This is a genomic window from Acidovorax sp. NCPPB 3576, from assembly GCF_028473605.1.
Lineage (GTDB): Bacteria > Pseudomonadota > Gammaproteobacteria > Burkholderiales > Burkholderiaceae_C > Paracidovorax.
In genome coordinates, this window is sequence record NZ_CP097267.1 from 2,452,474 (window position 1) to 2,566,296 (window position 113,823).

Genomic DNA, 113,823 nt, shown 5'->3' on the forward strand with positions numbered 1-113,823 from the left:
CTGCCGCAAACGGCCGAGCTGTTCCGTCCACGGCTGGACGAGCAGATCAACATGAAACACCCGCTGGTCAAGCTGGCCGCGTTGATCGACTGGGCCGAGATCGAGCGCACGTTCGCGGCCTCGTTCACATCCGGCCGTGGCCGGCCCGCCTTGCCCCCGCGCTTGGTGGCGGGGCTGCTGTACCTGCAGCACACCTTCGACGCCTCCGATGAGGCCGTGGTGAACACCTGGGTGGAGAACCCGTACTGGCAGTTCTTCTGTGGCGAGACCTACCTGCAGACCGAGTCGCCCATCGACCCGTCCAGCCTGACGCGCTGGAGAAAGCGCATTGGGGAAGAAGGCGTGGAGACGCTGCTGGCCGCCAGCATCGAGGCCGCCCGGCGTGGCGGCGTGATCCAGAAGGCCAGTGCGCAGCAGGTGATCGTGGACACCACCGTCATGCCCAAAGCCATTGCGCACCCCACCGACAGCCGCTTGCTGGACAAGAGCCGGCAGCACCTGGTCAAGGCCGCCGAAGAGCACGGGCTCAAGCTGCGCCAGAACTACAACCGGGTGGCCCCTCGCCTGGCCATGCAGATCGGGCGCTACGCACACGCCAAGCAGTTCAAGCGAATGAGGAAGGCCGTGCGCACGCTGCGCACCCGTGTCGCCCGCGTGCATCGTGAGGTCGCCCGCCAGTTGCACGGACTGCCAGAAACGGCCCGGGCCAAGGTGCAGGACCTGCTGCAGCGCACAGGTCGCATCCTGACCCAGGCACCCAAGGACAAGAACAAGCTGTACGCCCTGCACGCGCCCGAGGTGGAGTGCATCAGCAAGGGCAAAGCCAGGACACCCTACGAGTTCGGCGTGAAGGTCAGCATCGCCACCACGCTCAAGGAAGGCCTGGTGGTGGGCATGCGCTCCATGCCAGGCAACCCCTACGACGGCCACACGTTGGCCGAGACGCTGGAGCAGGTGGGCATCCTCACAGGCACGGACAGGCCGCCCGCCACGGCCATCGTGGACAAGGGCTACCGGGGCGTGGAGGTCGAAGGCGTGTGCATCCTGCGCGCGGGACAAAGACGCGGCGTCACCCGGACGCTGAAAGCCATGATCCGTCGACGCAGCGCCATCGAGCCGGCGACCGGGCACATGAAGATGGACGGGCGCCTCGCCCGCAATCCGCTCAAGGGCGCGCTGGGCGATGCGCTGCATGCGGTGATGTGCGGCGCCGGGCACAACCTGCGTCTGATCCTGGCCGCGCTGCGGCTTCTGTGCGCCCGATTCGGGCTGTCCATGCAGGCGGTCATTGCTGCAATGATCCCCGTAGCGCATGGACTCCGATCTGCCTGCGGCTGAAAACGGGATTGTTCAGGGCGGACTATTTAACAGTTGGTGATGATTGCCGTCGATATCGCTCGCAGTCGATTCAGTCAGCAAAATGGTTCTGTCGCTGACCCGCGTTGCTGCGTGACCATAGGAGTGTCCTGTTTCATCGTCGGCAACGATGTGGATGGTGGCTCCTCCTTCGCGAGCAACGGTGTCTAAGCGGTCGCGCAAGGTGGCAGAATTCAAATAAATATCTTTCACCAAGCCAAGAGCGCGTGCGATACGCTGATCACCACTTGGGTTGTTAATGGAGGAAAGTACCGAACCCCAATGTCCGGCGCCCCGACTAGTTCCCTCCACATTTGTGGACTGCGATCTTCCTCGCAATCCCGCAAGTGGTCCGTCCGCAGTCAATTGCCTGCGTGCCCTCTGGTCGTTTGAGGCTTTGCTGGGCGCAGATGATGAACGTGAGCTGGTCGAGGGACTGGGAGAGTAGACAAGTGTCGGTTTTGAATTGCAAAGGCCCATAGAATTCGATTTAGAATTTTCAGATCTGTTGTGCTTGTCATCTAAATTTCAATGACGATGGCATCAAGAGTGAACATAATCCCTTAATTGCCCACGCAAGATCATTGATTGCCGAATAAATTCGGCTAAAAACGAAGTTTCTATCCAAGAGCTCGCTGAATATTACTGCGCATCGTCAGGGCAATATTGCCAAGGTTCAAATCCATGGAGGAAAAAAAAGTCGCTAAACACCAAGTCCACGTGTGGTCGCCTCACTCCACGGCAGCCTCTCCACGGACAAGCGATGAGTGATTACCTCTTCCAGTTGTCGCGCCTTTGGCTGTAAATGCGACCACCGCTCCGCTTCGGACGCCATGTCGGAAACGGAGAGCTGCTGGGTCAATCTGATTCCCGCACTGCCCAATCCCCTGGCAAATCGCCAAAAGCTGCACGCGCTGTAAAGCTCTTTCACCACGGTGATTGGCAGATCATAGGTCCGGGCCAAAAATAGCAGCAAAGCGGTGCCATAGCCTTGCCGGCGATGTGCGCTCAGCATCTCCACTTCGTAGATGTAGACCCGATCATTGAGTGGGGACACTGCGTAGCAAGCCCTTCCCACCGGGGTTCCGGCCTCATTTCTGATGACCACCTTCACGTCTGGATTGGGTGATGTGAAAGTCATGTAGTAGTTGCGCGTGACATCCACAGTGATTTTGGGGGCGTGTGCCAGCCGACGCTGCACAAGCCATCGAGAAAGAAAATTACTCACGGTACCTCCCTGTTTGAAATCTTTTTTGCGTCAGGTGGCGGCCAATCAAGCAGTCCGCGTGCGCTCCGAATCCAGGATGACTCGGGGGGTGCGATCAACCGCGCACGAGCCGATTCACTGCGTGACCGGACAGGCCTCGGCTGGGCCCTGCAGTCAGGGAATCTGCTTCCCCAGCAGTTAGCTGAACTCGGCAGCCAGGCTCTCGGTCTCCAGGACGATGGGTAAAGGCGTGTGATCGGCATCGAACTGCCCTTGTCTCCAGCCCAGCATCAGCGTGGCTTCGCCCGAGAAAAACACCGGCGGAAGGTCTGCAGCCGAATGCCGCAATCCCAGCGCATATGCCATCCACCAGGCACGACTCTCCTGCGCATTTCCCTGATCAGGATCGAAAGACTGCATGACGCGCGCATTGGCCAATACGCAGCGCGCATCGAGGGCTTGTTCGAGAAGGCTTTTCATCTTTTCGCTTCCGATCGATCAACCACGCACTAGCCGATTCACCGCGTGACCGGACAGGCACAGCAGCGCGAACGCGCCCAGTTTCGTGTACCACTCGGCCCACCACACGCTGAACAACTCCCGCGGCACAAAGTCAGGAACGGCCCCGTAGGCCCAATGGTTGATGGCGGGAAACCATGCACACGCCATCAGGCCCAGGAACAGCGGCCAGGTGTTTCCGATTCCCAGGATCGAGTCGGTGTCAAAGCAGTGGATGACGAATCCCGCGAGCAGCGTTACTACGAACGTGTAGCCCGTGACCCGTATGGCGGTGGCCATGTCCAAGCCGGTCGCACCAGCGATGGCAGCGATGCTCGCCATGCTCAGGACCATCCATTTCCCCTCGTTGTTTTCGTAAGCGTTCGCCATATGACCTCCCAGTCATTGATTTTTCGATTGCCATGAGAACCGGTGGCTGTCAAGCCGAAACCGTGCGCCACGTGCCGGATGGTTTCCGGCTGACGTCCGGCCCTTGCGCACCTACATTGCTGCCGATGTCCAAGAACCATGCTTCCGATGCCGCTCGCCTGGCGAGCCACGCCGGCGTCTCTCCTGCCCACCAAATCGAAACCCGCGTGCTTTGGTCCGCTGGCCAGGGTCAGGTCTGCAATGCCGGCGTGTTCGTTTTCGCCCTGCTCTTTTTTTGGCTGGTCCTGCCGGTAGGCTGGGCGCTGTATCGGTATTTGCGAACGGCGAATCACCATTACGTGCTGACCGACCAGCGGTTGCTGGAACACTCGGGAATAATCGTCAAGAAAATCGAAGCGCTCGAACTCTACCGGGTCAAGGACTTGTCCGTCTCGGGTAATTTGTTGCAAACCGTTTTCGGCCGCGGGCAAATCATCTTGCTCACCACGGACAGCACCAATCCCACACTGATAATCGATGCCGTGCCAGATGCAGCCGGTGTTTCAAAAATGCTACGCGATGCGGTGGAAAGTTGTCGTGCGGCGAAGGGCGTCCGTGCATTCGATTATTAAAAAATCTATGCATCAACGCATGAAATCCTTTGAAATCATCCGGCAGAAAATCATCGCCGAGCAAAAAACCGCATTGTTGCGTGCGCTCACGATCGCGAGCGCCATATTGGCCGGCGCTGGTGTGGGCCTGCTTTGGGACGACGCATCGTCGTTCCATGGCCTGGTTCGCGTCGGCGGACTGGGCTCCTTGGCCGGCAGCGTGGCACTCCTACTGACCCATCCCAAAACGAAATGAGGAAATCATCGATGTCCCAGATCCATCGCTCGAAGTTGCGCGCCCTGCTCATGCGCGCAACCGTGCTGGCCAGCCTGTCCATGACGGTCGGCGCGCAGCCGGTCCCACCCAGTCTCAAGGCCACGATCGAGCAGAACACGGCGGGCAAAGTCCGGGTGGAGCAGATCACGGTCTCCCCCATTCCCGGCATCTACCAGGTCGTCTCCGAAGGCGAGATCTTCTACACCGACGCCTCTGGCCGCTTCGGCTTCGTTGGCGGTGCCATGGTGGACATGAAGACTCAGCAGGACCTCACCGCGCCGCAGCTCGAAAAGCTCAACAGCGTCCCCTTCGCCAGCTTGCCCCTCAAGCACGCGATCAAAGAGGTGCATGGCAACGGCAAACGGCAGGTGGCCGTGTTCGAAGATCCGCAGTGCCCGATCTGCCGGGTCTTCACCAAGTTCGTGGACCAGCTCGACGACGTGACCGTCTATCGGTTCATGTTCCCCGTCATCAGCCCGGAATCTGCGCAGTTCGCGCGCGCTGCCTGGTGTTCGCCCAACCGTGCGGAGGCTTGGCAGCAGGTGATGGCTGGCCGACGCCTTCAGGGCCGTGAGGACTGTGACACCAGCGGCCTGGTGGAGATCCTGAAGTTCGGCGAGCGGCACCGTATCCAGAACACACCCACGGTGATCCTGGGCAATGGAAAGCGCCTGGTGGGGGCCACGCCGCCCGAGCAGTTCATCGCCGAACTGGACGCCAGCACGAACATCAAATGAATCATCACACCCAGAGGGAAGGAACTATGAAGGTATCGAACAGGAAGAGAGTGATCGCATCCGGCCTGGTGGCCACCGCGCTGTGCATCGCCGCCGGCGCCACGGGTGCGCAGGAACGGGGGAATATCAAGTTTCCCGCCGAGTTGAAGTGGAAATTGATGCCTCTGGTGACCTTCAATTCACGGCAATACATCAGCGGTAATCCAGAGGAAAAAAGGCTTCTGGAGCCGATCTGGAAAGAGAACATCGATTCCACGCCGTTGAACCTCAGTCGCAACGACGGCAGCAGGCTGGGCAGCTTCATCCTCTATCAGACGCATGAGAATAAGGAGAACAGGTATATCTTCACCATGTTCAGTGCCTTCGAGTCCAAATGCGAGCCACCTCCAAACGGGCCATTTGCACAAAAAGGCTATGTACCACCGATGTACAGCATTTGCCCCATGCGCGTGATCGTGGAAGATAAATCCACCGGACGCAGGAAGCAAAAGGATTTTCCGAATTACTGCCACCTGTCCATAGACGACGAAAATACGCCGCTCGCGCAGAATCACACAGAATTCGCGTTCGACGACAAGACTGACAGCGCCTACTTTCGGGTGATCCAGTACGGCAAGCGTGTGCCTGAATGTGATCGTGCGTTGCACCTCGGATGACGGTGGAAGCAAACCATGCAACGCACCTTCTTCGCGCTTTGCTCGGCGCTACTGTTGGGCTGGCTGGCGCTGCTGGCCACGCATATGCCTGCTTCGGCTCAGCAACGCCTGGTGACCAACGACCGCGTGACCGCCGATCAGGTGGCTCAAGCGATCGCCAACTCACCTAATGCCAGCCAATGGCTGCGTGCGAATGCGAACGCCGTGGGCAACCTGGCCATCAACGTCGAGAGCGGCGGATACCTCTCGGTCTACAACGGTTCATGCTGCTATGGCGTGCTGCAGATGAACAACGAGAACATCCGGCAGGCAACTGACGTGACGCCCGCGGAGTTCAGAACATGGAGCCTGCAGCGCCAGGTCGATGCCTGGTCGCGAGTCATGTCGCAGGCGCTGCAGGCCAATCCGGCTCAGGCCCTGGCGGCTCTGGGTACGTTCGACGGCCGGCGTGTCGACGCGAACATGATCCTGGCCTGCGTACAACTGGGCATCGGCAACTGCCAACGCATGATCGCCTCGGGGCGCTGCTCGGGCTTTGCCGACTCCAATGGCACGACGATCTGCGGCATGGCTGATCGCATCGCCGGCAACGCGCCCTCTCCCACCACGCCTGGCACCACCGCGCCTTCCACGCCGATTTCTGGCGGGAGCGGCATCGCATTCAACAACGGCTGCATCCGTGGGTCCGACGGCCAGTGCGTGCCCGTCACCGAGGCGCTGCGCATCGGCTTCGAGCAAGGCTCGGGCGTGTCCATGGCACGCATGCGCTCCATCATCCAGATGCTGCTGGTGGCCATCACGCTGCTCGTCGTCTCCAGCGCCATGGTGGGCGTGTGGCAGCAGTACGCCCGTGGCGTCATCGCCAAGGCCACGATGATGGAGTACATGCAAAAAGGCTGCGTCATCGTGATGATCGTCTTTGCCGTGATGACGATTTTTTGATTCAGGAGATCATGCGATGGAGAAAAAAGTGACCGACGAAATCATCGACAGCGCCGTGCAAGGTGTCGCAGGCTCCGCAGGCACGGTCCTTGGCTCACTTCTATGGTTCGCTCAGAAGTTGTCGTTCGTTGGGGCCTTGGTGTCGGCAGCTGGATTTGCGTGCGCTGTGCTCATGGGGGCGGAGCAGCTGTTCACATGGTTTTACTGGCTGATCGGCTGCTCGATCACGGCGTTGGCGCTCGGCATCTTGACCCGACAGCGGTGATGCGGCTCTGCCAAGCGGTTGCCGTTCGTAGAGGATTCCGAGGGGATGGTGCCGCTCGATGACTCCTCGCAAGTAGCCCATGGACGTCCTGGCATAGATGGTGGTGGTCTGCAGGCAGGCATGTCCCAGCAGCATCTGGATCACGCGCAGATTGGCGCTGGCTTGGTACAGGTGCGTGGCGAAGGCATGTCGCAGTGTGTGGGCCGTCACCATCGGCAGGCCTGCGGCATCGGCGTGTCGGCGGACCATGCGCTGCAGCACACAGTAATCCAGAGAGCCAGAGGCGCTCGCATGAACGAACAGTGCCTGGACTGGGTGCTGGCCAGCTTGAAGCAGCGCGGGGCGCGCTTCGCACATGTAGCGCTCTAACCAGTGCGCGGAGTGCTCCCCGAATATCACGAGCCGCTCCTTGCCCCCTTTGCCCATCACCTGGGCCGCACGGGTGCGCAGGCACAGTTGATGCGGCCGCAGACTCAGTAGTTCTGCGGCACGCAGGCCGGATGAGTACAGCAGTTCCAGGATCGCACGGTCGCGCAAGCCCAGGGCGAACCGGGTGTCCGGTTGCTCCAGAAGCCGGCGCACCGTGCGTTCGCAGGGAACATACCCCAGGCCTTGCTGGTGGAGTCGGCGTCGCGGTGGCGAGATGAATTGCCAGGGGTCGTACTCCACCATGCTCTCACCTGCCAGCCAGGCGTAGAACCTGCGCAGCACCCAGGTCTTCTTGTCCACGGTGGATTGGGCGTGCCTGCGCAATTGCTCGTCCAGCCAAAGTCGCAGGTGCGAAGCGGAGACGTCCAGCCGCGTGATGCCGAATCGGTTTCGCAGCCAACGCTGCCACTCCCCGAGTGCATAGTTGACTACCTGCAGGGTGCCTCGCGCATACCCACATTCGTGCTTCAAAAAGTCCTGGAAGCGCTCTTCAACGAACAGCTTCGGTCGTGCCCCGCTCATGACAGGCCACCCCATAAGCGTGATTCCTGAGCGTCGGCAATTCCAATCAATGCGGCAGCATCCGCAGGCCCCATCGAGGCTGCGACGACTTTCTTGCAAAGGGCGCTCGGAAGATGTTCCTGCGAGTTTCCACGCATGGGAGGAAGGCTGCGAGCGCGCGCGATCCATCCGCCGGCGAATCCGGCCTGAATCTTGAAATCCATGGGGGTCCCTAAATCGCGCCGTGGGCGCGCAGGTCTTTGATGGCTTGGTCTGTCAGACCGGCTTCACGCAGTAATGCGTCGGTGTGCTGGCCTACCGCGGGGATCGGCTCCATGCTGGCTTGCCAGCGGTTGCTTCGCCCTGGAGGCAGCAAAGCAGGCAGCGGACCAACTGGCGAGTCCACTTTGCGCCAGCGCTCGCGTGCTTTCAGTTGGGGGTGGGCCCACAGCTGTGCCATGTCATTCATGCAGGCATTGGCAATTTGCGCTTTTTCGAGTCGCGCCACCACTTCGTCAGTGGTCAACTTCTCGAAGACGTTCAGAATCAGCTGCCGAAGCTCATCCCGGTGCGCATTGCGTTGCGTGCTGTTGGCGAAACGTGGCGCCTGAGCGAGCGCGGGTTCACGCAAGACAACGGTGCAGAAACTTTCCCATTCCCGCTCGTTTTGCACGCCCAGCATGACCTTGCCACCATCGCCGGCGGCAAATGGTCCATAGGGGTAGATCGTTGCGTGGGAAGCGGCGCTGCGCTCCGGGGGCGGTGCCCCCTCGAAGGCGTAGTACATCGGAAAGCCCATCCACTCCACCAGAGACTCAAGCATGGAGACATCGATGTGGGCACCCTCCCCTGTCTTCTCGCGCCGTAGCAGCGCCGCAAGGATATTGGTATATGCATACATGCCCGCAGCGATGTCGGCAATCGAGTTGCCGGTCTTGCAAGGCGACTCCTCGGTACCCGTTATCGAAAGCAGGCCCGCTTCGCTCTGAATCAGCAAGTCATAGGCCTTCTTGTCCCGGTATGGCCCGTCGTCACCGTATCCGGAGATGTCGCAGACCACCAGGCGGGGATTGGTGTGGGAAAGGCTGGCGTAATCCAAGCCCATGCGGGCCGTGGCGCTGGGCGCAAGGTTCTGCACGAACACGTCCGCCTTCTCGATCAGTCGCCTGAGCACGTCCAGCGCCCGTGGCTGCTTCAGATCCAGCGTCAGGCTCTTCTTCGATCGGTTTGTCCACACGAAGTGCGATGACATGCCCCTCACCCGCTGGTCGTACTCGCGCGCGAAATCCCCAGTCTCTGGGCGCTCTACTTTGATGATGCGCGCGCCCAAATCCGCCAGCTGACGGGTACAAAAAGGCGCTGCGATCGCATGCTCCAGAGAGACAACGGTAATGCCTTCGAGAGGTCGGGTCATCGCGCGCCTCCTCAGTCCACTTCTGCGCGCGAAGCTTTGACGATCTTTTCCCACTTGGCCAGGTCGCTGCGCAGCTGGGCCGCAAACTGATCGGGGGATGTTGGTGCGGCGATCTCCACGCCCTGCTGGTCCAGCTTCTCGCGCAGATCCTGCGCTGCCATGGTTTTTCGCATGCCATCCTGTAGCGTGCGCACCACCGCTGGTGCTACCCCAGCCGGGGCAAACAAGCCGATCCACAGCGTACCTTCGTAGCCTGGCACCGCTTCGGCAATCGCCGGCACGTCGGGCAGTACAGGCGTGCGCTTGGCGCCGCTCACAGCCAAGGCGCGCAGCCGGCCTGCCTTGATGTGTGCCAGCGATGATGGCAAGCTGGCGAACACGATGGGCAGCTGTCCTCCCAATACGTCGTTCAGCGCTGGTGCAATGCCTTTGTAGGGAACATGTTGCAGCGAAACTCCTGCCATCTCATTCAGCATCTCGCCCAGCAGGTGATTGAGCGTGCCGTTGCCAGCCGAGGCGTATTGGTACTGGGCGTCCTTGCGCCGAGCAAGGGACAGGAAGTCGCCGAAGGTCTTGGCAGCGAATGATGGATTGACCAGCAGAACGTTGGGCACGTTGCCAATCATGGCGACAGGAACGAAATCCTTCACAGGGTCGAATCCTGGATTTCGATAAAGCGCAGGGTTGATCGCCTGGCTGCTGCTGATCGTGACAAGCAGCGTGTACCCGTCCTTCGGACCTCGCGCTACGTATTGGGTCCCGATGTTGCCGCCGGCGCCAGGCCGGTTGTCGACAATGGCTCCGGTGCCCAGTACCTCCCCCAGTTTGTGGGCGACCACCCGGCCAACGATGTCGTTGGTGCCGCCTACCGTTTGCGGCACTACCAGCGTGAGCGGGCGCGTGGGATACGCCGCCTGGGCCTGCGCGAGCGTGGCGCCGAGTCCCAAGGTTCCAATCAGCAGCGTTGCTGCAAAAAATTTCAATCTCATAGTTCTACTCCCTTTATTACCCGGCTTACGATTCGGGCTGGGGGTGAATTCTGCAGAGATTCGCGCGCTACACAATTTGCGATTTCAGAAGCGAGGCTTCGTTTTTCATTAATGCTCGAAATACGTTTTCTTACATGCAGTTCGACCTGACTGATTTGCGTCTGTATGTGTGCGTGGCAGAGATGTGCAACTTGACCCGGGCCGCGGCCAAACACAATCTCTCCCTAGCAGCGGCAAGTACGCGCATCAAGGCGCTGGAAATGCAGGCCGGCGTCTTGTTATTGGCACGCGAAGCAAGGGGAGTCCGGCTGCTACCGGCTGGCGAGGCTTTTGTTCATCATGCGCGCTTGATGCTGCAACAGGCAGACCTTCTGCACGCAGAAATGGGGGAATATGGCGGCGGATTGCGCGGGCATTTACGGCTGCTGGCCAACACCACTGCTGTCACAGATTTCCTACCGGAAATACTGGCAGATTTCCTCTCAGATCATCCACATGTCAACGTGGAGTTGGAAGAGCGGCCCAATGCGATGATTCCGCGGGGTGTTTTGGAAGGTCGTGCGGATCTAGGCATCATTGCTGGTTCCATTGATACTTTGGGACTGGTCTCTATCCATTTCAGTACCGACCGGCTGGTTCTGGTCACCTCTCCCAGCCACCGTTTCGCACGGCGACGCTCCGTGAACTTCGCTGAAACGCTAGAGGAGGACGTTGTGGGGATGCCGGAGGGCAGCACGCTGCAGGCATTTCTGGATCAGATCACCCAGCAATTGGGGCATCGTCAGAAACCTCGAATTCGGTTACGGAGTTTCGAGGCGATGTGCCGCATGATCAGCAGCAATGTGGGCATTGGGGTGCTGCCCGAGTCGGCTGTCATCCGCAATCAGTTGGCTATGCCACTGGCGATGGTGGAATTGCGAGACGAGTGGAGCGTGCGTGAACGCCACCTGCTGATGCGTGATAGGGCAACTCTGCCCGTGTATGCACAAGCATTGGTGGACAACCTTTGCCGGCATTACGATGCTGGTCGCCTACTCTCAGCGAGCCCGCCTCAGATGCTTGCGGCATCTGGGTGAATTCCTTATCGGACCTCTCGCCTATTTGGGAGTTGTCGTGCTTTCGTTTGCGAAATACGGGATCAGCATCCGGTTGCCCTCGGCGCCGGTCTCTCGAAGGTACTCGACCGAAAATTTCTCGCCGATGCGCCGCAGTTCGTTTCGCAACTCGGGCTCGGGCGTATCCACCTTGATGCCCTTGCTTGTCAACTCCGCCAGCGAGACTGTGGATGCCGCTTCACTTGCCATCCAGCCACGTTTTTGCGCCTCGCCAGCTGCCGTCATGACGGTCTGGCGAGTGGACTCGGGAAGTGCGGCCCACTTGGCCTTGTTGGCGATCACGATGTTCTTCGGATACCAACCCCGCGCGTTGTAGAAATACTTCGCCGGCCCCTCCCACAACTTCGAGTCCACCCCGGTCGCGGGCGATGTGAACATGGTGTCCAGCCGCTGGTCCTTGAAGGCCGAGCCGATGGCCTGCGTGGGCACGTCGACGGGGGTGGCTCCCATAAGTTGGGCAAGACGCACCGTGCTGGGGTTGTAGGTGCGCATTTTCGATCCGCGCAGATCTGCAACGCTGCGCACAGGGCGCGTGGTGAACAATCCCTGGGCTGGCCAGGGCACGGCGTAAAGGATCACCAGGCCCTGCTTGTCCAGGGTCTCCTGCAGGATGGGGCGCTGAGCATTCCACAGCCGTAAAGCATCGTCGTAGCTGTGGACGATGAAGGGGATGGCATCCGCGCCGGCGATCCGGGTGTCGCTGGCCATGGAACTGAGAAGGACCTCTCCCGCAGCCAGATCTCCAGAGCGGACTTTGCCCACGATCTCGGAGGGACTGGCAGCAATGCCGTCTGTGTGCACCTCGATGACCAGGCCGCCCTTGGTTCGGTCATTGACGTTCTGCGCGAATTGGCGCAGGTTCACGCCATGAAAAAGCTCCTTTGGGTAGCTCGAGGCCAGCGTCCATGAACTCTGCTGAGCCTGCGCGGCCACGGGCTGCAGGACGGCGGAGGCCGCTGCTGCAAGCAGCAATCTCTTGACGAACTGACAGATTTTCAACGTCGAGTAGGCCGCTAGGATCGCAAAGTTCATCGATATCCTTTTAAAAGATTGATTTGGATGTATGTTTACATCTACCGCCCTGATGTGAAATGCGTCACGCGGTCTCTTATTATAGAGTTGATCACTGTTGGCAGCTAAGGGCGACCTATCTACGCTCCAAAATTATCTCGAATTTAGCGAGGGTGCAGGCAATTTTGATTAGTCTTCCATCGGAAAGAGGAGTTCTTACTTGCGCACGTCCAGTCCGAGAAAACGCTTGTTCTTTTTTCAACTGTTCTATCGATTTGTTAATAAGGTCGTCGGTTAATAGGGGGTCGAGACAAATTTCAGTGAAATGCCAACCCAACCAGTTGACGGATAATTTGTATAAGAACATGATCCGTCGTGCTTGCCAAATAGCCTTTTCCAAGCAATCTCGCTGAATACCGTCCAGACTGATGGGGAGTGGAGTTTGGTGAAATTCCAGGGAATTTTTGTCAAAATAATATCCAAACTGAGTGCAAAGGAATCCAACCATATCCGCACCTGAATGTAGACTTACTAGTAGTCTTTCCTGTGATTCTACTTTGTAACAATCATTTGAATTTATTTCGCCACTTTGCTTAAATCTGGTGTACCCCTTTAAAATAAAACGGCTATTAGTGATCCGGCCGCTCTTTCTTTGAAATGTTGAAAACTTCCACTCTAAAGGTGAGCCGCTGTGCATTATTTCAGCATCAGGACGTGATTGAATACCCGAGTGGCCACTCAAAAAACGGACCCGCGAGTAAACTCGTACCAGTGCCTCCAAGTCAACAATGCCTCCTTTTGAAGGAGCGAGCACATATGTGATATTTTGGATGTTGATGCAAGGAATGCCTACCTTGCAATCATTTGGTGAAAATTCACACCATGACTGAATTACTTCACTTACCGCAACGAGCTCTGAAGCTGCAAATTCTGGGCACGCAACAGCGTTGAGCGATTCACTAAAGTGATCGATTTCTATATCAGACCCGAAAAGCATGATGGGGGAGGTCCTAAACGCGCCAGAAGTTTCAAGCATGCACACTTCGGCTGCTATGGGCGTTTGCTTGAATTCCTGAGGCAATTTGTGTGAACTCAGGGTAGTGGGCCCATCTCTGATGAACTTTTTTTGACATATTAAGCTCATGCCCTCCCTGGCCACCCTTTCGTAGTCTAATTCAAAAACGTTTTCACCATTGAGTTGCTCTCGGTATTGATCTCTAATGATTTTATCTAAATCCTTCGGACCGAGTTCTGAGTATATTATGGCTATATCATTGCGAAGAGATGCTAAACACGAAGCCTCTCGAACCGCCTTCCATTCTAAAAGAACCTTAGCATCCAATGGAGCCTGTCTATGGTCTGTCATGCCATGATGGTTGCGGCAAAGCCATATTCCATTCGATTGATGCTTCAGAGCTTCTGTTTCAAGAGATCCATGCCCCCGTGGCCCAGTCGGTGCGGCACTATAAATATGACATGCTTCTCCAAATGCATCAGATGTGAACCGAAGGCAGTTTGGATCGGAGCAAAGGCCGCCAGCCATCTCCTTGATAGTCCTCCTTGTCCTTTTAGAAAATTCAGCTTCATCTCGGCTGCGGTTTTCTCTATTTGAAGCCACGGTCGCTTTCCTTTATGAAAATTGGATGCCAGTGCTGATGATAGCCTTCATCTTAATGTCTTAATATATTATCTTTCTCATATGGCTTTGGTGCCTTGAATTAAACAACATTGCCGTTATTAATTTTGGCCTCACTTCGTTAGATTTTAATGATCCTGCGCTTCGATTCGCCATGCGAAAAATTTCAAACCAGCACTTTTTATGAAATTATACGTAAGGTAGTTGCCAGCACATTTAAAAATGTGCATGATGGGCCTTGCGTGTGGGCACCTGGGCTCAACGCACTAAACGACTAAACAAAGGGGGGTCATCATGAAAGAGTTACCAAGAATAGGGATTGCGCGAGTCTGCACGTTTTTTATAGCATTGACTATAGGTGCCGGAGCCATGGCTGAAGACGCGGTTGTTAACAATGATGCATTGAAAGCGCAACTTGATCTTCAGAAGCTTAGGCTAGAGCTAACTCAAGATCGGGTTGATATCTACAAGTCACTAGTGCCAGACCTGAGCACTTATAAGCGCGATGCCCCACAAGCACCCATGGTTGAAGCCACCACCACACGGGTAGCATTTACTCAGGCTAGCGAAATGGCCGGAATTATTGAAAATCAGGTGCGCCGGCATGCTACGGGTGGGGTTGTGCTACTTGAGTCGACTCAGTTGCTGGGGTATATCTCAGCAGTCGACTCGGTGCAGGCACTCCTCAATGCTAGTATTGATGCGGTCGAAAAAAACACAGGCTATGTCCAAGATGCAATTAAAAGCATCCGCCCGTCAATAAAAGAAAAACCTACTGGAAGCAACACGGGTCAATGGATGCAGCCTCGTATTGCCCCAGCTTTGCTCGCACTGCCTGCCTTGGTTGAATCAGGCTTTGCGATTGCTTCAGCCATGAGGACAAGTTACTCCATGAGCGGTAGCCGTCACGAAGATTTATCTACGAAAGTGCTTCAGGCTCAGGTAGTCGCAGCACTTGCCGAAAGCAAGGATACAGCCGACCCTGCAGTGAAGAAGCAAAGCATCCAAGTCATTGATGTGGATACGTACCTCCCTGTTGGGACGGCTGGCGGGGTCACGCCTGGGGCGAAAATCCACGCTCAGATCGCAAAGCTGACACGCTCCCTTGATCTCGCTAGCATCACCATGAAGGAAGCGAATGCCATCTCAAAGGGCTTGCGCGAGGTCGCAAAGCCTAGCGAGAAGGGCGGGGATGACAAAGACAAAATCGAGCAGGCTGACCTTTTGGAAGCGCAAGCAAAAGTGCTGTCCGGCGTGCTAGTTCAGGCGGAAAAGTACCTTCTATCTGTGCATACCCCAATGGAGTCTGGCCTCACGCCCCTAATCGCCGCAACACGGGGCGAATGGCTGCGCGACGTGTTGAGTACCAGTCCTCCGCCTCCCCGCCTGAGCCTGTCGAGCGTTGTATCTGCCACGGACATCGTTGCGGCTGATGGTTGGATAAAAGGTTTACGTATCTCCGTTGCTGGTAATACAGTCGTCCAATGGCGGTTGGTATTCGCGGATGGGCGTGTGGTCGCAGGTGCCGCGCAGGCCTGCGAGACCTCTAGCGCGCCAAGTTGCGTGCGGGCGCTGCTGAAGCCTGACGACGGCGTGAAATAACTGGTTAGGTTCAGCGCGCATTGGGCGATTGTTTTTTACCGCATGGACATTGGGTCCTCCCCCTTGTTCAAGTGTTGTCCGCTCAACTCGTCAATAGAAACGCCCTGCCCCGCAAAGCGGGACAGGGCGTTCAGGAGCCGGCCGTCAATCGGCCAGCAGTTTCTTCGCAAGGGCGACTTCGATGCTGTCTCCCGCATCGTTGAGCACGTCCAGGCCTGAGTCGGGCATGTCACCCGATGTCGATTGCGACACCGCGATCTTCTTGGCCATCAGCTTCAAGCACTCCATCTGGGTGCTGCCGGCATAGCCCAGAAAGATCACCTTCACCGCCAACTTCTGCCCGATTCGCCAGGAGCGCCGGGCCGCCTGCTGGACGGTATAGACGTTGTAGCCGCTCTGCATGAACATGATGGTCGGGAACTCCAGCAGGTCCAAGCCGGTTTTCACCAACTCGGGGTTGCAGATGAGCACGTCAATGCCCTTTTCTACCTGGTCGGCCACCCAGTCCTCACGGCGGGCGGCATCCACGCTGGCGCGCAGAACACCCACCTTGAAGCCATGCAGCTCCAGCAGTGACTTCAAGCGCGCTGTCGTGTCGCGGATGCCCGAATACACCGAATAGACCAACACCCTGCGCCCCTGTGCCTTCTCTTGCTGGCAGATCCTCAGCAACGCCAACTCTTTTGGAGCAGGTTCGCTGTCGGTAAAAACCGCCGGTTGAACAGCCAGCGTCGCGCGCGTTCTCGGGTGCTTGACCGTCTCCGTGCGAAAACAGCAGTCTGGCCAGGCCAGCAGCACGTTCATCACGACGCCCAGCAAGGTGCTGTCCTTCATGGCCAGCGCCTGCTTGAGGGCACTGACCAAGACCCTGGTCAAACGCTCATAGGCATCCTTCTGCGCTTCGCCCATCGGCACCTCGATGAACTGCTCCTGGTAGGGAGGCAGCACCTTCTGGCCGATGTCCCGCAACTTGAGGAATACCGTGACGGGCAGCACGTACCGCATGATGCCGACCGGGCCAAAGCCCGGCGCCTTGCTGGTGCGTACCGTCATCTGCTTGGCCTTGGCCGTCCGGTGCGAGGTGCCACTGGACTCCTTGTACACGTCCTTCAGAATGCCGTGCTCGCGCATGAAGCCCATGGCGGCGGGCCCCATCGAGCCGCTCTTGGATGGCTTGAAACCTTCCTCGATCAGGCTTGCCGGGTTCAGGCGCCACAGCAGGTGGAACAGATCGTCGGCGTAGCCGCCCATCAGCGTGCCGGTCAGCAGCAGCGTCTTTCGACACTGGCTGGCCAGGACGCCCATGGCCTGGCCCTGTGCAGAGCCCTCGTTCTTGTACTCATGGCCCTCATCCACGACCAGCAACCCAAAGTAGCCGCGGGGCAGATAGCGCTTCACGAACTCGGTGGCCTGATACCCGCCCTCGCCGATGCTGAACTCGAAGTTGGCCAGCGAGCGCTCCATGCGCGTGGCCTGCCGATCACTGAACACCAGCTCGCCATTGGCGTCCATGAGGTTCAGGAACTCGTACACGTTGTCGCCCAACATGGCGCCCAATGCGTCTTCTCCAAAGATGCCCAGCAATTTGCGGGCGGTTTTCTCTCCAATGGTGGGCATCTGCTTGAGCGCGCCCAGCACCAGGTCGTGCATCGACTGGATCGGCCGACCCGATCGCATCAGCGTCCACAGCGAACTTCCGCAGTGATCGCACTGGCCTCGCCGGTCTCCCAGGCTGGCCATCGCCAGTTCCGCAGAGATGGGCATCGGATGACCTTCGCCGTCGTCTCGCGTGATCGGCGTGAGGCAATCGGGACACGCTGCCACAGCGAGTACCTGGTCATGCACTTTCTGGCGCCGTGTGACGAACGCAGGTTTCCAATGGAAGCCCATGCGCATCCTCACCCGGCCCAACACAAAGAACTCAGGCTGGCTGGTCTTGAGGCCCAGGGATTTCCGGAGCATCAGCAGCTTGCGAAGCGTGTCCGGACCATTGAGCACCCACACCTTGGCGTCGGGCACCGTCTCGCGGATCTCGCGCCGCCACTTGTACACAAGGTGTGGCGGCGAGATCACCAGTGTGCGCGGATGCGTGCGCTGCAGCAGCGCGGCCGCACAGATAGCCATCATGGTCTTACCAGTGCCCATTTCCGCGTTGATGACGGCAGCGGGTTGATCGTGATCGACCAGTAGCTTGACGGTGGCGTGCACTGCGTCGGCCTGGGCCTTGAAGGGCTTGCGCTTGAGCGAGTCGAGAATGCTCTGCCGGGCTTGCCAGGCACCCTGCCCTTCGTCCCGTGCCGGATCGTAGATCGGCGGGTTCTGTGAGCGCACCTGCGCCAGCAGCCCGTCGCCAAACTCGTCGATGAAGCTGGCCAGGGCCATGTTGTCGAAGCCGTCCTGGGCCAAGGGTTGGGCCGCATCAGCTGCAGGACTGGAAGGATCTGCAGGGATTTCTGCGAGCGAGGGATTGACGGTTTGCATAGAGGTTCTCCTTGAACAAAAAAATGCGGAGAACCAGCGGGGGGCCAGTTCCCCGCGCGGGTTGCAAAGTGAGTGGCCGGATGGCCACGGGATCAGAGAGTCAAGGTGCGGTTCTTCACGCCATCCTTGATGAAGCCGACGAAGTGATCCGTCAGGCTCACGCGAACAGCCTGTACAGGGCCAATGGCGGGATAGATCGCGTCACCCAAGGCCTGCGTGGCGTGCTTGTTTTCACACCAGGTCAGCAAGGGTTGCCGCCAGTGGTCCAGCAATGCGACGGGAGATAGCCCGACGATGGTCTTCCACACACGATCCTGCAGCGTCACGTTGGTCACGGGACCGCCGTCGAAAGACGCTTTTGCGCCGGCCTCCTGGTGCAACACCCAGGCGATCCGATTGGCGCGGTCAGGCTGCTGCAGACGCTTGTCGAACACCCACATCTGGCTCAACGGACCGAACAGGTTCTGTCGTGGCAACCTGCCGGCATGCTTGGTGAGGCGGTCGGTGCCGCCCACGTCCACCGGATGTCGCTCGCCGGCGGCGTTCACCAGGTGAAAGCGCTGCACGCCCCGCTCCTGGCCACCCAGCTCCATCGCTGCGATGAACTGCATGATGGAGCCGTCCCGGCCGTAGATTGACAGGAACATGAATTGGCCTTCGCTGTCTCTCAGGCACGCGTCCACGAAGATCTCGGGGAACTCCTCGATGCGGCAGAGCCCGTTGGAATCAGCCATGCGCGTCACCTCCCTGCGCTGCTGCATCCTCGGGCACCCAAAGCCATGCGGCAACCCACACGCCACCTGATGCTGGCGCCACCGAAGGCTCATCATCGATTTCAATGTCTTTGTCCGATGGCTGTGCATAGATTGCTCTTGCACGCTCGATTTCTTGCGAGAAGGCGATCCTGTCGCCGCGTAGCTCATGCAGATGAAGGCCCAGCTCCGTGACGCATTCGGCCAGGCCGGATGTGCACCAGCTGGCGATGGTGGCCTGCGCCAGTTCCTCGATCCTCAGCATGGCGAGAGTCCTGTGTTGTCCATGGATTCACTCCTTGAAAAAGAAGCGGGTCCATGCCTTTTCAGGACTGGACCCGCAAGGGTTGTTGAAAGAAAGCTGCCACCGAAGTGGCTTCGTTTCAAAGTGTTGGCGTCAGTTGCGCATTCGCCGCGATGCCACACTCGTGCTCCATCCGCTCAATATCTGCAGGCGTCAACGGTTCGCGCTTGATAAGGCTCACGACGAGGAAATGGCGATCACCACCCATGTCCATGAAGAAGCCGAAGCTGCTGTCCTCACCGAAGGTCAACTCGATCTCCTGGTCGATCACTGCGATCCGCCGTGCGCTGGCCGTCACCATGAATGAGGGCGTGCGATCACCCCCTTCCAGGTTGATTTGCTCCAGTTCGCAGTAGTCCACCGACACCTCGTCGGCCGCCCAGATGGCTTTAAACAGCCGAGCCTTTCCGGTCTTGCTGGTCTTGGCACATAGGGGGCAGGAGCCGAGTTGTCCGGCTTGCAGTTCACACTCGCAGAAATGGCAAAAATTGGCACCCGATATGGGCACTGCGTTAGTCATGCTTGAATCCTTCAGGAAAAAGGTGCGAGGCAGTCCCGTGCAGGGCCTGGCCCCGCACGGGTGGTAGAAAGGTTCAGCCGACTTCAAGTCGGCTGCATCAGGCTGGGGATCAGTCCCAGCCGTAGTGGGCCTGCATCTTTCGCCGGATCTCTTTGGCCACATCGACCCACAGCTGTCCCCGGATGAACGAGCCATCCAGGGTATGGGGATCTACCTGAGACACGGTGTCGGCGTACCTGCGGATCGCCTCGATGATGAACAGTTGCGCCACTGCGCTGTACTCCATCATTTCGACGACCAACTGCGTGTTGGAGAGGTCTTCCTCTGGTACTTCGTGACTCATCTCAATACTCCGATGGCAGCAGCAGCGTGGTCACGCTGCGGTCGCTCTCGGTGATGATCCAGACGGTGGTGTTCCCTTCGAGCTGGTAGGCCGACAGGATGCGGTTGCCCAGCTGGACAGCCTGGTCGTTCAGTCGGCGATCTTCTTCACAGAGATCCCCCCAATCGCCCAGCAGATGCCGGCGCAAAAGCACATAGGGGTTCAACCGGCCGTCAGCGACCAAGGCGTTGACGCCCTGTGTCATCACGGGCGATCCCAACTGAAATTGGGGCAGGCATTGCGCCGCCTCGGGCGCTTCGTACACAGCGTTCATGGACTTCTCCAAAAATGGGGAAACCGTTCCCAGGGGAAGCGGTGCTCCCCGAGGGTTGATGAAAGGTTTGCGGCGGTGGCCGCGGGTTACCGCTGTCGAGCGACGTTGGCCGCCTTGATGCGGGTCAGAGCGCGATAGCGGTTGCTGCTGATCCAGCTTGGCGCTGGTGTGCAGCTTCCAATTGCGGCGCCTCGGTCTCGGCTTGCGCCTGGGCCGCGTAGTGCAACTGCGCTGCCTGGCGGATGGCATCGATCTGGCGCAGGGCCATCTCGTGCTGCTGCGCCACCACTTTTTCGGTGATGCGCGGCGGCTGCGTGGTCACGATGCGGGTGGAGAAATCTCCGCACCCAGTGCCCAAACCCATGGCATGGGTCTGGTAGCCGGCAGCATTGACGCTCCAGCACGCAGCGCTGGTCAGCAGCCCGCCACCGATCTGGCGACGGGATGTGCGGATGACCAGCTCGCGCCGTTCATCCAGGGGGACGACCGTCTTGGCATTCCAGCCATCGCGGTCCTTGTAGATCTTCGTTTCCATGGTGGTTCTCTCCTGCAAAAAGGCGTGAAGCCACCCCCTGCAGGGCGAGGCCCCACAGGGTTGATGAAAAGGTTTTGACAAGAACTCCACTTGGCTGATCGCCCAAGCGGGCACGTTTTCAGAGTTGAACGTGCCTGAAACCATTGGTGATTGGTTCAAATGGTTTCCCACAAAGGCCATGGGTCCGGCCGCTGTGGGAACCCATTTGCATGGGTTCTGGCCTTGTCCAGGACAAGGAAAAAGGCGCTGCGCGCCGGGTATCAGGGCCTGTAGGCTTCGCGGTGCATTTGCCTCACGCGCCGGAAAAGCACGCGCCGCATACGCCGCAAAAACATACGCACGGTCGGGTTGACCAGCACATAGATCCCGAGCCCGATCTGTCGATACACGTTTCGGGCAATGGCCAGTGCGGGATGCACTGGCTGGAGGTTTTCCATGCGCTGCAACTCGGCCATGGCACGCTCGTGCTGCCAGGCGACCGCAATGCTTTCCGTCATCGACGGCGGCATCCTCGTGTTGGCCAGGCAGGTCCAGGAGCTTTGCTCGTAGGCCGCATCGTCCCGGCAAAGCCAGGTGATGAGGCGACCGTCATAGTCCAGCCGCGTCTCCAGCCACAACGCTACGCGTTGGTCGGTCAGTCCTTCGCTGGTAGCCACGCAGTGGCCGTTCATGCGGCGGTACTCGGTGTTGATGAACATTTCTTTCCTTTGCGGAGAAACATGAAGCCATCCCCTGTGGGTAGGCCCCACAGGGTTGATGAATTGGTTTGACAAGAACTCCATCTGCTGATCGCAGACGGGCACGTTTTCAGAGTTGAACGTGCCTGAAACCATTGATGAATGGTGCAAATGGTTTCCCGCAACGGCCGTCTTTGCGGCCGCTGCGGGAACCCATCTGGTGGGTTCTTTGAGATGCGTGCGTCAGCTGATCCGCACGACCTGTCCCAGCCGGTGGTCCGGCGTGAACTCGATGGCGTTGATGATCGGAACGAACTTGTCCAGCATGACGATCGTCTCGCTGACCTTGCCCTTGTCGTCCACTTCGGTCGTGACCATGCGCTCCTTCTTCTTGAAGGTGTCGCCCTTGATGAGGAACGTGCGCCCGGTGGTGGAGCGGATGCAGCCCGTGACCTGGCCAGCTGCCAGCGCAAGCGCCAGATGCCATTGGGTCATGTCGCGCAGCGGTCTGCGGTGGGAGCCACGCGCTTGATTGAAGCAAGCCTCGAAGTTCGGCCACAGCAGGCCGTTGCGATGCTTTTGCAGTTCCTCAGCCAGTTGCTCGGCATCCATGCGCACTGCATGGAAGACCATCTCACTGCCCTCCTGGATCGGCGGCACCTGGTATGGCGTGTCGAGCCATTCCTCTGGCAATGTTTGATGGGCCAGTTCCCCGGCCTGGGCTTGAGTGAGCATGTCCAGCACCTCCTTGCGAGGATGGCCCGGCCGGCATTTCGTGCCGAAGATCACACACTGTTTGAACTCTTGCTCAGGCGCCATGAAGAACCGCAGATCCTGGAAGTTGCGTGCCAGGTAGGTGCGAATCTCGTTGTCGAGTGCGTAGAACGGAACGATGTACACGAGGATGCCGCCGAGCATGAGCAACGGGGCAGTCTTCTTGAGAAACGTGCGCTCCAAGCGCTCGGCCTTTTCACGATCGCTATCCGCATCGCTGCGGTTGGCAGAGTCCTTGACGCCATACCCATAAGGTGGGTTCAAGTACAGCAGTCCGATGGACCTGGGTTTGATCACCGCATCGTGGATGTCAGAGTGCAGCACGCGGTCCAAGATGGTCTTCGCGTGCCACGCACGCTCGCGGTCGAACTCCACACCCAAGGTCTCAATGGTCGGACCTGTGCCACTGTCAAACTGCATGCCGTGGCGTAGGTCTGCCAGCGCGGCGCCTTCACCGCAACACGGGTCGAGCAGTCGCATGGGCCGATCGCAAGGGGTGATGAAACGCTGAATGCGAGCGAGGGTTTCATCGTCGGTCGGGAAGTACCCGTTCTTCACGAAATTGCGCGCCAGGCGCGAGAACATCAATGCCATGGGCACATCTCCTTCAAATGAGGGACGGAGATGCCCCGGTGGGGCATGGCCCCGTCCGGGTGGTTGATAAATGGCACAAGGGCCATGGGCCCAAGCTCGCACGAATGCAAGCCGGGGCGCCACGGGTTTCAGCCTTTGCGAGGTGGGGAACGATGCGTGAGCACGTCCTTGATGCCCCAACGAGCGATCATGGTGGCCCACAGGACTTCGCCGTTGTCGAAGTAGTGCGGGACATCCTGCTTGCGCAGTCGGCAGTCCATATGGAGTACCGCGATCACGTGCGCGTATAGCGACTCATCGAGCCACCGCAGATCGTTGAGGTTGAAGGCAAACAGGTCGCCGTTGTACAGACCCGCGAGAAAGCAGGCGATGTACCGGGCGTGCCTGGCCTCACCTTGCGCGATCCGCAGCAGGACCTTTAAGGACTCGACTCCACGCTGCTCCAGCTGATACCTGTCCTCGTCCGAAGGCGGGGAAAAGTACATCTCCATGAGCTTACGTGGCGGTTTCTCGCTCTTGATGCGCAGCGCATTCACGAATTCTTCATAGACCTTGAAGAAGGCCTCTTCCGAACCCGTGGGTACATGCACCATCACGACGGTGTGCTTGTTCGACATGGCACGCCCTCCCGCTCAGGCTCTGCGCTGTTGCGCAGGAGCCAGCCATTGACGTTGCACGAGCAGGTGGACCAGCGACTCTGGCAAGTCGGCCCGCAAGGCCGGTTGCATGAAGCAGCTGCGCACCAGCGTGAGCATGGAGCATCTCTGGCCTGGCGCATGGCGTTCACGCGCCAGGATCAGCTTGTCGCACTCCGGTGCAGGTGCTGCAGTCAGCCACTGTCGCAGTACAGCGTGAAATAGCTGGCGCTGCTCTTGTGCCAATCGGGGAAGCACGGGGGAAAAATGGGAAATCATGATCGTCTCCAAGAAAAATGGGGACGACCGAAACCCTGCGGGGACGGTAGTCCCCAGCGGGTTTAAAGAAGAAGTGACCTACAGCAGTTTGATGACTGCCGTCGTGATCACGATGGTGAGGCCGGAAAAGCCGAAGAAGCTGGTGATGATCCAGCGGGTTTGATCGACCACGCTTCTCTGGAGGCGGACCTCCATTTCGGCACTGGCGCGCAGCAGACGTGTTTCCAGCTCGGAACCATCTGCTTTGGTGAAGAGCTTGTCGCGCATCTCTGCGCGAATCTCATCCGTGCCGGCGTGAATGGCTGACTCGAACTGCCGCTCGACCTTGCGCGCCGTGTCCGGGGGAATCCCGGCGCCGGTGAGCGCTTCGTACAAGCCCAGTTCGATGGTGGATGGCATGCTCAAAAGTTTACTCCTTTGCAAGAAAACTGCGAGCACGTTCCCTTGCGGGCCGTGGTCCCGCAGGGGTGGATGGATGAAGAAATGAACTCGGATCGCTCACGCGGCCCTGGCACGTTTTCAGAGTTGAACGTGCCTGCTTGAAACCATTTTTGGTTTGACTCAAATGGTTTCCCTCACCAGCCGACCTGCGGCTGCTGGGGGAACCCATCTGGGTTCCTCGGGGTTTGATCACGACCAGACAGGCTCGGCTTCAGCCCATCGGATCGCCTCCGCGATTCCCGCCTGGTCCACCGTTTCGGCCGCTGCGCACACGTCGTCCGAGAGGCCGAGGATGTAGAAGCCGGTACTGTTGTCGGGGGTGGTGAAGAAATCGTCACGGTCCACCGCCAACAGCGTCGTGCCGACGACGGCTTCTTCATGCCGCCTCAAGAGCGCGGTGACCTGCGTTCTTGCTTGGGTGGTCAGCGGTACCGGGAATTGTCGAGCCGTGCGTCGCAGGCGAGCCAATTCGTTGCTTCCTTTGCGATTCGGTTTCGTCATGCTATGAGTACTCCTGCAATGGATGCAGGCCCGGCCCCTGCGGGACTCGGAGCCCGCGGGGGTTGATGGAAGAAAGGGAAAGCGCTCGGGCCGCGGGGAGCGGCCTGGCACGTTTTCAGAGTTGAACGTGCCTCTTTGAAACCATCGTTTCAGTGGGATGGAAATGGTTTCCCTCAAGAGCCATGTGCCGGCTGCTGGGGGAACCCCTTTCCAGGATTCCGCTGGATTGAGATCAAGTCTTGAATGGATACCTCCTCGCTGCGCCACGTCGGACCTGTTGGGGCCTGTCGTGTTGCGCAGGCGGGCCACCGCGAGTGAAGGTCCAGGTGGCCGAGTAATGGCGCGGTGAACGCATGGGTTCATCCGCAAAGCCGCGGCACATCAGGTTGCCGCCACCCAGTTGAGAGCAGAGCCCGTGCTGCAAGCAGCGAAGGGCTGTCCCTTGGGCTCCTGGAGCGGCCACGGGACAGCCCTCCTGAAGGGCGGGCTGTTGAAACGTTGCGGAGATCAGCGCTTGGCGAACCAGGTCTGCAGCTTGGGATCGAAGTCGTACCCTTGCTTGCGCAGCCATGCGGCCTGGGATCGGAGCAAAGCCCGGTCCACCGTGGGATCGAGCTTCACCGGATCTGCGCGCTCAATGGCTTCAAGAAGGTCCGCATCGAACAATCCGTCATCCACGGCTTCGACTGACTCTGGAGCCGGCGCAGGTCGGGGTTTCTTGAAATCGTCCCAACGCTTGTCGGCGTTCTTTGCGGCTCCCCTGCCCTGTTCCTTGGGTGGCTCGGAGGGCTTGGCTTGGACCTGGACGGGTTTCGGCTCATCCAGTGGATCGAGTTCAGTGGGTGTGCGTTCAGCGGGAAGTCGGTCCTGGGAGACGACTTGCAGGTCATGCAGCCTGGCCCGGATTTCCGTGACCCCCTTGCCGAAAGAGATGTACTGCGACAGGTAGATCTCGCTGACCCACACGGTGGCTTTGTATTCCCCTTCCTCGAACTGGTCGAGGAGCGGGTCTTTTACCTTGAATTCGCCAAAGTTCGTGGTGAGGTCCGCGATGCAAAAGGCGCCGTTGCGGCTCTGGCGGATTTTCTTGATCCGCAAGGTCGCGTCGTCAACTCTGATCATGTGCTGGTGGTCTTTCGCGATGTGCGCGGGCCACCGTCCACCCGCAGGAGACAGCTGGTCCCGGCGGGTATGAAAAAGAAAGCACCGCACCTGCCGAGGCAGGTGGGATGCAGTGGGCTTTGAATGTCTGACAGGCTTGCGACCTGGCAGGCTGGGCACTGGTGGACTTTTGAGGTGTGCGATTCAGCGGTCCGTGCCGACAGGAACCCCAGCTCCGAAGAGCGTGCACGCTTCAGGGGTTGACGTGCCTCATGTGCTGGCGAACCAGCTCCGGTTATTCCAGTGGTACCGGTAAACACTCGCAAAACGGTGCAAAGCATACGCGCTTTTGAAGGCGAGTCAAACTCGCCCTCGCACTTTCCGTGCATCAGTGCATAGACGTTTCGTCGGTGGGGATCAAGGTTCCTGCTTTTGGGTCCACTTGCCGTCCTGCAGGGCCTGCCGGGCGAGTTCGTCGGTCCGAAAGTATTCGTTGGACTCCCGAGAGACGGGGCCCTCTTCACCGGCGGTGCCGACGTAGTAGCCACGCTGTGATTGCAGAACCTGCAGGGGCAGTAGCTTGCCGCACCACTCTTTGGCCAAATGTCCATGGAGAGTGGGTGCAGTGCTGGAGACGGTAGTAGCTTGGTTCATGGTGTATGCCTTTCGTGAATAAAAGGGACACCTGCCCCCACTGGGGATCGGTGGTCCCCAGGGGATGGAAGAAAAAAGAAAACCCCCTTGCCTGCAACGCAGGTTCAGGGGTTTGAGGGCTTATGGCGAATCAGGCAGGGGCGGAATCGACGGTCCTGCGGACAGCCCTTCCCGTTGCATAGCCCGCGTTGTACGCTGCATTTCCTTGAGGAGGTGCAGCGGGTGGGCGGGCAGCCTGTGGGTGCCGTGGTGGAGCCGGTGGGCGGTTCACTGGGCCACGTTGTTGGCGTGGCTGCTGGGCAGCGTGCTGCGAGGAGCGCTCTGCAGGCCGTGCCGCCGGCGCTGGCGCCGGTTGCTCCAGCCTTTGCTCTTGCTCTGGCTCGTGCCACTCTTGATCGACCCCCTCCCCTTGCGACGGTTCGTCGTAACCGGGTTGCAGGTCGTCTTGAGGTGCATCCGCCTCACGGCGGTACACGTTCTCGCCGTCGATGGTGATGCTGTTGATCAGAAGCAGGCGCCCCTTGATGAGGGTAGCCATCTCCTTTTGACCCGTCTTGCGACGGTTCTGATCCAGCACATCGCGTTCGTACAGGTGAGGGTAGATGTCGCCGATCCGAAAGGACACGACGACCTTGCGCTGTTCCCGAACATCGACTCCCAGTCTTTCGACAATGTCGATGGCTTCGTCCCCACTGACCCGAAGATCGAAGTAGGTGTAGTCAGGTTTGTCTGCATCTCCACGCAAGGCGGAAATGCTGCATGCCAGAAAGGTGTCGGCACGGCGGCCGCCATTCTTGGTTTCAACCCAGCGGACGCGGTTGAGGTAACCGATGCCGTTGGTATGCAGATTGAAATAGTCGTTGCCTTGGGTGGTTGCAGTCATGGTGATTTCCAAAAAGATGAACTTGAGGAAATCACGCACCCAACCCACAGCCTTGCGGCTGAGGACAGGGAAACATGATTTCCCTGTCCGGGTTACGAGGATGAAGGTACTCCGGAATCGACCTTGGGAGTCGATTCGAGCGCCTCTCAGGAGTTGAGGCGCTTCTGTGTTGCCTTTCGGCAGTTCACGGGGCGAACGTTATTCAAACCGACCTCGATTGTCAATATGCCGCCGCGCGCCGAAACATCCCGCTGGCACGGGCTAAAAGCATTCAACATTATTTGTATGTTGTAGTATCATACAAAATACAACATACATTAGAGCAAAGCACATGGCAGCAATCACCAAGGATCAGATTCACGCGGTAGCCGATGGACTCGACGCAGCCGGCGTCAGTCCCACCCTGGCGGCGGTGCGCAAGCAGCTGGGCAGCGGCAGCTTCACGACAATCTCCGAAGCGATGGTGGAATGGCGCGCCCGGCAGACTGCGCGAAAGACGCCCGCCGTGGAGCCGGCGCCGCCGGCGTTCACCGACAAGCTCGGGGAGTTGGCGGGCGACCTGTGGTCCCTGGCCCTGGAGACGGCCAACGGCCGGCTGGCCGCGGAGAGACATAACCTGGAAGTCGTGCGCGACCAGGCGCAGGCTGCGCGCCTCGAGGCAGAGGAGTTGGCCAACGCGCTCGCTGCAGAACTGGACGAGGCCAAGGCCCGAAGCGACGCCTTCCAGGAACTGCTGGTCACGTCGAGGGCCGAGGCTGACGATCTACGGAACAAGCTGGCGGTGGCGAACGCGAGCGCGGCCAAGGCGGACGCCCGTGCCGGTGAACTGCGCATCGAGCTTGATCGCGCCCATGGCGACGCCCTGCAGGTGCGTGCCGAGCGAGACAAGGCCCAGGCTTTGGTCACGGTCCATGCCGCTCAAATCGAAGCTCTGCGCACCGAGTTGGCCGGGGCGACGAGTCGAGCGACGGAGATCGAGCGCCGTGCCGATGAACTGCGTGCGGATCTGGAGCGGGCCAATCTGTCGGCTGACCAGGCACGCTCGGCCCTGGATCAGGCGCAAAAGGCGGCGAAGGCAACAAGCGAGGAGCGGGATCAAGCGCGCACCGAGTTGGCCAAGCTGCAGGCCGGCGCCGAAGTAGCGGCGCAGCTGCACCAGGAGCAGCGCAAGGGCATCGCTGCAGAGGCTCTGCGGCAAGCAGAGCGGCTGACAGCGGCCCAGGTCGAGCGCGACCAAGCGCGGGAGGAGGCCGCTACGTTGCGCGGCCGTCTGGAGGGCGTTAAGGCTGGCTCACGCTCACAAAAGTAGCCGGGAAAGCGCGTGTCCCTGCTCGGTCGGCTAAAAGCGCTGGAACACCACGATGTTTTATTGTGGTGGTGAGCTTCCCACGACTCCCCCTTTACTGCATTGGGATTTGCAGGACTGGGCATTGAAGCCCGAAGTCAATTTTTTTCCGTGAGGTAGCTGCCGCCAGGGTCCGCGCGCCCGCCCGGCAAAGGCCTGCCCGAGTTGCCGTGCCCGCTTCTCCTCGTCGGTGTGCAGGTAGATCGAGGTGGTCGACAGGGAGGCGTGACGAAAGTTGTCGCGCACCGTGGTGAGGTCCACCCCGCGCTCCAGAGCATGGGTGGCATAGGTGTGCCTCACACAGTGAGGGCTGGCCCGCCGACGCAGCTCTTGAACGAAGGGGCGAAGTCCAGGCTTCGTGCGTGTCCCTTGTTGATATGCATCTATGCTGTCCAGTCAGTCAGTGCATCGTTTGCGTGGTGACTGTCGATAGATGTTGTCCGTTGGGATTTCGATAGCGGTTGCTAAGGCTTTGAAAAAATGAGTCCATCTCACTCGACCGAACAGTGAATTCCCCATAATTGGGATCAAAGAGCGTGGTCATGCCATTCAACGCTTGCGTCGCGACCGTGTGTGCGCCACCTTCGGCGAAGTAAAGGCTGAGCAAATGCGTCGATCCATCCGCAGTGATCTTGTCCAGCATGCGCGAGAAGCTTGAAGGCTCGCCGTATCGATATTTTTTTTCCTTTCCGGATGGAGCCAATCCGGCTTCCTGCAGCATGGTGTTTTGTGCTTGGAAATCTGCTTGAGCGGACCTTGCTCCTTGCCTTCGCAGGGAATCCTTCAGGTCTTGATACTGCTGCTGCCGCATGCCAGCAGAGGCGTGGCTTTCCGAGCCTGGCCTCAACGCGGCCATCCGATTGGACGCACCGTTGTTGAGATTGAGCAGCCATTCCGCTGTGAGGCCAACACAGATGCCATCTACATTCGCTTCTGAGAGTTCAGCCGTTCTGTATTCGAATACGGAGGTACTCGGCCTGGCCGGTGAGTTTGTGCTGGAACTGGCAGAGCTTGAACTGTTGAACCTTCCCTCCTCGGTATCTGGCTTGCTCGCACAGCCGCCAGTCTTGTTTGGCAATTTTCCGGGCAGCAGTTGACTCCGAGGCGCTAGCGCATGTTCGGATTTCTGCAATGCCTGCGTACGGTTCAGGAGAGAGGTTGAATACCCGCTAGTTCCGCTTTCTGGATTGCCTACGGCCGTGCCGTCCGGAGCAGGTTCCGTGGGGGGTGCCTGTAGTGGCGAGCATGTGAAACGCTACCGCCAATGTAATTGCCCATAGTTTTATTCATCTCCCAAATTAAAAGGAGACCAATTTCAGATTCTTTTCCGCGGAAAAACCATGACGAGCGCGAACCGTTGAACTGGCGTGCGAAGCGGCCCATGGTGGATGTGCCATCAGTATGCATGGCGCGCGGCTTCGCGAGACTGAAAAAGATCGGCCGAGTTGGCGGCGCAGCTGCACCAGGAGCAGCGCAAGACCGTCGCTGCCGAGGCGCTACGTCAGGCGGAGAGGCAGACAACGGCCCAGGCCGAGCGCGATCAGGCGCGGGAGGAAGCAGCTACGCTGCGTGGTCGCCTGGAGGCCCTTGCGGCTGGCTCGCGTTCGACGAAGTAGTGTTGTTGGGCCGACGCAATTTCAATAGCTGCCGCGTGAATTCTCGTAATCGATTTCCCCGCTTTCTTGAATCGCCGCTGAAAGGTACTGTGAGCTTTGACCATCGGAAAGAGGGCCCGACTGGTAAGGAACATCCATGCCCTGCAGCATTCCCTCCATGGCAGAGCGCTGTTGTCGCCCTGCCTGAGAAGTGCCATCGCCACCAGCAACGTACGCATTCACGTTGAAACCAGCTGATCGCAACTCATTGATTTGCCGTGCTACTGCAACACCGGGCATTCGCACATTTGGCAGCACATGAAAAACTGATACAGAACTATCGGAAATGCTTCCGTCATGGTTGTATCGAACACCGCCGACAGCAACGCCAGTACAGAGATCCAATGCCGACGTTCGTAGTGTTTGACCAGGCGTGGTAATAGTTTGCTGCTCTACTTGTGACGCAGAGAAGTCTACGACATGGGTTGCGCGGTCACCGCGGGTAGCATTTCCTGCTTGATTATTTCGTCTTGACAATCCGGCGAGTACCCCTTCGTCATGGCTTCTTGCCGTAGGCTGTCGCTCCGGAGATGAGGTGGGCGAAGTGGCCGCTGAATAATAAGAGTTGTGACTAGTAGAACCTGATTTCCCAGTCGATGCACATTGACCCATGTAAGCGCTCCTTTTGAAGAACAGTAGCATTATCGTTATTAATCATAAAAAAAGAATTTAAGCGAAATAGGTTGCTAATTTGCGAAGCGAGTAGTCGCGGAATTTCATAAATCGCACTTCGTAAATGCATCGACGGAGACTTCATATGACTGACTGGATTCCAGCATGTTCCGGTCTGCGCCAAGCTTTTTCATAGTCGCGGTTGTCATTCCAATCGTCGATCAACTCAGACAGTGCTTCGTCGGGAGTTCGCTTCTCAAGCACTGGCGTGTCAAGAACCTCAGAGCCAACCCAACGGACGATGTATTCCGTAGAGCGCACCGTGAAATCGCGGTGCTGCAGGCAATCGAGTTCAAAGCCATTGTCGATCGCAGTCAATACTGGCTTGGCGCCGCAGTGCGGGCATCCTTTGACGTGATAGACCTTGCTGTAGGTGATTTCCTCTGTATCGGTATTTTTCATTGATTGCGCCGTGATTCAAAAGGGCTGAGGCGGTAATCCCTGCAACCGAAGCCAAATCGCTTGGCCCGGCTTTCAAAAATCGTGATCGATGCCGTCTCATCCGGCCTCTCTCCCCGCGGCAGGAACAGGCGGGCCTGGCGGCCATCTGGATGCTCGAATGCCAGGTGATCCCAGGTGGCCACGAACCCTTCGGTAGTCCGTCCTGAACAATCCCGTTTTCAGCTGCAGGCAGATCGGAGTTCATGCGCTACGGGGATCATTGCAGTAATGACCGCCTGCATGGACAGCCCGAATCGGGCGCACAGAAGCCGCAGCGCGGCCAGGATCAGACGCAGGTTGTGCCCGGCGCCGCACATCACCGCATGCAGCGCATCACCCAGCGCGCCCTTGAGCGGATTGCGGGCGAGGCGCCCGTCCATCTTCATGTGCCCGATCGCCGGCTCGATGGCACTGCGCCGGCGGATCATGGCCTTGAGTGTTCGGGTAATGCCTCGCTTTTGGCCTGACATCAGGATGCGTACTCCGTCGAGTTGCACGCCCTTGTAGCCCTTGTCCACGATGGCTGTGGCCGGCGGCCTGTCCGTGCCAGTGAGGATGCCCACCTGCTCCAGTGTCTCGGCCAGGGTATGGCCGTCGTAGGGGTTGCCCGGCATGGAGCGCATGCCCACCACCAGGCCTTCCTTGAGCGTGGTGGCGATGCTGACCTTCACGCCGAACTCGTAGGGTGTCCTTGCCTTGCCCTTGCTGATGCACTCCACTTCGGGTGCGTGCAGGGCGTACAGCTTGTGCTTGTCCTTGGGGGCCTGGGCCAGGATGCGGCCGGTGCGCTGCAGCAGGTCCTGCACCTTGGCCTGGGCCGATTCGGGCAACGTTTGCAGTTGGCGGGTGACCTCTCGATGCACGCGGGCGACCCGGGTGCGCAGCGTGCGCACGGCCTTCCTCATGCGCTTGAACTGCTTGGCGTGCGCGTAGCGACCGATCTGCACGGCCAGGCGCGGGGCCACCCGGTTGTAGTTCTGGCGCAGTTGCAGGCTGTTGTCCTCTGCCACCTTGACCAGGTGCTGGCGGCTCTTGTCCAGCAGCCGACTGTCGGTGGGGTGTGCAATGGCTTTGGGCATGACGGTGGTGTCCACGATCACCTGCTGTGTGCTGGTCTTCTGAATGACGCCACCACGCCGGGCCGCCTCGATGCTGGCCGCCAGCAGCGTCTCCACGCCTGCTTCTGCGATGCGCTTTCTCCAGCGCGTCAGGCTGGACGGGTCGATGGGCGACTCGGTCTGCAGGTAGGTCTCGCCACAGAAGAACTGCCAGTACGGGTTCTCCACCCAGGTGTTCACCACGGCCTCATCGGAGGCGTCGAAGGTGTGCTGCAGGTACAGCAGCCCCGCCACCAAGCGCGGGGGCAAGGCGGGCCGGCCACGGCCGGATGTGAACGAGGCCGCGAACGTGCGCTCGATCTCTGTCCAGTCGATCAACGCGGCCAGCTTGACCAGCGGGTGACGCATGTTGATCAACTCGTCCAGCCGGGAGATGAACAACTCGCCGCTCTGCGGCCGCGAAGGCTTCGGGCCCATCGAACTCCTCGGAGGAATTTGCAAGAAAACAGGTACTGGCAAAACCATACCTTGCAAATCCCGCGCCCATCAATCAGCAAAACTGCACACCAGATCAATGACTTGCGGGTTGTTCAGGGCGGACTCGGTATGCAGCCATTCCCAGGCATCTGCCGCCAGGTCGAACTCCTCGCATCGGTGATCCGGTGACCCCATGAGAACTTTCCTGTTTCAGCGTTGAAGTGGTATTTGCGGTCCTACGCGGCAGCGGCCAGCCAGGGTGACTCGGCGGCCGTAGCCGTTGCACCACCTGGTCCAGCCATCTCCGGCTCCACCACGTCACGCTCGGTTTCCTGCTTGCGATCGAGCAGTTTCCAGACACCTTCGTCCAGGGTGCCTGCGATCAGCGGCACGATGACCATGACGTTGCGGCGCTGCCCCAGGCGGTAGGCCCGGTCCTCGGCCTGGCGCATGAGTGCCGGCGTCCAGGGAAGCGATGCGAAAGCCACGTAATTCGCCGCTGTCAGCGTGATGCCCACGCCGGCCGCGGACGTGGTGCCGATGAACACGGTGACCGCTGGATCGTTCTGGAAGGCATCGATAGCCTTTTGGCGCTTGGTGGCCGTGTCGCTGCCCACCAGCGTCACGCACTGGATGCCGGCTGCGGCGAAGGCGCCCTTCATGGCCTCCACAGTCGCCATGTACTCGCAGAACACGATGATCTTGTCGCCCTCGGACAGCCCTTCCACCGTCTCGATCAGGAAGGGCGTCTTGAGCGCCTCCAGGGCTTGCCGCAGCTTGGTGATCTTGGGCATGGCCTGCAGGGTCATGTCGTCGTGGATCGCCTTGTAGGCTCCCAGACCTTCGGCTGGCGAGATGTACCGCACCTGGCGGCTCTTGGTTCCCAGGTCTTTGAGAACGTCCTTGCGCCGGCGCAGCATCCACCCTTTGAGGGCCCCTGCGAGCAGCGTCCTCTTCTCGCGCGAGCCCGTGAACTGACCACGGAAGTCCTTCAGCGGCATCTGCCCCAGCCGATGGCCCGTGAGCCGCAGCAGTGTGTGCAGTTCGATCTCGCGGTTCAAGAGCGGCGTGCCCGAGATGACATATCGGCGCGGGATGCGCGTGGCCATGATGAAGGCATTGCGCGTGCGGCCAGCGTGATGCTCTTTCAGGTAGTGGGCCTCGTCCACCGCCATCACCGCGAACGACAGATCCGTCTCGCGCACCAGGCCTCCCAGGCGCTCATAGTTGGCGATGATCCACTCGCAACCGTGCAAGGTGGCCATGCGGTCCTCGCCGACCATGCCCACGATCGCATCCGGGTACACCGCCCGGATCTCCCGCTCCCAGTTGATGCGCAGCGACGCAGGACACAGGATGAGCACCCTGCCCTCCCCCGCAGCCATGCGCGTAGCCACGACGGCCTGGCGGCTCTTGCCCAGGCCCATGTCATCGCCCAGGCATGCGCCCGTCTGCGAGGCCAGGTGCCGGACACCGGCGACCTGGTAGTCGCGTAGCCCGGCATGCACAGCCATGCGAGCCAGCTCGGTCTCGTCGATATCCACGTCCACGCCGTCATCCAGCTCGGCCGACATGAACGCCACGCCCTTGGCTTCGCCCGGGCCACTGTCACCGAATTCCGGACGGGCAGCGGGCACCTGGATGGGCGAGGCCTGCGAGGTGGAGCCCACCAGGTCCTCCAGGACGACCGGCTGCTCATGGACGAAGACGAACTCGGGCACCACGCCCCCGAACTCGCGTAGCGTATCCAAGATCTCCGATGTACTGCCCTGCACCTGCCAGGCAGAGGCATGGCGATGGAAGTGGCCCTGCAGCGCCTTGACGGCCCGCACGCAGGGCGTGTCGAAGGCGAAGCTCACCGCATGCCGGCCCCGGGTCATGTCGCCCTTGGCGAGCGGAAAGACTTGCACGTCAAGCAGCTGCGAAAAGTAATCCGACTCTGGGGATGCCACGGCAGCGCGCAGCAACGGCAGAGCGTCATCGAGATCCACATGCTGGCCGCGATAGACCGCGCGCAGCCAATGCACCAGCTGCTCGGGATCGGCCTGCTCCTGCGCCCACATGCGCCGGCCTGCGACCCACCAGGCGCCGGCTTGCTGCAGGGTGCGCCCCATTCCAGCCATGTAATGCAGCTGCAGGCCAATGCGCCTGCCATCCGAGACGGCCTGGATCAGCAGATCCGGAGCGCGCAGGGAGACGGGTTCCAGGTTCGGCATATGCGAGGGGAGAATGTTCATGCGCGATATCGATTATCGAATCGAATAAATGGCCAAACCGCGTTCAGCCCGAGAAAACCAAAGCCAAACGCAATCGGATATTGAGGAAAAGGGTGGAAGAAACCCTCGGCTATGATCGCGGCGGTTGCCACATGGGTCGCAAGCCCGGCAACCACCCTTCCCTACCCTAACCTTTATGAGGATTTCTTCCATGAACGAAAAGCCCAAGAACACTCAACCCGCCACGCTGGAGGATTTGGCGTTACTGGAGCAGAAAATCGGTAATACCTTGAGAAAATTCCACGCATGGGTCGAAGCGCGTGAAACCGAGGATGACGATAAAGCTATTGAAGTGGCTGATTTATACGAGCAAGTCCTTGAGGACATCACCGACCTGGAGCTGGCTCCTTTCAGGCTTCAGAGATGATTTCCGGCTTCGGTTTACCCAGGGCCCACAGCCGGTCAAGTTTTGCCTGCATGGTGGAACTCCTGATTCTCTCTCCATAGATTTCCATGGCTGCATTGCTACGTTCTGTTCGCAATGCAGCCATTTGTTCCGAGAATTCGAGGATGGCGCGGCATTTGTCCGCTTGCGATTCGGCCCGTCCAATAAAGCCGACGCATGCACATTTGATCTCTACATCCTGGATGTTTTCTTCCAGCCATTGCTCGAAGGCATCAAAATGGCTCACAAGGAAAGCGGCGATCGATTGATTGCGGAGATCTTCCATATAATCTTCGCGCCGCTTGCCAGCAAAGTAGGCTTCTCTAGCAGCCTTTTTGTCTTGGACCGTGATTGGAGTGGTGGTATTCATGAAAAACTTCTTTCGATAACAAAGGGATCGCAGGCTTTGGCGTGTATTTCACCGCCTGCAATTGACTATTTAATTCAACGCAAACGCCGCTGTCACATTTTAATCAGCGCGCGCACCTTGATTTTCATCGGTCGAGACTGACGGACCCAAAGCCCGAATCCGTTCCATAACCGCCCGGTTGTGCTCACGAATTCCCGCTGCGATGTCGTTGGGCGTTTGGGCATAGTCCCACTGGGCGGCGATTTCCAAGGCCACTGGGTGAAACTCCGCAGGAATGGTTTTGAGCAGCGCATCGACGCCGGCACTGAACGCTTTGACGTATTGATCGAAAAACTGACGGCAATCCTTGGAGGCGGCAACGGCCGTGCGCGCGCAGATATTGCGCCAGGCGGTCTCATCGAAACGTCCTCGGTCATCGATGGTCCGAAAGTCCTGTGCTGATTCAGAATTCATCTTCGACTCCTGTCTTGAAATCAGCCACCGCGATCGCCGCAACCGTGGGGACAGCAGTCCTCATCGATTCCATGGGCACAAAATCCGTTATCGGCATTCGATTGCTCGGTTTCCTGTATTTCATCGATCGACGCATAGTCGAAAAACTGTGCCGCCATCAATGCCTGCGGATGAAATTCCGCAGGAATACTTTTCAGTGCATTGTCGATTTCCGCACTGAAGCGCTTGACGTAATAGTCATGCGAGAGCCCACATCCCTTGAAGGCCTGGTCTGCCAGTTTTTTGCAAATGCCACTCCAGGCATTTTCATCGAACTTACCGAGAGAATCGACGACCTGAATGTCGTCCACTGTTTCACTCATATTCGACTCCTGTTTCCGGTTGATTTTTGGTTTCGTATTGGCGACGTTTACCCGGAAAGGTGAGTTACTGAGTGCTGAGGGTCACATGGGAATGTCGTCGAATTCCTGCGGCTGGTTTTGATATTCGCCTTGGTCACCCCCCTGGTTGGGCGCTTGCTGCTGCCCACGGGACGGCGTGAACTGGATCGACTCGATGCGCGACAGCTGCAGCGCGACGTCCTCGGCCACGATCTTGATGACCTGTACCTCGTTGCCGGCCTCGTCCCTGGCCATGAAGTCACGCTCCTCGCCGACCACCAGGACACGCGCGCCCGTCTTGAGGAACCTCGCGCAGGCCTCGGCCTTGTTGCCGTAGATCTCCACCTCGCGCCAGAAGCCGCCGACCTGCTCGAAGTCGCCATGAGTGTTCTGCCCATAGCGGCTGAACATGACCCGCATCTTGGCCACGATGAACTCCTCGCCGGTCTTGCGCGAGATGTTGCGTTCCAGCGTGGGCGGCTTGGCCAGGTTGCCCTTGCCGATAAAAAGGTTCTGCATCAGTTTCTCCACAGTGCGTTGAATGTCCGATCCCTGGCTGCACCAAGCCTGGGGCGGTTGGAAGTCATCCGGAAATAATTCATCCGGGAATGCGGCGGGCGTACACCGGCTGCTGCGCCCGGGTGAAGATGTACCGCAGGGCACGGATGCGCTTGCGCGCGGTCAGATGCTGCGCATTGAGCGACAGGGCCTGCTCGGAGGCTTGGCCGTACCAGGCACGAACACTTGCCTCCCGCGATTGCAGCAAGGTTTGAACGTCGGTCCAGGACAGGTGCCGCTTGCCGGCCCCCAGCTCGCGCCAGCGCAGGAACGTGTAGCCGTTTGAACGCTTGTGGTGCAGCATCAGGTAGATGGATGCGCCAGGGACTTGGCGGACAACGCTCGCCAGTTCACGCATGGCTTGCTCCAGCCGGTCGATCTCGGCAATCAGTTGGCGCAGCTCCTGGCGGGTGCCCTTACCCGTAAAGGCCTTTGTGTCAGCTCGTTCTTGACACGTCTCGTCCTTGAGCGATTCGCGCGCCCACTCGACTGAATTGACAACACGCTCCACTTGCATCGTGGTTTGTTCAGCCCTTTCATCCACACGCCCTTTCATCACCGCAGCCCTTTCATCATCGACGGCGGTCACGGCAACGCGATTCACGGGCGTGCCCCAGAGTCCGGCCCACGGCATCAGCGAGCCACTTCCGCTGTCTGTGCAGCATCGGAAGCGCCCTCGGTCACGGTAGAACCATCGGCCTGCTCGGCCTGGGCCAATCTGGCGCCGACCGTCTGTAGTAACTGGCGCTCCACGGCGGTGATCTGGATGCGGCGGCGCGAGTGGCGTGGCTGCAGCTTGGTGGTGAAGACGTCAGCCGGCACCGCGCCGAACACCTCGGTGGCGAACTCCAGGCGTTTGGCCGCTTGCACGCTGGCATCGCCACCCGCCTCCGGTACGAAGTCCGCCCGGCACAGACCTCGGACTTCCTCGCGCGTGAGCCAGCGATCAAACCGCGCGGTTTCGTTGAAAACGCGGCGGATGAATCGAGTGATCTCCGAGATGGCTTGGCGCGTCTGATCGTCGGAGCGCAGGTTCTTGCGAGCGAGCGTCTTTTGCACACGGACGTAATGGTCGAAGTCCACGATGAGACTGGACACGGCGTAGCCATAAGGCGAGCGAAAGCCCAGGTTAAGCACTTGCGGCTGGGAGGATTGCAGCAGCGAATAGGTCAGGCCTTTGCGCTTTTGCTCCTCCAGCACGCCCAAGGCTTCCTTGGATTCGCGGGCCAGACGCCGCTGTACCTGCTGCATGGAGTCTTCGTGGCGCAGGAGCGCCCAGTCTGCGTAGGGGTTGTCATTGGCCGTGAGCATCCACAGGTTGCGCAGCGCTGCCGCGATCCGCTTGCCGCCGATGATGGGAGCCGCTTCCTTGCCGGGCTCGCGAGTGCGCCCCATGAACATGCGGATGGCTTCCTTGGTGTGGACCGACATCTGGTCGACATCGGTATCGACCAGATTGCCCACCTCCAGCATGGAAAAGAACTCCTTGGGCATGACGAGCGGGTCGGCACCGCGGCGGGTCTTGAAGTCCGCTTGCATGCGCTCGAAGCGATCCTTGCGGTCTTCCAGTTCGACGTAGCGGTCATACAGCGGGTCGGATTCAGGCATGTCGCCCGCGAGGAATTCGGCCAGCACGGACTCCTCGCCCGAGATGGAGTAGCCGTCCTGGAAGGGTGAATTGGGCTCGGTGGAGAAAGTCAGGCGTGACCGGGGTGGCGCCAGGATCGTGCTGTTCTGGACGGGTGCGGGCACGGTGGCCGCGGCGATGGCGTTCGACGAAGCGTTTTTCTTTGTGGCTTTGGCCATGGGATCCTCCTTGATTTGAGGGGTGAGAGGGGTTGTCGATGAAGAAAGCGGGACCGGGACGGTTGGCCGGTAGCTCAGTGGTGGGCCGGTGTGCCGGGAGCCATCCTCCTGCGAATGCGGCGCCGAATGGCTTTCTGCATGACTGGGAATACCCGAAACGTCATGAGCCATGCGAGCAGGAAAGACAGCCCGACCATCGTGATGAAGAGCGCGCTCCAGCCCGGAGTGAGGGTGAACGAGGTGGCGGAAGTGCATTGGCCGAGGATGACCAGGACAGGATCGACCGGATCGATGCGGCCGGTGAGCGCAAAGTAGGCCAGCATCGAAAATGCGGGTGCGGTTGCCAGCGCACCGCTGGCGACGGCGGGCGGCAAGTTCAGTCGTAGCCAGGGCCAGAACGAGAGCTTGCAATCGTTGGCGGGCCAGCCTTCGCGAGCGCGCTGGATGATGTGGTACGCGAGTTCAAGGATCACCATGCCTGCGACAAGAACCAGGATCAGTTGCGGCATGAAGTACATCAACCAGGCGTCTTGGGCTTGGAACTGCCCATCGGCAGAGCACGAGGCCTCGAAGAAGAAGGACGAGAGCTTGAACTCGGCTTGGCTGGCGGTGGCGGCCATGGCGGATGCCGCGCCGGCCGAGGCGAGGATGGCGCCGGCCCACCGCAGGCAGGGGCGAAAAACACCGATATGCAGCATCACGCGGCATCCTCGACGGCGGACGCAGCCGCGGCGGCAGACTCATTCCAGGCTTGCAGGAACGCGAAGTCTTTGCCGCGCATGCCGGGTAGCAGGTTGGAAACGGGCTGCTGAAGCAGTTCCATGACGGCATCTCGGTCCACCTTGATATGGGTTGCGGTCTTGGTGTGGATACGCACTTCTATCAGGCCCAACTGGGTAAGGCGGTCCAGTGCGCGCTGCGCTTGCCACTTGTTGATCTGACCGTCCAGCGCGAACTGCGAAACCTGGGTGATCGCAGTCTTCCACTCTGCGACATCCGCTTGTTCCCGCAGCGCGGTATGAAGCATCAGTGCATCGCTGTACTTGCCCAGACGGTGCAGTAATTCCACGAACAGGCGCTCGCTGGTCATCTTTTTTGCCATGGTTTTTTCTTCCCTTCTGTTGAAATGATCGATCTTGGATGTGACTGAGGCAATCTGGTGCAAAACGCTCCACGTGGCACGGCGTGCCGTTTGGTGCAAAACGCTCCACGTGGCACGGCGTGCCGTTTGGTGCAAAACGCTCCACGTGGCACGGCGTGCCGTTTGGTGCAAAACGCTCCACGTGGCACGGCGTGCCGTTTGGTGCAAAACGCTCCACGTGGCAACCAGTGCTTCTGCCGCAGGTTTGGTCTCTGTGAAACCGGCTCATCGTGACCCAGCCTTTCCCCGCCGGATGCCGGTCGTTCCAGCCTTTTGCCGAAGCTCCTGGCGCAACTTGTCGAGCTTGGCCCGCGCGGACAGCGCCGTGTCCGAGTCATTGCGGTGCGGCTCGGAAGCGGCAGTCTGTTCCGCCGCAGTGCATTCCTGTGCCGAACGGGCTTCCTGCCTTGCTGCACGTTCGCGCTCGATCTCGCGCTTGGCGGCAATCCGGTCGGCCATGGTCAGCACCAGCGTGCCCTTTTCGTGGTGCCGCACCAGGGCGTGCAGCCAGGCGGGTGGGTTGTGGATCGCCTTGTTGCTGCCCAGATGCCCTTGCAACTCGTCCAGCAGCGGCTGCCGAATCGCCTGCGGCGCCGTCGCCAGGACCTTGTGCACCCCAACGAGCCACTCTGCCTCCAGCCGGTTTGGCATCACCAGCGGCGCTGCTGTCTCGGCGGCTGGCTCTGCCGATGGCGCCGATGCCTCTTGCGGCTGGACAACGGGTTCCTTCGGCGCTGGTGCTGGCGCGGCGGTCTCTTCGCGGGAGTCCTGGGAATGCTCATCCCTCCGACCACGACCACACTCCGCGTCCTGCGCTACCGCTGAGTTGTCCACAGGGCGAGGCTGCCCAGGGTCGCGCGTAAGAGGAGTTGGAGGTTTATTGAATACCTTATTTATATGGTTTCGACAAAACGGCAATTTAGTTTCGACGTTTGGGCATTCAAGTTTCGACGTTTCGGCATTTGTCGATTCAAGTTTCGACAAAAGGGCAAACGATTGACACTCGGGCGTGTCGGGACGTGGAGGGGACGCGGGCGGGACCGCGTTCTGCCCTGCGGAATTTGAACCGCCTTGGTGAAGTGCCTGGCTGGATGCCCGGGGAACGAACATGCGCATGACCTGCGAGACAGGCGTGATGCTGGCCGCGCTGCCTTCGGGCTGCGTGCCGATCGAACCCGCCACCGAACTTGCCACCATGGGACCGAACAGGGGCAACTGCTTTGCCGCGTGCTTGCTTGGCGAAGCCAACCAGCGCCGCAACGGCTCGGCCGTCATCTCCGGCGGCACTGGGCGAACGGCTCGTGCCATCGGTGCGATGGGTGTTGGCTTGCGCACGGGCGGGACCGTGGCCGGGGCCGACACGAGATGCATCGCTTGCTGCGGCTTCCTGCCCCTGGAGGGAAGCAGTTTTTGCTCCTGGCCCTGCAGGCAGGCCATGATCGCTCCCAGGTTGAGCCGGACCGTGGTGGAATATTCGTGGACGAGACCGGCCCGCTTGAGCCGATCACGCGCATTGCGCTGTGTCTTGGGGCCAAGGCACAGGGCGATGCGAATGTCCTCTTGGGAGACGCGGAAGTAGCCGTCGCCCTGCGGCCCTCGGCATGACGCCCGAGCGACCAGGGCGCGACGCTGCTGCTGCAGAAGATAGGACAGGTACAGACCACCAGCGACGCTTCCCGTGAGGTCCGACAGCGGCCGGTAGAAACTCACGCACTGACCGAACCAGGGCGCAAGCGCCTCCCAGCCCAGCGGTGATCCATGCTGGGGGGCAGCATGCTCCTGCGGCAGGTTGGCCCAGGTGGCGAGCTGCTGCAGGTTGACCTTGAAGTGCAGCCGTGCGGGCTTGCCCGCCAGATGCTCGGTCAGCAACTGCTCGCGCACCAGCAGTTCACGGACCGTCGTCTGCTCGCGTGTCGTCAGGCCGGTGGCCTGCTGCCACTGCTTGGCGGTGAGGAAGAACCACCCCCCACGGTGCGCACCGGTCTTGGCCAGGTGCCGTGTCCAATACAGCGCGTGCCCGAGGAACACCGCGGCCTTGAAGTTGTCCAGCCGCTCGGCCAGGGCCGGGTGGAACTGGATGAACCCCTGGGCCGCGAGCAGGCGCAGCGCCTCGTCCGGCGACAAGGCGTCGTGGGACGAGGGCTGCTCGGGGGCGGATTCGATCCGCCGAAGGCCGGTGATCACTTTGCGATTTGCCGCACTGTCGGTAGTGCGGGTAACCCAGAGTCCATTGCCGCATCCTGCGGCTCCAGCAGATGAAGCATCTGCGCGAGCGGCTCGGCCTGCTCGATCAGGGCCCGGGCGATGGCGTCCAGGTGCAGGCGATAGACGATGGGCTTGCGCTGCCCGGACTGCTCCGAGACCAGGCCGGCTGCGATCAGCTGCCGGCGGCAGGTTTCCTGCTGCCCGCGGCTGATGCCGGTTTCCTGCTCGCACTCTTGACCAGACATGGCGAACACGAAGGTGTCGCCTTGGAAGCTCTCCCGAGGCGCATGGACCATGCGCGCCATGGCGCTGGACAACCACAGCGCCGGCACCACGCCGCCGGCGATGTCCACGTAGGCTCGGTGAAACGAGATGGGCGCCTGACCAAGCCAGTCGAGCAGGACCGCCTGGCCCAGCAGCGCACCGCGCAGGTCGTTGGCAGCGGGTGGACTGGCCGTCCCACCATCCATGGGCGCGAGATCCTTCGGCGTGAGCGCCATTTCCGGTGCGGCACTGGTGGCCCTGCGCGCGCGCCGCTCGTGCCGGTTGGAGAGGTGGGTGACTTTGTTCGCGCCCATGGGAGTTTCCTTTCAGAGGGAGCCGAAGTTGCTGCTGGGTGCGCCGACCGTGGCCACGTCCTCGTCGAACTCGGTCACGGTGGCATGCAGTGCCTGGATGCGCAAATCGGGGAACCGCTGGTGCAGTGCGTAGAAGCGCTCGCGCTGCGTCGCGTGATCGCCCGATCGCTCCATGTCGTGCCAGACCCGGTGGATCTCGTCGCGCAGCCGTTCACCCGGCATCGAGGGCCGGCCGCTGGGCACGCCATCGGGCACCAGCAGTTCTCGCAAATCGCGGAATTCATCAGCCGTCAATTTGAAGAACTGGCAGACCATCTGGCGGGACGCGCCGTGGCGGATGAAGTATTCGCGCAGTTCGGCATCGCGGCGCTGCCGGTCCAGGCGATCCAGGCAGTCCGCGATGGCGCGTTGGGGCAGTGCCACGCGAATGTCGAGCTTGGTCTCCGCGATCTTGATCAGGTCGCGCGCGGGCCGGTGGCGCAAGCTGTCGAGGAAGTCGGGTGCGAAGCCCGCGGCCAGCAAGGCATCGAAGCCGCCCTGATCCATGTGTTCCACGAGATGCTCCAGCAGCATGCGCTTGAGCATGGGATTGGTGATGGAGAGCATGGGCTACAGGCTCCCTTCCGGGCGCGGTTTCACCGGCGGTGTGCCAAGCGGCGCGGTGCGCCAAGCGGCGCGTGCAATCTGCTCCAGGCGATCGGCCTCCTGCTTGGCCTCGACAGCGGCATGGTTCAGGCGCTCGAACTGCGAGTTGTCCCAACTCTCGCACTTGAAGACACGATCGGCAGCGATGCGCCAGCGTGCCAGCGCCTCCTGCCAAGCCGCGTGTTCGACGGGCACCGTATGCGGCGCATCGATGAGGAAGAATTCGACCGCCATCAGAGCGTCCCTCCTGCAGCGACCGGATCGGGTGTCGCGCAGACGATGCGATTCATGTTCGCGCCCTGGGTCAACGCGCACTCCACGGCCTGCTCCAGCGTCGGAAACGATCCCCAGTTCGTGGATCGATCCCATGCGCCGCCATCCAGGCACCGCACGTCGTAGCGCGTGCCCGAGGGCCAGGCGGCGAGCCACGTCGCGCGACCTTCGCGCCAGAACTCTCTTGCCGCAGGTGCGTGCTCATCGGTGCGCTGTGCGTAGAACGCATCCATGGCTTCGATGGTCTCGGTGCGGATGAACGGCAAGTACCACCACTTGCCGTGCGACGGTGGACGTGTGGAATTGGGCGTGCTGTCGAAGTCCTCGGGCAACCGGGGATCGATGGGGATGCCGAGGGCGAGGCCCTCGGCGATGAATTCGGTGCCGTCGCTGTGGACGAACGTGGCGGGCATGTGACCTCTCCTTTTGCTTCGATTTTTCTTGCAGTGCCGCGTGTGGATCAGGCCTGACGTGTCAGGCGCTTCGCATCAAAAGAGCGGCTCCCACCCGGGCAGGAATCGCTCGGGGTGGTTGAGCCGGATGCGCTCCATCACGGCCATGAGCCGGGTGAGCGAGAAGCCCACGTCGGGCGCGGCCAGGACCTGGTAGAGGTCGGGCAGCGCGATCGCGGGCTGACCATCCAGGGACTGGACCTGCACGGTCGCCGCCTCCAGGCACGCTTCCTCGAAGCCCTGGGGACCGCGGGCCACAGCCTGGGTCCAGCGCGATGCGTTCACGTCGGTGATCGTGGCGGTGATGCGTCGGTCGTACTGGCCCGAGAGGGCCGCAAGCACCTTCCAGAGCGCGGCGCGCAGCACCACCTGCGCGTCGGGGAGAGCTTGCCCATTGGCATGGGCGATGTCCTGCTCGGGCAGATCGGCCAGATAGCCGAAGGGCATGGTCTGGACGGCACACAGGATGTCGTGCAGCGGCACGACGTTGTTGAGATTGCTCAGATGCTCCAGCACCAGGCCCTGCAGGTCGGCATTCGGGGATTCGGCGATCAGCAGGGACGAGTCGGGGACCGGCGCAGGGAGATCGGGGGCATATGCCGGCACGGAGGGCCTGGCGGCAGGTCCAGTCGGCGCGGCACTGGGTGCCGGCGCACGGGCCGCAGGAACGGGGGCCAGCATGCCCGCCAGCGGCGGCTGATGCGGGGTCGGCACCGGAGCCAGAACTGGCGCGGCCGCAGGGGGCGCGACCTTGACCTGCCGCAACGTCTCTGCGGAAATGTGCGCATCGGACTCCAGCGCCGAGATCATCGCCGGGACTGCCCGTGCGTCCAGCTTCAGCAGTGTGGCCACCGTCTCGTGCAGGTCTTGCACCAGCAGCGGCACATCCAGCGTCGGCGGCGTCGCTTTCTCCTCGCCACCTGCCTGTTGCTGTTGCAAGGTCTTCGCTGCAGCCTGCGCTGCCATCGAACTGGCGTGGCGATGCAGCGTCTCCTGGATGGCTTGCTGTGCCTCCACGCGCCGGCCCAGCCGCTCACCCAACTGGTGTAGCGCGCCTACCAGCGGACGTACCACCGTGTTGACTTCGGTGGCGCGAAGCCAAGGTCCGACAGGCGCCAGATGCTCAACCGCGAACGCCAGGTTCTGCAGGACACGGATGCCAAAATTCAACCCCATGGCCTTCAGCTCGGAATTGAGTTCGCTGGCCGTGAGCGGCCGGCCGCGTTCCTTCTCCAATTCGGTCTTGAAGGTCTGCACGCCCTGGGCGTTCTCCCAGAAAGAGATGTCGCCGCGCATCTTGTTCTCGGCCAGGTGCGCCGCGATCGTTCGCGCATGGCCCGCCCAGGCCTTCACGATGACGTGCAGCCGCGCGAAGCGCTGGTCGCCCGCCTTGAACAATTCCTTGGCGATCATCAGGCGCGTGTTGCCACCGCCATAGGTCGTGTACTTGTCCTGGCCGGGGCGGCGCGTCACCGTGATCGCATTGGTGATGCCATCGGCCTGGATGCTGGCCTTGATCTCATCGTAGAGCGGGTTGGGCTGCGTGCGCGGGTTGTACTCGTAGGGCTCGATGTCGTGGACCGAGAACAGGGAGAACGACATGTCCATGTCGGAGCGGGGGTCCAGGCCCTCCGTCGCGTTGCGCAAGGGTGGCAAGGAAAGCGCCGCCCTCGCCTGCTCGCGGTACTTCTCGTTCTTGGTGCTCGCCTTGGGCGGATTCTTGGTTTCGGTGCTCATGGTGGCGTCCTGTGTTGTGGAGGGGCCGGCATCATGACCGCTCAGGCGCAGGCGCTCGGCCCGCTGCGCCGCCGTCAGCGTTTCGGGGGTGTGCGAAGGCATGGGGTTTCACCACCGTCCTTCTCACGCCGATGCCGTGCTGCCGGCAGGGCCGGCTTCCTCCTTGAGCTCCGGCTCGGCTGGAGACTCATGTGCTGGCCGGATGGCCTGCACGATCTCGCCTCGGTGGTTCGGGGCGTACTTGTTGACGAGTGAGGGGATCAATTCCCAAAGAAGCGCATGCATCACGTCGCCCGCCTTGATGGGGTCGATCCAGTGCACGGGCACTTGCGCCGTTGCGGCTTTCTTGTAGGCGACCGTGCTAGGCACGGTGGTGGAGAGGACGGACACGCGCCCGCGCATTTCCAGGAACTGGTTTCGGATAAGGCCCGACATGGCATCCGAATCCACGGTGCGTTCCACGCGGTTGATGATGGCCTTCATGGCCGGCACGGTGAACCCCATGTTCACCGAGGACTCCAGGCGCTCCATCAGTTTGAGCGTGCCGTCCACAAACTCGCGCGCCGACACGATGTCGGGCGAGGCGGGGGCGATCAGGATGTCGGCCGCGTTGACCGCGGCATCCTGCAGGTGGCCCACGGCGCCTTGCGTGTCGATGATCACCACGTCATAGTCGCGCTGCACGTCGGCGCTGGCGAGCGACATGCGGATGCGCACCAGGCGATCCAGGCGGTTGGACAGCCAGTCCTGCAGCCGTCCGTCGCGGGTATCGGAGGCGACCAGGTGCATGAAACCACCCTGCACATTCAAGCGAGAATGGTCTCCCGGAAAATCCTCCGGAGGCAATTCGATATGGCTCACACAATCGGCGGACAAAATGCCGCCCATTACCATGTTGGTGAGGCCATTTTCTGCCGCATGGGACAGCTTGAAATACCGCGTGAGCGACGGCTGCACGTCCGCATCGACCAAAAGGACGCGGTAGCCGAGATCGGCCAGCAGCCCTCCCAGGTTGGCTGAGAGTGTGGTTTTGCCTACGCCGCCCTTGGTGGCGACGACGGTGAGTGTGAGCATGGAATCCTCGCTGAATCAGGTTATGTACCTGATCCAGCGAAGGAAAGAAAACAAACCGCTGTGCTCTAAATATTCTCAATAATAATCATTGCTGATTATTATTTGCCCTCAAAAGAGGTGCTTGAGAATATACATCGTATCTAGTGCGATGCTCCTGCTTTTCGCCGCTTTCGCCTGGCTGGTTTCGCGCCAAGCTGGGCCAAAACAGCGCGCCGACACGATTCCCCCTCACGAAACGGCCGTAACCGCGACACGATGTTCCGAACAGCCAATCCGTACGTTCGTTTGCCTCTTCGTGTCGCTTCAGAGCTCCCGTCATAGCGAGCCAATCGTGTCCAAGTCACCGATCCGCAATTCGGTTCGGACATTGTTGTCGCTGCCGTCGTCGCGTGCCCCAGGACACGACGCATCACAAACCTGCGCCTTTTCATGGGGGCGTGGGAACCTTCAGCGCCCGTTGCCTCCCGCTGGAGACAGAAATGTCCAAACGCGCCAACGGCGTCTCCCGGTCGTTGGTTTGGGCATTCTTGTCGCACCGCCTTACCGTTAAGCATGCCGTCGCACAGGCGCTCGCGATTACTACGGATTGCTGCGATTCCGCTATACGTGAAGCTCGCTGGCCCCGCCTCGCTATCATTGTCACGTTAACTTACAAGTAATAAACAGGCCTTAGCAGGCTGAAGAAATACTCCCCAGATTCCAAGCCAGTCCTGGCCTGCGGTCGTCGGCGGGCTCGCTGGCTTTCACATCCCGGGATCCGAGCGGCCAATCAGGCGTTCTTGCGCATGTTGGGGCCACCTTTGCACCCGTTTTCCCTCAATGCACTGCCTGCGCACGCACCTGTCCCCATTGCCCCAGCGTGCGCATGCGCACCAGGTTGTAGCCCGCCATCGTCAGCACGAACATCTGGTCCACGCGCTTGATTCCTCGCACCATCACCTGCCTCATGCCGCCCACGGTCTTGGCCCAGCCAAAGCCTTGCTCGATGAGCTTTCTCTTTTGTTGCGATACCGCGTAGCCTTCGCTTTGCGCAATGGCTTCGGGCACGGCCGAGTTTCTGCCTGACTTGTTCTGGGCCACGTGGGGCGTGACGTTCATGGCCTGGCACGCTTCAATGAATTCGCATGCGTCATAGCCTTTGTCTGCCCCCAGCGTGATGGTTCGCATGGGATCGGCCTGCGCCTGCCTGGCGTCGTTGATCATGGCCTTGGCTGCTTCCCGTTCTGCGTAGCCATCGGCCAGCGTGACTACCGCATTGGCCACCAGCCCGTGGCGGTTGTCGCTCAGGGTGTGCCCCATGTAGCGCAGTTCGCTGGCGGTATTGCCTTTGCGGTACAGCCGGGCATCGGCATCGGTTGTGGATTCGTGGGTGTCGTTGCTGCGCCGCTGGCCCTTGAAGTTGCCGCCATCGCTGTTGGCTTTGGCATCTGCACCATGGCCATCATCTGTGTTGTCACTATTGCCATCACGACCATCACCGCTCGCGTCATCGTCGCCTTTGCGCGCGAAGCTCTTGTGGCCCGCCCAGGCCTGGATGAGCGTGCCGTCCACACTGAAGTGCTCGCCCGAGAGCCAGTGCTTCTTGTCGGCGATCTTGAGCACTTCGTTGAAGAACTCGATCACGGCGTCGTGCTCGATCAGGCGCTCACGATTCTTGGTGAACACGCTGGGTACCCAGACCTCGTCGTCCATGGACAGGCCTATGAACCAGCGAAACAAGAGGTTGTACTGCACCTGCTCCATCAACTGGCGCTCCGAGCGCACGCTGTACAGCACTTGCAGCAGCATGGCGCGCAGCAGCTTCTCGGGGGCGATGCTGGGGCGCCCGCCTTTGATGTCTGCTTCGTACATGCGCGAGAACAGGGCATCCATCTTGGCCAAGGCTGCGTTGACCATCTTGCGGATGGGACGCAGGGGATGCGAGGCTGGGACAAAGTCGTCGAGCTTGCGAACGGAAAACAGGCTCTCGGTGAAGGTGTCGGCGCCGCGCATGGGGTCAGGCAATGGAGATGGGAGGGACTGGTGAGCTTACCGGGGTTGGGTTGCCGGGCTGGCTGAGCGGGGGTATTTCTTCAGCCTGTTAGGAGGCAGCCAGATGACCATCCTGACCGAAATCCAAAAGTGGGCGTCGAAGCTGCCCGCTTGGCAGCAGCATGCAATCGCTGTGCTCTACGAGCGCCCAACGCCGTCGCCCGAGGACCTCGAAGACATTCTGGCGTTGCTCCAGGATGCTCATGGAATACCTGACCTCATCGGCCGCGAAGCGCGGACACTGACCGAGGACCAAATCGCTGTTCCTCAAGCAGGCCAGTCCCTCGTTCAGCTCTACGCCATCAAGAACCTCCAGCACGTCAACGCCATGGCGCCGGGGAAGACGCTTCCTCTGGCTCCAACTGGGCTGACCGCGATCTATGGCGACAACGGCGTCGGCAAATCTGGCTATACCCGGGTACTCAAGAAGGCCTGCCGCGCTCGCGACCGCTCTGAAGCGATCCGGCCAAACGCCTATAAGCACCCTATCCTCGCTGACGCCGCAACCGCCGATTTCGATGCCATCGTCGATGGTGTCGACGCCAAGCTTCACTGGGCCGACGGAAAACCTTCGCCGGCTGAGCTCTCCAGCATCGCTATCTTTGACTCTCGCTGCGCCCGCGCGTACGTCGACAACCAAGGTGACTTTTCCTACGTGCCCTATGGGCTCGACATCCTTGAAGGCCTCGCCAAGGTGTGCGCTTGGCTGAAGGATCGCATCGCGCGCGATCCAGGGGCTGGCAAACCGAACCTTGAGCCCTTCGCCAAGCTCGCCCTCAGTCCTACACCGGCCGGCATCCTCGCCAAAACCCTCTCTGTCAAGACCCTCAAGGCAGACATCGAGCGCCTCGCAACCCTTTCTGAGGTGGAACTCAAGCAACTTGAGACCCTCACCACAACTCTGGGTGAGGCCGACCCGAAGAAAAAAGCGGCCGAACTGCGCGTGAAGGCCTCACGCGTCGAGGGGCTCATCCAGCGCATCAATGCAGCGGTCGCCATCGTCGCCCAGCCCAAGACAGACGAACTGCATGCCCTGGTGGATAAATCAAACCAGGCAAAGGCGGTTGCCCAAGCAGTAGCTCAGAGCTTCAAAGCGATGGACACCCTCGAGGGCACAGGCGGCGACCCCTGGTTGGAGATGTTCAAGGCCGCACGACAGTTCTGCGCGACATCCCACGCAGTGCATGACTTCCCTCACCTCAAGGGCGATGCGAAGTGCCCGCTCTGCCAGAACCTTGTAGGCGAGGCCGGCGCCGAGCGCCTGCGGGTTTTTGACCAGTACATCGAAGGCGAGGCTGCCAAAGCCGCGGCTAACGCACGCAAGGAAGCAGGTGCTGCATTCAAGACCATCGTTGACGCCGCGCTGGAACTCAATTTCGATGAGACGCTGGCGCACGACCTCGAAGTCGTCCCTGAACTGGCAATCCGCTGCACCGAGTTACAGAAGGCTCTCAAGGAGCGTCGCGATGCCGTCCGCGCGGCAGTCAATGTCGAGTCCGGCGTCACCTGGGATCAGGTCCCAACCCTATCCGAGGACCCGTGCGACACACTCAACGTGACTGTCGCGGCCTGGCGGGAGGCAGCCGCCAAGTTAGAGCAATCTCGGGACGCCGCAGCCCGCGCAAAGATGGAAAAGGAGCTGGCGGAGCTTCAAGCGCGTCACCAACTGGCTGAACTCAAGGCAACGGCGCTTGCCACCATCGATAGCTTCGTGCTCAGCGCGAAGCTGTCTGAGTGCGCGACGGCCACGGCCACGACCCAAATTTCGCGCAAGTCCACCGAACTCACCAGCACCATGGCCACCAAAGAGGTCGCGGAGGCGTTGAGCGAGGAGCTTCTGGCGCTTGGTGTGAACAACATCAGCGTCGCGATGCAGCCCTCCTCCACCAAGGCCAAGACCACGTTCAAGCTCGTGCTGAAGTGTGAGAGCGGGGCGGTTCCCCAGGATATTCTGAGTGAAGGCGAGCAGCGCGCCATTGCCATCGCGTCGTTCCTTGCCGAAGTCAAGCTCGGCAAAGGAAAGGGAGGCATCGTCTTCGATGACCCAGTCTCTTCGCTCGATCACGCCCGCCGGGAGCGCGTCGCGCGTCGTCTCGCAGCTGAAGCGCAGGAGAGGCAACTCGTCGTCTTCACACACGACATCTTCTTCCTCAATGTGCTCATGCACGAGGCCGGCGCGCTCGGCCTGAACCCGAAGGCCCTGACCCTAAATCAGACGCCTGAGGGCTTCGGGGTTGCCGAGGAGACCCTGCCCTTCGCTGGCGCCAACGTCTCACAGCGCGTTGGTATGCTCCGCAACAAGCAGGTCGAATGTGCGCGGAGGCACAAATCCGGAGATAAGGTCGGCTATGAGCTTCTTGCCAGAGACCTCTACAACGACCTGCGCATGTCCTGGGAGCGTGGCGTCGAAGAAATCCTGCTGAACGAAGTCGTTCTGCGCTTCCGCAGGGGCGTCGAGACCAACCGCCTGAAGAAGGTTGCGGTTGAGCAAGAAGACCTGAAAGCAATCACCGCCGGCATGGGCAGGTGCTCAGCGTTCACTGGCCACGATGGCGCGATGGTCGCCAACGTCCCGTCGCCGTCGCTGGACGAAATGACTGCCGACATCAACGACTTAGATGGTTGGCGCAAGTCGGCAGTCGAGCGGCAGAAGAAGCGGTAAACGCGACACGTCGCTTGGCTTAGCGCTGTAACTGCACGACATTGACCCCTGACCCAAACACCTGCTGCACTCGCGGCAGAAGATGGTCGTGGTGGCTCAAGAAAAGCACCTGCGTTCGCGTCGACAGCTCGCGCAACGCCTCAAGCCCCGCCGTTGACCGCTCGTCGTCGAAGTTGATGAACAGATCGTCGGCAACAAACGGAAGGGCCTTTGCCTTGGCCAAGTGCACCTCCAGCGCGGCCAGTCGCAGCGCCAAGTACAGCTGGTCGCGCGTTCCTTCGCTGAGCCCGGGGACCTCAACCGTTTGCCCGTCGGCTCTAAGAGCCTGTTCAAAGTCTCGCTGAGGGTGTGAGAAGCTCGGGAAGTGAGAAAGAGCTATCCCAGCGACATCAGTCGCGAACAATTCGAGACCGTCAAGCCGCTGCTGGAGAGTGCGCGCAGGAAGACTGCGCCGCGCAGGGTGGATTTGTACGAGGTGTTCTGTGCAGTGCTGTACCTGCTCAGAAGCGGTTGCCAGTGGCGCATGCTGCCCGAGGATTTCCCCAAGTGGCGCACTGTGCACGCGTACTTTGCGATCTGGAGTGAGCCGCGTGAGGGTGGCAGCCTGCTTCAGCAGGCTTTAAAAAAATCAGGTTGGCGTGGTCCGAGAGAGACTGGGGCGCAGCGCCTGCAGCGCGTTCTTGATCGTGGACGCGCAGAGCGTGAAGAACACGGACACGGCGGCCTCGAAGGGCTATGACGCGGGCAAGAAGGTCTCCGGCATCAAGCGCCACATTGCAGTGGACACCCAAGGACTGCCGCATGCCATTGCGGTGACCACAGCAGAGGTGACGGACCGCAAAGGGGCCTTGCAGGCACTGCAGCGCTGCAAACCAGCTCTGGGTCGGATGCAAACCCTGCTGTGTGACAGCGGCTATGTGGGTAAACCTTTCGCTCAGGGCGTCCAAGACATTCTGGGCGGACATGTCAGGGTGCAGATTGCCAAGCGCAGTGAACTGCATACGTTCAAGGTGATGCCCCAACGCTGGGTGGTTGAGCGTAGTTTTGCATGGCTGGAGAAGAACCGGCGGTTGTGGAAGAACTGCGAGAGACTGCTCAACACCAGCCTGCAGTTGATTCACCTGGCGTTCTTGGCGCTACTGCTCAAAAGACTTTGAACAGGCTCTAAGCGCCGTCAGTCTGGGCGGCGCGCTCTCGAAGTCGACAAGAAGCCTCGCGAATCGACCGAGCGTGAGCGTCGCAAAGATGACTCCCGCGCGCGTCAACAGCGGCCCCTGGTTCTGCTCGCGGTAGCGCTCGATGGCCCAGCTCAGCAGCTTGGCTGCCGCCGTCACCTTGATGTAGCGCTCAGAGGCGTCGGCCATGCCGGCCAGCGCTTCCTGCTTCCGAGCTTCGGCATTCGCAGCATCCCGTCCACCGCCGAAGGCCTCCACAGCAAGCTTCGCCTGCGTGTACTCGACAGCGAGCCTGGTCTGTTCCGTTTGCACTTGGTCGATGGTGTCCTCTGTGCTCGTCAAATCGACGGTGACCTGGCCCAGGTCACAGGCATCAACCTCAGCGATGACTGCATCGAGTCCAAGGCCATCCGAGCCGTGCGTGAGCGCCGCGCGTGCAAGCTCAATCTCTCGAGAAAGCCTGCGCTCCCCGCTTGATCTCTTCACCAAAGGTGCAGCCTCAGCAAGAGACGCAACGCCGGCGGCGGCCAACAGCGGCGCCACCTTCGCCTGGACCTGCTCGACTTGCCTTTGCACTGTGTCTCGCTGCTCTATGGCCGCACTCAGAGACTGGTCGGCCGCGGCGCGGCGCGCCCTGCCCGCTTCAGCCTCCCTGAGTTTCGGCGCCAGCGCGCGTACGACTTCCCTTGCATCGATGCCACGCAGCCTCGCAATTCCAAGGGTTTCGATGACTTCAGCCGCGAGCCTTTTCAACTCCTCAAGGTCGCGATTCATCGTGTCAATGCGGTCACGCTTGATGGAGGTTGCCTTGTCCAGGTTGTCCTTCACCGCGTGCACGTTGGCGACGGCCTGTTCGGCGTCCTCAACCGATTTCACGTAGTCGGAAAGCCCGGCTGCCGCTACCGCGGCATTCCACTTCGCCTCCCAGGCCTCGAACCCTGTGGTCGCGGCGTCCGAGGCGGCCTGTAGTCGGCCGAGCGCGCTCGTACCACCGTCGCGCTGCTTGACCAGCTGCGCTCGCCGGGCCATTGCGCTGTCTGCATCGGAAACCAGTGCCTCAGCCTGGGTCAAGGTGGCTGGGAGGGGACTCTGAGGCTGCACCGCCACACCCACTTGAGCCATTTGGGCCTCTAGCCGGGCAATCGCCGCTTGAGATGCCTCGACCTCCTGGCTAAGGGCGTCCTCTTTCTCGCTGAGAGCGATGTGCGCAGACAGGACCAGGTCGCGCTTGGACATCAACGCATGGGTATCGACAAGCGCGAGCCCTGGTAGGTCGAGAGAGGTCGTCACAGCCTGCCACTCATCGTCGAACGCTGCGAGGTCAGCTTCTTTGCGCTCCTTGGTTTGAACCGCAGCCGCGCGGTCCGCATCAGCGCGCTCTACTCGCTGCCGCAGGCTCTGCAGCTTAGCTGCATCCGTCGTTGAACCAAGCTGGGTATCCACAAGCTCGTCGGCCAAAGCGATAGCAGCATCCAGGCCGGCTGCGCCGGATGCGAGAAGAGTAGTTCCTTGCTTGATGGACTGCCACTCGGCATCCCGCTTGTCTCGTGCCTCGCTAACGTCCGCGCCCGTGACGATGTGGCGTGCCTCCGCGAACTGCTTGACCTCGAGCTCTGCCTCATCAAGCTCCTGCCCGGCCCGCTCGACACGGTCCACCGCAGTGGTGAGTTCGGACTCCAGCCGCAGGCGCTTGGCCACTAGGCCGGTCAACCGCTCGGGCGAGGGGACCGACATCTGCTGAAGGGCCTCAATCGCCCTCCCCCACTGCCCCAGGCTTGACTTCGCTGCGTCCAAGGCGCGCTGAGCAGCCTTCACCGCGGCATCCAGCTTGACTTGAGCCGCCGAGGTGTTTCGGAAGGCCTGCGCCTCTGACAAGGCGCTGCGCAACGCTGCCGAAACTTCGGCAACGACCATCCCTTTCAGTTCCTCCTCGGCCTCGGCCAGCTCAGCCTTCTTGTTCTCAACGGTTTCTGCGGTTGAGGTCGTGCTCTGGAGTAGGCCGCCGTGCTCGTTGACCAGACGCAGCACCTCCCGAAGCGTGAGCTGATTTGGCAGCCTGGCGCGCAACGCTGCCTCATCCTCCGAATCTGGCCAGCCCAGCTCTGCTGCAGCCGCCCTAGCGAGCTCCAAGCCCCTATCGACCTCCGCCTGCCTGGCGAGCAAGCCGGCGTAGTGGTTTCGCACGCTCTCACCAAAGGCTGACAATCCCTGGATGTCGTCTATTGAGGCAAGAACGGCGGCGTCGAAGACCGCTTCGTCCCGCTGTTGCGTGAGCTGCTCGACGGCGAGCTCGCACTGCCGAAGCGTTGTCTCGGCGACCGACAGCTCCTGCTCACCTGAGCTTTGGGTCTCTGACGCGTTCGCGGGTAGTTCCAGCACCTCGCCCAAAGCCTCGAGCTCCGCGAGCTTCTGTTTCAGCTCGCCGACCATCGGTGCCAGCCGCCGAACCCGCTCCAGTTTCAACCGGCTGATCTGGAGCTTCCCCTTACGCTCTGTCGCTGCGGCGATGCGCGCTTCGACGTCGTCGAGCGCTGCCCGAGCATCTCCCCAGCTCTTGGTCCGCACCGTGGCTGTCTTCAGGTCCTTGTTGGCCTGTTCAAACTGGTCGCTCGCAAGGTAGTACGCCCTGCTGCTGGAATGTCGGGGACCCCAAAGCTTGTCGGCTTCAGCAATGAGCCCGTCCCTCACCTTTCCAAGACCGGCAATGCCAGCGGCCGACTGAAACAGTACCTGGCTCACGTCTTTTGAGGCATCCAGGATCGCGTCGCCGCCCTTGACCAACTGCTCGTGGCTGAGCCCGAACATCGTCTCAAAGAATGCGCGGTCCGCTTGCCCCATGAATGGCGTGAGCGCGCTGTCTGGTAGGGGCGCGTCGGCAACCGTGCGCAGCGTGTTCTTGTTCCCCTTGGTTCGGATGAAAGCGAGCTGCTCAGCTCCTTCCGCCACAGTGGCTGCCAGGCGCAACTCTGACTGCTGGTGCAAAAAAGACATCGACTGGTAGCGAGCTGGGAAACCAAAGAGCAGGTCTGCGATTGCGCCGCGGACCGTCGACTTCCCTGCCTCGTTGGGGCCGATGATGAGGTGGAAGTCGTGTTCCGCATTCGGCAGCGGGATGTCGGTGTCGGTAAACTTGCCAAAGCGGACCAGGTTCAGGTTCTGCAGCCGCATGTCTCACTCCACCTGAGCTAGGTGCGCCAGCAGGCCGGGCGCGACTTCGTCGACAAGGTCCTTCAGGTCGCCCTTGCGGACTTGCTCGATGAGCGGCACGAGCGGCTGGAGGTCCAGCGGCGCCTTGCCGGCAAACGGAGCCAATGCGGCCTGCAGCTCCTCAATGAAGGTGACATCCGTGGCTGCTTCTTCAAGGATGGCCTGCAGATCGGTAAAGGCGTCCATGCGTTCGTGAAGCTTTGCTGCGTCGACCACGGGATGCGTCTGGATTCGAACCTTCTCGAGCCAAAGCCGGTCGTTGCCGATGCTCGCTATCTGGGCGAGCACCTCGTTGCGCAGTTGCGCTTCAAGGCCAAACAGCTCACCGTGGGCCTTTGTCTTCCCTGTGATTGTGATGCGGGCCGCGCGTGGCACCTCGCCATCGGTATCGAGAAGGGCTTCCAATGCGCGCCCTGTCTTGCGCACTACCTCTTCAAGGGTGTCGCAGTCCGAGGCGTCCACCGGGACCTGCTCCCAGCGCAGGATGTCGATGAAGATGCGCTCGACCTCGACATCCCCTGCCTCATCCACCGAAACCAGCACGGCGCCTCGCCGGCCGCACTCGCGAACATTGCGACCCTGCAGGTTGCCGGGGAACACGATGGTCGAAGCGCCCTTCCACTGCTCGAACTCGTGCACGTGCCCCAGGGCCCAGTATTGGTAGCCCTTGGCCTGCAACTCGTCGACAGTACATGGCGCATAGGTGGCATGGGAGGCATACCCCTCCAGCGCGGTGTGGAGCACGCCGATATTGAAGTGACCAGCAGTCGGTGCGGGGTAGCCCGTAACCAGGTTGGTGGTGACGTCTCGCTGTTTGAAGCTCTGGCCGTGGAGGGAAACGGCCAGTCCGTCGATCTTGAAAGTCTGCGGCTTGTTGGCGCCGAAGGCATGCACATTGTCCGGGAGTTCCAGCTTCCGGGTCATCTCACTCTCTGCGTCATGGTTGCCGAACAGAACATACGCTGGGATGCCGGCACGCTTCAGGCGACCCATCTCCTTGCAGAAAAAGATGCCCGTGTTGTAGTCGCGCCAGGAACCGTCATAGAGGTCGCCGGCGATGACCGTGAAGTCCACGGCCTCCTCGATGGCGCGGTCTACCAGCGCGGTGAAGGCATCCCGGGTCGCGCCGCGAAGCTGCTCCGCAGGGGCATCCGGGTAGGCGGATAGCCCGTTGAGCGGGCTATCTAGTCCGTCCTGAACAATTCCCAAGCTGTTGATCTGGCTTGCAGTTCTTCGGTTTGATGGACGCAGGATTTGCAAGGTATGGTTGTTCCAGTACCTGTTTTCTTGCAAATCGCCCCGAGGAGTTCGATGGGTCCGAAGCCTTCACAGCCGCAGAGCGGCGAGTTGTTCATCTCCCGGCTCGACGAGTTGATCAACATGCAGCACCCGCTGGTCCGACTGGCGGCGCTGATCGACTGGGCCGAGATCGAGCGCACGTTCGCGGTGTCGTTCACTTCTGTGCGTGGCCGGCCGGCCTTGCCGCCGCGCTTGGTCGCCGGCCTGCTGTACCTGCAGCACACGTTCGACGCCTCCGACGAAGCCGTGGTCAATACGTGGGTGGAGAACCCGTACTGGCAGTTCTTCTGCGGCGAGACCTACCTGCAGACCGAGGCGCCCATCGATCCGTCGAGCCTGACGCGCTGGAGAAAGCGCATCGGCGAAGAAGGCGTGGAGACGCTGCTGGCCGCCAGCATCGACGCTGCCCGCCAGGGCGGCGTGATCCAGAAGGCCAGTACGCAGCAGGTGATCGTGGACACCACGGTGATGCCCAAGGCCATTGCGCACCCCACCGACAGCCGCTTGCTGGACAAGAGTCGCCAGCACTTGGTCAAGGCGGCCGAGGACAACGGACTGCGGCTGCGCCAGAACTACAACCGGGTGGCCCCTCGGTTGGCCGTGCAGATCGGGCGCTACGCGCACGCCAGGCAATTCAAGCGCATGAAGAAGGCCGTGCGCACGCTGCGCACTCGTGTCGGGCGGGTGCACCGCGAGGTGCAGCGCCAACTGCACGTGCTGCCCGAAGCGGCCAAAGCCAAGGTCCTGGACCTGCTGCAGCGCACAGGTCGCATCCTGACCCAGGCACCCAAGGACAAGAGCAAGCTGTACGCCCTGCACGCGCCCGAGGTGGAGTGCATCAGCAAGGGCAAAGCCAGGACACCCTACGAGTTCGGCGTGAAGGTCAGCATCGCCACCACGCTCAAGGAAGGCCTGGTGGTGGGCATGCGCTCCATGCCGGGCAACCCCTACGACGGCCACACGTTGGCCCAGACGCTGGAGCAGGTGGGCATCCTCACAGGCACGGACAGGCCGCCCGCCACGGCCATCGTGGACAAGGGCTACCGGGGTGTGGAGATCGAAGGCGTGCGCATCCTGCGCTCGGGCCAGAAGCGGGGCATCACGAGGACGCTCAAGGCCATGATCAAGCGAAGAAGCGCCATCGAGCCAGCGATAGGCCACATGAAGATGGACGGCAGGCTGGGTCGCAATCCGCTCAAGGGTGCGCTGGGCGATGCGCTGCATGCGGTGATGTGCGGCGCCGGGCACAACCTGCGCCTGATCCTGGCCGCGCTGCGGCTTTATTGCGTCCGATTCGGGCTGTCCATGCAGGCAGTCATCTCTGCACTGGTCGCAGCACCTGATGACCGCCGACCCGTCTGATGCTGAAAGCAGAATTGTTCAGGGCGGACTATCTAGGTGGATGTCCGCAGCGTGGATGAACCTCATCTCAACCCCTCCCTGGGATACGTCTTATGTAATTGTGCAGTTAACTAAATGATGACCACGCAATAAAGCATTTCATGGCCATGTTGATGGAAAACTGGGGTGCCTGGCATGACTCAGACAACCATAAGTTGTCCAGCCCAAAATGGCTTGCTGGCTAGGTAGTTTTTAGCACAGCATGCGGAGGTAAGCTGAACCAGCCTCATGAATGGTGCAAATGGGTGCTTCAGTGAAACGAATTTCAGGTTGCTGATGGGCAAAACAGGCAATATGCAGCCGCATAGCAGGTCGTATATGCGTGCTAGGCACCTCGTCCCGCTGTACGCGATTCGAGGCGTTCCTTTGAACTGCGCGCGAAAAAGCCAGCGGAGAGCTCCCCATTTTGTCCTGAATATCCGGATGCTAGGCGTAATCCTATTGCCCAGACCTCCTCGAAGGAGAATATCGCCGTCCTTGTATCGCTGCTAGCCGCTCTTCGACAAGGGCTGTCGGCCGGCATAAGTAGTGCTGCTGCAGAGAGGGTCCGCAATTCAATTACAAATGTCCACCAAAGTAGAATTTTTGCGAAAAATTCTACTTTGGTGGACATTGGTTGAGCATCTTTCGTCGCGTGGCGTACCTGTCTGAACGGTAGAACCCTGAGTGAGCGCCCCAGGTCGTGAAAAGCCCGCATTGCGGGCACTGGTGGTTGGGGGCGGCTACCAGTGGGGCTCGGCGCCTGGGGCGCGCGTGGGCGGACTGAAATCCGCGTTACGGAGAACCATTTCGACGCCGAGGATGGAGCACAGCCTGAACAGCCGCCCCGTGCTGACAGTAGATGCGTTGCGCTCAAGCGAGGAGAGCGCCTGCTGAGTAATGCCCATCCTGAGAGCGACCTCGGCCTGCGTCATTCCGGACTGCTTGCGAAAGGCCTGGATCAGCAGAGGCAACTGATCTATCGTGCGTACCGGAAACTCTGTCATACAAGCCCTCCGTTGTATTTCTGTTTTACAACTCATAGGTTGTATTTCGAGTTTACAACGTTTAATTTGTATTTGCCACATGTCCCCGCATAGGGCGTGCGACTGCAGTGGCGCAGTCCACCGGCCTCAATGGTTTTGCCGCTTCCACTTTGGCCCCAAAGGTCAGCTATTGCGATAAGAAGGGTTATCGCAATAGCAGTCTCAGCACAGGCGGTGAGCAGGACCGCCACAACACCGATGAACCGGCCGGGTCACCGCTGCTACGCAGGCTTGTCTGAACCCGGCAACGACCTTCATCAACGTTCTGGCGCCGGGACCCACAGCAGGGAACGCGGGCAGCGCAGGTTGGCTAGCGGTTTGCTGGTTTGGTCACTTTTCCAGCTTCTACATCCTCACGGCAATTCCGTCCTTACTGATGTCGACGGCGGACACGACGCTGCTCTCGTGGAGCAGGACGTGTTGTCCCTTTTTTGTGTCCAGGTAAACGCCGACCATCTCGCTGGTATTGATCACCGAATGTCGGCTTCAGAGAAGAGGCAACTAACGCTAAGGGCCCGAAGCGACTGAATAGGCTCTCGCAGAGAGTCAAGACACCTGCTGTAGTGCGCGCCCCGGCTTTGCAGGCGTCTGCTCACTCTACGCTGGGTGAATACCGGATGGAACCCTCTCTTCCAGCCAAGGCTGCTACCCGGTGTGGTGGGTCGTCTCCCTCCTTGCACGCCCGCTTCGGTTAACGTCGGATAGATATACAGGAAACACACCTTGTTACCAAGCGGTATTTCTGATGCAATGCGCAGAGCGGTCCGGACAAAGCGGAGGGAATTTAACGGCATGTCGCCCTATGCACGCATCGCGCACCGAAATTTAGGAGGACGTTGATGAATGCACCAGTGCGGCGTACGGTTGTCGTCTATGGGCGGTTGCAGTCTCGAGAACTTCGACTCAGCGCGGCCCGCAATCGCGAGGCCGGACTTCAAGTGATGACCATCGAGCAGCTAGCCTGCCGCCTGGCCGGTGGTTTCAGCCGTCCCATTGAAGACGAAGCGCTACGCGCAGCATTGCAACAGGCGCTCGCGAACACCGAACTTGGCGAACTCGATGCCATCAAGTCGCTACCTGGAATGGTGGACGCATGCGTTGGCACGCTGCGGAAGGTCTGGGCAGCCCGAATTGACCTAACAGGCGGTCAGCACCCTCGATTGGCGTCGTTGGCCGCTTTGGAAGCAGCTGTCATGGCGTTGCTGCCTGCGGGAATGAAGCGCCCCGGCGAGCTCGTCGATGCTGCGTTAGAGCGCGTTCAGCACGCGCCTGCAGTATTTGGCAGCGTTGACGTGCTTGGGATGACCGAACTGGAGCCGTGCTGGAGGCCTCTTTTTGCCCAAGTTGCAGCCGTAACAAGGGTGAAATGGATTGCCGGCCCGCGGACCGCTCCCCAGTGGCTGGCTGAAATGCCTTTAGAGGTCGTGACTGGGTCCGCGGACACCCCCGATGTCAGGACCGTGAGCGCGGCGTCTGCACTCCACGAGGCCGTCGAGGCCATGCGCTGGGCCCGGCAGCTCATCGTAAGCGGCACGGCGCGTCCCGGCGAGATAGCCGTCGCGTCCACCTCCACAGCGGAGTTCGACGACCACTTTCTGGCACTTCGCTCGGACGCGAACCTTAACATTCACTTCATACACGGGACCAAGATAGCCGCCAGTCGGGACGGCCAAGCGGCAGCTGCCCTAGCCGACATCCTCCTGCGAGGACTCACTCAGCGCAGATTCCGCCGATTTGCAGCGTTGGTCAGGAGCAGTGGGGGCCCTCTCGCAGAGCTCCCAGAAGGCTGGCTGAAGGTGCTACCTGGAGACGCCCCGCTGTCGTCCTCGCAATCTTGGGGAAAGCTGCTGGCGAGCCTGAATCCCGAGAGTTGGCCAAACGCGCAAGACCAGACCCCGGCACTTAGAGCAATTGTCGAAGCCCTGCAAGCAGGCCCTGCTGGGGCGGAGGCCGCCGGCGCTGCACTACTGCGGGGTCGTACCTTAAATATCTGGAAGAAAGCCCTGGCCGCGGGACCTGCCGCATCTCTGGACTTGACGCTGCAAAGCATGCGCGAGGACGACGGTCTTGAGGCATGCGAGAGCGTGGTCTGGATGCCGGCCGCACACTTGGCAGCATCCCCGCGGCGCTTCGTGCGTCTGCTCGGGCTCAACTCTTCCCGTTGGCCACGACGCGCATCCGAAGACCGCCTGCTGTCCGACCACATCGTTCCCAGTGAGCGGTTTGAACCGCTGCCAGTCTCCGAGGCAGACCGCCGGGACTTTGAGACCATCCTGCGAACTACGCAGCGCCAGGTAATGCTCTCTTTTTCACGGCGAGATGGCGAGGGACGTCTCCTCGGCCTGAGCAGTCTGTTGCAGGGGATGCCCTTGCCCGAGTACATGCGCCGGCACAGGCGAGCGGACCATGCTTTCAGCGAATCGGACCGGCTGACCGTTCGTCCCGCGGAGTTCAGGGACAACCTTCAAGCCGTATCCGCCGACCGATGCTGGCGGGCCTGGTGGCAGCCCGCCATAACCGGCAACGATGGCCGCATCCGTCCTGAGCACCCGGTCGTGCTCGCAGCGCTCGGAAGAACCCAATCTGCCAGCTCTCTTTCCCTGCTACTTCGCAATCCTCTCGGTTTCATGTGGAAGTACGGCATGGGGCTGCGTGCCCCCGACCTCTCGGAAGAGCCGCTCGTGCTCAGTTCGCTGGAATTTGGAAATCTTGTCCATGAGGTTCTCGACGCTGCACTTCAGGCCACTGTGGGTCAGCGCACGCGAAGCGAGCCGGTAGACATTTCCACCGCAGTTACCGTTGGATGTGAGCAGGTTCGCATCAAGTGGGAAGCGCTGGAGCCAATTCCCCCAGCTTTCATCTGGAATCGCACTTTGCACGAAGCAATGAGGCTGGCGACCTACGCCCTGGAGGCAACACAGTTGACCCAGCCGGGCTGGACCTCATACAGCGAAATCCCATTTGGTGGCTCCGAGCCAAAGTCGGACGCCGCTTTGCCATGGGATGCAGCCCAAGAGGTGCTAATTCCCGAAGCGGATTTCCACATCAAAGGCTACATCGACCGACTGGACTCGGCCCACAGGAATACTCATGCCATTGTCACGGACTACAAGACAGGTCGCACGCCCTCCAAGGATTCCGTGCTGAACGGGGGCCAGGAGTTGCAGCGCTGCCTATACGCGTTCGCCGTAAAGTCTCTTCTCGGAAATGCCGTATCTGTGCAACCGTCGCTTTTGTACCTGCGAGGTCAGCACTCGATGACCATGGAGGACCCCGATGCCGTGCTCACGGCGCTCCAAGGCTACCTCTCGACCGGGCGAACCAGTCTCACAGCTGGGAATGCACTGGCTGGTATCTCCGCGGCCGGCGACTACGACGACCTAGCGTTCGCCTTGCCAGCGAACGCCGCGGCAGGGTACTGCAAGCGCAAGAAGGCGGCCGTCACGGAGTTGATGGGTGAGGCCACGCAGGTTTGGGAGGCTGAATAATGTCAACCGCACCCCTTGTCGACGCGCCGGCCCGCGTCGCCGCACTCAGCGCACACGACCGAACCTTACTTGTGGAAGCCGGCGCGGGCTCTGGCAAGACAGCAGTATTGGCGGGACGAATCGCCATGATGCTTCTCGCGGGCATCGAGCCTAAGAGCATTGCCGCCGTCACTTTTACTGAGCTAGCGGCAAGTGAGCTCCTCCTCAGAGTGCGGCAGTTCGTGAACCGCCTTCTGGAGGGAGAAATACCGCTCGAGCTGCGGCTGGTCTTGCCCGCTGGCGTCAGCGATTCGCAGCGAGCAGCGCTCCAGCATGCACAAAGCCACATCGATGACGTTACTTGCTCCACCATCCATGGGTTCTGCCAGCGTCTGATTCGCCCTTACCCTGTCGAGGCGAACATTGACCCAGGCGCGTCCATCATGGACCCCGACCAGGAAAAGCTCGCCTTCCACGACGTCGTAGAGCAGTGGCTTCGGGAGAGGCTGGACGGAGGGGCTCATGGCCTCCTTGCCGAACTGATGCTGGCGGACCCCGAAAAAACCATCGAGATGGTCAACCAGATACTGGGGCACCTAAAGGCGCACGAAGACCTCCAGGCCCCGGCTGCACCTCCGCTAGCGGACCTGGTGGCCGTGTACCAGAGCGCAAGTGCTTCGTATAGCGACCTCCTGCACGGCGCAGGTTTTGCGGAGCAGGAAACCGCCGAAGCGGCAGCTGCCTGGCAGGACATGGCCCAAGGCCTCAACCAGTGGGACATCACGACCTCGGCTGGCCAAGTCGGTCTGGTTCAGTCGAAGGCACACGAGAGCCTGTGCACAAAAACTGGCTTCAAGGCTTACAGCAAGAAGGGCAAATGGGTGGCCGCCGCCGCCGCCGCAGGCCGTTCGAAGGCAGAAGGTGAGTGCCTGGCTGGAGTTGCCCTGACGCTCCACCAGAACTGCTGCGGAGCGTGGGATGCGCTCGTGGCCGGTGCGGCTGCTCACGTGCTTCGCGAGCTGCTGCCTATCCTCAGGCCAGCTATCGCCCGCATGCAGGAGTACAAGCGTTCGGCGGCGCTAATGGACTTCGACGACCTGCTTCGCTCTGCCCGGAGCCTCCTGCGCTTGCATGACGACGTGCGTGTTGCCCTGGCTCAGAAGTACCGACACGTCCTAGTCGACGAGTTCCAAGACACCGACCCAGTCCAGACGGAGATTTTCTGGCGTTTATGCGGTGACCCTACCAACGGCGCAGACAACGCAGACTGGCGCTCCTTTCGCATCCGCCCGGGTGCCCTCTTCCTTGTGGGTGACCCGAAGCAGGCCATCTACCGCTTTCGAGGCGCAGACGTGCGTGCATATGTTGAGGCCAGAGAGACGCTGCGCGCACAGGACGCAGAGAGTGTCAGCTCAATTGCGGTGAACTTCCGCTCCTGCGGCCCCATCTTGGAACATGTTAACCAACGATTCGCCGTGCCTTTGGGGCAACCCGACCAGCCCGGCTTTATCCCACTTGAGGTATTCCACCCTGCCCGCGACGAAGGCCCGAGCGTCGCCGCGCTCGATGTTGCCGCAGCAAACGAGAACGGGAAGGCGACTGCGGACCAAATCCGAGACGCTGAAGCAGAAGCTGTGGCCCGCCTTTGTGCACACCTCATTGGGCGAGAGTCCATCAAGGACCCTGACACCGGCATTCGCCGGCCATGCCAGCCCGGCGACATCGCTCTGCTCGCTCCCACTGGCGCGCAGCTCTGGAGATATGAACAGGCCTTGGAGGACCACGGTATCCCTGTTGCGACCCAGGCTGGAAAAGGATTCTTTCGCCGCCAGGAGATTCAGGACTTGATAGCCGTGACGCGAGTGCTTGCGGACAGCCGCGACACCCTTGCCGTAGGCACATTGTTTCGCGGTCCAGTAGTCGGACTCACTGAAGAAGAATTGCTTGACGTACTCTGGGGCTTGCGCGACGCGGAGACAGGAAGACCGGCCTCACTTAGCCCGAGTTTGGACGCTTCTCGCGTCGCCCATGCTCTGGCAAAACACGTTTTGCTGACTCTACAAGGACTGCGCCTGAAGGCTCGAAGCACGACACCTCACGACCTGCTTGCACAGGCAGTCGATGAGCTACGCATCCGCCCTATTCTGATGCAGCGCAGCGGACGGCAGGCCGAACGCGCATTAGCCAATGTGGATTTATTCTTGAACTTGAGTCGGGCTTATGACATCCGCGGCCTTGCAGCTTTCGCTGACGCCATGCGCGGCGCGTGGGAGGACGAAGCACGTGCGGTCGAAGGCAGGCCAGACGCGCAGGAGGAATCTGTCGCTTTGTACTCGATGCATGCCGCGAAAGGTCTGGAATGGCCTGTGGTCGTTCCCATCAACGGGGCAACGACTGTGATGCCACCAAGCCGTGATGTAGTGACTCGCGCGACCAGCACACTCTATTGCCCTATCCTGGGCGTCGCCCCAACCGGACACGAGGGCGCGCTCGAAGCGGAGAAACTGGAGTTGCAGCGAGAGCGCATTCGCCTGTGGTACGTGGCTGCAACCCGCGCCAGGGAGCTCATGGTCATACCGCGCGTGGATGCACAACTGCCTAGCAATGCGTGGAGCGCACTGATTGACTTGGGCGTCGCCGGCCTTCCGCCTTTAGAAGTCCCTGAAGATGCGCAGCCGGCGTTTGCCGCGGAGGCGGAGGAACCCAATACTCAGACTCCGGAGGTCTTCAACGAGGAAGCGGCGAGGATTGCCGCGACTTCGCACCCAATTGTCTGGAAGATTCCCAGCCGCGAGGAAGACCTTACGAGGCCACTTGAGCAAGAAGAGACGCCTGAGGTATACATCGCTACCGCAGATGGTTCGCCTGAGACCGCCACGGCTGGCGTAATCCAGGGCGGTCGAGAGCGTGGCCTGGTTCTCCACAAGCTGCTCGAAGAGGTACTCACGGGAGAGGTGTCAGAAGCCGCGGAGGCTCTATCCGCTCGTGCGGCCGAATTGGCGGAAATGCTGGGCGCGCACATCTCTGATGACTCGGCGGGTGGGATGTCTCCAATAGAGCTGGCCACTTCGACTCTTAGGGCTTTATCCCTCGACGTTATCGCAGCTCTACGTCCGACGCTGGTCCCCGAATTCCATGTCTACTCGTCAACTCAAGAAGAAGGCAAAGAGCATGTCCGGACCGGAATCATCGACGCTATTGCTTACTCTAGTGAGGGGACCCCTACCGCAGTCGTAGACTGGAAGAGCGACGTAGAGCCCACCGCGGACACAATCGCGCACTACAAAGCCCAAGTGCGGTCGTATCTGACCATGACCGGTACGCCTATAGGTTACGTGGTGTTCGCAACCACTGGCGCAGTCCACGAGGTAGTTCCTAGTAAATGAGTACCAAGCCACCCCGTACCACCGCCGCCATCTTCGAAAAGGGGTTCAAAGAGCCCTTTCTCCGGGCGTCAGAACGCCCATTCGTCAAGTTGCTGAATTGGTACACGGGATTCGGCAAGACCTACACGGCCGCTGCGTTCAGCATCGAGCTGTTCATCAAATGCGACGTCATCCCCGTCTTCATCGCGCCGCTGCAGTCGCTCGTCGCCGGATTCAGCGATGAGGTGAACCAGCACCAGAAGTCCCGGGAGTACGCCGACGAAATCGAAGGTGCCGTCCTGGAGCGCGGCACCCCTATCCCGGTGCACCGGCTTTACTCCATCGAGTACCACCTGAACGACAGGAGCTTCTTCCAGGCGTGCTTATCGCTCGTCGCCTGGTTGGAAGGCCATCGGGAAGTCTCTATCCGTATGGAACAGTCTTTCAAGCACGCGGAGACGGACAAGGGCGTGCGCGCCCGGGTCAACGAGCTTCGCCAGAAGGCGGCTTTTTGTGAGCAGTCCTCCTTCCTTGGGATGTCGCCTTCGGATGACACCTACGAAGACACGCGCAGCGCCTATATAAAGTCCGCGCAGCGAGCGCGCAGCCTGGCAGACAGCCTGGTGTGGCGTTTGATTCAGCTGGACATCGAGACGCGTACTCAGAAGTGCGAGGAAGACCGTTTGATGCGGGTCAAGGAAATCGGAGAACTCGTTCGTCGGCTTCACCCGCTGCAGTCCTTCCTGGACGACCCCGGAATCATCGTGAGTACAGCGTCGAAGGCGCAAGTCGGACACAAGGTATATGGAGCCGACGGCAAGGGCGGCTTCAAGGCGCACAAGTTTGACAACTTGCCCCTGTTCCTCGAGGAGCTGAATCGGGACGGTAGCCAGTTCGGCCACATGGTGTCGCGCCGGCCGGATTCCGCTCGTGTCGTCACTTTCGTCGACGAGGAAGAGGACTCCTACTGGTATCTCTTCGACCAACGCAAGTCGGTCGTTAACTCCGGGGGGCGCAATGACCTGAACTTGGTTATCTCCGAGTTTTTCCAGTACTTCGACTTGAAGTGGCCCATGGCCTTTGAGAGGCTGCGCCGGGACGGGCCGAATGACCGAGGGCTTGCCACAAAGGTCTACGAACACTTGGAACAGTTCGCCAGGGTGAGCAAAGTCCTTGACGACGAATTCGCGATGGAGGTGGCTCGCACCTCAGCCAAATACACCCCGGACGCACGGCGGGTCGAAATCCTGCGGAATCATCTGTCCGCCCAGTTTCCCAATACAGCGAAACGGTTTGATGACACGGAGCTGCTGGCAGTTCTGAACCAGCTGCACGACCGGAATGATGCTCACGCGAACTTCAAGCGCTTTCGGCAGAAAGCGAGAGTGCTGCAGCGCATACGGGACTACGTCTTAGAAATCACGCGCTCTGGAAGCAGCGCCTATGAGACGTTCCTCGACCTGCATGATCTGGTGGCGGATAAGAAGTTCTTCACCATGAGCCGATCCACCTACGGCGAGGTACTGGACCAGCCGGGGCAAACGTTCTTCACCGAGTCGGCCAGCGTCATGGATACGGAGTTCTTGAGGCAGGTTCAGCTTACGAAGGATACTGCCCACCAGACCATCCGTCTCCACTATCACGACGGGGACATCCCGCTGGGTGCATACACGCTGCTGGACTACCTGAAGCTCGTAGTCTTCATGGCCAAGGTCCTGGCGCAGACCAGCGGCGAAGACACCATCGAGATGTCGAAGACGGACCAGGAGCGATATCCGAGCCTGGACCGGTTCCGGCAAGACGTGCGTCGACTCTTCGAAAGCAAAGCCGCCAGTGAAGGCCTTTCGACCGACTCCAGCGACAAGGAGCTGCTCACGGATGCGTTCCTGTTCCAGGACACCAAGAGCGTAGTGACCCTTGAGGAAAGTCGGGTGCAAGCCGAGGAATACAACATGGAGGCTGACATTAGCCTCACGTTGACCATTACCTCCCTGCGTGCGACCCCGGAAGAAGACATCATTCGCGCTTTGGGTCGCACCAATGGGGTCTACCTGATGAGCGCCACCGGCGGGCTGGACTCCGCATCTTCTGGGGCCTTTAATACCAAGCAACTGCGTCGCTGCATCGAAGCTCGCGGCGGCCATTTCGCCGAGATGAGCGAAGATGAGCTCCAGGTGGTTGCCGCCAAGGCCGAAGAGATGCTCGGAAAACGGGAACGCAAAGTCGTCATCCTTGACGACAGCGACCCAGCGCCGACGTTCGGTGTCTCCAAGGCATACAAGGGCCTACTCCAGGTCTTTGAGGACGCCCGTCCAAAGAAGGAGGAGCCTGGTTACGCCCAGATGAACCGACACAAACGCAGTGAGCTTGCCGGTTTGGTGGCGAGCCTTGACCGGCTACTTGCCAGTAGCGTCCGCTCGGGGCTAGTCCTGTGCCAGACGACCATGCACGTCAGGAAGTGCCTGATGCGCCTGGCGAACATGAATACCGGATTGGTGCGCCAGATGGACACCACGGGCGACCACTTCGTCATCCGCCCCCGCGCAATCCCGACGTACAACGAGTACGGTGTTCAAGAAGAGGTGACAGTCATCCTCTATACCGCCGGCCGATTCAGGAACAAGGACCGCTCGAAAACAGGCGCCTTGCAGGAAGATGACGACCAAGGGCAGTTCAACAAAGAGCTGGAAGACGCGCTAGACATCAGCCGCAAGAAGGTGCTCCTGTGGTCTGCCTACGCCTCCGCTTCGCGAGGTATCAACTTTCTCACCACGCAGAACGGCAAGGAACGTGACTTCGAGCTGTTCTGCCTGCTAAATGACCCGTATTACACCCGCCATACCCGCCCCGGCACCGGTGGCTTCTCCATGGAGATGTTCCAAAGCTTTGCCCAGGTACTGCGCGATGAAAATGAGAACTGGGCGGCAATGTCCAAAGGCGACCTACTCTTCGAGTACTCCCGAAACCGCTGGCGCCGACTGCGGAAGGAGCATGTCATTGACATCACCCGCACGGTGTTCCAGGCCTTGGGACGTGGTGAGCGTCGGCCCACCACTGAAATGCCCTGCCAGCACCTTTACGTGAGTTCGGAGGCTGCCCGGATGGTGCACCTTGGCCTGCGGCACGCTCCAGAGCTGCGCAAGCGGGCCTCACCCGCCCAGCGCGCCGTGCTGACGCAGCTGAGAAGGCACAACATCGAGACGTCCATCTTCCCGTCCGAGTCGGTGCGAGAGGCAGACCACCGGGACAGCCTCAAGAAGGCGGTTGCCTTCCGCAAATTCACGAGCCAGACGCCTGCGCGATTCCGCTCGGACGCGACCGCCCGCCGTATCTGGGAACGACTGTTCGATTCGATGATGTTCACCGATCCCTTGAAGTACTTGGAAAGGCTGACATTGGCCGGCGTGCCCGCCGAGTACATCAATGGCTGCTTCCTTGAGGTGCCCGCGATGGCGGAACCGTACAACTGCCAATACGCGCTGTCTGGCATGACGGAGACCCTCGTTACGGATGCGGAAGATGGAACCGACGCCTACAACTGGGTTGGCATGGTGGCTCCCGAAGGGCTCGTCTCGCACCTTTCCTCGAGCACGCAGGGTTACCTGAAAGAATGGCGCGGCTTCAAACTGATGGACAAGACCAAGCGTCTTCTGCCACAGCCCTGGTTTGTAACTGAAATCATGAAGGGCTACATCGCGGAACTCGAATTCGAGCAATACATCGGCGAGCAGTTCAACGTTTGGCCGAAAACGCTAGCCCTGGGCGGCAGCCCGGTGGAGTACCTGCAGGTTGCGGAGCATCCGCTTTACGCCCAGCTATATCAGGTGTTCGATTACTACCTTGTCCCAGAGCCGAACGTGCTGGTCGCCGTCGACCTTAAGAACTGGGCCCGGAGCACCGACAGCCTGAAGAAAATGCAGCTTCAAGAAGAAGCGCAGGAGAAACACAAACGCCTGGGTGAGCTTCTGCCCGACACGACTGTTCACGCCCTGTACGTGAACTTGTATGGGGCGCATAAGTTCGCAGTTTCCAAGCCGACTGCTGGCACCATCCGGTTCATGTCCCTGTTTGTGCCCAACACGGGCGCGAATATGTGGATGCCGAATGCCAACCTCCGCGACGCGGTGCTGGGGAAGTAATGCCTATTCGTCCCCTTGATCCCCAAACTACTGCACTCGCCCGTCTCAACGCCTTGCGGTTCACCTCCTCGGTGGCCGACACCGCACGGCTGTTGGCCAAGTGGCAGGCAGGCGCAGGAGGACTGCTGGTGCCAATCGCGTTCCCGCTGCCGAAAGCTGCTGAGGAGAAACCAGCCAAGGGCGTCAGCTTCTACCGGGAGCGCGCCAAGCAGGTTCGTTCTCAAATCGCCAAGGAATTGGGCCTAGAACCGTCGGCTGCGGCCAAACTGTCGTTCACGATGACCAGCAAGGACGCCTGGTACCTGGGCCCTCGGCCCAAACTCGACCTGCAGTTAATGCTGGATGCGGTGGCCAGCACGCCGGCCAAGTTCATTGAGCTCATGCTGCTGAAGGAGCTCATCGAGTCGGCGTCCTTCGATTCCGAAGACACGTTCGTAGGTGGTGGCTTTGGCCCTGGCGTTTACTTGGGCAGCATGAGCCAGGCCTCAAAGAAATTCCTCCACCTGGCCGAAGCTGAGTTCACAGTCAATGCCAAGCATGGGCTCTTGCTCTGTGGCGTGACGGCCAAGCGATTCGGTCGCAAGGCGACGGCCGCAGCCGAAGAGGCCGCGGTTACAAAGCTCGCGAATGCAGGTGAAGGCTATCTGGTGGGGGTCACGCGCATCGTGCCCGAGGATTTCTATGAGCACGACGCCAGGAAGTCGCCAATGGAGGGGTTGAGCCTGGACAGAGATAAGGTCCGGCGCACCCGCTTGTACTACTTGAATCTGCTTACTGAGTTCGCGATTCGGCTCTTCACAAAGGCGGGCGTCCCCTTCGAACGGGAGACCTTCGTCGCTTCACATTGCGTCGATGACGCGTACATCCCCCTGGAACCCTTAGCGAATCTGCAGCGTCCCTTGATGGTTGTGAACACAACGGTGGACCCGCTGGATCACGATGCCTTAGCCCCGCTCACTCGGTTCCCCGAATATCTCCCTGGCTACCACGTGGCCGGGAACAAGAAAACGCATTTTCCAGCTCCGAGCGTGCAGGTCGCCGAGGCCGTGCCGACCGCACTCGACCCGGCTTTGAACTACCTGTTTCTGAACGGCAAAGGTGATGAGGACCTGGGCAGCGTCCGTCTTGCCAAGAGCTCCGCGACACCGGACTTCCAGCCCGTCAAGACGCAGGTGGCGTACGCCGCGCTCTCCCGCGGCGATGGGACCGCCGACCCATACACAGAGGCTAAGTTCCGGCACCTGCTCGCCAAGGCTGGGGTCAGCATTGCGATGCAGGGCCTGGACTACAGCCCCAAAGCGCTTGCCGCACTTCGTCCCGGCAAGGCAGACGATGCCGGCGGCCGGCAGCTGCAAGAGGCCCTGAAACGCTGCTTGGTGGAGTTGTCGCTTAAGGAAGTGCTCTTGGGCAAGAAGGTGGTCAAGGTGCCAGCGATGCCTCCAGGAATGCCGACCCAGCTGACGCTGCTGGCCAGCCGCCGCGTGCGGATGCCGGGTCGGCAATCGCCCGAGCAGCTCGTGGCCGCCGTGGACGTACAGGCAGAAGGTGATTCATTGTCAATCATCCGCGTCCGGCGTACGCCCTGGGGTGATTCCAGCGCGTTGCTGGACCTCGTTTTTGAGTTCCCATTCCTCCAGGAAAACGGGAAGGACTGGGTGCGAGATGGCCAGTTCTGGGTTGTAGACAGCAACTCGGGCGAGCGCCTCACTGTCTGGTCGGGCAACTTTGTGCCCAAAATCATCCTGAACGACGCCTACGAAGGCATCGAGCACGCTATCGCGGCCCAAGATGCACACCAAGCGGCTCAGAAGGCGGAAGGCAGTCCGGGTCGGTTTCTTTCCAAGGGTCGGGAGTTCAACATCCTCCCGTATTACATCTCCATGTTCAAGCCAGCGCATGGAAAGCATGGCGAGCGCGTAGGGCTGAGGATGCCGGTGCAGGATTGCGCGACCTTCGTGAGGGTGTTCGTGCCTCCGGAAGGGGGCATCAGCGGTTCGGGGGATGCGCTTTCAGGAATGCGCGACCTCATGCACTACGGCGCCGGCGGCGCCCAGACGATTGCTGGCATGTTGGACTTGCCCCTTGTGCAGATGTACCTGCACACCATGACGAACGGCGTCCTGGTCGGCGGGGACAACTCAAAAATGAGCCTTTTCGAGAAGCTGGCCAAACTTGCCCTGGAGAACTAGCACCTCGTCTCTTGGGTCCGGTGCTTTAACGCTCGCGGCCTCAAGGGCGTCCAAGTATGTCGTGCGCCGCGCGACGCGCACGACCGTCCACGGATAGACGTCTGCCCTACGTGCGGCAAGGGGAGGCTTCCAGAACATCGCGAAAGAGCACTGCACCTTCGTTCTCGTACGAGACCATATGACTGAGCATCTATTGCTGACATTCGGCAGAAGCACGGAGTCTTTAAGTAGATGAGCAAGGGCGGCGCCTAGGCGGTGCATCGCCGGTCGCTTAAGATGCATTTGGTAACACAAGCTCATGGCCGCAGCCGTTGGCGCGCCGATAAGAGAAAGGAAACCCATGGCTAAGAAATCCGGAGGAGGCGTTGGTCTCGTTCTGCTCGGAGGCGTAATAGCATTACTTGCAGCCGTTCCAAAGGAAGTTTGGATAATTTTGGCAGTGGTTGGGGCGATAGGCGCGGTTCTGTACTTCATTGGAAAGAGCAAGAAGGACGCACCTGAGCCCGCACCCCAACCACGTCAGCCTTGGACTGCTCCCCCAGCTCCGGCCGCCGTCAGGGCGCAGACAAATGCCAGAAGAGCGGCTGCATCCGCCCAGGAACCAGTGTCCGTGTACTCGGGCACGCCGGCTCAAAGCAGAAACCATGTGCCGGCCGCCCCCGCAGGTTACGGCGCTGCTACTTGGATTCCGCCGGGGCAAGTCATCACTGTGGCGGGGATTTCGATTCCCGGTGGCATGGTCTATGTTGGAACGACACTCCGCAATCCTTCTGGCCGTCCCGACCCCGCCCTGATTGACCCGTCCAAGAAGGTGGCGGCACGAAGCGACTACACCGACCGAAGCCTCATGGGGTACTGGCCGAGCTACTCTGAGATTTCTCCGGAGGCTCGTCATGCCTACCTGCAGTGGCTTGCCGGCGGGCGCAAAGACCCCAAGGCCGACATCGGCTACGTGTTCCTCTTTCTCTATGGCCTCGAGCGACGTGCCATCGTGGATGGCAGCGGAGACGGGGACGAGGCAAAGACGGCCGAAGCAGACAACCCAGCTATCGCACAAGAGGTCCGACGCCTTCTGAGCATCTACGGGGACCGAAACGGCTCGTTCAAGCGATACGCAAACGACTTTCTCACCGTCGTGGACCTTGCCAGTTTCACGGACAAGCTCTATTTGAAACCCGTTCCGGCGTTCACCGGCGGTCACGAGCTTCCTTTGTACCTGCGCCTGGCTTTGGGTCAATGCGCAGTTGATAAGGTGCAGGTGCCGGCGGCCTTGGCGCTCGCCTGGGTTCGCATGGACCCAAACGTCTACCTCCGCACGCCAGCCACGCGCTGCCCGGAGCAGTTCGAAAGACTGTTTCAGCAGAAGTACGCTGAAATGCTCAACGGCGGTTTGGTCCTGACCAAGAACAAGACGAAGCTGAAGTTCGTCTATCGCGCCGCCTCCTCAGGCTTGCACGAATACGGAGAAATCAAACTGACGTTCGGGGAAATCCCTGATGTGGCCGTCCTCACGGGTCCCGTGAAGAAGCTGCAGGAAGTGGCCGAGGCCACAACGACAGAGCTGGACAGCTATAGCCGCCTTCTGGGCCGCTCGCCCGGCGCTGCCAAATCACTGGAAGGCTTGCTGACGCTGCCGCCAACCCTGTGGGGGGCGGATGCACGACAGAAACTCGATGTCCTGCTGGCCCAAATGCCAGACGACGGGATGGTGACCATGAAGCTGCAGGAGCTGGCGTCATCCCTCGGCGAGGCCCAGAGCCTGGAGCGAAACCTTGTTACCAGCCTTGCGCGCGCTCTCGAAGCAGTGCATGTTGGGATGGAGCCGGACGTACTCAGTGGGGCCAAGACGCCTAAGGCTGAGGACACGGTAGTCTTGTTCTCAGTGGCGGCCGGCGAGACGGTGAACCGTGGCAGCGCCACGTACCAGACCGCAGCACTAACCTTGCAGCTCGCCACTGCGGTGGCTCTGGCAGACGGAGATATCGGGGCCGAAGAGCTCCGTCATCTCCGACACCAAATTGAAGGATGGACGCATCTGACGCCTGCGCACCAGCAGCGCCTGCGCGCCCACATGCGATACCTGCTCGACACGCCGCCGTCCCTGACGGTGCTGAAAAAGAAACTCGAACCGCTCGCTACGCCGGCAAAGGAGGCCATCGCCAAGTTCATGTCGGTGATAGCACAAGCAGACGGGAATGTGTCGCCGGTCGAAATCAAGATGTTGGAGAAGGTTTACAAGGCTCTCGGGGTGGACCCCCAGAAGGTGTTTAGCGACGTTCACGCCGTTGCCGCAGCGGCACCCGGCGGAAAGCGCGCAACCTCCGCCCCGGGCGCTGCATTACCCGACCAGAAGCACGCAAACACAGGCTTCCAACTGGACGCCGCGCGCGTCGCAGCCCTGCAGCAGGATACCGACAAGGTATCTGCCCTACTTGCCAACATATTCACCGAGGAGGCCATCGAGGCCGCGGCACCGCAACAGAACCCGGTGATGGCACCGGAGCCAGAGGAAGAGCAAGCCGAGGCTCCGTTCGGGCTGAAAGGGCTCGATGGCGCTCATACTTCCTTCGTGAACCAGCTGGCTTCATGGCCAGAATGGACCCGCGAGGAGTTGCTGGACCTCGCATCCGACCTCGACCTCATGCTCGACGGAGCACTGGAGCGCATCAACGAGGCTGCGTTCGACGCTCACGACGGGCCGCTAACGGAAGGCGACGACCCAGTTACCATCAATCGAGATATCCTGGAGAAAGTACCCGCATGACCGCCACCGCCATTCGTCCCAAGGACCGCGACGCCGTTGTTCAATCGCTGCGCGCTGGCGTCGTGCCTCGCACAGGCCAGCACCTGATTCAGGTAGGCCGCACCCGGGAAATCGAGACGCTAATTGGCGACATCGACCGAGTCGCAGATGGCGGGTCTACGTTCCGCCTGGTCATCGGCGAATACGGCGCGGGAAAGACCTTCTTTCTGAACCTGGTGCGCGCGGTCGCCTTAGAGAAGAAGTTGGTGGTGGCAAGCGCCGACCTGAATCCCGACCGACGTCTGCAGGCGAGCGGCGGCCAGGCCCGCTCCCTCTATGCAGAGTTGATGCGCAACATATCCACCCGCACGAAGCCCGACGGGGGCGCGCTGGGCGGCATCGTGGAGAAGTTCATTGCTACTGCCAAGGCTGAGGCGAAAGCTGCTGGTGTTCCAACGGAAAACATCATCCGCAAGAAGCTGGAGCATCTGACCGAGCTGGTCAACGGCTTTGACTTCGCCGACGTCATCGCGGCTTACTGCCGTGGGTTTGAGGAGGGCAATGAGCAACTGAAGGCGGATGCTATTCGTTGGTTGCGAGGCGAGTTCGCCACGAAAACCGACGCGCGTGCGGCGCTTGGCGTCCGAACAATCGTGGATGACGCGGCAGTCTATGACCAGTTGAAGCTGATGGCCCGCTTTGTGCGCCTGGCCGGTTTTGCCGGCCTGCTGGTGAACTTGGATGAACTTGTTAATCTCTACAAGCTCGCCAACTCACAGGCGCGCAACTCGAATTACGAGCAGATTCTTCGCATCCTGAATGACTCCTTGCAAGGTAATGCCATTGGCCTTGGATTCATCCTGGGCGGCACTCCGGAATTCCTGCTGGACACCCGGCGCGGTCTCTACAGCTACGCCGCGTTGCAAAGCCGACTGTCCCAGAATAGCTTTGCCTCAGACGGCCTGGTGGACTTCAGCGGACCAGTGGTGCGACTTTCCAGTCTCACACCAGAGGACTTCTACGTCCTGCTGCAGAAGATTCAGCACGTGTACGCACTAGGCGATGCCTCCAAGCACATGTTGCCAGACCAAGGTATCTTCAGCTTTATGGAGCACTGCTCCAACCGCATTGGGGATACCTACTTCCGCACACCGCGCACGACAATTACTTCCTTCGTGAACATGCTCGCGGTACTGGAGCAGAACCCTGGCACAGACTGGAGGCAGCTTCTGGGCGGCTTGGATGTGGCGCCAGATACCGGAGGCGCCACGGATTTGAAGGTCGACGAAGACGACGAACTCGCCTCCTTCAAGCTTTGACACGCTGATGGCTGGCGAGAGTTCCTCTTTCCATCTTCTTGAGGAGCGCATCCAGCGCTTCATCTGGTCCGAAGGCTGGGAGGAGTTGCGGGATGCTCAAGAACAAGCTATTCCCCTCATCCTCAAGGGCGACTGTGACGTCATCATCTCGGCCGCCACGGCTGCGGGAAAGACCGAAGCGGCATTCCTGCCTGCCCTGACACACCTTCTTGCCGCCGGCGGTGAGGGCCTCATCGTCTACATCAGTCCCCTAAAAGCCCTCATCAACGACCAGTTCGGACGTCTGGACAGGCTTTGCGAGCAGTTGGAGGTGCCGGTCTGGCCTTGGCACGGGGATGTCTCAGCCAGCACGAAAACTCGTTTTTTGGCCAAGCGACACGGGGTACTTCTCATCACCCCGGAATCCCTGGAAGCCCTGCTCTGCAACCGCGGCTCTTCGGTCGCTGCAATCTTCAAGCACGTCACATTCTTTGTCGTCGACGAACTGCACGCATTCATCGGCTCCGAGCGGGGCAAGCAGCTGCAATCGCTGATGCATCGCATCGAGCGCGCTCTGAACCGCCAAGTACCGCGCGTTGGACTGTCCGCCACCTTGGGCGACATGAAGCTGGCCGGAGGCTTCCTGCGGCCTGGCGGTGAGCCGGCACAGGTCAACTCCGAATCAGCCGGCTCCGAGCTCAAGGTACTTGTGAAGGGGTATGAGGAGCCTCTCGTTGTGCAGGGCGAGAAGGACGGCAACGAAGAAGATGATGAGCCGGTTACGCCTGGGCAGATTGCCGCCGACCTCTTCAAGGTGCTCCGCGGCTCCAACAACCTCGTGTTTCCCAACTCGCGCCGGCAGGTCGAACGATATACGCACCTTCTGAACAAAATGTGCGAACAGCGGAAGGTGCCCAACGAGTTTTGGCCGCACCATGGCAGTCTTTCCAAGGAAATTCGTACTGAGACGGAGGCGGCCCTCAAGCAGAAGGAGCTTCCAGCTACCGCCATATGCACCAACACCCTGGAATTGGGCATTGACATCGGAGCGGTGAAAAGTGTGGGACAGATTGGGCCTCCGCCTTCAGTGGCCAGCCTACGCCAGCGCTTGGGGCGGTCTGGTCGGCGTAAAGGCGAACCCGCCATCTTGCGTGGATACAGCGTTGAAGACGCCCTTGGGCCGAACGCCAACCTGCGTGAGAAGCTCCGGCTCGACACATTGCAAATGGCCGCCATGATTTCGCTGCTCGTCGAAAAGTGGTTCGAGCCTCCCCGGGTACAGGGGCTACACCTTTCAACTTTGGTGCAGCAGCTACTCTCCTCCATTGCACAGACGGGAGGGGCCTCTGCGGGCCAACTTTACGCACTACTCTGCGGACCGGGAACTCCCTTTACGGGGCTGACTAAACAGGAATTCATTGAATTGCTTCGGCATCTCGGACAGAAAGAGCTAGTAGTGCAGGACTCGTCCGGAGTTTTGCTGCACGGCCGTGTCGGCGAAAAGTTTGTGAATCACTACAGTTTCTACGCAGCCTTCGCCTCCGAAGAAGAATTTCGGGTCGTTGCTGGAGGCCGAACCCTTGGCACCCTACCTGTCGACCAGGTCCTACTGCCGGGGCAGCGCATCCTATTTGCTGGAAAAACATGGCGCGTCGACGAGGTGGACGAGCAGCAAAAGACCATTTATGTGACTCGCGCCAAGGGCGGCGTCCCACCCGCCTTCTCCGGCGGGACGGGGCGTACACACACCAAGGTGCGACAGCGAATGCGCGACCTGCTGGACGCGAGCACTGAACTCGCATTCTTGGACGAGACTGCCAAGAAATTAGTTGCTGAGGGGCGAGACGCGTATGTCCGGCTCAACCTCACCACCGAGTTCGCGATTGACCAAGGAAGGGAGCTGATTCTCCTTACCTGGCTTGGCGATTCAGCCAACGAAGCCATCGCTTGCCTCTTGATTCGCCGAGGATTCGTAGCCACGGCATCTGGACCCGGAGTGGAAGTAGTCAAAGGGGACCGCTCCACGGAAAACATTCTGGACGCGCTCGAAGATGCTGCGGTTGACGACACTCCGCCTCTGGACATTCTGCTGGCAGACGTGAAGAACCTCGCACGGGAAAAGTGGGATTGGTCCCTACCGGAAGGGCTCCTAAGGAAAGCGTACGCCAGCCTGTATCTGGACTTGGACGAGGGATTGGCCTGGGTGAGGGAGGCGACCGCCGCTCGGCGAGACTAAGCCGCACACATCCAAGCTTTGGATACGACCATATGCGGCTCTGGCGGTGACTCAGGACGTGAGCTCAAATCGCAGACTTGAGTTTTCTGCAGAGCCTGATCCCGTGCTTGAATGACAAGAGAGAATTTTCCTACCGACGGAAGCCTTGCCGTCCGCCGGCCTGAGGTTGCGGTGGTCTTGGACGCTGAATCAGGACTTGCATAACCAGGTCGACGCAGGCGTCATAGCGCTCGTAGAGTTCCTCGTCGGTCAAGCCACCGACGAACCGGCAACCAACCAAGCGGCCGATGACGCTGGGTTGAACATCAGAAGTCGCCCCAAGGAGCTGCCTTGGGAAGTCCGGCAGGACAGTCATGGGGGCTTGCGACGTCCTGGCGACTTCGACCGTTCGGCTTTCAAAGCCCAAGTCCATCAACGCAGCAGCGGACGTACTCGAGCAACACCCGATTGTTGATCGAGTGAACTATCCCGCCGCCGAAGCCCACCCTTTGCGGATCGCCCTCGTGGGACTTCCGCGCGTAGCGCAGCGACATGCTGGTTCTCGTGCGCAGGCCTGTTGCGCTATCGACATCCTCCATAGCCTCTGCAAGTTCCGCAGCGGCGAGGAAGAGGTTATGGAGCAAATCGGCGAGGCTGTTAACGCTGAGGCCGATCAATGGATCGCCTCGACTGATGGCGGCGAACTGATGTTCCGACATTTGCATGAACCAACGATTCATGGTGGCAGCCAGCTCATCCGGAAACTCATATACCTTGCGAATTTCTTTGCCAGAAGGCCGACTGAACACAATCCTGAGTATCAGCCCCGCCTCGATTGGAGTCCATAGCTCGCTTTGAGACATTGCTGCGACATCGCAGAGCTTCATACCAGCGTAGTAAAGCAGTTCGGCGACGATGCGTTCAAGACGCACTTTGCCGTCCCCTTCATTCATGTCGAAGTGCCGCGTGACCCATTCCCACTCGCGCAGGGGCATGACCTCGGTCTGATTGGCTCCGGCCTCGCGCTGGCAGGCGAATCTGGAATCAGCGCACCCTTCTCTTGCTGCACGCTTGCCGTGAACATATTGCAAGTCAGCGTAGTTTTGTTGGCGAAGAAACTTCAACAAGCTCGAGATGTTCGAGCTGATTGCTGCCTGTGAAGAGGCGTCGGCTGGACCTGCAAATGGGCGCCAAGCTGTTGAGTTGCGCATTGTCCCTCTCGGTGCGATCCACACATCGGCGGGACAGGGATTGGCAGTGAAAGCAACGAAGGCTCCGAAGTCCTCGCGCTCGAACGAAGACAGGGGTTTCTTCAGTTGCACGTATGCCCAATTGAAAAGTTTCTCTGCAACACCGCGCCGCATTCGTGCGGTCGAATCACTCTCGGAGGTCCGCTCGATCCAGTACTGCACCGCTTCAAGGTCGGATTCAACAGGAATCTTGCAGCCTTCACGGACACGCCTCTTTCCATGGCGGCCATCGAGGTCGGAAGACGCTACGAGACGCTCGAATGGAGCGATTTGGCTTGGATGCATGCCGCCAGCAGACAGACATTCCTGCTCAAACATGTTCTGGGGCTTCATTGTTGGAATCCTTCTTCGAATGTAGTGGGGCCAATCAGCACAAGCTCCTTCCCGGCCCGAGCCGGGGCTGACCAAGTGAACTGGGCAAGCGTGCGCGGCCATACGCGAAGTTCCGGATTCAAGCGAGGCGCCCAGACAGCGTAGACGTCGTTAAACCTGGCCGCGGCACTGCGCTGGCTATCGCCCACAAGGCTGCCCGTCCCTACGGGCGCCAAGCCAGCCAAGGCGGCGGCCCATCCACGCGCCGTCTCCCAGTCCGCGAGGAAGCACTGCCACGCGAAGTGCCCCCATTCGGTGGGGCGTGCGGCCCAACAGACAGGCCAACTGAGAACCTCGCGTCGAAGGCGGAGTATGCGCCTGCCCCTCACTGGGGAGTTCCATCGGATGGGGGCATTTATCGGTACAAACGCCTCTTCAAAACGCTTACGCCAAAGAAACCAGGCATGTGCGTTTGTGAGCTGGCCACGAGATTCGGGCAGCGGCGCTAGCGTGTTCCAGTCCAAGAGCTTCATGTCGACACCGGCCTCAAACTGCACCAGTGAGAGCTTGCGGAGAAGTCGCCAGACATGGCGGCGAATGGACTTGTAGATGGCTCGCAGGTTTAACGTCGCGACTTCGTCCAGCGCGGGCAGCAGAAGCTTGGACCGGTCAGGGCATGGCCCGTGCGCCAGCACAGCAACGTACTGTTTCCCCACCTGTTGGATGGGGCAAGGCAAAAGCGAGGTCAACGTGGAGAAAACGGCTCGCCGGAATTGCGGTGAGTAGCACGTCGCGGCAAACGCTGGGTGCTAGGCAGTCAGCTCCGGCCATTCGATAGCGAGGCCGCCCAATCGTCTGAGCCAGGAGTGGGTCATGGCAAAGGGGCGCTCGTCGAACGGCGCTTCCCGGCACGCCCGAAGTGCGTCAGCCTCCCAAGCCTTGGAGAAGGGGCTGCCGCACCTGCTGCAGCACAGCGGGGTATCGAGGGTCGCACGCGTGACGGCGTATGGTGGCATCGGGTGCCCGCAGTCCTGGCAGGTGTCGAGGAGGGCTGAGCCATGCAGCGGGCAGGTATTCAGGCCATCGATCTGGTGGACCACGGACTGAAACCCAACGCGCATGCATTCGGGACAATATCGCACCTTCGCATCGGAGGCGATCCATTGCGCCCAGGGGCCGCACATCTTGTCTAGCGAACTGGTGGCCACGGAGCACGCGAGCTGATGCTGCTTGCCCGTTTCACGCAGCCAAGCCCCACCAAGCAGGCTGCGGCCGTGAAGAGGCTTGGCATGACTGGTGAGCAGCCCCCTGCCGAACAGCATCCGACAGAGGTTGTCGGCCCCGAGCACGTTGAGGACACCGAGTTTGCAGGCTCGGCTGTAGGGGCCCTCATACGTCCGAGCCCACCGCCGATAGTCAACCAGGCCGGAAAGGATAGTTTCGGGCGTCATGGCTACACCACCAGGCTGGCCGCGTAGCCGCTTGCGTCCACGGCATCGCGCCAGACGTTGCGGGAGGCCATGTAGCCTGGCGAGTCGCTTTCGGCCTGCGAGAAGAAAAAGTTGCGGATCGCGCCAGCAATCCAGTTCATCCCAATATTCTTTTCATGCCTGCCAAAGTCGCTGCTGACAAGACAAAAAGCGTCCCACGCTTGATCGCCTTCATGCTCGAGTCGCCAACCGGCGCGCCAGGCTTGAGGAAAGAAAAATTCCGAATAGCAGATGCCACTGTGCGGGGGGAACTCAAGCAGACCGGCGTCGTCGTGGGCACGAAATGTCGCCAGAAAGTCTTCCTTGTCCTGGATTCCCCGAAAGACCCGTGGTGTTAGGAGAAACCGTGCCACAAGGTCCATCCTGGCTTTCCCTACAAGATGGGCCCTTATCTGCTTCAAAGCCGGGTGGCCGAAGATGACCGTGATCACGGCGAGGTTGCGTTCCTGACAGTCGTTCGTGAGGTCACGCAGGAAGGTGAACTCACTTTCGCCCCAGTTCTGCCCCTCATCGACAAGTAGTAGGTAGCGCGTGCTCTTCTTCTGCATTGCCTGCGAGAGCATCGTGCTGAGCACGCGGGTCCGGCGATCCGTCGTGGTTCCGCTGGTTGCAGCGCGGTGCTTGAAGTCCAGAAGGATATCGGTAAAGAAGTTCCTCTCCGTGGGCTTGTCATGCCCCTTTACAATGACGAACCCGAACGGCACATCCGGGGTGGTACGCGAGAGCTGGCGGGTAATTGCGTGGATGGCGGTGGTCTTCCCAATGCGGAAGTCGGCGGTGAGGCAGGTGCCGGGGTCTCGGTGAACCAGTACCTGCCTGACGATGTCATAAGCCTCTTGGACAGGCCCTGTGGGAATACAGATGGCGTTCAACACCAAGGGGTGTTCTTCGTAGAGGCGGTCACGGTCTTCGCCAGGAGTCAAAGCGGCTTCACGAAGGGCCAGAGACCTCAAGTTGATTTCTTGATGAGATTGCATGGTGTGCTCCGGAATTTGGGGATGGCGCCCAGTGGATCGCATGGATAGCTATGTAAGGGGCCGTTGGCTGAAGGACCGCAGAGAGCGGTCAGGTGTTGCGCCAGTTAGGCGGCGTCAGGTGCGACGGCAAGGGGCGATGCGGGACGGGTGGAAGCCCGGGGTCGGTGGCCTTGCATATCGCGTCGATGGGCACGCCCGTCTGTCGGGAGGCTTCGACGAGCTTTGTGGCTACCCCCGATACGTGGTTAGGGCGAGCTTTCATCTGCTGCCTGGCCCTCCTACCCAGGAAAGCCAAGAAGGACAGGACGACGTCCGAACCGTCGGGCGCAAAGTCACCGTTTCGAATATGCTCGTTGATGGTCTTGCGGAGCGCCCGCGAGTGCTTGGTCTGGGCCCACCGACGGTTCAGCAGGGCCAGTTCTCCCATAGATTCGCCGGACGGATTGAAGGCTGTGACCGTCCTCATGTCGCGCTCGTTGATGTGCACGACGAGAGCTGTCCCGATAAGGTCGAACCGTCTTGCAAGGTCTGGCCCGCAGTAGCGCTGTTTGTCTATTTCTATATAGGGCGTTCGGACTGCCCCCTTCTCGACGCTGCCGCGGACATGCCTCCTTTCCACGGTGACGCCCAGCCTCGGGGTATGAGCTGTCGACGGGATGCTCGGCCGTAGCACCAACGGCGTCTTGCTGCTGTTTAGGTATGCGGCTAGCGCCTGCAACGGAGTCTGGCCTCCCAGCGCGGAGTGCTTGGTGGCGTTGTACGAGGCCAAAATTACGTCTACCAGATCGACCAAGTGCTCCCAAGTGATGTGATGCTTTAGCGCCGCTTGAACCGAGTTCGGCTTCAGCGGGTCAGCTGGGTTAGAGCCTGTGGAGGAAGGCAGCTTTTGAAATCCCCACTGCTCGAGCGTTCGGAAGAGGCGCTCTACGGGGGCGTTGCGCCACCATGCACCGACAGGGATGAAGTTCAAGACGCACCCCAACTGCATCCGGGCAGCTTGGATGAAGCGAGTGGCGAAATGCTGCGACGCATTGTCGAATTGAAACCCGCCCGGCCGGATTTCGTCGAGACCCGGAATGTTGCCCACGGGTAGGGCTGCGCCCGGTATGTAACTGAGCCCCTTAGAAGTGAGCTCTCTAGGAATCCAAGGTGTCACGAGGCACAGCAAGGCGTCTTCAATAGCCAGAGCGTTTATTTGCGATGCGATGGAAACGGCGTACCCGAGCACGCAGATTGTGTGCATATCAAGCAGGACGTGCAGGTCCATCCTCTCGATTGCGACTTCCTGAGGTCCGGCGGGCCCGTCGACGATCAGCGTGCCGACACAGTGCAAGGTGTGGGTATCCATCGCGACAATGTCAAACGGCGCGGCGGCGAATGAGAACGACTTCCTGCCGGTCCCGAGATTCCTATTTTCGGAGGTGTCGGCACCATGCCAGACCTTGCTTGCGTTCGGGTCTGTTGCGATGAAGGCCTTAACGTATCTCTCGATGGAGCGGCGGCCCCTGCTTTTGGTGTTGAAGGGATAGTCGTCATCTGTCATCCCCTGCGTGAAGCAGTAGCCGCGGAACCTCCGCGCCACGCCTCTCTGCGTCGGGGAAGATGACTTCGCGCTGCCCTCGCCACCGCCAGCACGGATGAGCGCATGAAGCTTCTCCCGCAGCTTCTGGTTGTCTTGCAGAAACTGTTCGAAGCTGCCGGACTTGCCGCGCGGGTGCCTCCCACTTGTCGGCTTCGTCCGCGTGTACTCGCGCAGTCGCACCCCTTTGACGAGGCCGAGCCAGCCGACGATCCGCCCATCTGCCACCTGGACACACCGGTTCAGCGCATCCAGCAGCACAGTAGCCGAGCAGCCAGCTTCCTCAGCGGCGGCACGTAAGGCACCGGTTTGCAGATAGAGCCGCATCCCTCGAGCCATTCGCTCAAACCGATCCTTGACGGTGTCGTTCCTAAAGGTCACGTCAGCTGCGGGCCAGTGCTCACAGTCACGCCACTCCGAGGATAAGGTCTTATATGTGTAGCGAGGCTCCATCAGGCGTCTCCCGCAAGGTAGAACCTGGAGTCCCAGGTGAGAGGCACGACGTCAAGGTCGCTAAGGACGAGGCCCTGCTGAAGGGCTTTGAAGATCGCAGCGCAGTAAAGGCCAATTTCGGTGTCCGGGCCGAGAGCGGCGACGTCGGCCAGTTGGACCTCGCGCCGCGTTCGAATGATCTTGAGGACGGCCCTGGTGTAGTTATCTAGGGGATACGTACGGCACTGGGACAGCCAGGCGATGATGCGGAACCAGTTATGGATGCGCTGAGGCTGGGAGAAGACCTGCTTTTCTGTGAACAGCTCGTGCGTGGCGCCGTCGAAGTCAGCTGCTTTCATCTGAATCAGCAACTGCAGATTCGCCCTGTTCTGGGCGCCTTGTTCGATGTCTTCGCTTCGCTTGACTTCGCGCCACACCCTGGCGCCGCTGCGGCGCGTCAGTTCGGCGTCGACGATGGTTCCGAGAGCCTCGCCTCCCAGTAAGGCAATCCGCTTTTGGGGGGCGTAGTCTACTTCCACGATGTCTAGGTCGGACTCGACGAGGAGGAAGTGACCGAATTCGACGTCGCTGTGAAGTACAACGTCAACCTTGGACTTGGGGCTGTATGCGTACCAAAGATTGCTAAGGTGATGGCCACGAGCGCCATAGGCATCAGTAAGTTTGCCGCGCAGGCGGGTGCCAATACGGGGACCTTTAGAGGCGATTTTTTTCGGCTTAGACAGCACCGAGGGTGCCGCCGTGTTCCGTGCTTGCGGGAAGGACTGTTTTGCAGCCATAGTTGGCTCCGGTTTGGAGGCGCACGACTATGCATCGCCTGGGGAGACGAAGCCCACCGGAAAAAAGGACGCAAAAAACCTTCGCCATGCTTGACTTCGGGCATCGCAGCGCCTAATCTAGAATGGTCGTTTCCTCGTGGTGTCCGGGGATGGCGGGTTTCGTTAGTTACCCAGAAGGGTCGACTGTTAGCGCAGTCGGCCCTTCGCCGTTTTGGCGTTCAATGCATACGTGTACCTCCGGGGTTGCGGAGTTCCAGTCTTAGGCATAGATACGCCAAGGTCAAGCAATTTCTCCAAACGACCACCTTACGGTCGCCATCGGTTGGCATTTTTCGCATTTATCGGTATATCCCAGGGGGGCGGAGTCTTTTGAGGTCAACCTGCTCTGCTATTCCGTGACGGAAATCGTGTCGCACGCTCTTTGGTTTGGGGTGTCTTGACGCCGTGGAACGACAGAATTACCCCTCACAAAGGCATCAGCCTGTAGGGAGAGTCGGTATGTCACGAGCAGGTAAATCGTGTCGGCACGCTCACCAGCGCCACTGCTTGGGCCGTGAACACCTGGATCAGCGTTCCGCCGGATTCCATCGCCCACCAGCCGCCGATGCCAGCGATCATCAGTCGGGCAACGTTTCCGCCCACCGGCCAAGCCAGCCGTCCGGCGCCTTGTGACGCGAAGTACAGCGCCAGTCCCAGGCCGAAAAAACCGTAGACCGGTCCCACGACCCGCAAATATTGGGTGCCGGCTTCCAGCATCGCTGGATCGGACCCGAACAGGCCAAGCCACGCGTGGGGAAACAGCGCGGCGGCCACGCCGATGCCCTCGGTCAATGCAAACGCGACAGCTGCCCCGATCCAGGTCGCCCGCAGGGCCCGGGCGCGGTTGCCAGCGCCCAGGCACGTGCCCACCAGCGTGACCAGTGGCGCCCCCAGTCCGAACACCAAGGGGACGAGGATGTATTCCAGCCGCGATGCCGTGCCATAGCCTGCGATGGCGGCCGGCCCGAAATGCCCGACCAGTCCCGTGGCGATGCCAATGGTGAGATTGGTGGCAAGCGTCGATACGGCGCCCGCCAGCCCAACGCGCAAGATGCTGCCGAAGAAGGCGCCGCGCCATTGAAGCCCTTGGCGAGACAGCCGCAGCAAGCTGTGCCGCGAACGCAGATACGCGCACAGCGCCAGCATTCCGCCCAGATAATACAACACCAGCGCCAGCGCGCCCCCGGCAATGCCCAGGCCGGGAATCGGCCCCCAGCCGAAGATCAGGACTGGCGACAGCGGCACGAGCAGCACCGTGCCGGCGGTCGTGATTTTGGCTGGCAGAGCCATGTTTCCCGTTCCGCGCACCACCGCCGATAACGCGTTGAACAGCCACACCAGCACCGCGCCGGCAAATACCGTGTGCGAATAGGTGAGTGCCGCCTCCAGCGACGCGCCCTCCCCGCCCATCGAACGGTAAAGCGCCGCCCCGCCCCACCACAGCACCACCGTGAACAAAAAGCCGAAGGCGATGGCAATCACCAGCCCGGCCCACGCCAGCGATTCAGCCTGCGCAAGGTCGCGGCGGCCCAAAGCGCGGGCGATGGCGGACGCGATGGCACCGCCCATGGCGCCGGCAGACGTCATCTGCATCAGCATGACGATGGGAAAGACCAGCGCCATGCCAGCCAGCGCATCCGTACCGAGGCGGCCGATGAACCACGTTTCGATCAGGCCCGCCGAAGCCTGCGCCACCATGATCAGCACGTTCGGCGCCGCCATGCGCAATAGCAAGGGCGCCAGCGGAGCCTCCAGCATGCGGCGGGTGCGGGGATCGAGTTCGGGCGGCTCTGACGCCAAAGAAGCCGAAACCAGGGCAGACGCGGATGTGGCGGTGGACGACATGGCGCCTCCGGTCAGGCGGGCTGTGCCACGGCTTTCGCGGGCCGGGCCGGGCGCTGGATCAGCAGCACCAGGCCGGCCGCCAGCAGGCAGGCCGCACCCGCCGCGTAGAGCGCCGGGGTGTACGTCAGCAGCAGCGTGCGCGTCATGCCGGCGCCCCAGGCCGCCACGGCCGCACCGATCTGGTGGGCCGCGAAAATCCAGCCGAAGACGAGCCCGACCTTCTGCGGACCGAACGTGGCGCCGGCCAGCTTGACAGTGGGTGGCACCGTGGCGATCCAGTCCAGCCCATAGAACATGGCGAACAGGCCCAGGCCATAGAACGTGAACTCGGAATGCGGCAACCAGAACAGCGACAACCCGCGCAAGCCGTAGTACCAAAACAGCAGCTTGCGGTTGTCGTACCGGTCAGACAGCCAGCCCGACAGGACCGTGCCGACGAAATCGAACGCGCCCATCATCGCCAGCACCGATGCGGCGGGCACCGCGCTCATGCCGTTATCGGCGCACAGTGAGATGAAGTGTGTCTGCAGCAACCCGTTGGTGGACAGGCCGCAGATGAAAAATGTGGCGAACAAGATCCAGAACGTGCCGCTGCGCGAAGCCTCTGCCAGCGCCTTGAACGGCGTGGCGAAATTCATCGCCATGGCGGGTGGCGCTGCTGCTGCTGCTGCCGGCGCGGTGTCGCCATAAGCCGCCAGCCCCAGGTCCGATGGGCGGTTGCGCACGAAGGCAAGTGCCAGCATGCCCACCGCCGCGCAGGCGACGAAGATCGGCGCGATGGCATAACGCCACCCCCAGTGCTCGATCATCCAGGCCGCGAACGGCAAGAACGCCAGTTGCCCCGTCGCCGCGCTGGCGGTGAGCAGCCCGACGACCAGACCGCGCCGTGCGACGAACCAGCGGTTGGCAACCACCGCGCCCAGCACCAGCGCTGTCAGGCCCGTGCCAAGGCCCAGCAGCAGGCTCCACAGCACGAACAACTGCCACAACTGGCTGGCCAATGTGACCAGTGCCATGCCCGTGCCGACCAGGGCGAGGCCCAGGCACATCACCGCCCGCAGGCCCCAGCGCTCCATCAGCACGGCGGCGAATGGCCCCATCAGCCCGAACAGCGCAAAGCGCAGTGCCAGCGCGGTGGAGATCTGGTCCGTCGTCCAGCCGAACTCCCTGGACAGCGGCTGCAGCATCGCGCCCGGCAGGCCCAGCGCCGCCGACATCGTCAGCATGGTCAGGAAGGTGATGCCGGCCACCAGCCAGCCGTAGTGGATGCCATGGCGCTGCAGCCAGCGTGCGGCGGATTGAGACAGCATGGGCGGGCCTTTGGGTGAAGAAAGTGTGGGGTGGTAACCGGGAATGTCGTTCGGGCGAGGCCGCTCAGGGCTGCGAGCCAGAGGCCGCGCCGGCATCCAGCAAGCGCACCGTTTCGTCGAGCAGCGCGTGCAGCGCGGCCACGTGCGCCACGCCCAATCGCTCGTTCAGCGCCTCCTGCGCAATGCGCCAATGGCGTTGCGCCTCCTGGCGCTTGGCACGGCCCGATTCGGTGAGCTGCACGCTGCGGCTGCGGGCGTTGTCTCCCGCCGCCACCTCTACCCAGCCCGCGTCCTGCAGCGGCCGGAGGTTGCGGGTGAGCGTGGACGCGTCCATGCGCATGGCGCGCGCCAGATCGCCCGGCCGCACGGGCCCCAGATTCAGGATGTGCGAGAGCAGCGAATACTGCGTGGTCTTCAGCCCGGTCTTGCCGACCTCGGTGTCGTAGTGCTGCGTGACCAGGCGTGTGACCTGGCGCAGCTTGAGGTTCGTACAGCCGCGTGGTTTGTGGGGTGCGTCCATGGCATATGATTGTATCTACAACAATTGCAGATGCAATCAAGGAGATGCCGATGGCGAAAGAAGACACCCTGGCGCAGTGGCTTGCACAAGAACAGGCCGTGATGGAGCGCATGAACGCCGGGCCCGGTGCCGGCGTTGCCACGCCGGCACAGATTGCCGGCAAGACCGGGCTGGAGGTCATGCAGTCCATGCTGGCCGGCCAATTGCCCTACCCGCCCATCGCGCAGACGCTGGACTTTTCGCTCATCGAAGTGGGCGAAGGCGCGGCCATCTTCCAGGGCACGCCGGGTACGGCCCACCTCAACCCCATGGGCACCGTGCATGGCGGCTGGTTCGCCACCCTGCTCGACTCCGCCCTGGGCTGCGCCGTGCACACGCGCATGCCGGTGGGGCGCGGCTACACCACGGCCGAGCTGAGCGTGAACATCGTCAAGGCCCTCACGCCGAAGGTGCCGCGCGTGCGCGCCGAAGGCCGCGTGATCCACTGCGGCCGGCAACTGGCCACGGCCGACGCACGGCTGGTGGGGCCGGACGGCACGCTCTACGCCCACGCCACGACGACGTGCCTGGTCTTCGAGTTGCCGGCACAATCGCGGGCATGAGATTCCTCCACACGATGCTGCGCGTTGGCAACCTTCAGCGCTCGATTGATTTCTATACCAACGTCCTGGGCATGCAACTGCTGCGCCAGTCCGAGAACCCCGAGTACAAATACTCGCTGGCCTTTCTGGGCTTCGACGGTGGCAACCCCGGCCAGGCCGAGATCGAGCTGACGTACAACTGGGGCACCGAAAGCTACGATCTGGGCACGGCCTATGGCCACATCGCCCTGGGCGTGCCGGACGCTTACGCGGCCTGCGAAAAGATCAAGGCCGCCGGCGGCAACGTGACGCGCGAGGCGGGTCCGGTCAAGGGCGGCACGACGGTGATCGCGTTCGTCACGGACCCCGATGGCTACAAGATCGAGCTGATCGAACGCAAGAACGACGTGGGCACTGGAACCGGCTTGCGCTAACAGCGGGTCAATCGCTATATTTTTGATAGCACAATGCCCTAGTGAAACATGCGCTGGGCATTGATTTGACCTGAATCGAGAAATCGCCAGCCAAGCTGGCGGCCTGATCCTTTTTAGCCCATCGGCCCCCTGTCCGCCCGTCCTCGCGGGCTGGCCTGGCCTTGGCCCCAGCGGCTAGGCCTGCCCCTTGCGGGCCAACCGTGCCACCCAAGGACACGCCGCCACAGCCACCACGGCAACCACCGCGCCTGCCAGCGCCACGCTGCCCACGCCCCAAAGCGGAATGCTGGCGCCCCCCAGCATGGCGCCCAGCGCGATCCCGCCATTGGCCGCGGACACGTTCACCGTCCCGGCCAGCGCCTGCGCATCTGGCGCAGACTTCATCACCCGCAACTGGCAGATCGGATAAAGCGCCGTATTGGCTACGCCCCAGACCGCCAGCGCGATGACCAATCCAATGGGCTGCTGCGCCAACAGAACGACCGCCACCATGCCCACGGCCAGCATCACGCTGAATGCCGCCGTCGTCGCCAGAGGCTTGCGGTCCACCCACAGCCCGCCCAGCCAGTTGCCGATCAAGCCCACCGCACCGAATCCCATCAGCCACCAGCCCACATGCGACGGCGGCACCTGCGCCACCTGCTCCAGCAGTTCCGCCAAATAGGTGTAGCCAGTGAACATCGCGGTGAACACCAGCACGGACAAAACCACGTTGGCGACGAAGGCGGAATTGCGCAGGATGCGCGCCTGCTCCGCAAAGCCCACGCGGCGGCCGGCCTTCATGGTGGGCATGGCGATCAGCAGCAACGCCGCGACCAGCAACGACAGACCCGCCAAAATCCAGAAAGCGGCGCGCCAGCCGATCGCATCGCCCGCCAGCGTGCCGAGCGGAATGCCGAACAACATGGCGCCCGAAATGCCCAAATAGACCATCGACACGGCCCTACCCGCCCGCTGCGGCCCGGCCAACTGTGCGGCCGTCTCGCTGGCGGTTCCCCAGAACACCGGCAAAGCCAGGGCGGGCACGATGCGGGCAATCGCCAAGACCCACAGGTTCGGCGCCATCGCCGCGACGGCATTCGATACGGCAAACAGCACCAGCACCGCCATGAATAACCGCTTGCGTTCGATGTGCCCCAGCCATGCCGTCAACACCGGCCCGCACAGCATCACGACCACGGCAAATAGCGTCACCAATTGGCCGGCAGTGGAAACCGAAACGCCGAGGTCTCTGGCCAGCGCGGGCAACAGGCCCACCATGAGGAATTCGGTGGTGACGATCACGAACGCGGCCACCGCCAGGGCAACGATGGACGATGTGCCGGTTTTCGCGCCGGTCGATTCGATGGAGGGAGGCTCTGTGGCGAGCGTGGACATGGGCACGACTTTCTTTTGGATCAGCGCACCGAGCTTATTCAATCCATGCTTTCCGCTGTAAGAAGGTTTTTCCTGATTCAATGGAAATGAATTCTTTAATTGATGGAGTCAGCCACCGCCATGAATAGCTCAGAACGCCTGAAAGGCATCGACGTTTTCGTCGCAGTCGCCGCTGCGGGAAGCTTCGCGGCGGCAGCGGATCGGCTGAACCTCACCGCGTCTGCGGTCGGCAAATCCATCGCACGGCTGGAAAACCGGTTGAACACCCGTCTCTTCGAACGCACCACCCGAAAGCTGCAGCTGACCGATGCCGGCGCCGCCTTCCACCGTGTCTGCCTGCGTGTTCTGGAAGACATCGAGTCGGCGGAGCGCGTTTTGGCATCGGACACCTCCGAGCCATCCGGCCGCCTGCGCGTGGACGTGCCCGCCACCTTTGGCCGCCGTCAGGTGATGCCGTTGCTGATGGCTTTCGCGGCCGATCACCCTGCCGTTCAGCTGCACATTTCATTCACTGACCGCTTCGTGGACGTGGTGGATGACGGCATCGACGTGGCCGTGCGCATAGGCGGCGGCGATATCTGGCCCGCGAACCTCGGGCACCGGTTCCTCGGCAAGGAGCGCCTGATCTTCTGTGCGTCACCCGCCCATGTGACGCGCAAGGGCGTACCCGCCACGCTCCAAGATCTGTCGTTGCATGACGCGATCACCTACGGCCGCGCGGATGGCGCTGTCAGTCCGTGGCTGATCTGCGCCGGCGCAGGCCCCGCGGAGCGCCGCGCGGTGGACAGCCGGATCGTGGTCGGTGATGGGGAGGCGCAACTGGATGCCGTGCTGGGCGGGCTGGGTATTGCACAGATGGCAACATGGCTTGCAGGGGATGCGCTTCGCGCGGGGCAACTGGTGCCGATCCTGCCTCAACACGATCTGGAAGGATTGCCGCTGCATGTCGTCTGGCCTCGAAGCAAGCAATTGCTGGCAAAGGTCGATCGCTTGCTGAGCCACCTGGCCGAGCATTTACGGATATAGGTCCGTGACGACAAGCGTGCTCGCAAGCGGTTCAGTCGCCGCGAGCCGCTTCCAAACAAAACGCCAGCCGCAGCGCCAATGCGGCTATCCGTTGGAGATCATTTTTTTCATCGAAGGCGCCGGATGGAGTGCATATCCTGCCTTCTCGTAAAAAAGAATGGCCTCTTGTCGCGCATCGAGGAATATTGCTGTCATTTCGCGTGCACGGGCATCGGCTTCTGCGTAGGCCATCAGCGCATAGCCTGCCCCACTTCCACGGGCTTCATGGTCCACCACAAGGTCATCCACATGAAGGTATGCACCCCGCGCCAACGTGTGCACGGGTCTCATTCCCATGACGCCAACGAGCAGATCGGCTTGAAAGGCCCCGATCAGTTCATAGCCAGACAACGATTGCCGGCGCACCCGCAGCAAGAACTCGGCTTGATTCAGTGAGCGCAACTGACGCATCACTGGAAAAGCCAGCTCCCATTCGGTAGGGGAGAGCTTTCTGATTTCGAGAATGGCGGCTCGATCGACGTTCATGGTTGATTTAAACCTTCGCGCGCAGCGCCACGGCCCCTCGCGCCAGTTCCGTTACCCGCGCCCAGTCCCCCTGCGCCAGCGCATCCCCCGGCACCAGCCACGACCCGCCCACGCAGGCCACATTCCCAAGCGCCAGAAACTCCGCCGCATTGCCCGGCTGGATCCCGCCCGTGGGGCAGAAGACCACATCGCCGAACGGCCCCTGCCATGCCTTGAGCATGGCCAAGCCACCGGCCTGAACGGCGGGGAAGAACTTCAGCGCATTGAAGCCCTCTTCCTGCGCCATCATGATTTCGCTGCCTGTTGCCACGCCGGGCAGCAGCGGCAGCCCCAGGTCGCGGCAGGCGCGGCCGACCGCGGGGGTGAAGCCCGGACTCACCGCGAAGCGGGCCCCTGCGCGGGCGGCGGCCTGGGCGTCGGCCGCGCTGCGCACGGTGCCGGCGCCGACCACCGCTTCGGGCACGCCGCGGGCGATGGCTTCCATGCAGGCCAGGGCCTGCGGGGTGCGCAGCGTCACCTCCAGCATGCGGATGCCGCCGGCCACCAGGGCGCGGGCCATGGGCACGGCGTGAGCCACGTCGTTCAGCACAATGACCGGAATGACCGGTGCGTCGCGCATGACCTGCACGGCGGTGAAGGCCGAGTTGCCGTGGTTCTGGTTGGTGTCGTCGTCGTTCACAGCCACGAGCAGGCTCCCTCTTCTGCGCTGAGCGCGTTGCGCCGGAATCCGGCAAACAGTTCACGGCCCCAGCCGCGGGCGCTGTCTTCCGCTTGCGCAGGCGGCAGCACGGCGGGCGTGCGGGCCTGCCAGGTGGCGGCATCGACCAGCACATCGAGCGTGCCAGCCACGGCGTCGAGCCGGATGACGTCGCCGTCCTGCACCCGCGTCAGCGCGCCGCCAGCGTTGGCTTCGGGCGAGACATGGATGGCGGCGGGCACCTTGCCCGAGGCGCCGCTCATGCGGCCATCGGTCACCAGCGCCACGCGGTAGCCCTTGCCTTGCAGCACGGCCAGGGGGGGGGTCAGCTTGTGCAGCTCGGGCATGCCGTTGGCCTGCGGCCCTTGCCAGCGCACCACGCAGACCACATCGCGGTCCAGCTGGCCGGCCTGGAAGGCGGCCTGCAGTTCGGCCTGCGAGCCGAACACGGCGGCGGGCGCTTCGATCACATGGCGGTCTTCCGGCACGGCGGAAACCTTGATCACGCTGCGCCCCAGGTTGCCCTGCAGCAGCTTGAGGCCGCCCGTGGCGCTGAACGGCGCGGTGGCCGGGCGCAGCACGCCGTCGTCGCCGCTGGCGCCGATGTCGGTCCAGCCCAGGCGTCCTTCGGCGTCGCCATGGGGCAGCCGGGTGTATTCGTGGATGCCGCCGGGCCGCACGGTGAGCACGTCTTCGTGCATCAGGCCGGCATCGAGCAGTTCGCGCAGCACGTAGCCCGGGCCGCCCGCGGCCTGGAACTGGTTCACGTCGGCGCTGCCGTTGGGGTACACGCGGGCCAGCAGCGGCACGGCGTGCGACAGCGCGGCGAAGTCGTCCCAGTCGATGACGATGCCGGCCGCACGTGCCACCGCCACCCAGTGGATGAGGTGGTTGGTGGAGCCGCCCGTGGCCAGCAAGGCACACATGGCGTTTACGATGGCGCGCTCGTCGATGACCTTGCCGATGGGCGGGCACGCGGGGCCGAGCACGGTGCGTGCGGCCTCGCGGGTCAGCTCCTGCCGCAGCGCCTGGCCGGGGTTGATGAAGGCGGTGCCGGGCACGTGCAGGCCCATGGCTTCCAGCAGCATCTGGTTGCTGTTGGCGGTGCCGTAGAACGTGCAGGTGCCTTCGCTGTGGTACGCGGCGGATTCGGCGGCCAGCAGTTCGGCGCGGCCCACCAGGCCTTGGGCGGCCTGCTCGCGCACCTTGGCCTTGGCGTTGTTCGACAGGCCCGAGGTCATGGGCCCGGCCGGCACGAAGACGGTGGGCAGGTGGCCGAACTGCAGCGCGCCGATGAGCAGGCCCGGCACGATCTTGTCGCACACGCCCAGCATGAGCGCGGCGTCGAACACGTCATGGCTCAGGGACACCGCCGTGGCCATGGCGATCACGTCGCGGCTGAACAGGCTCAGCTCCATGCCGGGCGTGCCCTGCGTGACGCCGTCGCACATGGCGGGCACCCCGCCGGCGACCTGCGCCGTGGCGCCGTGCTTTCGGACTTCGTCCTTGATCAGATCGGGGTAGTGCTGCAGCGGCGCATGGGCCGAGAGCATGTCGTTGTAGGCAGTGACGATGCCGACGTTCGGCGCCTTCTGCGCCACCACGCGCAGCTTGTCGTTGCCGGGCATGCCGGCAAAGGCGTGCGCCACGTTGGCGCAGCCCAGGCGGTCGGCGCCGCGGTCGCGGTGGGCATGGGCTTCGAGCTGGGCAAGGTAGGCGGCGCGGGTGGGCGCGCTGCGCTCGCGGATGCGCCGGGTGACGGCTTCAACGGTGTCGTGGATGGGCATGCTGGCAGTGTTGGCAACGGGCTGGCGGAGCGCCCATGGTAAACCCGCAGGCCGCTCCGTCTGTAGGCAAGGGGCATGTCTCCACCTCCCCCAATCCCTGGCCGCAGAGCGGCTGGCGGGCGGGGTGGGAGGTGTCCAGGCGTGCCGGTTTATTGGGCGCCGCGGGCCTGCTTGACGGCGGCGTTCACCGCGTCCCAGGTGTCCTGCCCGACCGATTTGGCGATGCCGGTGTTCACGCTGGCGAGCTTTTCGCGCATGCGGTTGGCCTCCGCCACGGGCAGTTCGTTGACCTGCATGCCCTTGGTCTTGAGGTCGGCCAGGGCCTTGGCGGCTTCTTCGCGCGTGTCCTTGCGCTCGAAGTCGCGGCTCTTGACGGCGGCGTCCTGCAGCACCTTCTTTTCCGCGGCGGAGAGGGTGTCCCACCACTTCTTGCTGACGGTGACGATCCACGGGCTATAGACGTGGTTGGTCACCGTGAGGTACTTCTGCACTTCGTAGAACTTGCTCGACACGACCGTATTGAACGGGTTCTCCTGCCCATCGACCGCGCGCGTTTCCAGGGCGGTGAACAGTTCGGAGAACGGCAGCGGCACCGCGTTGGCGCCCAGGGCCTTGAAGCTGTCGAGGAACACGTTGTTCTGCATCACGCGCAGCTTGATGTCGCCCAGGTCTTCCAGCTTGTTGACGGGTCGCTTGCTGTTGGTGAGGTTGCGAAAGCCGTTCTCCCAATAGACCAGCCCGACCATGCCCTTGGGCTCCAGCTTGGCCTTGACCTTTTCGCCGACCGGGCCGTCGAGCACCGCATCGGCTTCCTTCACGTTGTTGAAGAGGAACGGCGTGTCCCACACCGCCATCTCGGGCGCGATGCCCACCAGCGTGGCGGTGGAGCCCACCATCATTTCCTGCGCGCCGCCGATCAGCGCCTGCTGCATCTGGGTGTCGGAGCCCAGGGCGGCGTTGCCGATGGTCCGCACCTTCATCTTGCCGCCGGTGGCCTTCTCGACTTCCTGCGCGAACAGGCGCGCCGCGCGGCCCTGGTTGGAATCATCGACCAGGCCGTAGCCGAAGCGCACGAGGCGCGGCTTGAAGTCCTGGGCCTGGGCGGCCCCGGCGGCCACGAGTGCGGCCACCAGGCCGGCGAGAGCGAAACGGATGCGCATTGCTTGTCTCCTTATGTTGAAAACGCTGACGAAAAATGAAAATGGCTGGACAGACGGGTCAGTGCATCCAGCGCAGCGGGCCGGTGATGAGCACCGGGAACAGCACGAACAGCACCAGCAGCACCATGTACATCAGCAGGAACGGCGTCGTTCCCTTGATGACGGTCTCCATCCGCAAGCCGCCCACCCCCGCCACCACGTTCTGCACCGTGCCGACGGGTGGCGTGATGAGGCCGAGCGATCCCACATAGATGAACATGAAGCCGAAGTACACCGGATCGATGCCGGCCTTCACCGCCAGCGGCAGGCACACCGGCCCGAAGATCAGGATGGTGGGCGTGAGGTCCATGGCCGTGCCCACGACCAGCAGGAACAGCATCATCAGCGCCATGAACACGATGGGATTGCCCATTACCCCGGAGAAGCTGTCCGCCAGCATGGCGGGCAGGTCGGCCAGGGTGATCATGTAGGCCGTCACGGTGGCCGCGCCGCACAGGAACATCACCACGGCGGTGGTCTTGCCCGCCGCCAGGAACACCTCGTACAACTGGGGCCAGGTGAGTTCCCGATAGACGAACATCGACACGAACAGGGCATAGACCGCGGCCACCACGGCGGCTTCCGTCGGCGTGAAGATGCCGCCCTTGAGACCGCCCAGGATGATGACCGGCATCATCATGGCCCAGAAACTGCGGACCAGCGCCTTCATGCGCGCGCCCCACGCCACGCGCTCCATGGACGGCAACTGGTGCTTGCGGGCGATCCACCACCAGGCCAGGATCAGGAAGATGCCCATCATCAGGCCGGGAAACACCCCCGCCAGGAACAGCTTGCTGATGGAGGTGTTGGTCGTCACCCCGTAGATCACGAAGGGCATCGACGGCGGAATGATCGGCGCGATGATGCCGCCCGATGCCAGCAGGCCCGCGCTGTAGCTGGGCGGGTAGTTCTGCTGGCGCATCATCGGCAGCAGGATGGTGGCCAGGGCCGCGGTGTCGGCGATGGCCGAGCCGCTCATCGAGGCCAGCAGCACCGCGGCGCCGATGGCCACGAAACCCAGGCCCCCGCGGATGTGGCCCACGAAGGCGCGCGCCAGGTCGATGATGCGGCGCGACAGCCCGCCCGCATTCATCAGCTCGCCCGCCAGGATGAAGAACGGCACCGCCAGCAGCGGAAAGTTGTCGAAGCCGGCCTGCAGGTTCTGCGCGAGCAGCTGCGAATCGAAAAAATCGAGGTGCCACATCAGGGCCACGCCCGTCAGCACCAGCGCGTGGGCGATCGGCATGCCGATCACCATGCCGCCGATGAGCACCAGCAGAAAAATCGCGGTCACGATCATGTCCAGCCCCTTATTCGATGTCGCCCGCCGGGCCGGCCGGCGTGGGCGGCTCGCCGCGCAGCAGGTCGAACACCAGCGCCACCAGCAGACCGGCCGCCAGCACCAGCGTGGCGGCAGCGGCCAGCGCCAGGGGATAGCCCAGCACCGTGCTGTAGCTGCTCATGCCGGCCACCACCTGCTCCCAGGAGCCTTTCAACAGCAGCACCATGCACACCGCCACGAGCAATTGGCTCACCCAGAACAGGCCCTTGCGCGCTCCGCCCTTCACGCGCGATGTGAGCATGTCGAAGCCCAGATGCTTGCCCTCGAAGGCCGCGACGATGGAGCCCACCGCCACCAGCCACACGAACAGCAGGCGCGAGACCTCCTCGTACGACACGATGCTGGTGTGGAACACATAGCGCAGCACCACGTTGACGAACACCGCCACCACCATGCCGGCGAGCGCCAGCACCATGAACAGTTCGGCCAGCCGCTGCAGTGCCGGCTTGCGGCGGGGCGGCTCTGCCGTGGAAGAAGACGGGGTGGAAGGGGCGGCCGGATCCCTCATCGGCGGCTGCGGAATGCTCATGCGTTGTCTCCTGCCGCTGGGCCGCGGCCTGTTTTTTCAGGGGCGAAACCCTGGGGGCCGCGCACCCAGGCCACGGCGTCCTGCACCAGCGTGGCGATGGGCTGGGTGGCATCGAGCGTCAGCACGCCGGGCTCGCCCTCGGGCGATTCCAGCGTGGCGAACTGGTCGGCCACCAGCGCGGGCGAAAAGAAATGGCCGGGCCGCGACTGCACCCGCACCAAGGCTTCGTCGTATTCCAGCTTCAGGAAGACGAAGCCGAGCGCCGGGTGCGCCTCGCGCAGGCGGTCACGGTATTTGCGGCGCAGCGCGGAACACGTCAGCACCACGCCCTGCCCGCCTTCGCTGGAGGCCAGCAACCCGGCCAGCCGACCGAGCCAGCCAGCGCGGTCGGCATCGGTCAGCGGCGTGCCGGCCCGCATCTTGGCGATGCTCTCGGGGGCGTGGTACGCGTCGCCTTCGTGCAGCGTCCAGCCCAGGGCCTGCGCGCAGGACTCGCCCACGCTGGATTTGCCGCAGCCCGATACGCCCATCACGACGATGGCCTGGGGGCGAAAGATTGAGATAGCGCTATCCATTGCATTTGAAGAAATGCGGTGGGGCCTGGGGGCCGCACCGCCGGTTGCAGGGCTGGGTGGCATGGAGGGCAACACCGGCAGAGACGCCGCAGGCCCCCAATGCTTGTTTACCCTGTGAAAGATAGCGCTATCTTAGGAAACAATGCCACCCAGACTGCTCCGGATTAACCCTTGACCGACGCCACCCGACGCCCCCGCCGTTCCAGCGGCCGCATCACGCTCGATGACGTGGCGCGCGATGCCGCCGTGAGTCCCATCACCGTGTCTCGCGTGCTGCGCGGCGAACGCAGCGTGGACGCACAACTGGCCGAGCGCGTGCGCGCCTCGGCCGACCGCCTGGGCTACGTGCCCGACCCGGCGGCACGCGCCCTCGCCTCCCAGCGAAGCACCCAGGTATTGGTGCTGGTGCCCATGCTCTCCAACACGCTCTTCGTCGATCTGCTGGAGGCCGTGCACCGCACACTGTTCCCCGAGGGCTTTCACCCCCTCATCGGCGTGACCCACTACGACACCACCGAAGAGGAACTGCTGCTGCGCACCTACCTGCCCCACCGGCCCGCTGGCCTGCTGGTGACCGGCTTTGACCGCAGCGAAACCGCGCGCCAGCTCATCGCCCGCAGCGGCGTGCCCTGCGTGCACCTGATGGAAACCAGCACGGCGCCGGACGTCGCCTGCGTGGGCTTTTCGCAGACCGATGCGGGCGCTGCCATCACCCGCCACCTGCTGGACCGGGGCCGCCGACGCATCGCCTTTTGCGCCGCGCAACTGGACCCGCGCACGCTGCAACGCGCCGAAGGCTACCGGCGCTGCCTGCGCGAGGCCGGCCTGTACGACCCGGCCTTGGAAGTGTTGAGCCCGGAGCGCTCTTCAGTGGCTTTGGGCGCGCGGCTTTTCGAAGAAGTGGTGCGACGCATGCCGGAAGTGGATGCCATCTTTTTTTGCAACGACGATATCGCCCAGGGCGGGCTTCTGGCCGCCAACCGGCTGGGCGTGGCCGTGCCCGCGCAGATCGCGGTGGCAGGCTTCAACGACCTGGCCGGCAGCGACCAGATGGTGCCGCCGCTCACCACCGTGCGCACGCCGCGCGCCGAAGTCGGGCGCGCCGGCGCGGCGATGCTGCTCGGGCTGATGCGCGGCGCGCCCAACGGGCCGGGCTGCGTCGAGCTGGGCTACGAACTCATCGTGCGCGGCAGCACCTGATCACCGATCCAGCGCGGGGATGGCCAGCGGTGCGCCGCGCTGGTGCGCGTCCAGAACGATCTGCGTGGTGAAGCTGCGCACGTTGGGGTCGTGCAGCAGGCATGCTTCGCAAAAAGCCTCGTAGGCCGCCAGGTCGGGCACGATGACAACGAGCACATAGTCCACGCTGCCGGCCACGCCGTAGCACTGCTGCACCTCGCCGCGCTGCCCCACGGTCTCCCGGAAGGCCCGCGTGGCGCGTGCCGATTCGTCGATCAGATCGACCTGCACGATGGCCGTGATGCCCAGGCCCAGCCGGGTGCAATCGAGCTGGGCGGTCTCTGCACGGATGACGCCCGCCTCCCGCAGGCGCTTCAACCGCCTTTGCACGGCGGCGGGGGACAGGCCGATGCGCGCACCGATCTGCTCGCTGGGCACGCGGGTGTCCCGCTGGTAGAGGTCAAGGATCTGTCGGTCGAAGGCGTCGAGGGTCATGGCGTCGGAGGGGCGCGAAAAAGCTGCACGAAAGGCACCCCGGATGCGGCGAAGCGTTGCGCCAGGGGGTGGAATCGCGGCCCGACGCACCGCCCCGGTTCGCATACTTTGGGCATGACCATTATCGACACCCCCCACCGGCTTTCGCTGCGCAACATCGAGCGTGCGGCCTCCCTGATCGATCCCGTGTTTCTCCACAGCCCGCAGTACGAATGCGAGCCGCTGAGCCAGGCACTGGGCGCCGCCCTGACGCTCAAGGTCGAAACGCTGAACCCGCTGCGCTCCTTCAAGGGGCGCGGCGCCGACTTCCTCCTCAAGGAAAACGCTGCGGCCCTGGCCGGCCGGCCCCTGGTCTGCGCCACGGCCGGCAACTGGGGGCAGGCCATGGCCTATGTGTGCCGCGCCCGCGGCTGGCCGCTGGTGGTCTATACCGCCTCCACGGCCAATGCTTTCAAGGTCGAGCGCATGCGTGCGATGGGCGCCGAGGTGCGCCTGCACAGCGACGACTTCGACACGGCGAAGGAAGAGGCACGGCGCTTTTGCGCGTCGTCCGGCGCGCTGCTGGTCGAGGATGGGCTGGAGCCCCGCATCAGCGAAGGCGCCGGCACCATCGCGCTGGAGATGCTTGCGCGGGACACCTTCGATGCCCTGCTGGTGCCCCTGGGCAACGGCGCGCTGATCAACGGCATGGGCCTGTGGGCGAAAGCCCATGCGCCGGCCACGCGGGTGATTGGCGTTTGCGCGGAAGGCGCGGATGCCATGGCCGCCTCCTGGAAGTCCCGCCGGCTGATCGAGCGGCCCGCCACGCAGACCATCGCCGATGGCATCGCGGTGCGCCGCCCCGTCCCGCAGGCGCTGGACGACATGCAAGGCCTGGTGGACGACGTGCTGCTGGTGAACGATGTGGCCATCCGGCGCGCGATGCAGGTGGTCTTCCAGACGGCCGGCTTGATGGTGGAGCCCGCCGGCATCGTCGGCGTGGCGGCCGTGATGGAACACCCCGCGCTGCGCTCGCAGAAGCTGGCGACCGTGCTGTGCGGCAGCAACCTCACCCCGCAGCAGATCGCGCAGTGGCTGCATTGAGGCCCCTTTCGGGAACGCGGCGCCCAAAGAAAAAGCCCGGCGGACCGGGCTTGCTGTCGGGGCATCGGGGCTGAGCCTGGCGGCGGGCCCGCGGCAATCCTCCCTCAAGCCCGGTTCAAAGCGGCGCCAGCGTGACCTCGACGCGGCGGGCTTCGGCGTTGTTGCCACCGGCTTGCGTGACGGCGGGCTTGCGCAGGTCGATCCGCTCTTCGGGCACGCCGGCCGTCTTGAGCGCGTCGCGCACGGCCAAGGCGCGGTCCTTTGCCAGTTGCGCGTTGGCGGCGGCATCGCCCGTGGCGTCGTGGAAGCCGGAGACCACCACCGAGCGGCCTTCGGCCACGGCGCGGGACACGTCAGCCAGGGCCGGCGCGGCGCCCGCTGCCAGGTCGGAGCGGCCAGAGGCGAAATAGAAACGGACCACGCCGCCATCCACCACCACGCGGGCCACTTCGTCCTCGGCCACCACCAGCGTGCCGGCGGGTGCGACCACGACGGCGGCGGGCTCGACCACCGGTGCGCGCGCCAGGCTGCGCTGCTTGTACACCGTGACACCCACCACCGAGGACACCACCAGGGCAATCAGCGCGAACAGGAACCCGAGGGCAAAACGTTGCGGGCTGTCGTCGTCGGAACTGCTGAAGGCCATGGAAAGAACTCCGTAAAGTAAATAATGGGGGCTGAAGACAACCCGCGATTGTAGAGTCATGACGCCGCTGCCCGCCCCCCTGCGCGACCCCGCCCCCCTGCTCCAGCGCACCCTGGACGAATGGGGCGGCCACGACGATCTGTGGATCTTCGGCTACGGCTCGCTGATCTGGCGGCCCGATTTTGACTTCGCCGAGCAGCGCCCGGCCCGCGTGCACGGCTGGCATCGCGCCCTCAAGATGTGGAGCCGCATCAACCGCGGCACGCCCGAGCGGCCCGGTCTGGTGTTCGGCATGCTCTCGGGCGGCAGCTGCCGCGGCATGGTGTTCCGCGTGGACCGCGAGCACGCCCGCCAGACCCTGGTCAACCTCTGGCAGCGCGAGATGGCGCTGGCGGTGTATGACCCGCGCTGGCTGCCCTGCCAGACGCCACAGGGCACCGTGCGCGCCCTCGCCTTCACCCTGTCGCGCCGCAGCCCGAGCCACGCCGGCGTGCTGCCCGACGACGAATACCGCCGCATCTTCGAGCAGGCCACGGGCATCTACGGCACCACGCGCGACTACGCCCAGGCCACTTACGACGAACTGCGCCGCCTGGGCATCCACGACCGGGCGCTGGGCAAGCTGCTGGCGCTGGCGCCCGGCCGCAAGCGCTGACCGCGGCGCGCCGGGGCACAATCGCCCGATGAGCAGCAGCCCCCTTTCCTCCTCCATCGCCGACCTGCGCAAGAGCTACGAGCGCGCGGAACTCAGCGAAGACGCCTCCCTGGCCGATCCCCTGGCCCAGTTCGACCAGTGGCTGCAGCAGGCCCTGGCCGCCCAGGTGCCCGAACCCAACGCCATGACCCTGGCCACCGTCGGCCCCGACCTGCGGCCCAGCACGCGCATCGTGCTGGTCAAGGGCTATGACGAGCGCGGCATCGTCTGGTTCACCAACTACGACAGCCGCAAGGGCCGTCAACTGGCCGGCAACCCGTTCGCGGCGCTGCAGTTCCATTGGGTGGAGCTGGAGCGCGTGGTGCGTATCGAAGGCACCGTGGAAAAAGTGGACGCCGCCGAAAGCGACGCATACTTCAAGAGCCGCCCGCTCGACTCGCGCATCGGCGCCTGGGCCAGCCCGCAAAGCCAGGTGATCCCCGGGCGCGGCGTGCTGGTGGCCAACGCGGCCAGGTACGGCGCGCAGTTTTTGCTCAGCCCGCCGCGCCCCCCGCACTGGGGCGGCTATCGCCTCAAGCCCGAGCAATGGGAGTTCTGGCAGGGCCGAAAGAGCCGGCTGCACGACCGGCTGCGCTACCGGGCCGAGGGCGACCAGTGGGTGCGCGAGCGCCTCGCGCCCTGACGCCCAAGACCGGTCGGCGCCCCGGCCCGGCGCCACCCTTTAGTGGAAAAACCGCTGCGCGGCGACCAGCATCAGCGGCACCGTCACCAGCGCGAGTGCGGTAGAAACAGCGATGCTGGCCGTCACCTCGTCCTGCATCGTGTCGTAGCGCTGCGTGAACAAGAAGACGTTGGCCCCCACCGGCAGCGACGCGGCCAGGAACATCACCGCCGTCGAGGTGCCGCCCAAGCCGAAGGCCCAGGCCAGCGCCAGCAGCAGCAACGGGTGCGCCACGTTCTTGACCAGCGAAATGCGCAGCGCATCGCGCGCATGGCGCCCCACCTTGCTGAACGCCAGCGTCACGCCGACCAGCAGCAGCGCCATGGGGCCGAGCGCCATGCCCAGCAGCTGCAGCGGCTTGTCCACCACCTCGGGCAGGTGCAGGCCGGTCTGCGCGAACAGCAGCCCGGCCAGGATGGGCAGCGGCACCGGGTGCAGGATGCCGTTGCGCACCGCCTGCAGCACCGTGTGCAGCATGGGGCGCGGCGGGCTGCGGCCGTCGCGCTGGCTTTCATGCGCCTGCGCCAGCTCGAACACCACCGTGGCCGCCGTGAGCAGGATGAGCGCATGCAGCGAGATCAGCGTGAACAGGGTCACCAGCCCTTCCTGGCCATAGACCAGCCCGACCAGCGGCACGCCGATCATGATGGTGTTACTGAACATGCTGGCCAGCCCGAACGCCGCCGACCGGGTGGAAAAGCCCATGACCGCCAGCGACACCACGAACACCAACCCGGCCGCCAGAAAGTACAGGCCCACCGGCTCGAAGTTCAGGTCCTGTACGCGCGACGTGCCCATGGTGCGAAACAGCAGCGCGGGCGTGAGCACGAGAAAAACCAGGTTCGACAAATCTTTGACCGCCGACGCCCGCACCCAGCCCAGGCGCCCGGCGAGAAAGCCGATGGCGATGAACAGGATCACCGGGATCATGGAAGCGAAGACGGGGGAATTCACGGCGGCGGTCCTGCAGCAAAAAAGGAAAAAGCTTGCACGGGCGGCCAGGTAGGCACTCGGGCAAAGCCTTGGATTATCGTGCCGCAGTTTTCCGATTAATCGCTTGCCGTGCTCGCGGTTGAACCGTCAACAGGAGTGGACCGCAACTGTCGTCGATCGACGGACTAACCTGTCGCGCACGGTGCGGCACGACACTGCAGTAAACGCACCCCCGAACTTGAGCAGGTTTTACTGCCCATCCAAGGAGGAGCGTACGGCTGGGCTACGATGCTGAGCGCCCGCCATCGGCCAGGAGCGGTCTGTGGCGGCAGATGAAAGCGGACGTTCAACGTCTGAATTAAACGGGGGCTGTAGGCCATCCGTTCTTAAATGAAATGTTATGCCTCGATAGAGCTACGGCGATGAGTGCTTTTGCCCAAGAGTTCATTTGCTGGCTGAAGATGCTGGCACCTTGGCGGGTGTGGATTGCGTTTGGGGTTGGCCTGCTGATGTCGAAATTTGGGCGCTACCTGCCTTGAACGTGGCATAGGCTCCTACGCCAGCACCAGCCAAGGTGCCGAGAACACCAATGATTGCTGCAAATTGCATTGCTCGATTTGTTGCTTCGGAGAGCTTGGAGTCGAGTTTGAACTGTTCTTGCAACTGCCTTACAAACATCCGACGTTGCCATTCCTTTTCCGCAAGAATGTCTTTGGCTGTTCTTGGTTTCCATCCGGACTGCCACTCTGCAAGCGCAAGATCGTTCATTGCTTCAAGTTGAGACCGGCTAATGCCTTGGAACCCCTCATCAAAGGCTTCATCTGGCTTCGTGTCATTTCTCATGGTTGGATCAAGAGCAGGTGGCGTAAGGAATGCTAGCGAAGTGCTTGAGAGGCATAACTTGGCGCTATCCGGCAGGCAGCATGGGCGCGAAGCGGCAATGTGACGCTGCCCGTCCGCGACGAGCAACCTGTTAGCAATACTTCGCATCATGCTGATTTGAGATTTCACGGCTGTACTGGGCCTCAAACGCTGCCTTGTTTGCGGCCGAGGCCCACAACGAAGTGACATACTCAAACTCACGTTCGAATGATTCCTTAAAAGCTGGGACATCGGTCGCGTATTCACAATTGCGCGCAAGAATAACAAGCCAATTGGGATAGCCGAGCTTCGGGTAAAGAATGGAGAGCACAGCATCCACCGACTCAATTGTTGCTCGCGCTTGAACGTATTCGGAGCGCAGCGTCACCAAGTACTTCCCGGCGGCAAACTCGTCATCCAGTCGCATGCTTCCGCAGTAACGATCAATGATCACCTCGACAAGAGGCAGAACTTCGTCGCGTCCACGCGCGCCCGCGAGAAGAACTACTTCAAGGTCATCACCCTCTTGATCGTATTGCAAGCGTTCACTTGCCAATCGACGCACGCCTCGCCGCTGCCGTATCCAAATCTGAGGCGGAAGTACTCCAGTTCGAGCTTCGCTATGGCCTCCATTGGATTGCTAACGTGATTTATCCCGCAAAACCTGCGGGATAAAGTGAACCGTGCGGAATATTCTGGACACTGATTCCTCCTGGAATTGGCTTGCAGCATAGGTTTTCAGGTGATAGCCTGTTTAAACATCCAGGCATAAAAACTCCGCGAAACCCGGCAGGCGTTTACTCGGCAAACTATAGCTTGCCAGCAGGCAGAGACCGGAACTTTCAACAGCACGTTTGGGACTGTGAGCCAGCGGGCAGCAAATCAATGGCAGCTTCCGGGTGGCGTTTTTCATCGTCGGCTCAAGGCCCAAAGCCGTCCTTATCGATCCGCGCATCACACTTTCTTCTTTTCCAAACGCGCCAGCGCCGCCTCATACGCTTGCAGCACATCCGATCGGTCTTCGGCGGCGGCATCGAACCGGCTGGTCAGCACAGCGGCGTCGGCCTTGCTGCCCAGTTGGCCAATGGCCTTGAAGATCCTTTTCATGAAGACGGCGTCGCCACCGACGATGTGCCGCTCCAGGCGCAGCAGGTCCATGATGGGCTCCACCAGCTGCGGCGCCTTGGTCTTGCCCACCACTTCGAGCAGGCATTTGTAGTTGCCAAGGTGCGCGTTCGAGAAGCGGTCGCGGTCGTTGAAGAAGGCGAGGAAGAGGTCGGTGTACGCCGGGCTGGCCACCTTGAGCAGCACGTTCATGATGGTGGCGTGGTCGCTCTTGAGCTTGCCGGCCAGGAACTCTTGCCGGTAGGGGTGCCATGCCAGCGCCGTGTGAAAGCACTCGGTCATCGGCGCGATGGTGCGCTCGCCAAAGCTGCTGAGCACCTCTACCAGCACCGCCCATTCCTCGGTGTAGTGCGGGCGCAGGCCATTGGCCACCAGGGTGTGGAAGGCGCCCTCGGCCGGGTGGGCCAGCACGCCGTGCAGGGCCTCCTCGTCGTAGTGGTCACCCACAAAGCTGGAGAAGCCGCGGGCCAGCAGGTCCAGGTCGGTGATGGCGTAGACCGCAGGCCAGTTCTTGGCCTGCATCAAGGCGGCCAGGCGCCATGCTTCCATGTTCTCGGGCTGGTGTTCCTGGGGCTGCGGGGGCAAGTCCAGCTTCAGGGCAAGCCGCTCCTCGAGCTGCGGCGCGCTGGCGTGAAAGTCCACAAACTTGCGGCCCGCCAGGGGCGCAAGGCTGCTGATGGGGTTGTACCCCACGTTCAGCTTCACGATCTGAGGGCATGCCGCCAACGGTGACAAGTCGCTGATCTCGTTGAAGCTCAGGTTCAGTTCCGTTACCTGGGTGCACGCGATCAGGGGGGACAGGTCGCTGAGTTGGTTGCCCGAAAGGTCCAGCTTGACCATGCCGGGGTAGCTGCGCGCATACCCATCGACAAAGCTCAGGTCCGTGATACCGTTGCTCGACAGGTGCAGGGACTGGAGCTGCGGCAGGTCCAGCCCCGCAGGAAACATCGCCTTTTTGTTGTTGCGCAGAGTCAGGTCGCTCAGAGCCTGAAAGCCGTTGAGCGCCTCGAAGTCCGAGAACCGGCAGTTGTCGATGTACAGCGTCTGAAGGCGGGGCAGCGCGCGCAGCGCGGCGAGGTTAGTGAACTTCACCCTATCCAGCAGCAGGGAGGTCAGGCTGGTGATGTGGGCGATGCGCGCCAGGTCCACGGGCTCGGCCATCTTGCTGCTGCGCAGGCACAGCGCTTGCACATCATCGCAGCCGGCAATGGGGTCCAGGTCTTCGCTGGTGAAGCGCTCCAGGTTCAGCTCACTGGTGTGGTTGAGCACCTGGATGGGGGAAAACGAACTGTTCGTCCATTTGGATTTTTTGGTTGCCATGGCGTTGGACTGAGAGGGTTGTTTCAGGTGGGCGCTGTGGCTTGGGATGATCGCCCTATGTGCGCTGCGCGTGGATCATAGAGGGCACGTTCGCAAGCTTGCTGGACAGTGTGTCCAGTTGGCGCCTTCACCGCCGAGGCTGGTCCTCGAACTGGGGCGGCGCCGAAGGTGAGTGGGACGTGGAGCGTGAGCAAGACCGCCTGTTTGGCCGATAGCGTCCATCGCAAAAGCTCCTGGAGTCGAGCATTAAATACGCAATGCGTATCTTCAAAAAACGCAAAGCGTACACTTTCGGCATGAATCAGCAGCAAGACCTTCTGCGGGACGCAATGCGCCGCCTCAACCTCACCCGGGATGCGTTCTCGGATCGGCTTGGAGTCCGCCGCCGTGCCTTGGACACATGGCTGTTGCCATCCGACTCCAAAGAGGCTCGCGCCATGCCGGAGATGGCGGCCCGGTTCGTCTCCGAGATTCTTCGAAGCACAGCAACGGGCAATTCGCCAGGCAGCGAACGAGCAGACCCGGCCCCGCTCGTCAAGCGGATCGGGGCCGAAGGCAAACCGCAGTTGCTGTCGGTCTCGCAGTTCGATCGTGGGAGCCTCGAAGAGCTGTTTCAGGTGGCCGACGTGATGCAGCCGATTGCGCGTCGGCAGAAGGTCACGCGCGTTCTGGAAGGGGCCGTTCTCGGCAGCCTGTTTTTCGAGGCCAGCACGCGCACGCGCGTGAGCTTCGGCGCGGCCTTTTGCCGGCTTGGCGGCACCGTTTGCGACACGACCGGTTTCACCTTTTCTTCGATGGCCAAGGGCGAGTCCATCTACGACACCAGCCGCGTGATGAGCGGCTACGTGGATGCGCTGGTGGTGCGCCATCCCGCGCAGGGCTCGGTGGCCGAGTTCGCGCGGGCGACCAACATTCCCGTCATCAATGCGGGCGACGGGCCGGGGGAACACCCCAGCCAGGCCATCCTCGATCTCTACACGATCCAGCGCGAGTTCTCGCGCATCGGCAAGCTGATCGACGGCACGCACATCGCGATGGTGGGTGACCTCAAATATGGCCGCACGGTGCATTCGCTGATCCGGCTGCTGTCGCTGTACCGGGGCCTGAAATTCACGCTGATCGCTCCGCGTTCGCTGGAGATGCCCGCCTACCTGGTGGAACTGGTGGCGAACCAGGGCCACGTGATAGAGCAGACGTCGTCGCTGCAAGACGGCCTGCGCGGGGCCGATGTGGTGTACGCCACGCGCGTGCAGAAAGAGCGGTTTGCCGATGGCGAGGCGATAGAGGGGTACGCACCCGACTTTCAGGTGTGCAAGGCGCTGGTGGACCGGGTGTGCAAACCGGACACCGTCCTGATGCACCCTTTGCCACGGGACGAACGGCCCAGCGCGAACGATTTGAGCGTGGACCTGAACCATGACCCCCGGCTTGCGATCTTCAGGCAGACCGACAACGGAATCCCCATCCGCATGGCGCTTTTCGCGGTGCTGATGGGGGTGGAGAAACAGGTGGCGCGTTCGATGCGCGACGCGAGCTGGGTATCGCCAGCGCACGTCGGGCCGGACGATGCGGACTTCGACGGGCTGGACTGAAGCCGGCGCTGCACTGCCAGCGCTCACGGTGAGGCCGTGAGCCCATGAGCGGATGAGAAAGTCAGCCGGCGCACCGCAGGCGCCTATGCGCCTGTTGGCCTATGGGCCTGCGGTGCTGCGACAACCTGGGCGGTTGTTGGCCTCAGAACGTCGCCTTCACCCCTACTTTCAAGCTGCGGCCCGGCAGCGGCGACTTCGGAAATGCCGTCGTGGTCAGGATCGACGTGGCGCTGTAGGCCAGCTTGTCGGTGATGTTGTCCAGGCGCGCATACCACAGCAGATTGCTGCGCGTGGCACCGAACTGCACCTGCTGGTGGTAGGCCAGCGAGGCGTTCCACAACGTGTACGCGCCGGTGGCACGGGTGCCGTCGCTGGGCACGCGGTCTTGCGCGGCCAGGTGGTCGAAGCCCACGCCGGCACGCCACGGTCCGCTGGCCCAGGCCAGGGTGCTGCCCACGCGCATCGGCGCGATGCGCGGCAGCGGCTCGCCCGTGTCTTCGTTGGTCGCGCGCACGATGTCGCCGCGCAGTTGCAGGTCGAGCGTGGAAGCGGTGTCGCCGAACAGCGTGGCGCTGGCCAGGCCGCTCTCGCCCACCAGGCGCACGCTGCCGCTGGCCTCCAGGCCGTAGAACTTGGCGCGCACGCCCTCGTAGCGGTACTCGGGCAGCGCGTCGGCGGTGCCGGCGGGCACGCGCTCGCCGTCTTCCGTCAGGCTGGCACCAGTGGGCGTGAGGCCGATGTAATTGGAAAACCGGCTGTAGAACGCGGTGACGGCAAAGCGGTCGGGGCCGCTCTTCCACGCGGCGCCCACGTCGATGCTGGTCGCTTTTTCCAGCCCCAGGCGGCTGTCGCCCGTCTCCCAGGCGCCGGTGGCGATGTGCGGGCCGTTGGCGAACAGTTCGTAGTCCTTGGGCGCGCGCTGCGTGTACGACAGGTTGGAGGTGAGCTGCCAATCGGGCGCCAGGTTGACCAGCGCCCCCACCGCCGCGCTGTGCGGGTGAAAGGTGTGCTTGCCGGTCTCGAAGCGGTCCGTGTCGGCGCTGCCGAACGATTCCACGCTCACCTGCTCGGTGCGGGCGCCGAAGGTCAGCTTGCCCCAGCCCGTGGCCAGTTCCTCGTGCGCGAACAGCGCGGTGGAGCGGCTGCGGCTGTAGGGCGCGAAGGCCTCTTCGCCCACCGCGGAGAAGCGCGACGATTCGGCCTGCAGCCCGATCACGCCCTGCAGCGCGCCCAGCGGCGCGTGCCTGGCCTCCAGCCGCAGGTCGTTGCCCCGGTTGCGGAAGGTGGTGCCGGCCTCGCCGCCTTCGTATTCGGTGTGCACGTAGTCGGTGTGGCTGGCCTGCATCTTGATGCTTTGCAGCGGGCCGGCGTCGATGCGCCACTCGCCGTCCAGCGCATAGCGGTTGGAGCGCATGCCGATGGTCACGTCGTCCTCGGCCACGGTGCCGTAGTCGTTGCGGTAGGTGCTGGCCGAGGCGCCCAGGTAGCCACGGTCGAAGAACACCGTGCCGCCCACCGCGCCGCCGCGCGTGTGGCTGGCGGAGTTGCAGATGCGGCGCGCCAGACCCGGCGAGCCGGGCTTTTCGCAGGCCAGGTCGGCCGGGGCGCGCACGTCGTCGGTGTCGCGGTCGAACACGTCCACGTGCAGGGCATAGCGGTCATTGCCGCCCTCGACCATGGCGCCGCCCGAGCGCTCGCCGTTGCCCGTGGCGGCCGCCGCCTCGGCCTTGCCGGTCACGCCGTTGATGGGCTCGCGGGGAATGCGGTTGTCGATCACGTTGACCACGCCGCCCACGGCGCTGCCGCCATACAGCAGCGTCGCCGGGCCGCGCAGCACCTCGATGCGCTCGGTCACCAGCGCCTCGGTGGGCACGGCGTGGTCGAAGCTCAGGGCCGAGGCGTCCAGCGTGGCACCGCTGTTTTGCAGGATGCGGATGCGGTCACCGTCCAGCCCGCGGATGATGGGGCGGCTGGCGTTGGGGCCGAAGTAGGTGCTGCTCACACCCGGCAGGCCGTCCAGCGTCTCGCCCAGGGTGGACTGCGTGCGCAAGGTGAGCGCATCGCCCGATAGCTGTGCGGCGGGGGCGATCACGGTGGCGGCGCCCAGCGGGTTGCCGGTGACGGTCACCTCGGGCAGGCGGGCGGTGGGCGTGGGTGCGGCCTCGGCAGGTGCCTGGACGGTGGCGGCGGCCGACTGGGCATGCACGGCCGGCACCAGGCCGGGGCCACCCAGCGCAAGGAGTGCGGCCCAGGCCAGCGGGCGCAACGTGGCGCGGCGCGAAGCGGCGGTGCGGGGGCCGCGCGCGGTGGTGGAGATGTGGGAGTTCATGGAAAAAGGCTTCACGAAAAAAGAGAGCGGCGGCCTGCACGCGCGGCGCCATCCGCACCGGCCGGGCAACGCCCAGGCCGGCGAGACGGCCCCAGCGCAGTGCAGGCAGTCAGGCAAAAAAGTGCCACCAGCGCATATTCATCTAGGGCAGGTAGCTATCAAAAAAGGAGTCAACCCGCGCTGCAGCCGGCGGCCGCAGGGGGTGCGCGCTTCAGCCCTGTGCAGGGGGCGCGCGGGCGAGAAAGGCCGACCGCTGCCGCGTGCCGGCATGCGAGGCGTGTTGCGGCAGCGGTGCCTGCGCGGCGCCGTGCACCGTCGGCAGCACCAGCGCCGCCAGCAGCGCGCCCCCGAGCAGCAACTGGTCCAGCAACTGGCAGTCGGCGCCATGGTGGCCGGCGAACAACGCGTGGAGCGCGTCGCCGCCCTGCCCTGGCCGCGCATCGGGCGCCATGGGCGCCGTGGCATGGTGCGCCAGGCCCGCCGGCCAGGAGACGGAGGCCGAGGCCAGGCCCGGCGCCCCGCCATGCACCACCTGGTGCATGCGGCCGAGCAACGGCGCCAGCAGCAGCGCGAACGCGATCCACCAGACGGCGATGCGTTGGCGGTGCGGCAGTGGCTGCGGGCGCGCGGGTGTCATGGGGAACGTGGGGGCGGCGGGTCTG

At 61.8% G+C, this 113,823-nt stretch carries 105 protein-coding genes and 2 pseudogenes (1 of these 107 only partly in view); 28 read left to right on the forward strand and 79 right to left on the reverse strand.

Annotation, left to right across the window (positions count from 1 at the left end; translation table 11 throughout):
- A protein-coding gene (locus M5C98_RS11245) for an IS5 family transposase (RefSeq protein WP_272552814.1) crosses the window boundary here: on the forward strand, window positions 1-1,338 show its 3' portion. It extends 18 nt beyond the left edge of the window; only the last 1,338 of its 1,356 coding nucleotides appear in the window; its start codon lies off the left edge, out of view; the stop codon is at window positions 1,336-1,338.
- A 12-nt stretch (window positions 1,339-1,350) separates the two neighbouring features.
- On the opposite strand, the gene M5C98_RS11250 is transcribed toward M5C98_RS11245, so the two are convergent.
- The 4 genes from M5C98_RS11250 to M5C98_RS11265 form a co-directional block, all read right to left on the reverse strand.
- Entirely contained in the window at window positions 1,351-1,572 is a 222-nt protein-coding gene (locus M5C98_RS11250) for a hypothetical protein (protein ID WP_272552815.1), read from the reverse strand.
- Between the two features lie 487 nt (window positions 1,573-2,059).
- Window positions 2,060-2,584, reverse strand: a complete 525-nt coding sequence (locus tag M5C98_RS11255; RefSeq protein WP_272552817.1) for a GNAT family N-acetyltransferase — start codon at window positions 2,582-2,584, stop codon at window positions 2,060-2,062.
- 177 nt (window positions 2,585-2,761) lie between these two features.
- Complete coding sequence (locus M5C98_RS11260) at window positions 2,762-3,043, reverse strand: hypothetical protein (RefSeq protein ID WP_272552818.1); 282 nt, start codon at window positions 3,041-3,043, stop codon at window positions 2,762-2,764.
- Between the two features lie 18 nt (window positions 3,044-3,061).
- Entirely contained in the window at window positions 3,062-3,451 is a 390-nt protein-coding gene (locus M5C98_RS11265; protein WP_272552819.1) for a hypothetical protein, read from the reverse strand.
- 125 nt (window positions 3,452-3,576) lie between these two features.
- Between M5C98_RS11265 and M5C98_RS11270 the strand changes: the two genes are divergently transcribed.
- Genes M5C98_RS11270 through M5C98_RS11290 form a run of 5 tightly spaced genes read left to right on the forward strand, consistent with a single transcriptional unit; the run spans window position 3,577 to window position 6,653 of the window.
- Window positions 3,577-4,062: a PH domain-containing protein gene (locus tag M5C98_RS11270; RefSeq protein ID WP_272552821.1), complete on the forward strand. Its 486-nt coding sequence runs from the start codon at window positions 3,577-3,579 to the stop codon at window positions 4,060-4,062.
- A gap of 19 nt (window positions 4,063-4,081) precedes the next feature.
- The gene (locus M5C98_RS11275) at window positions 4,082-4,297 is read left to right on the forward strand and encodes a hypothetical protein (protein WP_272552823.1); all 216 of its coding nucleotides are present in this window, start codon (window positions 4,082-4,084) and stop codon (window positions 4,295-4,297) included.
- Window positions 4,298-4,308: 11 nt separating this feature from the next.
- Window positions 4,309-5,055 (forward strand): DsbC family protein, encoded by a 747-nt coding sequence (locus tag M5C98_RS11280; RefSeq protein WP_272552824.1) that lies wholly within the window; start codon window positions 4,309-4,311, stop codon window positions 5,053-5,055.
- 26 nt (window positions 5,056-5,081) lie between these two features.
- Entirely contained in the window at window positions 5,082-5,711 is a 630-nt protein-coding gene (locus M5C98_RS11285) for a hypothetical protein (RefSeq protein ID WP_092746101.1), read from the forward strand.
- 15 nt (window positions 5,712-5,726) lie between these two features.
- The gene (locus tag M5C98_RS11290; RefSeq protein WP_272552825.1) at window positions 5,727-6,653 is read left to right on the forward strand and encodes a hypothetical protein; all 927 of its coding nucleotides are present in this window, start codon (window positions 5,727-5,729) and stop codon (window positions 6,651-6,653) included.
- Between the two features lie 100 nt (window positions 6,654-6,753).
- Here M5C98_RS11290 and M5C98_RS11295 read toward each other — a convergent pair whose 3' ends face one another.
- The 4 genes from M5C98_RS11295 to M5C98_RS11310 are packed head-to-tail and all read right to left on the reverse strand — an operon-like array spanning window position 6,754 to window position 10,251.
- Window positions 6,754-7,884: a tyrosine-type recombinase/integrase gene (locus M5C98_RS11295; RefSeq protein ID WP_272552826.1), complete on the reverse strand. Its 1,131-nt coding sequence runs from the start codon at window positions 7,882-7,884 to the stop codon at window positions 6,754-6,756.
- Window positions 7,866-8,072 (reverse strand): hypothetical protein, encoded by a 207-nt coding sequence (locus tag M5C98_RS11300; RefSeq protein WP_272552828.1) that lies wholly within the window; start codon window positions 8,070-8,072, stop codon window positions 7,866-7,868. Before M5C98_RS11300 ends, M5C98_RS11295 begins: the two co-directional genes overlap by 19 nt.
- 8 nt (window positions 8,073-8,080) lie before the next feature.
- Window positions 8,081-9,262 (reverse strand): CaiB/BaiF CoA transferase family protein, encoded by a 1,182-nt coding sequence (locus tag M5C98_RS11305; protein ID WP_272552829.1) that lies wholly within the window; start codon window positions 9,260-9,262, stop codon window positions 8,081-8,083.
- Between the two features lie 11 nt (window positions 9,263-9,273).
- On the reverse strand, window positions 9,274-10,251 hold the full coding sequence (locus tag M5C98_RS11310) for a tripartite tricarboxylate transporter substrate binding protein (protein ID WP_272552831.1): 978 nt from the start codon (window positions 10,249-10,251) through the stop codon (window positions 9,274-9,276).
- Between the two features lie 134 nt (window positions 10,252-10,385).
- Between M5C98_RS11310 and M5C98_RS11315 the strand changes: the two genes are divergently transcribed.
- Window positions 10,386-11,327 (forward strand): LysR family transcriptional regulator, encoded by a 942-nt coding sequence (locus M5C98_RS11315; protein WP_272552832.1) that lies wholly within the window; start codon window positions 10,386-10,388, stop codon window positions 11,325-11,327.
- Window positions 11,328-11,348: 21 nt separating this feature from the next.
- On the opposite strand, the gene M5C98_RS11320 is transcribed toward M5C98_RS11315, so the two are convergent.
- The gene (locus M5C98_RS11320) at window positions 11,349-12,398 is read right to left on the reverse strand and encodes a TRAP transporter substrate-binding protein (protein ID WP_272552833.1); all 1,050 of its coding nucleotides are present in this window, start codon (window positions 12,396-12,398) and stop codon (window positions 11,349-11,351) included.
- 115 nt (window positions 12,399-12,513) lie between these two features.
- Window positions 12,514-13,995 (reverse strand): hypothetical protein, encoded by a 1,482-nt coding sequence (locus M5C98_RS11325; protein ID WP_272552834.1) that lies wholly within the window; start codon window positions 13,993-13,995, stop codon window positions 12,514-12,516.
- Window positions 13,996-14,382: 387 nt separating this feature from the next.
- Here M5C98_RS11325 and M5C98_RS11330 point away from each other — a divergent pair, with 387 nt between their 5' ends.
- The gene (locus tag M5C98_RS11330) at window positions 14,383-15,615 is read left to right on the forward strand and encodes a hypothetical protein (protein WP_272552835.1); all 1,233 of its coding nucleotides are present in this window, start codon (window positions 14,383-14,385) and stop codon (window positions 15,613-15,615) included.
- Window positions 15,616-15,759: 144 nt separating this feature from the next.
- Here M5C98_RS11330 and M5C98_RS11335 read toward each other — a convergent pair whose 3' ends face one another.
- From M5C98_RS11335 to M5C98_RS11410, 16 genes are all read right to left on the reverse strand, one after another.
- Entirely contained in the window at window positions 15,760-18,096 is a 2,337-nt protein-coding gene (locus tag M5C98_RS11335) for a DEAD/DEAH box helicase family protein (RefSeq protein ID WP_442867263.1), read from the reverse strand.
- 92 nt (window positions 18,097-18,188) lie between these two features.
- Window positions 18,189-18,830, reverse strand: a complete 642-nt coding sequence (locus M5C98_RS11340; protein WP_272552836.1) for a hypothetical protein — start codon at window positions 18,828-18,830, stop codon at window positions 18,189-18,191.
- Window positions 18,823-19,113, reverse strand: a complete 291-nt coding sequence (locus M5C98_RS11345; protein ID WP_272552837.1) for a hypothetical protein — start codon at window positions 19,111-19,113, stop codon at window positions 18,823-18,825. Before M5C98_RS11345 ends, M5C98_RS11340 begins: the two co-directional genes overlap by 8 nt.
- 118 nt (window positions 19,114-19,231) lie before the next feature.
- Complete coding sequence (locus M5C98_RS11350) at window positions 19,232-19,672, reverse strand: hypothetical protein (protein ID WP_272552838.1); 441 nt, start codon at window positions 19,670-19,672, stop codon at window positions 19,232-19,234.
- 109 nt (window positions 19,673-19,781) lie between these two features.
- On the reverse strand, window positions 19,782-20,015 hold the full coding sequence (locus tag M5C98_RS11355) for a hypothetical protein (RefSeq protein WP_272552839.1): 234 nt from the start codon (window positions 20,013-20,015) through the stop codon (window positions 19,782-19,784).
- 1 nt (window position 20,016) lies between these two features.
- Window positions 20,017-20,328: a hypothetical protein gene (locus M5C98_RS11360; RefSeq protein WP_442867264.1), complete on the reverse strand. Its 312-nt coding sequence runs from the start codon at window positions 20,326-20,328 to the stop codon at window positions 20,017-20,019.
- Between the two features lie 124 nt (window positions 20,329-20,452).
- A complete protein-coding gene (locus M5C98_RS11365; RefSeq protein ID WP_272552841.1) occupies window positions 20,453-20,863 on the reverse strand; it encodes a hypothetical protein in 411 nt (136 codons plus the stop codon).
- Between the two features lie 260 nt (window positions 20,864-21,123).
- The gene (locus M5C98_RS11370) at window positions 21,124-21,561 is read right to left on the reverse strand and encodes a hypothetical protein (protein WP_139160515.1); all 438 of its coding nucleotides are present in this window, start codon (window positions 21,559-21,561) and stop codon (window positions 21,124-21,126) included.
- 222 nt (window positions 21,562-21,783) lie between these two features.
- On the reverse strand, window positions 21,784-22,908 hold the full coding sequence (locus M5C98_RS11375; protein ID WP_272552842.1) for a DUF6094 domain-containing protein: 1,125 nt from the start codon (window positions 22,906-22,908) through the stop codon (window positions 21,784-21,786).
- A gap of 128 nt (window positions 22,909-23,036) precedes the next feature.
- On the reverse strand, window positions 23,037-23,525 hold the full coding sequence (locus M5C98_RS11380) for a DUF7673 family protein (protein WP_272552844.1): 489 nt from the start codon (window positions 23,523-23,525) through the stop codon (window positions 23,037-23,039).
- 15 nt (window positions 23,526-23,540) lie between these two features.
- Window positions 23,541-23,822 carry a hypothetical protein gene (locus M5C98_RS11385; protein WP_272552845.1) on the reverse strand — a complete coding sequence of 94 codons (282 nt, stop codon included), beginning with the start codon at window positions 23,820-23,822 and terminating at the stop codon, window positions 23,541-23,543.
- Window positions 23,823-23,900: 78 nt separating this feature from the next.
- Window positions 23,901-24,221 carry a hypothetical protein gene (locus tag M5C98_RS11390; protein ID WP_272552846.1) on the reverse strand — a complete coding sequence of 107 codons (321 nt, stop codon included), beginning with the start codon at window positions 24,219-24,221 and terminating at the stop codon, window positions 23,901-23,903.
- Between the two features lie 231 nt (window positions 24,222-24,452).
- Window positions 24,453-24,764 carry a hypothetical protein gene (locus tag M5C98_RS11395; RefSeq protein WP_092746120.1) on the reverse strand — a complete coding sequence of 104 codons (312 nt, stop codon included), beginning with the start codon at window positions 24,762-24,764 and terminating at the stop codon, window positions 24,453-24,455.
- Between the two features lie 507 nt (window positions 24,765-25,271).
- Window positions 25,272-25,886 (reverse strand): DUF3275 family protein, encoded by a 615-nt coding sequence (locus M5C98_RS11400; RefSeq protein WP_272552847.1) that lies wholly within the window; start codon window positions 25,884-25,886, stop codon window positions 25,272-25,274.
- A 396-nt stretch (window positions 25,887-26,282) separates the two neighbouring features.
- A complete protein-coding gene (locus M5C98_RS11405; protein ID WP_272552848.1) occupies window positions 26,283-26,519 on the reverse strand; it encodes a hypothetical protein in 237 nt (78 codons plus the stop codon).
- 130 nt (window positions 26,520-26,649) lie between these two features.
- Entirely contained in the window at window positions 26,650-27,402 is a 753-nt protein-coding gene (locus M5C98_RS11410; protein ID WP_272552850.1) for a DUF3577 domain-containing protein, read from the reverse strand.
- A gap of 331 nt (window positions 27,403-27,733) precedes the next feature.
- Between M5C98_RS11410 and M5C98_RS11415 the strand changes: the two genes are divergently transcribed.
- On the forward strand, window positions 27,734-28,711 hold the full coding sequence (locus M5C98_RS11415; protein WP_272552851.1) for a DNA-binding protein: 978 nt from the start codon (window positions 27,734-27,736) through the stop codon (window positions 28,709-28,711).
- 177 nt (window positions 28,712-28,888) lie between these two features.
- Here M5C98_RS11415 and M5C98_RS11420 read toward each other — a convergent pair.
- The 8 genes and pseudogenes from M5C98_RS11420 to M5C98_RS11455 form a co-directional block, all read right to left on the reverse strand.
- Window positions 28,889-29,077: pseudogene (locus M5C98_RS11420) on the reverse strand (tyrosine-type recombinase/integrase); the annotation flags it as partial.
- A gap of 70 nt (window positions 29,078-29,147) precedes the next feature.
- Entirely contained in the window at window positions 29,148-29,879 is a 732-nt protein-coding gene (locus M5C98_RS11425) for a YopT-type cysteine protease domain-containing protein (protein WP_272552853.1), read from the reverse strand.
- A gap of 505 nt (window positions 29,880-30,384) precedes the next feature.
- On the reverse strand, window positions 30,385-31,014 hold the full coding sequence (locus tag M5C98_RS11430) for a hypothetical protein (protein WP_272552854.1): 630 nt from the start codon (window positions 31,012-31,014) through the stop codon (window positions 30,385-30,387).
- 141 nt (window positions 31,015-31,155) lie between these two features.
- Entirely contained in the window at window positions 31,156-31,476 is a 321-nt protein-coding gene (locus M5C98_RS11435; RefSeq protein ID WP_272552855.1) for a hypothetical protein, read from the reverse strand.
- On the reverse strand, window positions 31,473-31,658 hold the full coding sequence (locus M5C98_RS11440) for a hypothetical protein (protein ID WP_272552857.1): 186 nt from the start codon (window positions 31,656-31,658) through the stop codon (window positions 31,473-31,475). Before M5C98_RS11440 ends, M5C98_RS11435 begins: the two co-directional genes overlap by 4 nt.
- Before the next feature lie 36 nt (window positions 31,659-31,694).
- On the reverse strand, window positions 31,695-33,050 hold the full coding sequence (locus tag M5C98_RS11445) for an IS5 family transposase (protein ID WP_272547913.1): 1,356 nt from the start codon (window positions 33,048-33,050) through the stop codon (window positions 31,695-31,697).
- A 69-nt stretch (window positions 33,051-33,119) separates the two neighbouring features.
- Window positions 33,120-33,245, reverse strand: coding sequence for a hypothetical protein (locus M5C98_RS11450; RefSeq protein ID WP_272552859.1), 126 nt, complete (start codon window positions 33,243-33,245; stop codon window positions 33,120-33,122).
- Window positions 33,246-33,286: 41 nt separating this feature from the next.
- Complete coding sequence (locus M5C98_RS11455; protein ID WP_272552861.1) at window positions 33,287-35,266, reverse strand: DEAD/DEAH box helicase; 1,980 nt, start codon at window positions 35,264-35,266, stop codon at window positions 33,287-33,289.
- 211 nt (window positions 35,267-35,477) lie between these two features.
- Between M5C98_RS11455 and M5C98_RS11460 the strand changes: the two genes are divergently transcribed.
- On the forward strand, window positions 35,478-35,693 hold the full coding sequence (locus M5C98_RS11460) for a hypothetical protein (protein ID WP_272552862.1): 216 nt from the start codon (window positions 35,478-35,480) through the stop codon (window positions 35,691-35,693).
- Here M5C98_RS11460 and M5C98_RS11465 read toward each other — a convergent pair.
- The 16 genes from M5C98_RS11465 to M5C98_RS11540 all read right to left on the reverse strand — a co-directional run bounded on the left by M5C98_RS11465 (window position 35,677) and on the right by M5C98_RS11540 (window position 49,375).
- Window positions 35,677-36,081, reverse strand: a complete 405-nt coding sequence (locus M5C98_RS11465; RefSeq protein WP_272552864.1) for a hypothetical protein — start codon at window positions 36,079-36,081, stop codon at window positions 35,677-35,679. The genes M5C98_RS11460 and M5C98_RS11465 overlap by 17 nt on opposite strands.
- Before the next feature lie 99 nt (window positions 36,082-36,180).
- Entirely contained in the window at window positions 36,181-36,534 is a 354-nt protein-coding gene (locus tag M5C98_RS11470; protein WP_272552865.1) for a hypothetical protein, read from the reverse strand.
- 20 nt (window positions 36,535-36,554) lie between these two features.
- On the reverse strand, window positions 36,555-36,896 hold the full coding sequence (locus M5C98_RS11475; protein ID WP_272552867.1) for a hypothetical protein: 342 nt from the start codon (window positions 36,894-36,896) through the stop codon (window positions 36,555-36,557).
- 81 nt (window positions 36,897-36,977) lie between these two features.
- A complete protein-coding gene (locus M5C98_RS11480) occupies window positions 36,978-37,433 on the reverse strand; it encodes a single-stranded DNA-binding protein (protein WP_272552869.1) in 456 nt (151 codons plus the stop codon).
- Window positions 37,434-37,512: 79 nt separating this feature from the next.
- Window positions 37,513-38,061 (reverse strand): hypothetical protein, encoded by a 549-nt coding sequence (locus M5C98_RS11485; RefSeq protein ID WP_272552871.1) that lies wholly within the window; start codon window positions 38,059-38,061, stop codon window positions 37,513-37,515.
- Window positions 38,062-38,105: 44 nt separating this feature from the next.
- Window positions 38,106-39,278, reverse strand: coding sequence for a PFL_4669 family integrating conjugative element protein (locus tag M5C98_RS11490; protein WP_272552872.1), 1,173 nt, complete (start codon window positions 39,276-39,278; stop codon window positions 38,106-38,108).
- Between the two features lie 74 nt (window positions 39,279-39,352).
- Entirely contained in the window at window positions 39,353-39,979 is a 627-nt protein-coding gene (locus M5C98_RS11495; RefSeq protein WP_272552874.1) for a hypothetical protein, read from the reverse strand.
- Window positions 39,976-40,380 (reverse strand): hypothetical protein, encoded by a 405-nt coding sequence (locus M5C98_RS11500; protein ID WP_272552876.1) that lies wholly within the window; start codon window positions 40,378-40,380, stop codon window positions 39,976-39,978. Before M5C98_RS11500 ends, M5C98_RS11495 begins: the two co-directional genes overlap by 4 nt.
- Window positions 40,381-40,644: 264 nt before the next feature.
- Window positions 40,645-42,603: a hypothetical protein gene (locus M5C98_RS11505; RefSeq protein ID WP_272552878.1), complete on the reverse strand. Its 1,959-nt coding sequence runs from the start codon at window positions 42,601-42,603 to the stop codon at window positions 40,645-40,647.
- Window positions 42,600-43,202, reverse strand: a complete 603-nt coding sequence (locus M5C98_RS11510) for a hypothetical protein (RefSeq protein ID WP_272552880.1) — start codon at window positions 43,200-43,202, stop codon at window positions 42,600-42,602. The genes M5C98_RS11505 and M5C98_RS11510 overlap by 4 nt, the downstream gene beginning before the upstream one ends.
- 12 nt (window positions 43,203-43,214) lie before the next feature.
- Window positions 43,215-43,808 carry an STY4526/YPO1902 family pathogenicity island replication protein gene (locus M5C98_RS11515; RefSeq protein ID WP_272552882.1) on the reverse strand — a complete coding sequence of 198 codons (594 nt, stop codon included), beginning with the start codon at window positions 43,806-43,808 and terminating at the stop codon, window positions 43,215-43,217.
- A gap of 3 nt (window positions 43,809-43,811) precedes the next feature.
- The gene (locus M5C98_RS11520; protein WP_272552884.1) at window positions 43,812-44,081 is read right to left on the reverse strand and encodes a hypothetical protein; all 270 of its coding nucleotides are present in this window, start codon (window positions 44,079-44,081) and stop codon (window positions 43,812-43,814) included.
- Complete coding sequence (locus M5C98_RS11525) at window positions 44,081-44,533, reverse strand: hypothetical protein (protein ID WP_272552886.1); 453 nt, start codon at window positions 44,531-44,533, stop codon at window positions 44,081-44,083. Before M5C98_RS11525 ends, M5C98_RS11520 begins: the two co-directional genes overlap by 1 nt.
- 75 nt (window positions 44,534-44,608) lie before the next feature.
- Window positions 44,609-46,411, reverse strand: coding sequence for a ParB family protein (locus M5C98_RS11530; RefSeq protein WP_272552888.1), 1,803 nt, complete (start codon window positions 46,409-46,411; stop codon window positions 44,609-44,611).
- Between the two features lie 21 nt (window positions 46,412-46,432).
- Window positions 46,433-47,383: a ParA family protein gene (locus M5C98_RS11535; RefSeq protein WP_272552891.1), complete on the reverse strand. Its 951-nt coding sequence runs from the start codon at window positions 47,381-47,383 to the stop codon at window positions 46,433-46,435.
- 816 nt (window positions 47,384-48,199) lie between these two features.
- Window positions 48,200-49,375 carry an IS5 family transposase gene (locus tag M5C98_RS11540; RefSeq protein ID WP_272548362.1) on the reverse strand — a complete coding sequence of 392 codons (1,176 nt, stop codon included), beginning with the start codon at window positions 49,373-49,375 and terminating at the stop codon, window positions 48,200-48,202.
- A 103-nt stretch (window positions 49,376-49,478) separates the two neighbouring features.
- On the opposite strand from M5C98_RS11540, the gene M5C98_RS11545 reads away from it, so the two are divergent.
- Complete coding sequence (locus M5C98_RS11545) at window positions 49,479-52,076, forward strand: AAA family ATPase (RefSeq protein ID WP_272552893.1); 2,598 nt, start codon at window positions 49,479-49,481, stop codon at window positions 52,074-52,076.
- A 19-nt stretch (window positions 52,077-52,095) separates the two neighbouring features.
- Here the strand turns inward: M5C98_RS11545 and M5C98_RS11550 are convergent.
- Window positions 52,096-52,386, reverse strand: a pseudogene (locus M5C98_RS11550) (ATP-binding protein); the annotation flags it as partial.
- A gap of 54 nt (window positions 52,387-52,440) precedes the next feature.
- Here M5C98_RS11550 and M5C98_RS11555 point away from each other — a divergent pair.
- A protein-coding gene (locus tag M5C98_RS11555; RefSeq protein WP_272548219.1) for an IS5 family transposase occupies window positions 52,441-53,233 on the forward strand; the annotation gives its coding sequence in 2 pieces (ribosomal slippage) (window positions 52,441-52,700 and window positions 52,699-53,233; 795 coding nt in all).
- On the opposite strand, the gene M5C98_RS11560 is transcribed toward M5C98_RS11555, so the two are convergent.
- Window positions 53,213-56,419 carry an AAA family ATPase gene (locus tag M5C98_RS11560; protein ID WP_272552895.1) on the reverse strand — a complete coding sequence of 1,069 codons (3,207 nt, stop codon included), beginning with the start codon at window positions 56,417-56,419 and terminating at the stop codon, window positions 53,213-53,215. The genes M5C98_RS11555 and M5C98_RS11560 overlap by 21 nt on opposite strands.
- Window positions 56,420-56,422: 3 nt before the next feature.
- Window positions 56,423-57,676 (reverse strand): metallophosphoesterase family protein, encoded by a 1,254-nt coding sequence (locus M5C98_RS11565; protein ID WP_272553253.1) that lies wholly within the window; start codon window positions 57,674-57,676, stop codon window positions 56,423-56,425.
- Window positions 57,677-57,769: 93 nt separating this feature from the next.
- Here M5C98_RS11565 and M5C98_RS11570 point away from each other — a divergent pair, with 93 nt between their 5' ends.
- The gene (locus tag M5C98_RS11570) at window positions 57,770-59,119 is read left to right on the forward strand and encodes an IS5 family transposase (protein ID WP_272547823.1); all 1,350 of its coding nucleotides are present in this window, start codon (window positions 57,770-57,772) and stop codon (window positions 59,117-59,119) included.
- A 761-nt stretch (window positions 59,120-59,880) separates the two neighbouring features.
- Here the strand turns inward: M5C98_RS11570 and M5C98_RS11575 are convergent.
- Complete coding sequence (locus M5C98_RS11575) at window positions 59,881-60,144, reverse strand: helix-turn-helix domain-containing protein (RefSeq protein ID WP_272552896.1); 264 nt, start codon at window positions 60,142-60,144, stop codon at window positions 59,881-59,883.
- Between the two features lie 980 nt (window positions 60,145-61,124).
- Between M5C98_RS11575 and M5C98_RS11580 the strand changes: the two genes are divergently transcribed.
- The 7 genes from M5C98_RS11580 to M5C98_RS11610 all read left to right on the forward strand — a co-directional run bounded on the left by M5C98_RS11580 (window position 61,125) and on the right by M5C98_RS11610 (window position 79,620).
- Window positions 61,125-63,671 carry a PD-(D/E)XK nuclease family protein gene (locus M5C98_RS11580; RefSeq protein WP_272552898.1) on the forward strand — a complete coding sequence of 849 codons (2,547 nt, stop codon included), beginning with the start codon at window positions 61,125-61,127 and terminating at the stop codon, window positions 63,669-63,671.
- The gene (locus M5C98_RS11585) at window positions 63,671-67,036 is read left to right on the forward strand and encodes a UvrD-helicase domain-containing protein (RefSeq protein WP_272552899.1); all 3,366 of its coding nucleotides are present in this window, start codon (window positions 63,671-63,673) and stop codon (window positions 67,034-67,036) included. Before M5C98_RS11580 ends, M5C98_RS11585 begins: the two co-directional genes overlap by 1 nt.
- Window positions 67,033-71,154, forward strand: a complete 4,122-nt coding sequence (locus M5C98_RS11590; protein WP_272552901.1) for a hypothetical protein — start codon at window positions 67,033-67,035, stop codon at window positions 71,152-71,154. Before M5C98_RS11585 ends, M5C98_RS11590 begins: the two co-directional genes overlap by 4 nt.
- Before the next feature lie 53 nt (window positions 71,155-71,207).
- Window positions 71,208-73,343 (forward strand): hypothetical protein, encoded by a 2,136-nt coding sequence (locus tag M5C98_RS11595; protein WP_272552902.1) that lies wholly within the window; start codon window positions 71,208-71,210, stop codon window positions 73,341-73,343.
- Window positions 73,344-73,953: 610 nt separating this feature from the next.
- Window positions 73,954-76,107 (forward strand): tellurite resistance TerB family protein, encoded by a 2,154-nt coding sequence (locus tag M5C98_RS11600; RefSeq protein WP_272552904.1) that lies wholly within the window; start codon window positions 73,954-73,956, stop codon window positions 76,105-76,107.
- Window positions 76,104-77,405 (forward strand): ATP-binding protein, encoded by a 1,302-nt coding sequence (locus M5C98_RS11605; RefSeq protein ID WP_272552906.1) that lies wholly within the window; start codon window positions 76,104-76,106, stop codon window positions 77,403-77,405. Before M5C98_RS11600 ends, M5C98_RS11605 begins: the two co-directional genes overlap by 4 nt.
- A gap of 7 nt (window positions 77,406-77,412) precedes the next feature.
- On the forward strand, window positions 77,413-79,620 hold the full coding sequence (locus M5C98_RS11610) for a DEAD/DEAH box helicase (RefSeq protein ID WP_272552908.1): 2,208 nt from the start codon (window positions 77,413-77,415) through the stop codon (window positions 79,618-79,620).
- Between the two features lie 395 nt (window positions 79,621-80,015).
- Here the strand turns inward: M5C98_RS11610 and M5C98_RS11615 are convergent, their stop codons facing one another.
- The 8 genes from M5C98_RS11615 to M5C98_RS11650 form a co-directional block, all read right to left on the reverse strand.
- Window positions 80,016-81,182 carry a hypothetical protein gene (locus tag M5C98_RS11615; protein ID WP_272552910.1) on the reverse strand — a complete coding sequence of 389 codons (1,167 nt, stop codon included), beginning with the start codon at window positions 81,180-81,182 and terminating at the stop codon, window positions 80,016-80,018.
- 788 nt (window positions 81,183-81,970) lie between these two features.
- Window positions 81,971-82,612 carry a hypothetical protein gene (locus tag M5C98_RS11620; protein ID WP_272552912.1) on the reverse strand — a complete coding sequence of 214 codons (642 nt, stop codon included), beginning with the start codon at window positions 82,610-82,612 and terminating at the stop codon, window positions 81,971-81,973.
- 2 nt (window positions 82,613-82,614) lie between these two features.
- Window positions 82,615-83,628, reverse strand: a complete 1,014-nt coding sequence (locus M5C98_RS11625) for an ATP-binding protein (RefSeq protein WP_272552913.1) — start codon at window positions 83,626-83,628, stop codon at window positions 82,615-82,617.
- Window positions 83,629-83,716: 88 nt separating this feature from the next.
- On the reverse strand, window positions 83,717-85,660 hold the full coding sequence (locus tag M5C98_RS11630) for a hypothetical protein (protein WP_272552915.1): 1,944 nt from the start codon (window positions 85,658-85,660) through the stop codon (window positions 83,717-83,719).
- The gene (locus tag M5C98_RS11635; protein ID WP_272552917.1) at window positions 85,660-86,436 is read right to left on the reverse strand and encodes a hypothetical protein; all 777 of its coding nucleotides are present in this window, start codon (window positions 86,434-86,436) and stop codon (window positions 85,660-85,662) included. The genes M5C98_RS11630 and M5C98_RS11635 overlap by 1 nt, the downstream gene beginning before the upstream one ends.
- A 501-nt stretch (window positions 86,437-86,937) precedes the next feature.
- Window positions 86,938-88,233, reverse strand: a complete 1,296-nt coding sequence (locus M5C98_RS11640; protein WP_272553254.1) for an MATE family efflux transporter — start codon at window positions 88,231-88,233, stop codon at window positions 86,938-86,940.
- A gap of 98 nt (window positions 88,234-88,331) precedes the next feature.
- Window positions 88,332-89,630 (reverse strand): MFS transporter, encoded by a 1,299-nt coding sequence (locus tag M5C98_RS11645; protein WP_272552919.1) that lies wholly within the window; start codon window positions 89,628-89,630, stop codon window positions 88,332-88,334.
- Between the two features lie 64 nt (window positions 89,631-89,694).
- The gene (locus M5C98_RS11650; RefSeq protein ID WP_272552921.1) at window positions 89,695-90,150 is read right to left on the reverse strand and encodes a MarR family winged helix-turn-helix transcriptional regulator; all 456 of its coding nucleotides are present in this window, start codon (window positions 90,148-90,150) and stop codon (window positions 89,695-89,697) included.
- A 50-nt stretch (window positions 90,151-90,200) separates the two neighbouring features.
- Here M5C98_RS11650 and M5C98_RS11655 point away from each other — a divergent pair, with 50 nt between their 5' ends.
- Both M5C98_RS11655 and gloA read left to right on the forward strand, forming a co-directional pair.
- Window positions 90,201-90,752 carry a PaaI family thioesterase gene (locus M5C98_RS11655; protein WP_272552923.1) on the forward strand — a complete coding sequence of 184 codons (552 nt, stop codon included), beginning with the start codon at window positions 90,201-90,203 and terminating at the stop codon, window positions 90,750-90,752.
- A complete protein-coding gene (gloA, locus tag M5C98_RS11660; RefSeq protein WP_272552925.1) occupies window positions 90,749-91,165 on the forward strand; it encodes a lactoylglutathione lyase in 417 nt (138 codons plus the stop codon). Before M5C98_RS11655 ends, gloA begins: the two co-directional genes overlap by 4 nt.
- Window positions 91,166-91,339: 174 nt before the next feature.
- Here the strand turns inward: gloA and M5C98_RS11665 are convergent, their stop codons facing one another.
- The gene (locus M5C98_RS11665; protein WP_442867265.1) at window positions 91,340-92,542 is read right to left on the reverse strand and encodes an MFS transporter; all 1,203 of its coding nucleotides are present in this window, start codon (window positions 92,540-92,542) and stop codon (window positions 91,340-91,342) included.
- A 120-nt stretch (window positions 92,543-92,662) separates the two neighbouring features.
- On the opposite strand from M5C98_RS11665, the gene M5C98_RS11670 reads away from it, so the two are divergent.
- Window positions 92,663-93,568, forward strand: a complete 906-nt coding sequence (locus tag M5C98_RS11670) for a LysR family transcriptional regulator (protein WP_272552928.1) — start codon at window positions 92,663-92,665, stop codon at window positions 93,566-93,568.
- Window positions 93,569-93,652: 84 nt separating this feature from the next.
- Here the strand turns inward: M5C98_RS11670 and M5C98_RS11675 are convergent, their stop codons facing one another.
- The 7 genes from M5C98_RS11675 to M5C98_RS11705 form a co-directional block, all read right to left on the reverse strand.
- Window positions 93,653-94,093: a GNAT family N-acetyltransferase gene (locus M5C98_RS11675; RefSeq protein ID WP_272552930.1), complete on the reverse strand. Its 441-nt coding sequence runs from the start codon at window positions 94,091-94,093 to the stop codon at window positions 93,653-93,655.
- Between the two features lie 7 nt (window positions 94,094-94,100).
- Window positions 94,101-94,712, reverse strand: a complete 612-nt coding sequence (gene eda / locus M5C98_RS11680; protein WP_272553256.1) for a bifunctional 4-hydroxy-2-oxoglutarate aldolase/2-dehydro-3-deoxy-phosphogluconate aldolase — start codon at window positions 94,710-94,712, stop codon at window positions 94,101-94,103.
- A 56-nt stretch (window positions 94,713-94,768) separates the two neighbouring features.
- Window positions 94,769-96,577, reverse strand: coding sequence for a phosphogluconate dehydratase (edd, locus tag M5C98_RS11685; RefSeq protein ID WP_272552932.1), 1,809 nt, complete (start codon window positions 96,575-96,577; stop codon window positions 94,769-94,771).
- A gap of 149 nt (window positions 96,578-96,726) precedes the next feature.
- Window positions 96,727-97,737, reverse strand: a complete 1,011-nt coding sequence (locus M5C98_RS11690; RefSeq protein ID WP_272552934.1) for a TRAP transporter substrate-binding protein — start codon at window positions 97,735-97,737, stop codon at window positions 96,727-96,729.
- A gap of 58 nt (window positions 97,738-97,795) precedes the next feature.
- Window positions 97,796-99,076: a TRAP transporter large permease gene (locus tag M5C98_RS11695; RefSeq protein WP_272552936.1), complete on the reverse strand. Its 1,281-nt coding sequence runs from the start codon at window positions 99,074-99,076 to the stop codon at window positions 97,796-97,798.
- A 10-nt stretch (window positions 99,077-99,086) separates the two neighbouring features.
- Window positions 99,087-99,626 carry a TRAP transporter small permease gene (locus M5C98_RS11700; RefSeq protein WP_442867282.1) on the reverse strand — a complete coding sequence of 180 codons (540 nt, stop codon included), beginning with the start codon at window positions 99,624-99,626 and terminating at the stop codon, window positions 99,087-99,089.
- A 17-nt stretch (window positions 99,627-99,643) separates the two neighbouring features.
- Complete coding sequence (locus M5C98_RS11705) at window positions 99,644-100,222, reverse strand: gluconokinase (RefSeq protein WP_272552937.1); 579 nt, start codon at window positions 100,220-100,222, stop codon at window positions 99,644-99,646.
- A 171-nt stretch (window positions 100,223-100,393) separates the two neighbouring features.
- On the opposite strand from M5C98_RS11705, the gene M5C98_RS11710 reads away from it, so the two are divergent.
- On the forward strand, window positions 100,394-101,422 hold the full coding sequence (locus M5C98_RS11710) for a LacI family DNA-binding transcriptional regulator (RefSeq protein WP_272552938.1): 1,029 nt from the start codon (window positions 100,394-100,396) through the stop codon (window positions 101,420-101,422).
- Here M5C98_RS11710 and M5C98_RS11715 read toward each other — a convergent pair whose 3' ends face one another.
- Entirely contained in the window at window positions 101,423-101,896 is a 474-nt protein-coding gene (locus M5C98_RS11715) for an Lrp/AsnC family transcriptional regulator (RefSeq protein WP_272552939.1), read from the reverse strand.
- Window positions 101,897-102,010: 114 nt separating this feature from the next.
- Between M5C98_RS11715 and M5C98_RS11720 the strand changes: the two genes are divergently transcribed.
- Window positions 102,011-102,979, forward strand: coding sequence for a threonine ammonia-lyase (locus M5C98_RS11720; RefSeq protein WP_272552940.1), 969 nt, complete (start codon window positions 102,011-102,013; stop codon window positions 102,977-102,979).
- 115 nt (window positions 102,980-103,094) lie between these two features.
- On the opposite strand, the gene M5C98_RS11725 is transcribed toward M5C98_RS11720, so the two are convergent.
- Window positions 103,095-103,625, reverse strand: a complete 531-nt coding sequence (locus M5C98_RS11725) for an OmpA family protein (RefSeq protein WP_272552942.1) — start codon at window positions 103,623-103,625, stop codon at window positions 103,095-103,097.
- A 58-nt stretch (window positions 103,626-103,683) separates the two neighbouring features.
- Between M5C98_RS11725 and M5C98_RS11730 the strand changes: the two genes are divergently transcribed.
- Window positions 103,684-104,280 (forward strand): gamma-glutamylcyclotransferase, encoded by a 597-nt coding sequence (locus tag M5C98_RS11730; RefSeq protein WP_272552943.1) that lies wholly within the window; start codon window positions 103,684-103,686, stop codon window positions 104,278-104,280.
- A gap of 28 nt (window positions 104,281-104,308) precedes the next feature.
- Window positions 104,309-104,962, forward strand: a complete 654-nt coding sequence (gene pdxH / locus M5C98_RS11735; RefSeq protein WP_272552945.1) for a pyridoxamine 5'-phosphate oxidase — start codon at window positions 104,309-104,311, stop codon at window positions 104,960-104,962.
- A 39-nt stretch (window positions 104,963-105,001) separates the two neighbouring features.
- Here the strand turns inward: pdxH and M5C98_RS11740 are convergent, their stop codons facing one another.
- From M5C98_RS11740 to M5C98_RS11760, 5 genes are all read right to left on the reverse strand, one after another.
- Window positions 105,002-105,955: an AEC family transporter gene (locus M5C98_RS11740; RefSeq protein ID WP_272552946.1), complete on the reverse strand. Its 954-nt coding sequence runs from the start codon at window positions 105,953-105,955 to the stop codon at window positions 105,002-105,004.
- Between the two features lie 423 nt (window positions 105,956-106,378).
- Entirely contained in the window at window positions 106,379-106,777 is a 399-nt protein-coding gene (locus M5C98_RS11745) for a hypothetical protein (protein ID WP_272552947.1), read from the reverse strand.
- Window positions 106,778-106,907: 130 nt separating this feature from the next.
- On the reverse strand, window positions 106,908-107,351 hold the full coding sequence (locus M5C98_RS11750; RefSeq protein WP_272552949.1) for a hypothetical protein: 444 nt from the start codon (window positions 107,349-107,351) through the stop codon (window positions 106,908-106,910).
- A gap of 198 nt (window positions 107,352-107,549) precedes the next feature.
- A complete protein-coding gene (locus tag M5C98_RS11755; protein WP_272552950.1) occupies window positions 107,550-107,708 on the reverse strand; it encodes a hypothetical protein in 159 nt (52 codons plus the stop codon).
- A 41-nt stretch (window positions 107,709-107,749) separates the two neighbouring features.
- Window positions 107,750-109,240 (reverse strand): leucine-rich repeat domain-containing protein, encoded by a 1,491-nt coding sequence (locus tag M5C98_RS11760; RefSeq protein WP_272552951.1) that lies wholly within the window; start codon window positions 109,238-109,240, stop codon window positions 107,750-107,752.
- A 296-nt stretch (window positions 109,241-109,536) separates the two neighbouring features.
- Between M5C98_RS11760 and M5C98_RS11765 the strand changes: the two genes are divergently transcribed.
- Window positions 109,537-110,832, forward strand: a complete 1,296-nt coding sequence (locus tag M5C98_RS11765; RefSeq protein ID WP_272552953.1) for an aspartate carbamoyltransferase — start codon at window positions 109,537-109,539, stop codon at window positions 110,830-110,832.
- A gap of 142 nt (window positions 110,833-110,974) precedes the next feature.
- Here the strand turns inward: M5C98_RS11765 and M5C98_RS11770 are convergent, their stop codons facing one another.
- Together M5C98_RS11770 and M5C98_RS11775 are read right to left on the reverse strand one after the other, a co-directional pair.
- A complete protein-coding gene (locus M5C98_RS11770) occupies window positions 110,975-113,161 on the reverse strand; it encodes a TonB-dependent receptor (protein WP_272552955.1) in 2,187 nt (728 codons plus the stop codon).
- A gap of 211 nt (window positions 113,162-113,372) precedes the next feature.
- The gene (locus M5C98_RS11775; protein ID WP_272552957.1) at window positions 113,373-113,798 is read right to left on the reverse strand and encodes a hypothetical protein; all 426 of its coding nucleotides are present in this window, start codon (window positions 113,796-113,798) and stop codon (window positions 113,373-113,375) included.
- Window positions 113,799-113,823 lie beyond the last annotated feature (25 nt).

Excerpts from the sequence above, each read along its gene's own strand:
- M5C98_RS11260 (WP_272552818.1), bottom strand. The coding sequence starts at position 3,043 with ATGAAAAGCCTTCTCGAACAAGCCCTCGATGCGCGCTGCGTATTGGCC.
- M5C98_RS11265 (WP_272552819.1), bottom strand. The coding sequence starts at position 3,451 with ATGGCGAACGCTTACGAAAACAACGAGGGGAAATGGATGGTCCTGAGC.
- M5C98_RS11270 (WP_272552821.1), top strand. The coding sequence starts at position 3,577 with ATGTCCAAGAACCATGCTTCCGATGCCGCTCGCCTGGCGAGCCACGCC.
- M5C98_RS11275 (WP_272552823.1), top strand. The coding sequence starts at position 4,082 with ATGAAATCCTTTGAAATCATCCGGCAGAAAATCATCGCCGAGCAAAAA.
- M5C98_RS11280 (WP_272552824.1), top strand. The coding sequence starts at position 4,309 with ATGTCCCAGATCCATCGCTCGAAGTTGCGCGCCCTGCTCATGCGCGCA.
- M5C98_RS11285 (WP_092746101.1), top strand. The coding sequence starts at position 5,082 with ATGAAGGTATCGAACAGGAAGAGAGTGATCGCATCCGGCCTGGTGGCC.
- M5C98_RS11290 (WP_272552825.1), top strand. The coding sequence starts at position 5,727 with ATGCAACGCACCTTCTTCGCGCTTTGCTCGGCGCTACTGTTGGGCTGG.
- M5C98_RS11295 (WP_272552826.1), bottom strand. The coding sequence starts at position 7,884 with ATGGGGTGGCCTGTCATGAGCGGGGCACGACCGAAGCTGTTCGTTGAA.
- M5C98_RS11300 (WP_272552828.1), bottom strand. The coding sequence starts at position 8,072 with ATGGATTTCAAGATTCAGGCCGGATTCGCCGGCGGATGGATCGCGCGC.
- M5C98_RS11305 (WP_272552829.1), bottom strand. The coding sequence starts at position 9,262 with ATGACCCGACCTCTCGAAGGCATTACCGTTGTCTCTCTGGAGCATGCG.
- M5C98_RS11310 (WP_272552831.1), bottom strand. The coding sequence starts at position 10,251 with ATGAGATTGAAATTTTTTGCAGCAACGCTGCTGATTGGAACCTTGGGA.
- M5C98_RS11315 (WP_272552832.1), top strand. The coding sequence starts at position 10,386 with ATGCAGTTCGACCTGACTGATTTGCGTCTGTATGTGTGCGTGGCAGAG.
- M5C98_RS11320 (WP_272552833.1), bottom strand. The coding sequence starts at position 12,398 with ATGAACTTTGCGATCCTAGCGGCCTACTCGACGTTGAAAATCTGTCAG.
- M5C98_RS11330 (WP_272552835.1), top strand. The coding sequence starts at position 14,383 with ATGGCTGAAGACGCGGTTGTTAACAATGATGCATTGAAAGCGCAACTT.
- M5C98_RS11335 (WP_442867263.1), bottom strand. The coding sequence starts at position 18,096 with ATGCAAACCGTCAATCCCTCGCTCGCAGAAATCCCTGCAGATCCTTCC.
- M5C98_RS11340 (WP_272552836.1), bottom strand. The coding sequence starts at position 18,830 with ATGGCTGATTCCAACGGGCTCTGCCGCATCGAGGAGTTCCCCGAGATC.
- M5C98_RS11345 (WP_272552837.1), bottom strand. The coding sequence starts at position 19,113 with ATGCTGAGGATCGAGGAACTGGCGCAGGCCACCATCGCCAGCTGGTGC.
- M5C98_RS11350 (WP_272552838.1), bottom strand. The coding sequence starts at position 19,672 with ATGACTAACGCAGTGCCCATATCGGGTGCCAATTTTTGCCATTTCTGC.
- M5C98_RS11355 (WP_272552839.1), bottom strand. The coding sequence starts at position 20,015 with ATGAGTCACGAAGTACCAGAGGAAGACCTCTCCAACACGCAGTTGGTC.
- M5C98_RS11360 (WP_442867264.1), bottom strand. The coding sequence starts at position 20,328 with ATGAACGCTGTGTACGAAGCGCCCGAGGCGGCGCAATGCCTGCCCCAA.
- M5C98_RS11365 (WP_272552841.1), bottom strand. The coding sequence starts at position 20,863 with ATGGAAACGAAGATCTACAAGGACCGCGATGGCTGGAATGCCAAGACG.
- M5C98_RS11370 (WP_139160515.1), bottom strand. The coding sequence starts at position 21,561 with ATGTTCATCAACACCGAGTACCGCCGCATGAACGGCCACTGCGTGGCT.
- M5C98_RS11375 (WP_272552842.1), bottom strand. The coding sequence starts at position 22,908 with ATGGCATTGATGTTCTCGCGCCTGGCGCGCAATTTCGTGAAGAACGGG.
- M5C98_RS11380 (WP_272552844.1), bottom strand. The coding sequence starts at position 23,525 with ATGTCGAACAAGCACACCGTCGTGATGGTGCATGTACCCACGGGTTCG.
- M5C98_RS11385 (WP_272552845.1), bottom strand. The coding sequence starts at position 23,822 with ATGATTTCCCATTTTTCCCCCGTGCTTCCCCGATTGGCACAAGAGCAG.
- M5C98_RS11390 (WP_272552846.1), bottom strand. The coding sequence starts at position 24,221 with ATGCCATCCACCATCGAACTGGGCTTGTACGAAGCGCTCACCGGCGCC.
- M5C98_RS11395 (WP_092746120.1), bottom strand. The coding sequence starts at position 24,764 with ATGACGAAACCGAATCGCAAAGGAAGCAACGAATTGGCTCGCCTGCGA.
- M5C98_RS11400 (WP_272552847.1), bottom strand. The coding sequence starts at position 25,886 with ATGATCAGAGTTGACGACGCGACCTTGCGGATCAAGAAAATCCGCCAG.
- M5C98_RS11405 (WP_272552848.1), bottom strand. The coding sequence starts at position 26,519 with ATGAACCAAGCTACTACCGTCTCCAGCACTGCACCCACTCTCCATGGA.
- M5C98_RS11410 (WP_272552850.1), bottom strand. The coding sequence starts at position 27,402 with ATGACTGCAACCACCCAAGGCAACGACTATTTCAATCTGCATACCAAC.
- M5C98_RS11415 (WP_272552851.1), top strand. The coding sequence starts at position 27,734 with ATGGCAGCAATCACCAAGGATCAGATTCACGCGGTAGCCGATGGACTC.
- M5C98_RS11430 (WP_272552854.1), bottom strand. The coding sequence starts at position 31,014 with ATGGGTCAATGTGCATCGACTGGGAAATCAGGTTCTACTAGTCACAAC.
- M5C98_RS11435 (WP_272552855.1), bottom strand. The coding sequence starts at position 31,476 with ATGAAAAATACCGATACAGAGGAAATCACCTACAGCAAGGTCTATCAC.
- M5C98_RS11445 (WP_272547913.1), bottom strand. The coding sequence starts at position 33,050 with ATGGGCCCGAAGCCTTCGCGGCCGCAGAGCGGCGAGTTGTTCATCTCC.
- M5C98_RS11450 (WP_272552859.1), bottom strand. The coding sequence starts at position 33,245 with ATGGGGTCACCGGATCACCGATGCGAGGAGTTCGACCTGGCGGCAGAT.
- M5C98_RS11455 (WP_272552861.1), bottom strand. The coding sequence starts at position 35,266 with ATGCCGAACCTGGAACCCGTCTCCCTGCGCGCTCCGGATCTGCTGATC.
- M5C98_RS11460 (WP_272552862.1), top strand. The coding sequence starts at position 35,478 with ATGAACGAAAAGCCCAAGAACACTCAACCCGCCACGCTGGAGGATTTG.
- M5C98_RS11465 (WP_272552864.1), bottom strand. The coding sequence starts at position 36,081 with ATGAATACCACCACTCCAATCACGGTCCAAGACAAAAAGGCTGCTAGA.
- M5C98_RS11470 (WP_272552865.1), bottom strand. The coding sequence starts at position 36,534 with ATGAATTCTGAATCAGCACAGGACTTTCGGACCATCGATGACCGAGGA.
- M5C98_RS11475 (WP_272552867.1), bottom strand. The coding sequence starts at position 36,896 with ATGAGTGAAACAGTGGACGACATTCAGGTCGTCGATTCTCTCGGTAAG.
- M5C98_RS11480 (WP_272552869.1), bottom strand. The coding sequence starts at position 37,433 with ATGCAGAACCTTTTTATCGGCAAGGGCAACCTGGCCAAGCCGCCCACG.
- M5C98_RS11490 (WP_272552872.1), bottom strand. The coding sequence starts at position 39,278 with ATGGCCAAAGCCACAAAGAAAAACGCTTCGTCGAACGCCATCGCCGCG.
- M5C98_RS11500 (WP_272552876.1), bottom strand. The coding sequence starts at position 40,380 with ATGGCAAAAAAGATGACCAGCGAGCGCCTGTTCGTGGAATTACTGCAC.
- M5C98_RS11510 (WP_272552880.1), bottom strand. The coding sequence starts at position 43,202 with ATGGGCGCGAACAAAGTCACCCACCTCTCCAACCGGCACGAGCGGCGC.
- M5C98_RS11515 (WP_272552882.1), bottom strand. The coding sequence starts at position 43,808 with ATGCTCTCCATCACCAATCCCATGCTCAAGCGCATGCTGCTGGAGCAT.
- M5C98_RS11520 (WP_272552884.1), bottom strand. The coding sequence starts at position 44,081 with ATGGCGGTCGAATTCTTCCTCATCGATGCGCCGCATACGGTGCCCGTC.
- M5C98_RS11525 (WP_272552886.1), bottom strand. The coding sequence starts at position 44,533 with ATGCCCGCCACGTTCGTCCACAGCGACGGCACCGAATTCATCGCCGAG.
- M5C98_RS11530 (WP_272552888.1), bottom strand. The coding sequence starts at position 46,411 with ATGCCTTCGCACACCCCCGAAACGCTGACGGCGGCGCAGCGGGCCGAG.
- M5C98_RS11535 (WP_272552891.1), bottom strand. The coding sequence starts at position 47,383 with ATGCTCACACTCACCGTCGTCGCCACCAAGGGCGGCGTAGGCAAAACC.
- M5C98_RS11540 (WP_272548362.1), bottom strand. The coding sequence starts at position 49,375 with ATGCGCGGCGCCGACACCTTCACCGAGAGCCTGTTTTCCGTTCGCAAG.
- M5C98_RS11545 (WP_272552893.1), top strand. The coding sequence starts at position 49,479 with ATGACCATCCTGACCGAAATCCAAAAGTGGGCGTCGAAGCTGCCCGCT.
- M5C98_RS11560 (WP_272552895.1), bottom strand. The coding sequence starts at position 56,419 with ATGCGGCTGCAGAACCTGAACCTGGTCCGCTTTGGCAAGTTTACCGAC.
- M5C98_RS11570 (WP_272547823.1), top strand. The coding sequence starts at position 57,770 with ATGGGTCCGAAGCCTTCACAGCCGCAGAGCGGCGAGTTGTTCATCTCC.
- M5C98_RS11575 (WP_272552896.1), bottom strand. The coding sequence starts at position 60,144 with ATGACAGAGTTTCCGGTACGCACGATAGATCAGTTGCCTCTGCTGATC.
- M5C98_RS11580 (WP_272552898.1), top strand. The coding sequence starts at position 61,125 with ATGACCATCGAGCAGCTAGCCTGCCGCCTGGCCGGTGGTTTCAGCCGT.
- M5C98_RS11585 (WP_272552899.1), top strand. The coding sequence starts at position 63,671 with ATGTCAACCGCACCCCTTGTCGACGCGCCGGCCCGCGTCGCCGCACTC.
- M5C98_RS11590 (WP_272552901.1), top strand. The coding sequence starts at position 67,033 with ATGAGTACCAAGCCACCCCGTACCACCGCCGCCATCTTCGAAAAGGGG.
- M5C98_RS11605 (WP_272552906.1), top strand. The coding sequence starts at position 76,104 with ATGACCGCCACCGCCATTCGTCCCAAGGACCGCGACGCCGTTGTTCAA.
- M5C98_RS11610 (WP_272552908.1), top strand. The coding sequence starts at position 77,413 with ATGGCTGGCGAGAGTTCCTCTTTCCATCTTCTTGAGGAGCGCATCCAG.
- M5C98_RS11615 (WP_272552910.1), bottom strand. The coding sequence starts at position 81,182 with ATGAAGCCCCAGAACATGTTTGAGCAGGAATGTCTGTCTGCTGGCGGC.
- M5C98_RS11620 (WP_272552912.1), bottom strand. The coding sequence starts at position 82,612 with ATGACGCCCGAAACTATCCTTTCCGGCCTGGTTGACTATCGGCGGTGG.
- M5C98_RS11625 (WP_272552913.1), bottom strand. The coding sequence starts at position 83,628 with ATGCAATCTCATCAAGAAATCAACTTGAGGTCTCTGGCCCTTCGTGAA.
- M5C98_RS11630 (WP_272552915.1), bottom strand. The coding sequence starts at position 85,660 with ATGGAGCCTCGCTACACATATAAGACCTTATCCTCGGAGTGGCGTGAC.
- M5C98_RS11635 (WP_272552917.1), bottom strand. The coding sequence starts at position 86,436 with ATGGCTGCAAAACAGTCCTTCCCGCAAGCACGGAACACGGCGGCACCC.
- M5C98_RS11640 (WP_272553254.1), bottom strand. The coding sequence starts at position 88,233 with ATGCTGGAGGCTCCGCTGGCGCCCTTGCTATTGCGCATGGCGGCGCCG.
- M5C98_RS11645 (WP_272552919.1), bottom strand. The coding sequence starts at position 89,630 with ATGCTGTCTCAATCCGCCGCACGCTGGCTGCAGCGCCATGGCATCCAC.
- M5C98_RS11650 (WP_272552921.1), bottom strand. The coding sequence starts at position 90,150 with ATGGACGCACCCCACAAACCACGCGGCTGTACGAACCTCAAGCTGCGC.
- M5C98_RS11655 (WP_272552923.1), top strand. The coding sequence starts at position 90,201 with ATGGCGAAAGAAGACACCCTGGCGCAGTGGCTTGCACAAGAACAGGCC.
- gloA (WP_272552925.1), top strand. The coding sequence starts at position 90,749 with ATGAGATTCCTCCACACGATGCTGCGCGTTGGCAACCTTCAGCGCTCG.
- M5C98_RS11665 (WP_442867265.1), bottom strand. The coding sequence starts at position 92,542 with ATGTCCACGCTCGCCACAGAGCCTCCCTCCATCGAATCGACCGGCGCG.
- M5C98_RS11670 (WP_272552928.1), top strand. The coding sequence starts at position 92,663 with ATGAATAGCTCAGAACGCCTGAAAGGCATCGACGTTTTCGTCGCAGTC.
- M5C98_RS11675 (WP_272552930.1), bottom strand. The coding sequence starts at position 94,093 with ATGAACGTCGATCGAGCCGCCATTCTCGAAATCAGAAAGCTCTCCCCT.
- eda (WP_272553256.1), bottom strand. The coding sequence starts at position 94,712 with ATGCGCGACGCACCGGTCATTCCGGTCATTGTGCTGAACGACGTGGCT.
- edd (WP_272552932.1), bottom strand. The coding sequence starts at position 96,577 with ATGCCCATCCACGACACCGTTGAAGCCGTCACCCGGCGCATCCGCGAG.
- M5C98_RS11690 (WP_272552934.1), bottom strand. The coding sequence starts at position 97,737 with ATGCGCATCCGTTTCGCTCTCGCCGGCCTGGTGGCCGCACTCGTGGCC.
- M5C98_RS11695 (WP_272552936.1), bottom strand. The coding sequence starts at position 99,076 with ATGATCGTGACCGCGATTTTTCTGCTGGTGCTCATCGGCGGCATGGTG.
- M5C98_RS11700 (WP_442867282.1), bottom strand. The coding sequence starts at position 99,626 with ATGAGGGATCCGGCCGCCCCTTCCACCCCGTCTTCTTCCACGGCAGAG.
- M5C98_RS11705 (WP_272552937.1), bottom strand. The coding sequence starts at position 100,222 with ATGGATAGCGCTATCTCAATCTTTCGCCCCCAGGCCATCGTCGTGATG.
- M5C98_RS11715 (WP_272552939.1), bottom strand. The coding sequence starts at position 101,896 with ATGACCCTCGACGCCTTCGACCGACAGATCCTTGACCTCTACCAGCGG.
- M5C98_RS11720 (WP_272552940.1), top strand. The coding sequence starts at position 102,011 with ATGACCATTATCGACACCCCCCACCGGCTTTCGCTGCGCAACATCGAG.
- M5C98_RS11725 (WP_272552942.1), bottom strand. The coding sequence starts at position 103,625 with ATGGCCTTCAGCAGTTCCGACGACGACAGCCCGCAACGTTTTGCCCTC.
- M5C98_RS11730 (WP_272552943.1), top strand. The coding sequence starts at position 103,684 with ATGACGCCGCTGCCCGCCCCCCTGCGCGACCCCGCCCCCCTGCTCCAG.
- pdxH (WP_272552945.1), top strand. The coding sequence starts at position 104,309 with ATGAGCAGCAGCCCCCTTTCCTCCTCCATCGCCGACCTGCGCAAGAGC.
- M5C98_RS11745 (WP_272552947.1), bottom strand. The coding sequence starts at position 106,777 with ATGAGAAATGACACGAAGCCAGATGAAGCCTTTGATGAGGGGTTCCAA.
- M5C98_RS11755 (WP_272552950.1), bottom strand. The coding sequence starts at position 107,708 with ATGAAAAACGCCACCCGGAAGCTGCCATTGATTTGCTGCCCGCTGGCT.
- M5C98_RS11760 (WP_272552951.1), bottom strand. The coding sequence starts at position 109,240 with ATGGCAACCAAAAAATCCAAATGGACGAACAGTTCGTTTTCCCCCATC.
- M5C98_RS11765 (WP_272552953.1), top strand. The coding sequence starts at position 109,537 with ATGAATCAGCAGCAAGACCTTCTGCGGGACGCAATGCGCCGCCTCAAC.
- M5C98_RS11770 (WP_272552955.1), bottom strand. The coding sequence starts at position 113,161 with ATGAACTCCCACATCTCCACCACCGCGCGCGGCCCCCGCACCGCCGCT.
- M5C98_RS11775 (WP_272552957.1), bottom strand. The coding sequence starts at position 113,798 with ATGACACCCGCGCGCCCGCAGCCACTGCCGCACCGCCAACGCATCGCC.